The sequence below is a fragment of the Geopseudomonas aromaticivorans genome (genome assembly GCF_019097855.1).
Classification (GTDB): Bacteria; Pseudomonadota; Gammaproteobacteria; order Pseudomonadales; family Pseudomonadaceae; genus Geopseudomonas; species Geopseudomonas aromaticivorans.
In genome coordinates this window covers 1-99,757 of the sequence record NZ_JAHRGL010000049.1, presented here as the reverse complement: position 1 = coordinate 99,757, position 99,757 = coordinate 1, and the positions used below count along the sequence as shown (strand labels likewise).

86 protein-coding genes, 2 tRNA genes, 2 pseudogenes and 1 riboswitch (1 of these 91 cut by a window edge) are annotated in these 99,757 nt (G+C 67.3%); of the genes and pseudogenes, 39 read left to right on the top strand and 51 right to left on the bottom strand.

The window, feature by feature from the left end:
* From KRX52_RS15040 to KRX52_RS15030, 3 genes and pseudogenes are all read left to right on the top strand, one after another.
* Window positions 1–3,035: pseudogene (locus tag KRX52_RS15040) on the top strand (Hpt domain-containing protein) (it extends 4,324 nt beyond the left edge of the window).
* Window positions 3,028–4,050: a chemotaxis protein CheB gene (locus tag KRX52_RS15035; protein WP_217682536.1), complete on the top strand. Its 1,023-nt coding sequence runs from the start codon at window positions 3,028–3,030 to the stop codon at window positions 4,048–4,050. Before KRX52_RS15040 ends, KRX52_RS15035 begins: the two are co-directional and overlap by 8 nt.
* Window positions 4,051–4,078: 28 nt before the next feature.
* Complete coding sequence (locus tag KRX52_RS15030) at window positions 4,079–4,555, top strand: chemotaxis protein CheW (RefSeq protein ID WP_217682535.1); 477 nt, start codon at window positions 4,079–4,081, stop codon at window positions 4,553–4,555.
* Between the two features lie 60 nt (window positions 4,556–4,615).
* On the opposite strand, the gene KRX52_RS15025 is transcribed toward KRX52_RS15030, so the two are convergent.
* Together KRX52_RS15025 and KRX52_RS15020 are read right to left on the bottom strand one after the other, a co-directional pair.
* Window positions 4,616–5,335 (bottom strand): 16S rRNA (uracil(1498)-N(3))-methyltransferase, encoded by a 720-nt coding sequence (locus KRX52_RS15025; RefSeq protein WP_217682534.1) that lies wholly within the window; start codon window positions 5,333–5,335, stop codon window positions 4,616–4,618.
* A gap of 106 nt (window positions 5,336–5,441) precedes the next feature.
* Window positions 5,442–6,848: an adenosylmethionine--8-amino-7-oxononanoate transaminase gene (locus KRX52_RS15020; RefSeq protein WP_217682533.1), complete on the bottom strand. Its 1,407-nt coding sequence runs from the start codon at window positions 6,846–6,848 to the stop codon at window positions 5,442–5,444.
* A 191-nt stretch (window positions 6,849–7,039) separates the two neighbouring features.
* Between KRX52_RS15020 and KRX52_RS15015 the strand changes: the two genes are divergently transcribed.
* From KRX52_RS15015 to KRX52_RS15005, 3 genes are all read left to right on the top strand, one after another.
* On the top strand, window positions 7,040–7,594 hold the full coding sequence (locus KRX52_RS15015) for a cytochrome b (RefSeq protein ID WP_217682532.1): 555 nt from the start codon (window positions 7,040–7,042) through the stop codon (window positions 7,592–7,594).
* 26 nt (window positions 7,595–7,620) lie between these two features.
* Entirely contained in the window at window positions 7,621–8,196 is a 576-nt protein-coding gene (locus tag KRX52_RS15010) for a YceI family protein (protein WP_217682531.1), read from the top strand.
* A gap of 120 nt (window positions 8,197–8,316) precedes the next feature.
* On the top strand, window positions 8,317–8,955 hold the full coding sequence (locus KRX52_RS15005) for a potassium channel family protein (protein WP_217682530.1): 639 nt from the start codon (window positions 8,317–8,319) through the stop codon (window positions 8,953–8,955).
* A gap of 66 nt (window positions 8,956–9,021) precedes the next feature.
* On the opposite strand, the gene rhlE2 is transcribed toward KRX52_RS15005, so the two are convergent.
* The 3 genes from rhlE2 to KRX52_RS14990 form a co-directional block, all read right to left on the bottom strand.
* Window positions 9,022–10,968: an RNA helicase RhlE2 gene (gene rhlE2 / locus KRX52_RS15000; protein ID WP_217682529.1), complete on the bottom strand. Its 1,947-nt coding sequence runs from the start codon at window positions 10,966–10,968 to the stop codon at window positions 9,022–9,024.
* 200 nt (window positions 10,969–11,168) lie between these two features.
* On the bottom strand, window positions 11,169–12,014 hold the full coding sequence (metF, locus tag KRX52_RS14995; RefSeq protein ID WP_217682528.1) for a methylenetetrahydrofolate reductase [NAD(P)H]: 846 nt from the start codon (window positions 12,012–12,014) through the stop codon (window positions 11,169–11,171).
* A 150-nt stretch (window positions 12,015–12,164) separates the two neighbouring features.
* Entirely contained in the window at window positions 12,165–13,571 is a 1,407-nt protein-coding gene (locus KRX52_RS14990) for an adenosylhomocysteinase (protein WP_217682527.1), read from the bottom strand.
* Between the two features lie 8 nt (window positions 13,572–13,579).
* Window positions 13,580–13,704, bottom strand: a riboswitch (S-adenosyl-L-homocysteine riboswitch).
* A 267-nt stretch (window positions 13,705–13,971) separates the two neighbouring features.
* Here KRX52_RS14990 and KRX52_RS14985 point away from each other — a divergent pair.
* A complete protein-coding gene (locus KRX52_RS14985) occupies window positions 13,972–14,418 on the top strand; it encodes a c-type cytochrome (RefSeq protein ID WP_217682526.1) in 447 nt (148 codons plus the stop codon).
* Window positions 14,419–14,427: 9 nt separating this feature from the next.
* Here KRX52_RS14985 and ligB read toward each other — a convergent pair whose 3' ends face one another.
* The 6 genes from ligB to KRX52_RS14955 all read right to left on the bottom strand — a co-directional run bounded on the left by ligB (window position 14,428) and on the right by KRX52_RS14955 (window position 22,857).
* Window positions 14,428–16,119, bottom strand: coding sequence for an NAD-dependent DNA ligase LigB (ligB, locus tag KRX52_RS14980; RefSeq protein ID WP_217682525.1), 1,692 nt, complete (start codon window positions 16,117–16,119; stop codon window positions 14,428–14,430).
* A gap of 143 nt (window positions 16,120–16,262) precedes the next feature.
* Complete coding sequence (gene dctM, locus KRX52_RS14975; RefSeq protein WP_217682524.1) at window positions 16,263–17,546, bottom strand: C4-dicarboxylate TRAP transporter large permease protein DctM; 1,284 nt, start codon at window positions 17,544–17,546, stop codon at window positions 16,263–16,265.
* A complete protein-coding gene (locus KRX52_RS14970) occupies window positions 17,543–18,175 on the bottom strand; it encodes a TRAP transporter small permease (protein WP_217682523.1) in 633 nt (210 codons plus the stop codon). The genes dctM and KRX52_RS14970 overlap by 4 nt, the downstream gene beginning before the upstream one ends.
* Before the next feature lie 180 nt (window positions 18,176–18,355).
* The gene (dctP, locus tag KRX52_RS14965; protein ID WP_217682522.1) at window positions 18,356–19,363 is read right to left on the bottom strand and encodes a C4-dicarboxylate TRAP substrate-binding protein DctP; all 1,008 of its coding nucleotides are present in this window, start codon (window positions 19,361–19,363) and stop codon (window positions 18,356–18,358) included.
* Window positions 19,364–19,663: 300 nt separating this feature from the next.
* Window positions 19,664–21,046 (bottom strand): sigma-54-dependent transcriptional regulator, encoded by a 1,383-nt coding sequence (locus KRX52_RS14960; RefSeq protein WP_217682521.1) that lies wholly within the window; start codon window positions 21,044–21,046, stop codon window positions 19,664–19,666.
* Window positions 21,043–22,857 (bottom strand): sensor histidine kinase, encoded by a 1,815-nt coding sequence (locus KRX52_RS14955; RefSeq protein WP_217682520.1) that lies wholly within the window; start codon window positions 22,855–22,857, stop codon window positions 21,043–21,045. The genes KRX52_RS14960 and KRX52_RS14955 overlap by 4 nt, the downstream gene beginning before the upstream one ends.
* Window positions 22,858–23,091: 234 nt before the next feature.
* Between KRX52_RS14955 and KRX52_RS14950 the strand changes: the two genes are divergently transcribed.
* Together KRX52_RS14950 and KRX52_RS14945 are read left to right on the top strand one after the other, a co-directional pair.
* Window positions 23,092–23,919, top strand: coding sequence for a TlpA disulfide reductase family protein (locus KRX52_RS14950; RefSeq protein WP_217682519.1), 828 nt, complete (start codon window positions 23,092–23,094; stop codon window positions 23,917–23,919).
* Window positions 23,920–23,977: 58 nt separating this feature from the next.
* Window positions 23,978–24,053 (top strand) — tRNA-Thr (locus tag KRX52_RS14945).
* A gap of 173 nt (window positions 24,054–24,226) precedes the next feature.
* Here the strand turns inward: KRX52_RS14945 and KRX52_RS14940 are convergent.
* The 13 genes from KRX52_RS14940 to KRX52_RS14880 form a co-directional block, all read right to left on the bottom strand.
* Window positions 24,227–27,373 (bottom strand): type I restriction endonuclease subunit R, encoded by a 3,147-nt coding sequence (locus KRX52_RS14940; RefSeq protein ID WP_217682690.1) that lies wholly within the window; start codon window positions 27,371–27,373, stop codon window positions 24,227–24,229.
* A 6-nt stretch (window positions 27,374–27,379) separates the two neighbouring features.
* Window positions 27,380–29,386, bottom strand: coding sequence for an RNA/DNA-binding domain-containing protein (locus KRX52_RS14935; protein ID WP_217682518.1), 2,007 nt, complete (start codon window positions 29,384–29,386; stop codon window positions 27,380–27,382).
* Window positions 29,383–30,405: an SIR2 family protein gene (locus KRX52_RS14930; RefSeq protein ID WP_217682517.1), complete on the bottom strand. Its 1,023-nt coding sequence runs from the start codon at window positions 30,403–30,405 to the stop codon at window positions 29,383–29,385. The genes KRX52_RS14935 and KRX52_RS14930 overlap by 4 nt, the downstream gene beginning before the upstream one ends.
* 2 nt (window positions 30,406–30,407) lie before the next feature.
* On the bottom strand, window positions 30,408–31,781 hold the full coding sequence (locus KRX52_RS14925) for a restriction endonuclease subunit S (protein WP_217682516.1): 1,374 nt from the start codon (window positions 31,779–31,781) through the stop codon (window positions 30,408–30,410).
* Window positions 31,771–33,510, bottom strand: a complete 1,740-nt coding sequence (locus KRX52_RS14920) for a class I SAM-dependent DNA methyltransferase (RefSeq protein WP_217682515.1) — start codon at window positions 33,508–33,510, stop codon at window positions 31,771–31,773. Before KRX52_RS14920 ends, KRX52_RS14925 begins: the two co-directional genes overlap by 11 nt.
* A 294-nt stretch (window positions 33,511–33,804) precedes the next feature.
* Window positions 33,805–34,428, bottom strand: coding sequence for a hypothetical protein (locus tag KRX52_RS20835; protein WP_254797616.1), 624 nt, complete (start codon window positions 34,426–34,428; stop codon window positions 33,805–33,807).
* Window positions 34,425–35,207, bottom strand: coding sequence for a hypothetical protein (locus KRX52_RS14910; protein WP_217682514.1), 783 nt, complete (start codon window positions 35,205–35,207; stop codon window positions 34,425–34,427). Before KRX52_RS14910 ends, KRX52_RS20835 begins: the two co-directional genes overlap by 4 nt.
* 3 nt (window positions 35,208–35,210) lie before the next feature.
* A complete protein-coding gene (locus tag KRX52_RS14905) occupies window positions 35,211–36,437 on the bottom strand; it encodes an AAA family ATPase (protein WP_217682513.1) in 1,227 nt (408 codons plus the stop codon).
* Window positions 36,434–36,829 (bottom strand): virulence-associated protein E, encoded by a 396-nt coding sequence (locus KRX52_RS14900; protein ID WP_217682512.1) that lies wholly within the window; start codon window positions 36,827–36,829, stop codon window positions 36,434–36,436. Before KRX52_RS14900 ends, KRX52_RS14905 begins: the two co-directional genes overlap by 4 nt.
* Complete coding sequence (locus tag KRX52_RS14895; RefSeq protein WP_217682511.1) at window positions 36,829–37,068, bottom strand: hypothetical protein; 240 nt, start codon at window positions 37,066–37,068, stop codon at window positions 36,829–36,831. The genes KRX52_RS14900 and KRX52_RS14895 overlap by 1 nt, the downstream gene beginning before the upstream one ends.
* Window positions 37,068–37,340: a helix-turn-helix domain-containing protein gene (locus KRX52_RS14890; RefSeq protein ID WP_217682510.1), complete on the bottom strand. Its 273-nt coding sequence runs from the start codon at window positions 37,338–37,340 to the stop codon at window positions 37,068–37,070. Before KRX52_RS14890 ends, KRX52_RS14895 begins: the two co-directional genes overlap by 1 nt.
* A gap of 151 nt (window positions 37,341–37,491) precedes the next feature.
* Window positions 37,492–38,343, bottom strand: coding sequence for a hypothetical protein (locus KRX52_RS14885; RefSeq protein ID WP_217682509.1), 852 nt, complete (start codon window positions 38,341–38,343; stop codon window positions 37,492–37,494).
* Window positions 38,344–38,449: 106 nt separating this feature from the next.
* Window positions 38,450–39,817, bottom strand: coding sequence for a tyrosine-type recombinase/integrase (locus tag KRX52_RS14880; RefSeq protein WP_217682508.1), 1,368 nt, complete (start codon window positions 39,815–39,817; stop codon window positions 38,450–38,452).
* 137 nt (window positions 39,818–39,954) lie between these two features.
* Here KRX52_RS14880 and KRX52_RS14875 point away from each other — a divergent pair.
* Window positions 39,955–40,022: transfer RNA gene (locus tag KRX52_RS14875), tRNA-Leu, on the top strand.
* Between the two features lie 276 nt (window positions 40,023–40,298).
* Here the strand turns inward: KRX52_RS14875 and KRX52_RS14870 are convergent.
* On the bottom strand, window positions 40,299–40,832 hold the full coding sequence (locus KRX52_RS14870) for a calcium-binding protein (RefSeq protein WP_217682507.1): 534 nt from the start codon (window positions 40,830–40,832) through the stop codon (window positions 40,299–40,301).
* Window positions 40,833–41,124: 292 nt separating this feature from the next.
* Between KRX52_RS14870 and KRX52_RS14865 the strand changes: the two genes are divergently transcribed.
* The 6 genes from KRX52_RS14865 (at window position 41,125) to KRX52_RS14840 (ending at window position 45,762) form a co-directional block, all read left to right on the top strand.
* Window positions 41,125–41,478 carry a hypothetical protein gene (locus tag KRX52_RS14865; protein WP_217682506.1) on the top strand — a complete coding sequence of 118 codons (354 nt, stop codon included), beginning with the start codon at window positions 41,125–41,127 and terminating at the stop codon, window positions 41,476–41,478.
* Between the two features lie 261 nt (window positions 41,479–41,739).
* Window positions 41,740–42,009, top strand: a complete 270-nt coding sequence (locus tag KRX52_RS14860) for a hypothetical protein (RefSeq protein WP_217682505.1) — start codon at window positions 41,740–41,742, stop codon at window positions 42,007–42,009.
* Between the two features lie 306 nt (window positions 42,010–42,315).
* Entirely contained in the window at window positions 42,316–43,902 is a 1,587-nt protein-coding gene (locus KRX52_RS14855; RefSeq protein WP_217682504.1) for a DUF3300 domain-containing protein, read from the top strand.
* A gap of 13 nt (window positions 43,903–43,915) precedes the next feature.
* On the top strand, window positions 43,916–44,818 hold the full coding sequence (locus tag KRX52_RS14850) for a DUF2950 domain-containing protein (protein ID WP_217682503.1): 903 nt from the start codon (window positions 43,916–43,918) through the stop codon (window positions 44,816–44,818).
* A gap of 104 nt (window positions 44,819–44,922) precedes the next feature.
* Entirely contained in the window at window positions 44,923–45,165 is a 243-nt protein-coding gene (locus KRX52_RS14845) for a hypothetical protein (RefSeq protein WP_217682502.1), read from the top strand.
* A gap of 174 nt (window positions 45,166–45,339) precedes the next feature.
* On the top strand, window positions 45,340–45,762 hold the full coding sequence (locus KRX52_RS14840; RefSeq protein WP_217682688.1) for a hypothetical protein: 423 nt from the start codon (window positions 45,340–45,342) through the stop codon (window positions 45,760–45,762).
* Window positions 45,763–45,794: 32 nt separating this feature from the next.
* On the opposite strand, the gene KRX52_RS14835 is transcribed toward KRX52_RS14840, so the two are convergent.
* The 4 genes from KRX52_RS14835 to KRX52_RS14820 are packed head-to-tail and all read right to left on the bottom strand — an operon-like array spanning window position 45,795 to window position 50,441.
* Complete coding sequence (locus KRX52_RS14835; RefSeq protein ID WP_217682501.1) at window positions 45,795–47,258, bottom strand: efflux transporter outer membrane subunit; 1,464 nt, start codon at window positions 47,256–47,258, stop codon at window positions 45,795–45,797.
* Complete coding sequence (locus tag KRX52_RS14830) at window positions 47,255–48,178, bottom strand: efflux RND transporter periplasmic adaptor subunit (RefSeq protein WP_217682500.1); 924 nt, start codon at window positions 48,176–48,178, stop codon at window positions 47,255–47,257. Before KRX52_RS14830 ends, KRX52_RS14835 begins: the two co-directional genes overlap by 4 nt.
* Before the next feature lie 2 nt (window positions 48,179–48,180).
* Entirely contained in the window at window positions 48,181–48,384 is a 204-nt protein-coding gene (locus tag KRX52_RS14825; RefSeq protein ID WP_217682499.1) for a DUF1656 domain-containing protein, read from the bottom strand.
* Window positions 48,381–50,441, bottom strand: coding sequence for an FUSC family protein (locus KRX52_RS14820; RefSeq protein ID WP_217682498.1), 2,061 nt, complete (start codon window positions 50,439–50,441; stop codon window positions 48,381–48,383). Before KRX52_RS14820 ends, KRX52_RS14825 begins: the two co-directional genes overlap by 4 nt.
* Before the next feature lie 190 nt (window positions 50,442–50,631).
* On the opposite strand from KRX52_RS14820, the gene KRX52_RS14815 reads away from it, so the two are divergent.
* On the top strand, window positions 50,632–51,534 hold the full coding sequence (locus tag KRX52_RS14815; RefSeq protein WP_217682497.1) for a helix-turn-helix domain-containing protein: 903 nt from the start codon (window positions 50,632–50,634) through the stop codon (window positions 51,532–51,534).
* Window positions 51,535–51,567: 33 nt separating this feature from the next.
* Here the strand turns inward: KRX52_RS14815 and KRX52_RS14810 are convergent, their stop codons facing one another.
* Window positions 51,568–52,515 carry a LysR family transcriptional regulator gene (locus KRX52_RS14810; RefSeq protein ID WP_217682496.1) on the bottom strand — a complete coding sequence of 316 codons (948 nt, stop codon included), beginning with the start codon at window positions 52,513–52,515 and terminating at the stop codon, window positions 51,568–51,570.
* Between the two features lie 245 nt (window positions 52,516–52,760).
* Between KRX52_RS14810 and KRX52_RS14805 the strand changes: the two genes are divergently transcribed.
* From KRX52_RS14805 to KRX52_RS14775, 7 genes are all read left to right on the top strand, one after another.
* Entirely contained in the window at window positions 52,761–54,272 is a 1,512-nt protein-coding gene (locus KRX52_RS14805; protein ID WP_217682495.1) for an efflux transporter outer membrane subunit, read from the top strand.
* Window positions 54,273–54,282: 10 nt separating this feature from the next.
* Window positions 54,283–56,448 carry an FUSC family protein gene (locus KRX52_RS14800; protein ID WP_217682494.1) on the top strand — a complete coding sequence of 722 codons (2,166 nt, stop codon included), beginning with the start codon at window positions 54,283–54,285 and terminating at the stop codon, window positions 56,446–56,448.
* Window positions 56,438–56,638, top strand: coding sequence for a DUF1656 domain-containing protein (locus tag KRX52_RS14795; protein WP_217682493.1), 201 nt, complete (start codon window positions 56,438–56,440; stop codon window positions 56,636–56,638). The genes KRX52_RS14800 and KRX52_RS14795 overlap by 11 nt, the downstream gene beginning before the upstream one ends.
* A gap of 22 nt (window positions 56,639–56,660) precedes the next feature.
* Window positions 56,661–57,554, top strand: coding sequence for an efflux RND transporter periplasmic adaptor subunit (locus KRX52_RS14790; protein WP_217682492.1), 894 nt, complete (start codon window positions 56,661–56,663; stop codon window positions 57,552–57,554).
* Between the two features lie 270 nt (window positions 57,555–57,824).
* Complete coding sequence (locus tag KRX52_RS14785; RefSeq protein ID WP_217682491.1) at window positions 57,825–58,097, top strand: DUF2790 domain-containing protein; 273 nt, start codon at window positions 57,825–57,827, stop codon at window positions 58,095–58,097.
* 169 nt (window positions 58,098–58,266) lie between these two features.
* Entirely contained in the window at window positions 58,267–60,033 is a 1,767-nt protein-coding gene (gene arsA / locus KRX52_RS14780) for an arsenical pump-driving ATPase (protein WP_217682490.1), read from the top strand.
* Complete coding sequence (locus KRX52_RS14775; protein WP_217682489.1) at window positions 60,026–60,916, top strand: cation efflux transmembrane domain-containing protein; 891 nt, start codon at window positions 60,026–60,028, stop codon at window positions 60,914–60,916. Before arsA ends, KRX52_RS14775 begins: the two co-directional genes overlap by 8 nt.
* An 81-nt stretch (window positions 60,917–60,997) precedes the next feature.
* Here KRX52_RS14775 and KRX52_RS14770 read toward each other — a convergent pair whose 3' ends face one another.
* The 4 genes from KRX52_RS14770 to KRX52_RS14755 all read right to left on the bottom strand — a co-directional run bounded on the left by KRX52_RS14770 (window position 60,998) and on the right by KRX52_RS14755 (window position 63,599).
* Window positions 60,998–61,264, bottom strand: coding sequence for a DUF2790 domain-containing protein (locus KRX52_RS14770; RefSeq protein WP_217682488.1), 267 nt, complete (start codon window positions 61,262–61,264; stop codon window positions 60,998–61,000).
* Between the two features lie 185 nt (window positions 61,265–61,449).
* Complete coding sequence (locus tag KRX52_RS14765; RefSeq protein WP_217682487.1) at window positions 61,450–62,211, bottom strand: hypothetical protein; 762 nt, start codon at window positions 62,209–62,211, stop codon at window positions 61,450–61,452.
* A gap of 266 nt (window positions 62,212–62,477) precedes the next feature.
* Window positions 62,478–62,921, bottom strand: a complete 444-nt coding sequence (locus KRX52_RS14760) for a thioesterase family protein (protein WP_217682486.1) — start codon at window positions 62,919–62,921, stop codon at window positions 62,478–62,480.
* Window positions 62,922–62,978: 57 nt separating this feature from the next.
* Window positions 62,979–63,599 (bottom strand): DNA-3-methyladenine glycosylase family protein, encoded by a 621-nt coding sequence (locus tag KRX52_RS14755; protein ID WP_217682485.1) that lies wholly within the window; start codon window positions 63,597–63,599, stop codon window positions 62,979–62,981.
* 122 nt (window positions 63,600–63,721) lie between these two features.
* On the opposite strand from KRX52_RS14755, the pseudogene KRX52_RS14750 reads away from it, so the two are divergent.
* Window positions 63,722–64,219 (top strand): annotated as a pseudogene (locus KRX52_RS14750) (methylated-DNA--[protein]-cysteine S-methyltransferase); the annotation flags it as partial.
* A 105-nt stretch (window positions 64,220–64,324) separates the two neighbouring features.
* Here KRX52_RS14750 and KRX52_RS14745 read toward each other — a convergent pair.
* From KRX52_RS14745 to KRX52_RS14700, 10 genes are all read right to left on the bottom strand, one after another.
* On the bottom strand, window positions 64,325–64,621 hold the full coding sequence (locus KRX52_RS14745; protein ID WP_217682483.1) for a hypothetical protein: 297 nt from the start codon (window positions 64,619–64,621) through the stop codon (window positions 64,325–64,327).
* A 163-nt stretch (window positions 64,622–64,784) separates the two neighbouring features.
* Window positions 64,785–65,165 (bottom strand): carboxymuconolactone decarboxylase family protein, encoded by a 381-nt coding sequence (locus tag KRX52_RS14740; RefSeq protein ID WP_217682482.1) that lies wholly within the window; start codon window positions 65,163–65,165, stop codon window positions 64,785–64,787.
* A gap of 56 nt (window positions 65,166–65,221) precedes the next feature.
* Window positions 65,222–65,623, bottom strand: a complete 402-nt coding sequence (locus tag KRX52_RS14735; RefSeq protein WP_217682481.1) for a MerR family transcriptional regulator — start codon at window positions 65,621–65,623, stop codon at window positions 65,222–65,224.
* A 119-nt stretch (window positions 65,624–65,742) separates the two neighbouring features.
* A complete protein-coding gene (locus KRX52_RS14730) occupies window positions 65,743–66,372 on the bottom strand; it encodes a CoA transferase subunit B (RefSeq protein WP_217682480.1) in 630 nt (209 codons plus the stop codon).
* 3 nt (window positions 66,373–66,375) lie between these two features.
* Window positions 66,376–67,086: a CoA transferase subunit A gene (locus KRX52_RS14725; RefSeq protein ID WP_217682479.1), complete on the bottom strand. Its 711-nt coding sequence runs from the start codon at window positions 67,084–67,086 to the stop codon at window positions 66,376–66,378.
* Window positions 67,083–68,048, bottom strand: coding sequence for a hydroxymethylglutaryl-CoA lyase (locus KRX52_RS14720; protein WP_217682687.1), 966 nt, complete (start codon window positions 68,046–68,048; stop codon window positions 67,083–67,085). Before KRX52_RS14720 ends, KRX52_RS14725 begins: the two co-directional genes overlap by 4 nt.
* A gap of 201 nt (window positions 68,049–68,249) precedes the next feature.
* Complete coding sequence (locus tag KRX52_RS14715) at window positions 68,250–70,202, bottom strand: acetyl/propionyl/methylcrotonyl-CoA carboxylase subunit alpha (RefSeq protein WP_217682478.1); 1,953 nt, start codon at window positions 70,200–70,202, stop codon at window positions 68,250–68,252.
* On the bottom strand, window positions 70,199–70,996 hold the full coding sequence (locus tag KRX52_RS14710; protein ID WP_217682477.1) for a gamma-carboxygeranoyl-CoA hydratase: 798 nt from the start codon (window positions 70,994–70,996) through the stop codon (window positions 70,199–70,201). Before KRX52_RS14710 ends, KRX52_RS14715 begins: the two co-directional genes overlap by 4 nt.
* Window positions 70,997–71,006: 10 nt before the next feature.
* A complete protein-coding gene (locus KRX52_RS14705; RefSeq protein ID WP_217682476.1) occupies window positions 71,007–72,614 on the bottom strand; it encodes a carboxyl transferase domain-containing protein in 1,608 nt (535 codons plus the stop codon).
* Window positions 72,615–72,732: 118 nt separating this feature from the next.
* Window positions 72,733–73,896, bottom strand: coding sequence for an isovaleryl-CoA dehydrogenase (locus KRX52_RS14700; RefSeq protein WP_217682475.1), 1,164 nt, complete (start codon window positions 73,894–73,896; stop codon window positions 72,733–72,735).
* 285 nt (window positions 73,897–74,181) lie between these two features.
* Between KRX52_RS14700 and KRX52_RS14695 the strand changes: the two genes are divergently transcribed.
* The 8 genes from KRX52_RS14695 to KRX52_RS14660 all read left to right on the top strand — a co-directional run bounded on the left by KRX52_RS14695 (window position 74,182) and on the right by KRX52_RS14660 (window position 82,922).
* Window positions 74,182–75,861 (top strand): AMP-binding protein, encoded by a 1,680-nt coding sequence (locus KRX52_RS14695; protein ID WP_217682473.1) that lies wholly within the window; start codon window positions 74,182–74,184, stop codon window positions 75,859–75,861.
* Between the two features lie 112 nt (window positions 75,862–75,973).
* Window positions 75,974–76,567 carry a peroxidase-related enzyme gene (locus tag KRX52_RS14690; RefSeq protein WP_217682472.1) on the top strand — a complete coding sequence of 198 codons (594 nt, stop codon included), beginning with the start codon at window positions 75,974–75,976 and terminating at the stop codon, window positions 76,565–76,567.
* Window positions 76,568–76,676: 109 nt separating this feature from the next.
* Entirely contained in the window at window positions 76,677–77,951 is a 1,275-nt protein-coding gene (locus tag KRX52_RS14685; protein WP_217682471.1) for an OprD family porin, read from the top strand.
* A gap of 125 nt (window positions 77,952–78,076) precedes the next feature.
* Window positions 78,077–78,853: an ABC transporter ATP-binding protein gene (locus KRX52_RS14680; protein WP_217682470.1), complete on the top strand. Its 777-nt coding sequence runs from the start codon at window positions 78,077–78,079 to the stop codon at window positions 78,851–78,853.
* Window positions 78,850–79,575, top strand: a complete 726-nt coding sequence (locus KRX52_RS14675) for an ABC transporter ATP-binding protein (RefSeq protein ID WP_217682469.1) — start codon at window positions 78,850–78,852, stop codon at window positions 79,573–79,575. Before KRX52_RS14680 ends, KRX52_RS14675 begins: the two co-directional genes overlap by 4 nt.
* 110 nt (window positions 79,576–79,685) lie before the next feature.
* Window positions 79,686–80,912 (top strand): ABC transporter substrate-binding protein, encoded by a 1,227-nt coding sequence (locus KRX52_RS14670; RefSeq protein ID WP_217682468.1) that lies wholly within the window; start codon window positions 79,686–79,688, stop codon window positions 80,910–80,912.
* Window positions 80,913–81,027: 115 nt separating this feature from the next.
* The gene (locus KRX52_RS14665) at window positions 81,028–81,915 is read left to right on the top strand and encodes a branched-chain amino acid ABC transporter permease (RefSeq protein WP_217682467.1); all 888 of its coding nucleotides are present in this window, start codon (window positions 81,028–81,030) and stop codon (window positions 81,913–81,915) included.
* 2 nt (window positions 81,916–81,917) lie between these two features.
* A complete protein-coding gene (locus KRX52_RS14660; protein ID WP_217682466.1) occupies window positions 81,918–82,922 on the top strand; it encodes a branched-chain amino acid ABC transporter permease in 1,005 nt (334 codons plus the stop codon).
* A 65-nt stretch (window positions 82,923–82,987) separates the two neighbouring features.
* Here the strand turns inward: KRX52_RS14660 and KRX52_RS14655 are convergent, their stop codons facing one another.
* From KRX52_RS14655 to KRX52_RS14630, 6 genes are all read right to left on the bottom strand, one after another.
* Window positions 82,988–83,701 (bottom strand): ABC transporter ATP-binding protein, encoded by a 714-nt coding sequence (locus tag KRX52_RS14655; protein WP_217682465.1) that lies wholly within the window; start codon window positions 83,699–83,701, stop codon window positions 82,988–82,990.
* Complete coding sequence (locus tag KRX52_RS14650) at window positions 83,694–84,914, bottom strand: ABC transporter permease (RefSeq protein ID WP_217682464.1); 1,221 nt, start codon at window positions 84,912–84,914, stop codon at window positions 83,694–83,696. Before KRX52_RS14650 ends, KRX52_RS14655 begins: the two co-directional genes overlap by 8 nt.
* A gap of 4 nt (window positions 84,915–84,918) precedes the next feature.
* On the bottom strand, window positions 84,919–86,064 hold the full coding sequence (locus tag KRX52_RS14645) for an efflux RND transporter periplasmic adaptor subunit (protein ID WP_217682686.1): 1,146 nt from the start codon (window positions 86,062–86,064) through the stop codon (window positions 84,919–84,921).
* Window positions 86,065–86,282: 218 nt separating this feature from the next.
* Complete coding sequence (locus KRX52_RS14640; RefSeq protein ID WP_217682463.1) at window positions 86,283–86,654, bottom strand: histone-like nucleoid-structuring protein, MvaT/MvaU family; 372 nt, start codon at window positions 86,652–86,654, stop codon at window positions 86,283–86,285.
* 196 nt (window positions 86,655–86,850) lie between these two features.
* Window positions 86,851–87,531, bottom strand: coding sequence for a UPF0149 family protein (locus tag KRX52_RS14635; RefSeq protein ID WP_217682462.1), 681 nt, complete (start codon window positions 87,529–87,531; stop codon window positions 86,851–86,853).
* A 137-nt stretch (window positions 87,532–87,668) separates the two neighbouring features.
* Window positions 87,669–88,016 carry a YajD family HNH nuclease gene (locus KRX52_RS14630; protein WP_217682461.1) on the bottom strand — a complete coding sequence of 116 codons (348 nt, stop codon included), beginning with the start codon at window positions 88,014–88,016 and terminating at the stop codon, window positions 87,669–87,671.
* 249 nt (window positions 88,017–88,265) lie between these two features.
* Between KRX52_RS14630 and KRX52_RS14625 the strand changes: the two genes are divergently transcribed.
* Together KRX52_RS14625 and KRX52_RS14620 are read left to right on the top strand one after the other, a co-directional pair.
* Window positions 88,266–91,583 carry a DUF3427 domain-containing protein gene (locus KRX52_RS14625; protein WP_217682460.1) on the top strand — a complete coding sequence of 1,106 codons (3,318 nt, stop codon included), beginning with the start codon at window positions 88,266–88,268 and terminating at the stop codon, window positions 91,581–91,583.
* Window positions 91,584–91,621: 38 nt separating this feature from the next.
* Complete coding sequence (locus KRX52_RS14620; RefSeq protein ID WP_217682459.1) at window positions 91,622–92,401, top strand: HNH endonuclease; 780 nt, start codon at window positions 91,622–91,624, stop codon at window positions 92,399–92,401.
* 2 nt (window positions 92,402–92,403) lie between these two features.
* Here the strand turns inward: KRX52_RS14620 and KRX52_RS14615 are convergent, their stop codons facing one another.
* Window positions 92,404–93,042, bottom strand: coding sequence for a TetR family transcriptional regulator (locus tag KRX52_RS14615; protein WP_217682458.1), 639 nt, complete (start codon window positions 93,040–93,042; stop codon window positions 92,404–92,406).
* 268 nt (window positions 93,043–93,310) lie between these two features.
* Between KRX52_RS14615 and KRX52_RS14610 the strand changes: the two genes are divergently transcribed.
* The 4 genes from KRX52_RS14610 to KRX52_RS14595 form a co-directional block, all read left to right on the top strand.
* A complete protein-coding gene (locus tag KRX52_RS14610) occupies window positions 93,311–94,495 on the top strand; it encodes an efflux RND transporter periplasmic adaptor subunit (RefSeq protein ID WP_217682457.1) in 1,185 nt (394 codons plus the stop codon).
* A 12-nt stretch (window positions 94,496–94,507) separates the two neighbouring features.
* Window positions 94,508–97,648, top strand: a complete 3,141-nt coding sequence (locus tag KRX52_RS14605) for an efflux RND transporter permease subunit (protein ID WP_217682456.1) — start codon at window positions 94,508–94,510, stop codon at window positions 97,646–97,648.
* Window positions 97,645–99,039, top strand: coding sequence for an AdeC/AdeK/OprM family multidrug efflux complex outer membrane factor (adeC, locus tag KRX52_RS14600; RefSeq protein WP_217682455.1), 1,395 nt, complete (start codon window positions 97,645–97,647; stop codon window positions 99,037–99,039). Before KRX52_RS14605 ends, adeC begins: the two co-directional genes overlap by 4 nt.
* A 129-nt stretch (window positions 99,040–99,168) precedes the next feature.
* The coding region (locus tag KRX52_RS14595) for an IS110 family RNA-guided transposase (protein WP_217682454.1) at window positions 99,169–99,757 on the top strand (589 nt) is incomplete at its 3' end.

Below are 99,757 nucleotides of genomic sequence, written 5' to 3'. Positions count from 1 at the left end.
AAGCCACGGCCGAGCCTGCCGTTTTTGCGCCAGCGGCGGCCGAATGGCCGGAGCTGGCTTTCGACGCCCCGGTCGAGCCGCCGCAAGCCCCGTCGCTGGGTGGCGGCGCCAGCCAGTTCGCCCCGGCCGTGCAGGCGCATGCCGTCCAGGCCGCCGAGGTTGTCGAGCGCGATCCGGAGCTGGTACAGATTTTCCTCGAGGAAGGCTTCGACATCCTCGACTCGGCCAGCGAGGCGTTGCAGCAGTGGATTGCCGAGGGCGGCAAGGGTGCCGGTCTCGAAGCCCTGCAGCGCGATCTGCATACCCTCAAGGGTGGTGCGCGGATGGCCGAGATCGCTGAAGTCGGCGATCTGGCCCACGAGCTGGAGTTCCTCTACGAAGGGCTCGCCGACGGCCGCCTGCCGGCGGAGCGCGCGCTGTTCGGCTTGTTGCAGGAAAGTCACGACCAGCTGGCGCTGATGCTCGAGGCGCTGCGCAACGACGAGGCGCTGCCGGACGGCGCGCAGCAGATCGAGGCGATTAGCCGCTTCCGCCGCCAGGCGCAGCAGAGCGCCGACGCCCGCCAGGCTGCGGCCTTCGAGTTGTCAGTGCCCGAGTCCGAGCCCGAGGTGCTGGTCGAGGCGCCGGCGGAGTTGCCGCAGCCGGCCGAGCCGGAGCAGGCTGTCGAGCCTGCCGCGGCCCCGGCGGGCGATGCGCGGTCCGAGTACGTCACCCCGGCGCTGAGCGACAGCGAAGTCCTGCCGCTGTTCCTCGAAGAGGCCGGCGATCAGCTGGAGTCTCTGCAGGCGGCACTGCGCCGCTGGGAAAGCAGCGGTGCGGCGCCGGTGGACGAGTTTCTCCGCGTGCTGAACACCCTCAAGGGCGGTGCGCTGCTGGCCGGCCAGCAGCATCTCGGCGCGCTGAGCGAGCAGCTCGCGCAGCGCCTGGGCGAAGCGGGCGGCGCGAGCGCCGAGCTGGACGACCTGCTCCCCGAGGTGCAGGCCGGTTACCAGCGTCTGCTGGTCGACGTCGAGCGGCTGCGTGGAGCCGGGTTGGTCGAGGAGGCTGCCGCTACCTCGCCAGCACCGGTCGCGCCGCTGGCCGTCAAGGTCGAGCCGCTGGTGCAGCAACTGGTCGCGACCCGCCTGGTGCCGCGCAAGATCCTGCCCTTCGTCCAGCGGGCCCAGCAGGAGGCGGCCGAAGCCGCCGCCAAGCGTGCCCCGCAGGAGCTGGTCAAGGTGCCGGCCGAGTTGCTCGAAGCCCTGGTCAACCTCGCTGGTGAGACCTCGATCTTCCGCGGCCGGGTCGAGCAGCAGGTCAACGATACCGCCTTCACGCTCGGCGAGATGGAAGCGACCATCGAGCGGGTGCGCGACCAGTTGCGGCGTCTGGACACCGAGACCCAGGCGCAGATTCTCTCGCGCTACCAGGCCGAGGGGGAGCGTGCCGGCTACGAGGACTTCGACCCGCTGGAAATGGACCGCTACTCGCAACTGCAGCAGCTATCGCGTGCGCTGTTCGAGTCCGCGTCCGACTTGCTCGACCTCAAGGAAACCCTCACCGCGCGCAACCGCGATGCGGAAACCCTGCTGCTGCAACAGGCGCGGGTCAACACCGAGCTGCAGGAAGGCCTGATGCGTACCCGCATGGTGCCCTTCGATCGCTTGGTGCCGCGTCTGCGCCGCATCGTCCGGCAGGTGGCCGGCGAGCTGGGCAAGCAGGTCGAGCTGGTGGTGCACAACGCCGAAGGCGAGATGGACCGCAGCGTGCTGGAAGGCATGGTGGCGCCGCTGGAGCACATGCTGCGCAACGCCGTCGACCATGGCATCGAGCCGCTGGACGTGCGCCGCGCCGCGGGCAAGCCCGATGCCGGCACCATCCGCCTGAGCCTGAGCCGCGAGGGTGGCGACATCCTGCTGACCCTGGCCGACGATGGCGGCGGCGTTAACATCGCCGCGGTGCGCCGCAAGGCCATCGAGCGTGGCCTGATGGCGGCCGATGCCGACCTGTCGGACTACGAGGTGCTGCAGTTCATCCTCGAGGCTGGTTTCTCCACCGCCGCCAAGGTCACCCAGATCTCCGGGCGCGGGGTCGGCATGGACGTGGTGTCCGCCGGCGTCAAGCAGCTCGGCGGTACGGTCAGCATCGACTCGGCCAGCGGCCGGGGTACGCGCTTCCTGGTCCGCCTGCCGTTCACCGTGTCGGTCAACCGCGCGCTGATGGTGCTCTCCGGCGAGGACCTCTACGCCATCCCGCTGAACACCGTCGAAGGTATCGTGCGCATCCCGCCGTACGAGCTGGAGGCCTACTATCAGCCGAACTCGCCGCGCTTCGAATATGCCGGCCAGCAGTATCAGGTCAAGTACCTTGGCGAGCTGCTCAACAATGGCCAGCGGCCCAAGCTGAACGGGCAGAGCCTGCCGCTGCCGGTCATTCTGGTGCGTTCGGCCGAATACGCCACGGCAGTTCAGGTGGACAGCCTGGCCGGCTCGCGCGAGATCGTGGTGAAGAGCCTGGGCGCGCAGTTCTCCGCCGTGCACAGCATCTCCGGCGCGACCATTCTCGGCGATGGCCGGGTGGTGGTGATTCTCGACCTGCTGGCCGCCCTGCGTGCCCGCCATGCCCAGCAGCTGCCGCGGCATGCCGGCGCCGCGCAGCTCGAGCACGAGAGCAGCAAGCAGCGCCCGCCGCTGGTCATGGTGATCGACGACTCGGTCACCGTGCGCAAGGTGACCACCCGTCTGCTGGAACGCAACGGCATGGACGTGGTGACGGCCAAGGACGGGGTGGATGCCATCGCCCAGCTGCAGGAAATCGTGCCGGACGTCATGCTGCTGGACATCGAGATGCCCCGCATGGACGGCTTCGAGGTGGCCACCCTGGTGCGTCACGACGAGCGGCTCAAGGGGGTGCCGATCATCATGATCACCTCGCGGACCGGCGATAAGCACCGCGAGCGCGCCCTGGCCATCGGGGTCAACCAGTACCTCGGCAAGCCGTACCAGGAGTCGGTGCTGCTGGAGAACATCCTGCAGCTGGTGCCGCGCCATGACTGAACGTAGCAGCGGTCGCGTGGCGGTCATCGCCGATACCTCTCTGCAGCGCCATGTGCTGCAGCAGACCCTGCTCGCCAACGGTTATCAGGTGCTGCTCAACAGCGATCCTCTGCGCCTCGAGGGCGAGCAGCTGAGCGCCTGCTCACCGGATCTGTGGCTAGTCGATCTGGCGCAGCTGGAGGATTCGCCGCTGATCGACCAGTTGCTCGAGCAGGCCACGGTGCCCGTGCTGTTCGGCGAGGGGCAGGCTCCGGAGCGCCACTCCGAGCACTACCCGCGCTGGGAGCGGCGGTTGCTCGGCAAGCTCAAGCGCCTGGTGGGCGACCCGGCCCGTGCGGTCGGTCCGAGCCTGGAGGTGTTGCTCAATCAAGGGCAGCGCCCCGCGCGGCTCAATCTGCCGGATGCGCTGGCCAGCACGCCGCTGGCTGCCGGCGAGCCGGCGCGCCAGGTCTGGCTGCTGGCGGCTTCGCTGGGTGGTCCGGAAGCGGTCAAGGAGTTCCTCGATGCCCTGCCCGGCGGCCTGCCGCTGGGCTTCGTGTATGCCCAGCACATCGACGCCTCGTTCGAGCAGCGCCTGCCGCAGGCGGTCGGTCGCCACAGTCAGTGGCCGGTCAACCTGGCCCGTGCCGGCGACTGGGTGCGCTACGGTGAGGTGGTGGTGGCGCCGATCGGCCAGGAGCTGAGCTTCGACGAGGACGGCCGCATGCGCGTCGGTCCGCGCCCCTGGCCGGAGCCCTACAGTCCCTCGATCGACCAGATGATGCTCAACCTGGCCCAGCAGTTCCCGTCCTGCTGCGGCGTCATTGCCTTCAGCGGCATGGGCAGCGACGGCAGTGCAGCGGCGGCCTACGTGCTGCGCAAGGGGGGCCTGATCTGGACCCAGGCGGCCGACAGCTGCGCCTGCCCGAGCATGCCCGACAGCCTGCGCGAAGGTGGTTACAGCAGTTTCAGCGCGTCGCCGCGCGAGTTGGCCGAAGCGCTGGTGGCGCGGTTGGCCGAGCAGTACGACCAGTGATCCGCGCCGCCGTTTTCAGGAGTCAGGCATGAACCAAGCCCCCGCAGCCGGCACCACGCCGCAAACCCTCAGCAGCCTGTTGCTGCCCCTGACCGATCGCACCCTGCTGGTGCCCAGCGTGGCGCTGGCCGAACTGATCAACCAGCGCCCGGCCGAGCCGCGGATCGGTGTGCCGGACTGGTATCTGGGCGACATCATCTGGCGCGACCTGCGCCTGCCGCTGCTGTCCTTCGAGACCGCCTCGAGTGGCACGCCGCCGGCGGCGCCGGCGCCCGGCGCGCGCATCGCGGTGATCAACGCCCTCGGTGGTCGGCCGCACCTGAAGTTCTTCGCCCTGCTGGTGCAGGGCATTCCGCGGCCGCACAAGCTCGACGCCAGCCTGGCGCCTGCCGGCGCACCGCTGGCTGCGCTGGAGCTGGACTCGGCACAGGTGGAGGGGGGCGTGGCGAGAATCCCCGACCTGGTCGGGCTGGAGCAGAAACTGGCGGATATCGGCCTGATCTGAGGCGCTCGACCGCTGAGCAAGCAACAGGCCCGCCGCGCGCGGGCCTGTTCGTTTGCGATCCTAGAAGTCGCCCCACAGCTGCTGCGCCACGCTGAGCGCCACCACCGGTGCGGTTTCGGTGCGCAACACCCGCGGGCCGAGGCGGGCGGCGTGATAGCCGGCGCGTTGTGCCTGCTGCACCTCGGCCGCGGACAGGCCGCCCTCCGGCCCGATCAGGAACGCCAGGGATTGCGGGCGGGAATGGCTGGCCAGCGCCTCGGCTACCGGGTGCAGCACCAGCTTCAACTCGGCTTCGGTCTGCGCCAGCCAGTCGGCCAGCACAACGGGCGCATGGAGGGTCGGCAGCACCGAGCGGCCGCACTGCTCGCAGGCGCTGATGGCGATCTGCCGCCAGTGGGCCAGGCGCTTGTCGGCACGTTCGTCCTTCAGGCGTACCTCGCAGCGCTCGCTGACCAGCGGGGTGATCTCGGTGACGCCCAGCTCGGTGGCTTTCTGGATCGCCCAGTCCATGCGCTCGCCGCGGGACAGGCCCTGGCCCAGGTGAATACGCAGCGGCGACTCGGCCAGGCCGGGGCGTTCCTCGCGCAGCTCGACCTGCACGCTTTTCTTGCCCACCTCGACCAGTTCGCCGACGAATTCCTGGCCGCTGCCGTCGAACAGCTGCAGCGAATCGCCGACGGCAAGGCGCAGCACGCGGCCGATGTAGTGGGCCTGGGCCTCCGGCAGCGCATGGCGGCCAAGGGCGAGGGGAGCGTCGATGAAGAAACGGGAGAGGCGCATGGGCGTGAACGATCGGCAGGGAAAGCGCAGAGTTTAACCGCAGGGTGCGCCGAGTGCACCGCAGCCGGCCGCAGCATCTTGCGATGCCGCGTGCGCCGCCTCGGGATCAGCCCGGATCGCGGAACTCGGCCGGCGCGCCGGCCGGCACCGCGACGCTGACGCGGGGGCGGGTGGCCCGGTCGATGCCTTCGCTGGCCACCTCGGCGAGGAAGTCGATCTGCTCGGGGGTGATCACGTAGGGCGGCAGGAAGTACACCACGCTGCCCAGCGGGCGCAGCAGGGCGCCGCGCGACAGCGCATGCTGGTAGACCGCCATGCCGCGCCGTTCCTGCCACGGATAGGGCGTCTTGCCCGCCTTGTCCTGGACCATCTCGATGGCCAGGGCCATGCCGGTCTGGCGGACCTCGGCGACATGCGGATGCTCGGCGAGGTGGGCGCAGGCGCGGCCCATGTGCGTGGCCAGCGCCCGGTTGCTGTCGATGACGTTGTCTTCTTCGAAGATGTCCAGGGTGGCCAGGGCGGCGGCGCAGGCCAGCGGGTTGCCGGTGTAGGTGTGCGAGTGGAGGAAGGCGCGCAGGGTGGCGTAGTCGGCGTAGAACGCCTGGTACACGGTGTCGGTGGTGAGCACCGCGGCCATCGGCAGGTAGCCGCCGGTCAGCGCCTTGGACAGCACCAGGAAGTCGGGGGTGATGCCGGCCTGCTCGCAGGCGAACATGCTGCCGGTGCGGCCGAAGCCGACGGCGATCTCGTCGTGGATCAGGTGCACCTGGTAGCGGTCGCAGGCCTCGCGCAGCAGCTGCAGGTAGATGGGATGGTACATGCGCATGCCGCCGGCGCCCTGGATCAGCGGCTCGACGATCACCGCGGCGATCTCCCGGTGATGCTCGGCGAGGGTCTGTTCCATGTGGGCGAACATGGTCCGCGAATGCGCCTCCCAGCTGACCCCTTCCGGGCGATGGTAGCAGTCCGGGCTGGGCACCTTGAGGGTGTCCAGCAGCAGCGGCTTGTAGGTGTCGGTGAACAGCGCCACGTCGCCCACCGACATCGCCGCTACGGTCTCGCCATGGTAGCTGTTGGTCAGGGTGACGAAGCGCTTCTTGCCCTCGTGGCCGCAGTTGCGCCAGTAGTGGAAGCTCATCTTCAGCGCCACCTCGATGCCCGAGGAGCCGTTGTCGGCGTAGAACACTCGCTCCAGCCCGGCAGGGGTGATCCGTACCAGCCGCTCGGACAGCTCAATCACCGGCTGATGGCTGAAGCCGGCCAGCATCACGTGCTCGAGCTGGTCGAGCTGGGCCTTGATCCGCGCGCTGATGCGCGGATTGGCATGGCCGAACACGTTGACCCACCAGGAGCTGACCGCGTCCAGGTAGCGCTTGCCGTCAAAGTCCTCCAGCCATACGCCCTCGCCGCGACGGACCGGGATCAGCGGCAGCTGCTCGTGATCCTTCATCTGCGTACAGGGGTGCCAGAGCACGGCAAGGTCGCGCTCCATCCACTGCTGGTTGCGGCTCATCGGCGGTTCTCCTCGGGCGGGATCGGGCAGGGCGCACAGTTTAGCCCCGTCCGCCCCGGGATGAGCAGGACGTTGACGTGATTGCCGGGCAAGGTATCGATATTCTGGATGTCTTTGACGCAAAATTTGCGCTTTATATCGATGGGTTTGTTGTTAGTCTTGCCTTCACGCGTTTAACGGGAATCCTTCTCATGCAATGGCGCAATTCCGCCCGGCGTTACGGGCTGATCAGCATTCTCCTCCACTGGGGCGTCGCCCTGGCGGTGTTCGGCCTGTTCGGCCTCGGTCTGTGGATGGTCGGCCTCGACTACTACAGCAGCTGGTACCGCCGTGCGCCCGAGCTGCACAAGGGCATCGGCATCCTGCTGCTGCTCGCCATGCTGCTGCGCCTGCTCTGGCGTCTGGCCAGCCCGCCGCCCGCGGCGCTGGCCAGCTACAGCGCGCTGACTCGCCGCGGCGCTGCGCTGGTGCACGGCCTGCTGTACCTCGGCCTGTTCGTCCTGATGCTCTCCGGCTACCTGATCTCCACCGCCGACGGCCGCGCCATCGAGGTGTTCGGCTGGTTCAGCGTGCCCGCCACCCTGAGCGGCGTGGACGGCCAGGAAGACCTCGCCGGTGTCGTGCACCGCTGGCTGGCCTGGGGCCTGGTCGGTCTGGCCGCCCTGCATGCCCTGGCCGCGCTCAAGCACCACTTCATCGATCGCGACGCGACCCTGAGCCGCATGCTCGGTCGCGAGCGCGACTGAATCCTCACCTGCAACGGAGTATCCCCATGCTGAAGAAGTCCCTGCTCGCCCTGAGCCTCGGTTCCCTGCTGTTCGGCGCCCAGGCCATGGCCGCCGACTACAAGATCGACAAGGAAGGCCAGCATGCCTTCGTCAACTTCAAGATCAGTCACCTCGGCTACAGCTGGCTGTACGGCACCTTCAAGGACTTCGACGGCAGCTTCAGCTTCGACGCCGCCAAGCCCGAGGCGAGCAAGGTCAAGGTCGAGCTGAACACCGCCAGCGTCGACTCCAACCACGCCGAGCGCGACAAGCACTTGCGCAGCGCCGACTTCCTCAACGTCGCCAAACACCCGACCGCGACTTTCGAGTCGACCAGCGTGAAGTCCACCGGCGCAGGCAGCGCCGACATCACCGGCAACCTGACCCTCAACGGCGTGACCAAGCCGGTGGTGATCGCCGCCAAGTTCGTCGGCGAAGGCGACGACCCGTGGGGCGGCTACCGCGCCGGTTTCGAGGGCAGCACCAAGCTCAAGCTGAAGGACTTCGACATCCAGAAGGACCTCGGCCCGGCGTCCCAGGACGTCGAGCTGATCATCTCGGTGGAAGGCGTGCGCCAGTAAGCTGCGCTACCCTGCTGCAACGCCGCTCCTCGGGGCGGCGTTGTCGTTTGTGGGCGGCTGGACGCCGCGGGTTGCCTTCTGCAGACTCGCCTCACCCTGCATCTTCCCGGGCTGCTACGTGTGAACGAAATCCTGCTGCGCTACCGCTTTCGCCTGCTGCTGGTCGCCAGCGTCCTGCTGACCCTGGTGATGGGCTGGCCCGCGCCGCCGCTGTGGCTGGAGTGGGGCTGCCTGCTCGGCCTGGTGCTGGCGGGGATCAACACCCTGCGCCACAAGCGCCTGTTCCAGCAGCTGGCGCTGCTGATCGGCATGGGCAACCTGCTGTTGCTCAGCCTCGATCAGCTGATTGTGCTGCCGCAGGCGCTGAGCGACGGCCTGGGACTGATCGCCTTCTACCTGCTGCTCTGCGCCACCCTGTTCCACCGCGTCACCGGCGAGCGGCCGGTGACCAAGGAGCTGCTCTATGGCCTGTGTGCGCTCTACCTGCAGCTGGGCCTGGCCTTCGCTTTCGCCTACCAGGTGGTCAGCGGGCTGGTGCCGGGGGCGTTCAACAGTGTGGACAAGCTGCTGCTGGACGACTTCGTCTACTACAGCCTGGCGACCCTTACCACGGTAGGTTACGGCGACATCCATGCCATCGCGCCCGCGGCGCGGCTGCTGGCCGGGGCCGAGGCGGTGATGGGGGTGATGTTCATTGCCCTGCTGGTGGCGCGCAGCCTGGCACTGATGCATGAGGAGGAGGACGACGAGGAGCCGTAAGGCGCTTGTTGCCCGCACAGCAAAACGCCGACCCTGGGGTCGGCGTTTTGCGTGGTGCGGCAGGCCTTACTTGTTGCGGGTCAGCAGGGCCGGCTTCTCGCTGCGTACGCGGCTTTCCTGCTCGAGCTGCTCGAGCTGCTCGGCGGTGGGCAGACGGTCGCTGCGCGAGGGCTTGTGCACGATCACCGGCTGGGTGTCGCGGCTGCCGCGCACCGCCGGCTCGCTCAGCGGCAGCTCGCGCAGCAGGCTGTCGCGCGAACGCTGGCCGATGTCGCGTGGCGCGCGGCCCTTGCCGCCGCCGTTGTTCTGCCGAGCCCCGGCCGGCTTGCCGGCGTTGTTGCGCGGTGCTGCTGCCGGACGCGCTGCGCCAGCGGCACTGGCGGCAGTGCCAGCAGTGCCAGCCGGACGACGCCCGCCACGGCCCTGGTTCTTGCCCTGGTAGGGGCTGACGTACTCGACGCTGTTGCCGAAGTTGTCGTACTCGTCGTCGAGGAAGGCTTCCGGATCGCGGTCGGGGCGGGTAGGCAGCGGCAGTTCGCCGGGCGCCAGCTGGATGGCCGCCGGCTTGCTGCTGCGCCGCTCGTCGCGGCCCGCACCTTGCTGGCTGCCGCCGCGGCGATTGCGCGACTTGTCGCCGGCCTGGCCGCTGCTGGCGTCAGCGCGCGGCGGACGCTCGGCGCGCGGCTTGCTGGCGCTCTGCTCGCTGCGTGCGGGCTGGGCGGGCTTGTCGGCCTTGGGCTTGTCGCTGCGCTCGCCGCGTGCCGGACGCTCCTTGCGCTCGCTGGGCAGGTCCTTGCGGCCACGGCCATGGGCCGGACGCGGCGGACGCTCGTCGCTGTCGGCCGGGCCGGCGTCAACCACCTGGCTGGGGTCGAAGCCCTGCATGTCGCCTTCCGGGATGCGCTGCTTGGTCAGACGCTCGATGGCCTTGAGCAGCTTGTCCTCGTCCGGGGATACCAGCGAGACCGCCTCGCCGCTGCGCCCGGCACGGCCGGTCCGGCCGATGCGGTGGACGTAGTCTTCCTCGACGTTGGGCAGCTCGTAGTTGACCACGTGCGGCAGCTGGTCGATGTCCAGGCCGCGGGCGGCGATGTCGGTGGCCACCAGGATGCGCACCGCGTTGGCCTTGAAGTCGGCCAGCGCCTTGGTGCGCGCGTTCTGGCTCTTGTTGCCGTGGATCGCGGCGGCCGGCAGGCCCTGCTTGCACAGGTACTCGGCCAGGCGGTTGGCGCCGTGCTTGGTGCGGGTGAATACCAGCACCTGCTCCCAGGCGCCGACGGTCACCAGGTGGGCGAGCAGGGCGCGCTTCTGGGTGGCGCCGATACGGAACATGCGCTGCTCGATGCGCTCCACCGTGGTGTTCGGCGGGGTCACCTCGATGCGCTCGGGGTTGTGCAGCAGCTTGCCGGCGAGGTCGGTGATGTCCTTGGAGAAGGTTGCCGAGAACAGCAGGTTCTGGCGCTTGCTCGGCAGCTTGGCGAGCACCTTCTTGACGTCGTGGATGAAGCCCATGTCGAGCATGCGGTCGGCTTCGTCGAGGACGAGGATTTCCACCCGCGACAGGTCGATGGCCTTCTGGTTGGCCAGGTCGAGCAGGCGGCCGGGGCAGGCCACCAGCACGTCGATGCCCTTGGCCAGGGCCTGGACCTGCGGGTTCATGCCGACCCCGCCGAAGATGCAGGCGCTTTTCAGCGGCAGGTCGCGGGCGTACAGCTTGAAGCTGTCATGCACCTGGGCGGCCAGTTCGCGGGTCGGCGTCAGTACCAGCACGCGCGGCTGTTTGGGCGCGTGGCGGTGTTCGCGGTCGGGGTGGCCGTTGGGGAACAGCAGTTCGAGGACCGGCAGGGCAAAGCCGCCGGTTTTGCCGGTGCCGGTCTGCGCGGCGACCATCAGGTCGCGACCCTGCAGGGCGGCGGGAATGGCGCGTTGCTGCACCGGAGTGGGCTGGGTGTAGCCGGCGGCCTCGAGGGCGCGGGCCAGGGCCTCGGAGAGACCGAGGGAAGTAAAGGACATGCGGGGTTCCTGTTTCATGTCGGCAACCCGCCGACTCGGGGGGGATCGGCCCGGCAGTTGGCCGGTGGATCCCGCGCGCATCATCATCGGCTGCGAACAGGGCGCAGGTCAGACCTGCGCCCCCGCCCGACGGCCACCGCCCTGCGCTGGGTGGTGGTCTGGACGGAGGTCCGTAGCATTGTGAGCCGGAAGGCTCGGCCTCAGCGGGGTAGCTTGAGGTTGTTCCAGATCGCCAGGCTCGGTTCGGCCTGGTTCAGGGTGTAGAAGTGCAGGCCGGGAGCACCGCCGGCGAGCAGTCGCTCGCTCATTTCGGTCACCACGGTCTCGCCGAATGCCTGGATGCTGTCCAGATCGTCGCCGTAGGCTTCCAGCTGCTTGCGGATCCAGCGCGGAATCTCGGCGCCGCAGGCGTCGGAGAAGCGTGCCAGCTTGCTGTAGTTGGTGATGGGCATGATACCCGGAGTGATCGGTATTTCGACACCCAGTTTGCGCACGCGTTCCACAAAGTAGAAATAGCAGTCGGCGCTGAAGAAGTACTGGGTGATCGCGCTGTCGGCGCCGGCGCGGGCCTTGCGCACGAAATTGAGCAGATCATCCTCGAAACTGCGCGCCTGCGGGTGCACTTCCGGATAGGCGGCAATCTCGATGTGGAAGTGGTCGCCGGTTTCGCTGCGGATGAACTCCACCAGCTCGTTGGCGTAGCGCAGCTCGCCGCTGGCCATGCCCATGCCCGAGGGCAGGTCGCCGCGCAGGGCGACGATGCGCTGGATTCCCGCGTTCTTGTACAGGTTGAGCAGTTCGCGCAGCTCGGCCTTGCTGTCGCCGACGCAGGACAGGTGCGGCGCGGTCGGCACCTTCACCTCGCCGTCCAGCTGCAGCACGGTGTTCAGCGTACGGTCGCGGGTCGAGCCACCGGCACCGTAGGTGCAGGAGAAGAAATCGGGATGGTAGCCGGCCAGCTGGCGGGCCACGGTCATCAGCTTTTCGTGCCCGGCATCGGTCTTGGTCGGGAAGAACTCGAAGCTGTAGCGGCGTTCCTGGGACATGGAGTCGATCCGTTCAGACGTAGGGTGCGCGATGCGCACCAAGGTAATCATCGCTGCGGATGGTGCGCATGGCGCACCCTACGATGTGTCCGTTTGGCTTGGCAGCGGGTGGAAAACCGCAGAGTGCGGTTTCCACCCTACGGCGGCGTATCAGTAACGATAGGCGTCCGGCTTGAACGGGCCTTCGGCGTTGACGCCGATGTACTCGGCCTGTTTGGCGGTGAGGCGGGTGACCACGCCACCGAAGCCCTTGACCATTTCCAGCGCCACTTCCTCGTCGAGCTTCTTCGGCAGCAGTTCGACGCTGATGCGCGCGGCCTTGTCGGCGGCCGGCAGATCGGCGAAGCGCGCGCCGTACAGGTGGATCTGCGCCAGCACCTGGTTGGCGAACGAGCCGTCCATAATCCGGCTCGGGTGGCCGGTGGCGTTGCCCAGGTTCACCAGGCGGCCTTCGGACAGCAGGATCAGGTAGTCGTCGTTGTGCGCATCGAAGCCGTCCTTGCCGGTGCGGTGGATCTTGTGCACCTGTGGCTTGACCTCTTCCCAGGCCCAGTTGGCGCGCATGAAGGCGGTGTCGATCTCGTTGTCGAAGTGACCGATGTTGCACACCACGGCGCGCTTCTTCAGTGCCTTGAGCATGCCGGCGTCGCAGACGTTGACGTTGCCGGTGGTGGTGACGATCAGGTCGATCTTGCCCAGCAGGGCGCGGTCGATGCTGGCTTCAGTGCCGTCGTTCTCGCCGTTCAGGTACGGGGAAACCAGCTCGAAGCCGTCCATGCACGCCTGCATGGCGCAGATCGGGTCGATTTCGCTGACCTTGACGATCATGCCTTCCTGACGCAGCGACTGGGCGGAGCCCTTGCCGACGTCGCCATAGCCGATCACCAGCGCCTGCTTGCCGGACAGCAGGTGGTCGGTGCCGCGCTTGATGGCGTCGTTGAGGCTGTGGCGGCAGCCGTACTTGTTGTCGTTCTTGCTCTTGGTCACCGCGTCGTTGACGTTGATCGCCGGGACTTTCAGGCTGCCGGCCTTGAGCATGTCGAGCAGGCGGTGCACGCCGGTGGTGGTTTCCTCGGTCACGCCGTGGATCTTGTCCAGCATCGCCGGGAAGCGCTCGTGGAGGATCTGGGTCAGGTCACCGCCGTCGTCCAGCACCATGTTGGCGTCCCACGGCTGGCCGTCCTTGAGGATGGTCTGCTCGATGCACCATTCGTACTCTGCCTCGGTCTCGCCCTTCCAGGCGAACACCGGGATGCCGGCGGCGGCGATGGCCGCGGCGGCCTGGTCCTGGGTGGAGAAGATGTTGCAGGACGACCAGCGTACTTCGGCGCCGAGGGCGACCAGGGTCTCGATCAGCACCGCGGTCTGGATGGTCATGTGGATGCAGCCGAGGATCTTGGCACCCTTCAGCGGCTGCTGGGCCGCGTACTTGTGGCGCAGGCCCATCAGGGCCGGCATCTCGGACTCGGCGATGATGATCTCGCGACGGCCCCAAGCGGCCAGTTCAATGTCGGCAACCTTGTAATCGGCAAAAGCAGCGCTCATGCGTATCTCCATTCGTGATGTGCGAATGGGCGCCGTTGAAGTCAGGAACGGCTGCGCAGTGCATGCCGTGGCGACAGCCCGTCCGAGCCTGACAGGGGGCCGGTGCGACGACCGGCGATGACCTGCTGCAGCGCCCCTCGGACGGGAGGCGGGTGCGGCCGTGGGCCGCGAAGAGTGCAGATTATAGCGGCGTCGGCGGCTGCGCCCAAGCTTTGTAGTACACAGACCGGCAGGAGCCAGCTTGCTGGCGCTCCATTGTCGGCAGCAGAACACCGCCGGCAAGCTGGCTCCTACAGGCGATCGGCGCTGCCTGCGGCGTGCCGACACGCCCGGTTACGCCGCGCAGGCTTGGCCGGTGCCGGCGATGCGCGGATACTGTCGCGCGCTTACCGATCCGCAGCCGAGAATAGCCATGATTGCCCGTACCCTGCTTCTGCTGGCCCTGAGCGGCCTGACCCTGACCGCCTGCGACCGCGTCGATCCGAATTCGCCGCTGGGCCAGCGGCAGGCGCTGTTCAAGCAGATGCTCAACACCAGCGAAGACCTCGGCGGCATGCTGCGCGGCCGCATCGGCTTCGACGCCAAGGAATTTGCCGCCGGAGCGACCCAGCTCGACCAGCTGGCGCGCCAGCCGTGGCAGCACTTCCCGCAGGTGCGCGAGGAGGACAGCAGCGCCCGCGACGAGGTCTGGCAGCGCCAGGAGCGCTTCCAGCAGCTGGCCCGCGACCTAGAGGCGAGCACTGCCGCGCTGGTCGCCGCCACCACCCAGGCGCCGCTCAAGGCTGCCGCGCTGGTCGCGCCGGTCGACCGCGTGGAAAAGGCCTGCAAGGCCTGCCACGAGGAATTCCGCGTCTACTGATCGGCTCGCTCAGAATCCGGCCACGCCCGCCGCCTGCAGGCGCGTGCGCAGCGCGTTCACCTCGGGGTGGGCGAGGAACGTGGCCAGGCTCACGGCCTGGCGATGGCTGGCGCCGGCCTTCTGCCAGTCGGCCGCGCTGCGCGCGGCCAGCGTCGTCCAGTCCGCCGCCAGCCGGGCACTGCCGCTGGGCGGCAAGCCCAGCGCCCCGAGCCAGCTGACGAACGGCCGCTGGCGGGCGCCCTGCAGGCTGCGCCAGACCGTGCCGGCCCGCGCCGCGCCGAAGCCGGGCAGTGCCGCCAGCTGCGCCTCGCTGAGCTCCAGCCAGTCGGCCAGCCCGTCCAGCCGTCCCGAGTCCTGCAGCGCCTGCCAGGTGCCCGCGCCGATGCCGGCCAGGGCCAGGCCCTGGCGCCCGCCGAGCCACACCAGGCGCGCGTGGAACTGTCCGGCACAACCCGGCTCGCTGGCCCGCCAGCAGCTCAGCGGGTGATGGCGCGCCGGGTCCGGCACGTCCAGCGCCACGCGTTCGGCCGCCTGCCAGACCACGCCGTCCAGGCGCGGGATGCTCTGTCCGGCCAGACGCAGCGCAATCTGGTCGCCGGGGCGGATATCCAGCTGCCGCCAGCGCGTGAGCGAGCCGGCGCTGACCCGGGCGATGCGCCGGTCGTCCAGCTGCAGCGGGACCAGGTGCAGCAGCGGCGTGATGCGCCCACGGCGGCCGATGCGAAACTCCACCGTGCGCACCTCGGCCAGCGCCTGCGCCGCCGGGTACTTCCACGCCACCGCCCAGTGCGGCGGCTGCGCCTGCCAGCGCGCGGCCGGAGGACGGGTGCCGTGGCGGATGACGATGCCGTCGCTGGCGAACGGCAGCGCCTGGCGATACCACTGCTCGCGCCAGCGGGCGACATCGGCGGCCTGCTGCACGGGCTGGGTGTAGGCGGGGCTGTCGAAGCCCAGCCGGCGCAGCCCGGCTAGCCGTTCCTGCATGGTTGGCGGACCGTCCGGCCAGTCCCAGACGAACAGGCCGATGCCGGCGCCTTCCGCGCGGCTCAGCGCCTGGCGGGCGAGTAGGCCGGCGACCTTGCCGCGGGCCCCGGCGCCGCCGCTCGCCGCCTGCACATGGCGGTCGAGGCGCCAGTACAGCTCGCCGTGCAGCAGCAGGCGGCCGGGGCCGCTGTCCAGCTGCGCGGGAATGGCGGCGATCTGCCGGGCGCTGGCGGTCCAGTCCTGGCCGTGGCGACCGTCGCCGCGACTGATCGCCTGGACCAGCGCGCCGTCCTGATAGACCAGGCTGACCGCCACGCCATCGACCTTGGGCTGCACCCACAGATCGTCTTGCCCGGCGACCCAGGCTTCCAGCGCCGCCGGGTCGGCGAGCTTGGCCAGGCCGGTGTGCGCCACCGGATGGGCTAGCGGTCCGGCCGCCGCGGCCAGCGCCTGCGGCGTGCGGGCCGCGGCGGGAAAGCACTGGCTCCACTGTTCGAGACGGGCGCGGGCTTGGTCGTAGAGGGCGTCGTCGACCAGCGCCCGGCCGTCGCGGTGGTAGGCCGCATCCCAGCGCTCGATCTGGCTGGCCAGCGCCGGCAGTTCGCGGGCGGCGCGCTCCGCCGACCAGTCCGGGCAGGCAGCGTGGGCAACGGGGAGGGGCGGCAGGGCCAGCGCCACGAGGGCAGCCGGCAGCGCGCGCAACAGGCGGCGGGGCATGGGGTGAGCGTCCTTGCTCGGGAGAGAGCGGCCAGCTTAGGGGGATCGGCGGGAGCCGGCTGTGCGCTGGCGCCGCTTTTCGCCGGACAAAAAAAGACCCGGCAGCGCCGGGTCGAATGCCTTTCAAGCCTACCGCGGAAAACTCAGCTCATCCCCAGCCACTCGGGCAGTGCCAGGGAGATCGCCGGCACGTAGGTGATGATCAGCAGGAAGCCGAGCAGCAGCATCAGCCACGGCATGGCGGCGCGGATCACCGCGGTGACCGGCATGCCGGTGACCGCCGAGGTGACGAACAGGTTGAGGCCGACCGGCGGAGTGATCAGGCCGATCTCCATGTTCACCACCATGATGATGCCCAGGTGCACCGGGTCAATGCCCAGCTGCACGGCGATGGGGAACAGGATCGGTGCGAGGATCAGGATGATCGCCGAGGGCTCCATGAAGGCGCCGGCCACCAGCAGCACCAGGTTCACCACTAGCAGGAACACCCAAGGCTGCAGGCCGGCGTCCATCACCCAGGCGGTGATGGTCTGCGGGATCTGCTCGGTGGTCAGCACGTGGGCGAACAGCATGGCGTTGGCGATGATGAACATCAGCATGATGCTCAGCTTGGCCGACTCGAGGATCACCTTCGGGCACTCGCGCAGGGTCATGTCCTTGTACACGAACAGGGCGACGAAGGCCGAGTACACCGCGGCCACCGCGGCGGCCTCGGTGGGGGTGAACATGCCCGAGTAGATGCCACCGAGGATGATCACCATCAGCAGCAGGCCCCACACCGCCTTGCGCGCGGCGCCCAGCCACTCGCCGAAGGTGGCGCGCGGCAGCGCCGGCAGGTTCTTCTTCACCGCGATGATGTAGATCGCCACCATCAGCACTGCGCCGAGCAGCACGCCCGGCACCACGCCGGCCATGAACAGCTTGCCGACCGAGGTCTCGGTGGCGGCGGCGTACACCACCATCACCACCGACGGCGGGATGAGGATGCCCAGGGTGCCGGCGTTGCAGACGATGCCGGCGCCGAACGCCTGCGGGTAGCCGGAGCGCACCATGCCGGCGATGGCGATGGAGCCGACCGCGGCGACGGTGGCCGGCGAGGAGCCGGACAGCGCGGCGAACAGCATGCAGGCGAACACTGCGCCGATCGCCAGGCCGCCGCGGATGTGGCCGACGCAGGCGTTGGCGAAGTCGATCAGCCGGCGGGCCACGCCGCCGGTGGTCATGAAGGCGCCGGCGAGCAGGAAGAACGGGATCGCCAGCAGGGTGTAGTGCTCGGACGTCTCGAACAGCTTGATCGCCAGCGAGCGCACCGAGTCCGGGCTGAACAGCATGATGGTCAGCGAGCCGGCCAGGCCGAGCGACACGGCGATCGGCACGCCGATCAGCATCAGCGCGAACAGGGCGAGGAACAGGAACAGGATGGTCATTTGTTCAGCTCCTGGTGATCGGTCAGCTTGACCGCCTCGGCGGCCTCGTCGGCCAGGCCCAGACCGGTCTGCTGGTGGCGCAGGATGCGCACGAAGATTTCCGCGAAGCGGATGAACACCATGGCGAAACCGACCGGCACGATCAGGCCGATGTGCCACTGCATTACGCCGAAGTGGCCGAGGTCCTCGGCGCCGATGGCGGCGTCGAACAGGGTTTTGACCCACTCGAAGCTGGCCACGCTGAGCAGGCCGGCGTAGCCCAGGCAGAACAGGCAGCCGAGCAGGCCGATGAGGCGCTGCACCGGCTTGCTGGCCAGCTTGACCAGCGCGTCGACGCCGATGTGGCCGGCGGTGCGCACGCCGTAGGCCAGGCCGAAGAAGATCAGCCAGGCGAACAGCGCCTTGGTCAGCGCGTTGCTCCAGGTCATCGCCTGGGCCAGGTCGAGGATGGCGTCGCCGATGGTGAAGAAGAAGTCGCTGGCGCCCTCGAAGCGCTCGGCCAGGTTGTAGAACAGCGTGTACAGGTTGTTGAGGATGACGTAGACGAACGTCACCAGGGTCATCGCCGCCAGCAGGAAGACGATGAAGCCTTCCTCGAAGCGATCCCAGACCAGGCGCAAGGCGTTCATGGCAGGTATCTCCGGTGGATGAAGCGCGGGGCGGATGCGGCTGCCAGGCTGCGTCCGCCCCGTTGGTGAAGCTTAGGAAGCGCTGAAGTAGTCGTCATTCCCGCGCAGGCGGGAATCCAGAAGGCCCTTGGCGTCTGGGCTCCCGCCTGCGCGGGGGCGCCGGCTTGCTCAGCGTCTTCCTCAGTTGGCTGCGTTGGCGGCTTCGGCGGCCTTGATCAGGTCGGCGCCGATATCGCCCTCGAACTTCTTCCACACCGGCTTCATCGCCTCACGCCACTTGGCACGCTGCTCGTCGTTGAGGGTGATGATCTCGGTGGTCTTGGCATCGAGGATGCGCTGCTTGTCGCCCTGGTTGAGGGCCTCGGCCTGCTTGTTCACCTCGACGCTGACCTCGCTCATGATCTTGCCCAGCTCGCCGCGCACGTCATCCGGCAGGCCGCTCCAGAACTTGGTGTTGGTGATCACCATGTAGTCCAGCACGCCGTGGTTGGTCTCGGTGATGTACTTCTGCACCTCGTGCATCTTCTGCGAGTAGATGTTCGAGTAGGGGTTCTCGGCGCCGTTGACCACGCCGGTCTGCAGGCCCTGGTAGACCTCGGCGAAGCTCATCTTGCGCGGGTTGGCGCGCACCGCCTTGAACTGCTCCTCAAGCACCTGCGAGGCCTGCACGCGGAACTTCAGGCCGCGGGCGTCCTTGGGCTCGTACAGCGCCTTGTTGGCCGACAGCTGCTTCATGCCGTTGTGCCAGTAGCCGAGGCCGGTGATGCCCTTGCTCTCCATGGAGGTCAGCAGGCCTTGGCCGGCGGGGCTGGCCTGGAAGCGGTCGACCGCGGCCATGTTGTCGAACAGGAACGGCAGGTCGAAAATCTGGATCGGCTTGGAGTAGTGCTCGAACTTGGCCAGCGAGGGGGCGATGATCTGCACGTCGCCGAGCATCAGGGCCTCCATTTCCTTGCCGTCGCCAAACAACGAGGAGTTCGGGTAGACCTCGACCTTGACCTTGCCCGCCAGACGCTCCTCGGCGAGTTTCTTGAACAGCAACGCGCCCTGGCCCTTGGGCGTGTTCTCTGCCACCACGTGGGAGAACTTGATCACGATCGGAGCGGTCGCAGACTCGGCAGCCTGAGCCAGACCGGCGACGGCGAGCGAGAGGGCGCAGGCGAGCGCCTTGGCAGTCAGCTTGAACATGCGGGACATCCTCGTTGTTATGTCATGCGGCGTGAAAGGCGTTACCTCGGCGGCGACCTGTCCGGCGCGGACAGCGACCGCATGCCGGCGGAGCGATCGGGCGCGAGATGCCTTGAGCTTAGCAACCGCTATGCCAGCGTGCTGGGAGGCCGCCGCGGCGGAACTCCTCAGACGGCGTCAGCCGCTCTGGCGCGAGGCTTGCAAGCAGGGGTTCGACTTTGGTCGAGGGGTGTCCGGCCGCGCCGCGCGCAGGCCGGGGCGGCGTGCGCGGGCGGGAAGAGGTGGCGGAAATCCGCCAGGTCAGTCGAGGTCGTCGTGCGGATTTCCGCCACTTTCGCCGAGGCTCAGGCCGTGCTTGCGCAACTTGTCGTGCAGGGTCTTGCGCGGCACGCCGAGGGCCTCGGCCAGGCTGCGCAGCGAGCTGTGGCCGTGGGCCAGTTCGGAGGTGATCAGGCTGCGCTCGAAGGCTTCCACCCGCGCCGCCAGGTTGCCCTCGGCGGGCAGCTCCGCGAGCACTTCGCCGAGACCGAGATCGAGGCCCAGGGCGAAGCGCTCGGCGACGTTCTGCAGTTCGCGCACGTTGCCCGGCCAGTTGTGCGTCAGCAGCGCGGCGCTCTGGCTGGCGTCCGGCTCGCGCAGTGGCAGGCCGTGGCGGTTGGCCGCCGCCTCGCAGAAATGGCGAAACAGCAGGCGCACGTCGTCGCCGCGCTCGCGCAGCGGCGGGATGCGCAGCGGCGCGACGTTGAGGCGGTAGTAGAGGTCGGCGCGGAAGCGCCCCTGGTCGGCGGCCTGGCGCAGGTCCTCCTTGGTCGCGGCGATGATACGGATGTCCAGCGGGATCAGCTGGTTGGAGCCGAGACGCTCGACCGCGCGCTCCTGCAGCAGGCGCAGCAGCTTGACCTGCACGTCGAGGCTCATGCTCTCGATCTCGTCGAGGAACAGGGTGCCGCCGTTGGCGAACTCGAACTTGCCGATGCGGCGCTTCTGCGCCCCGGTGAAGGCCCCGGCCTCGTGGCCGAACAGCTCGCTCTCCACCACCGACTCGGCCAAGGCGCCGGCGTTGATGGCCACGAACGGGCCGTCGCGGCGCGCCGACAGGTCGTGCAGCGCGCGCGCCACTACCTCCTTGCCGCTGCCGGTTTCGCCGAGGATCAGCACGTCGGCGTTGGTCCGCGCCAGCGCGGCGACCTGCTGGCGCAGCCGCACGATCTCCGGCGACAGGCCGATCAGCCGCCCCTCCAGCGCGTCGCGGCCGGACAGGGTCTGGCGCAACTGGCGGTTTTCCAGCACCAGGCGGCGCATCGCCAGGGCGCGGCGCACGCTGTCGAGCAGGGTGTCGCTGGGGAAGGGCTTCTCGAGGAAGTCCCAGGCGCCGGCGCGCATCGCCTGCACCGCCAGCGGCACATCGCCGTGGCCGGTGATCAGCAGCACCGGCAGCTCGGCGTCGCGGCCGTGCAGCTGCTCGAGCAGCTGCAGGCCATCGAGGCCGGGCATGCGGATGTCGCTGACCACCACCCCCGGCCAGTCGGCCGGCAGCGCGGCGGCCAGGCCGCGGGCGTCGCCCAGCGCCTGCACCGCGAGGCCGGCGAGATCGAGGGTCTGGCTCAGCGCCTGGCGCAGATGCGGGTCGTCGTCGATCAGCAGCACCTCGGTGCTGGCGGCGATCTCGGGAGCGGGACTCAAGGGCGATCCTCCGGGGACTGGGTGCCGATGCCGGCACTGGCCGGCAGCAGGTTGAGGGTGACCAGCGCGCCGCCGTCCGGGTGGTTGGCCAGCAGCAGCTCGCCGCCGAGGGCGCGGGTCAGCGTGTCGCAGATGGCCAGGCCGAGGCCGAGGCCACGGGCGGTGGTCTTGGTGGTGAAGAAGGGTTCGCGGGCGCGCGCCAAGGCTTCGGCGCTGAACCCCGGACCGTTGTCGCGCAGGCTCAGGCTGATCCTCCCGTCGCTCAGGGGCTGCGCACTCAGCCACAGACGCCGCGGCGGCGCCTTCTCGCTCATGGCGTCGAAGGCATTGGCCAGCAGGTTGCCGAGTACCTGGCGCAGGCGCGTCTCGCCGGCCTGCACCCACAGGGTGGCGTCCGGCAGGTCGCGCACCAGCTCCACCTCCAGCGCCCGGCGGCGCTGGGCGAGCAGGGCCAGGGCGTCGTCCAGTGCCGGCTGCAGGGCCACGGTTTCCGGCGCCTTGCGGTCGCGGCGGGCGAACGCCTTGAGATGGCTGATGATCGAGGCCATGCGCGCGGTCAGCTCGCTGATCAGCCGGAGGTTGCCGCGGGCGTCGTCGACACGGCCGTGATCGAGCAGTACGCCGGCGTTGTCGGCGTAGCTGCGGATCGCCGCCAGCGGCTGGTTGAGTTCGTGGCTGATGCTCGCCGACATGGTGCCCAGCGCCGACAGCTTGCCGGCCTGCACCAGCTCGTCTTGGGCGCGCACCAGTTCCTGTTGGGCCTGCTCGCGCTCGAGCACTTCCTGCTTGAGGCGCTCGGTCAGCGCCACCAGGTCCTCGGTGCGCTCGGCCACGCGCCGCTCCAGCTCCTGGCGGGCGCGGGCGTCGAGGGCCAGGCGTTCGAGCAGGTGGCGGCGCCGCTGCAGCAGCACGGCGAAAAGCAGCAGCAGGGTCAGCAGGCCGCCGCCGGCGATCAGCATCACGCTCTGCACCGGGCGCTCGACCAGGCTGCGCGGGGCGAGGATGCTCGCCGTCCAGCCGGTTTCGGCCAGGCTGCTGCTCTGGCGCAGCCAGTCCTGCTCCACCAGCGCCAGCGGCTGCGGGTCCTGGGTCGGGTAGGGCAGGTTGGCGGCGATCTCCGCACGCTCGGCGGCACTCAGCGCGCGGGTGGCGCGGAACCGCCACTCCGGGCGCGAGGTGAGGATCACCACGCCGTGGGCGTCGGTCACCAGCAGCTGTTCGGGCGTGCTGCCGAGCAGGGTTTCGGTGTGGTCGAGATCGACCTTGACCACCAGCACGCCGAGCACCTGGTCGCCGTCGCGCACCGCGGCGGCGAAGAAGTAGCCGCGCTTGCCCGAGGTGGTGCCGAGGCCGAAGAACCGCCCCGGGCGCCCGGCTAGCGCCTCGCGGAAGTACGGGCGGAAGGCGAAGTTGCGCCCGACGAAGGCGTCGGACTCGCGCCAGTTGGACGCCGCCAGGGTCTGGCCGGCCGGCGTCATCAGATAGATCACCTCGGCGCCGCTCTGTTCGCGCACCCGCGCGAGCAGCTGGTTGGCGGCGCCGACGCTGTCGGCGTCTTCAGGGGCGCGCAGGGCGCCGCGCAGGGCCGGCAGGTCGCCCATGATGTGCGGCAGCGCCTCGTAGCGGCGCAGGGTGCCGCGCAGGTTGGCGACGTACAGCTCGAGGGTCTGCGCGCTCTGCTCGGCCACCCGCTCCTGGTAGTAGCGCATGGCCAGATGCTCGATCGGCCACAGCAGCGGCGCCAGCAGCAGGGCGAGCAGGACCAGGGTGCGCCAGCGCGGGCGATGGAACAGGTTGAGCGTGCGGGCCATGGCGGATGTCGGCAGGGAGTCTGCCGGCATTATGCGGTGCCCGGTCTGCGCCGGCCAGACAGGCGGGCGCCCAGGCCGAGGCCGGCGCTGAGCAGGATGCGGATGGACCGTCCTCGCCGGTCATTTCCGGTAACCGCCCCGGGCTGGCTCCGCTACGCGCAGCGGGCGAAGATGACCGCCCGAATCGCTTCAAGAAGGATGCCCGATGCCACCGCCTGCCGCCCTGGAGTGCCGATGCTGACCCTCGATCTCGGCCCGCTGGCCTTGCCGGTGCGCTCCATGCTGTTGCTGCTGGCCTTTGCCGTGGCCTGGGGCTGCGGCTGGTGGGTGGGGCGCCGGCACGCGGCCGACCCCGAGCCCGCGCTGTTCGCCATGCTGCTCGGCGGCCTCATGCTGGCGCGGCTAGCCTTCGTCGCCCAGTACGCCGGCGACTACGCGGCCGCGCCCTGGCAGATGCTGGACATCCGCGACGGCGGCTTCCTGGCGCTGCCCGGCCTGTGCGGCGCGCTGCTGGTCGGCCTCGGCTACGCCTGGCGGCGCCCCGTGCTGCGCCGTCCGCTGGCGGTCGGCATGCTGGCCGGCGGCCTGCTCTGGGGCCTCGGCAGCCTGGCCCTGCAACAGCTCGAGCGCGGCAGCCGGCTGCCCGAACTGCTCCTCCACGACCTCGCCGGCCGCCCGGTGCCCCTGGCCGAACTGGCCGGCCAGCCGCTGGTAGTCAACCTGTGGGCCAGCTGGTGCCCGCCGTGCCGTCGCGAGATGCCGGTGCTGCTGGCCGCTCGGCAGGGTAATCCCGGCGTGCGCTTCCTGCTGGTCAACCAGGGCGAAGGCGCCGCCGAGGTGGCGCGCTTCCTCGCCGCGCAGGGCCTGAGCGAGCGCGACGTGCTGCTCGACAGCGGCAACCGTCTCGGCCAGTTCGCCGGCTCGCGCGCCCTGCCGACCACCCTGTTCTATGCTGCCGACGGCCAGCTGCGGCACAGCCACCTGGGCGAGCTGTCCACCGCGAGCCTGAAACATGCTCTTCAATTTGTGCGACCGACCTCAGCGAACGATGCAACGCACTGAGGATTCAGGCATTTTCCGGTTTACTCCGCCGCCCCAGCCGCTATAATCCCGACCCATTGCCGGTATAGCTCAGCTGGTAGAGCAACTGACTTGTAATCAGTAGGTCCCGGGTTCGATTCCTGGTGCCGGCACCATCTAAATCAAGGCTCGCAGCGATGCGGGCCTTTTTAGTTTCTGGAGCGGGCTAACACCGGGCTAACACTGGTGGCAAGCAGCACAGCCTGTGATGAGCCCCGTGACGAAGAAAAAAAGGGCAGCAAACCTAGGTTCGCTGCCCTGTGCGATAGCGCTTGCAGTGGCTGACGGCCTACATCGACCACGCGTTCGACAGCGTCTCTGCCTGCTTCAGCACCAGCTCCACTGCATCGGGTTGCTGGTCTGGTGGGTACTTCCACCTTTGCAGGCAGCGGCGTACCAAGAGGCGCAATTTCGCTCGCACGCTCTCGCGCACCTGCCAGTCGATAGTCGTGCTAGCGCGCAGCTTCTCAGTGATCTCCACGGCAATCTTCTTGAGCGTATCGTCACCCAGCTCGCGCACGGCGCTCTCGTTGTTGGCCAAGGCGTCGTAGAAGGCGATTTCATCGTGCCCCAGGCCCAGTGCGGCTTCCCGCTCCAGTGCGGCCTGGAACTCCTTGGCCATCTGGATCAGCTCTTCGATCACCTGCGCCGTCTCGATGGCACGGTTGTGATACTTGCGCAGCGTCTCCAGCAGGCGGTCGCCGTACTTCTTCTCCTGCACGACGTTGTTGCGCGCGCGCGCCTTGATCTCGTCGCGCAGCAGCTTCTCCAGCAGCTCTACTGCCAGGTTGCGGCTGTTCATCTGCCGCACATCTTCCAGAAATTCATCCGACATCAGGCCGATGTTGGGCTTATCCAGGCCGGCCAGCGCGAATACATCGGCCACGCCATCCGCGATGATGGCGTTGTCCAGAATCTGCTTGAGCGCGCTGTTCTTCTCGGCATCGCTGCGCTTTTTGTCGACCGTAGTGAACTTGGCGATGGCCGCCTTGATGGCCGAGAAGAAGGCGATCTCCTTACGCAAGGCAGCGGCCTCATCCAGCGTGCTGCACAGCGAGAAGGCTTTTGCCACGGCGACCATAGTGTCGAGAAAGCGCGTCTTGCCATCCTTCAGGCCCAGGATGTGGTTGGCTGCCGGTACCAGTAGCTGAATGGCTTGGGTCTCGAATGTGCTGTAGTCAAAGCCGTGCATCATGCTGCGCACGATGTCCATCTTCTCCAGCAGCACCGCCAGCGCCTCAGCAGCGTTGTGCGTGGGGTCACCCTTGCCTTTGGCATCGGTATAGGTCTTGAGCGCGGCCTTCAGCTCGTTGGCGATGCCTATGTAATCGACCACCAGGCCACCCGGTTTGTTCTTGAACACCCGGTTGACGCGGGCAATCGCCTGCATCAGGTTGTGGCCCTTCATGGGCTTGTCGATGTACATGGTGTGACAGCACGGCGCATCGAAGCCTGTCAGCCACATATCCCGCACGATTACCAGCTTCAGCGGGTCGTTCACGTCCTTGAAGCGCGCTTCCAGCCGCTTCTTCACCTGCTTGCTGTACAGATGAGGCTGCAACAGTGGCTTGTCGGCTGCAGAGCCTGTCATCACGATCTTGATGACGCCCTGTTCGGGGTCGCCGCTGTGCCAATCTGGTCGAAGTGCCACGATGGCGTTGTACAGATGAGCGCAGATGTCGCGGCTCATGCACACGATCATGGCCTTGCCATCCGCCACGGCGATGCGCGCTTCAAAATGCTGGATCAGGTCGCGGGCCACCTGCTGCAGGCGAGGTTCTGCTCCTACCAGCTTTTCCAGTGCGGCCCATTCGCTCTTGGTTTTCTCACGGGCGGCAATGTCTTCTTCATCTTCGACGACTTCATCTACCTGCTCGTTGAGCGCGTCAATCTCGGCCTGGTTTACGTCCAGCTTGGCCAGGCGGCTCTCGTAGAAGATGGGCACCGTGGCACCATCGTCCACCGCATCCTGGATGTCGTAGATGCTGACGTAGTCGCCAAATACTGCCCGGGTGTCCTTGTCCTCCAGCGCAATCGGGGTGCCAGTGAAGCCAATGAAGGTGGCGTTCTCCAAGGCGTCGCGCAGGTGCTTGGCGTAGCCGAACACGTACTTGCCGGTTTTCGTGTCCAGTCGACCTTTGGTGCCGTACTGGCTGCGGTGGGCTTCGTCCGAGATCACCACGATGTTGGTGCGATCGGAAAGCAACGGGTGTGCGTCTTCGTCGTCGTGCAGGGCGAACTTCTGCACTGTGGTGAAGATGATGCCGCCTGCCTGGCGTGAGGCCAGCATGTCGCGCAGCTCGTCGCGGCTGCCCGCTTGTACCGGGGTGGTCTTGAGCAGGTCGCTCGCCGCGCAGAAGGTGGCGTACAGCTGACCGTCCAGGTCGTTGCGGTCGGTCACCACAACCAGCGTAGGGTTCTTCATTTCTGGCTGCTGCAGCAGCTTGCCGGCGTAGCAGGCCATGGTGATGCTCTTGCCCGAACCTTGGGTGTGCCAGACCACGCCGGCCTTGCGTGAACCTGGGCTGACCTCTTTGCCCCAGGTGGCGCGGTCCTCGCGGACCTCCAGCAGGCCTTTGTCAGGCGAGCTGGCCGCAATCACAGTGGCATGTACCGCCTCACGCACAGCGTGGAACTGGTGATAGCCGGCGATCTTCTTGATGAGGCGGTCACCATCCTTCTCGAACAACACAAAGTGCCGCACGTAGTCGAGAAACAGTTCGGGGTTGAAGAAGCCGCGCACCACCGTCTCCAGCTCCATCTGCAGACGTGGCCGATCATCCTCGTTGGCGATGGTGCGCCAGGGCAGAATGCGCTCGGCATTGGCAGTCAGGGAGCCCACGCGCGCAGTGAAACCGTCACTCACCACCAGCGCGGCATTGCAGTTGAAGAGGTCGCTGACTTCGTCCTTGTAGGTCTGCAGCTGGTTGAACGCATCCCAGATATCGGTCTGCTCGTTGGAGGGATTTTTCAGCTCGATCACGGCCAGCGGCAGGCCGTTGACGAAGGCGATCACATCCGGCCGGCGCGGCTGCTTGGTGCCGGTGATGGTGAATTGGTTCACCACCAAGAAGTCGTTGTTGTTCGGCTGGGCGAAGTCGATGAAGTGAACCAGGTCGATCTTCTTTTCATCACCCACTGAGAATTCCACCTGCACGCCGTCCAGCAACAAGCGATGGCAGCTGCGGTTGCGGACCACCATCTGCGGTTCACTCACCGTTTTCAGCACATGCGCGGCCTGCTCCAGTGCGGCTGCAGGGATATGCGGGTTGATGCGCGCCAGCGATGCCAGAAGGCGCTCACGCAGGACTACCTCTCGGTAGTCTGTGCGCTCCGGGGCGCTGCTGTCCGGCGCGATGTCCGGGCCGTGGACAAAACGCCAACCAGTCTCCTGAAACCAGCCCAGGCACAATTCTTCAAGTTGCTGTTCGTTCATCATGGCTCAGGACTCGGCATCAGAGGCACGTGGCAGGGTGTCGGTGGCGCAATAGGCCTGCCGTTCGTGGGTCGGCGTGGTCGGGAAAGCCAGACTCAGGGTGCGTGCCCGGACCATCGGCGAGAGGTAGTCATTGCGCAACGAGACCGGCTTGCGGCAGAGCAGCTCCGCCAGGGCCTGCAGCGTCAGGTAGTGCCCCTGGCAGACGGCCAGGATCACCTGCTCCAGCTCTTCTCTGGGCATTTTTTTCTTCCGCCGTGGCTCTGCAGCAAGCCCCTCCAGGCGCTCCCGCAGGGCGGGTGACAGACGGCTCAGGTCATTGATCACCGGCAAGGGAAGCTGATCGGTGAGGAAGTAACCGTGCTCGTTCCATTGCTGGGGCGAAGTTGAGGAGCTGGCGGCCAGAACTGAGGAGCTGGGCGTCAAAACTGAGGAGCTCTGATCAGAAGCTGAGGAGCTGCTGCTCATCGGTATGAATGCCGGGCCAAACACATCGTCTGGCGTTGGCATGTCCTGGCCTGGCAGGTAATAGACCGCGCCGCGACCGCTGCCGGTCGAAGCCAGCATGCCGAGCTGGGTGAGGTGTTGCAGGGTGCGGGTCAGCTCAACCGGATGCGCAGAGGAGACCGTGCACAAACGGGCGTGGTTGACCGTCCCCTCGCTGGCGGCCAATGCCAGGGCGACCCGCTCCCCATCTTCGAGCTGATCGAACTCGGTACCAAAGCGCGAGCGCAGGCTGGAGATGACCTCCTGCGGGAACAGGTCGATCATGCGCAGTTCCAGCAAGGTCTGGTTGTACGGAACCGATGATTCGTACAGTTTGGGCGGGTTCCAGTGCTGCGACTTCCAGCCCTGGAAGATCCGGGGGATACCCGTGCCCGCCTGCTCGCCAACCCCGACAAAGCGGAACATCTTGTGCAGGTTGCGATTTCGGCAGTCCGGCTCGCCACCATGTAAGGCCACCTCGACCGGAATACGCATCAGGCCGGGGTTGCGAAAGCCGAACATGTCGGGCCGCTTGACCACTAGCACCGAGGCGCGCTCGCTGTAATCCGCATGCACCAGGACATTGGCCAACGCCTCGCGCAGGGCGATGTGCACGGGCGTTTCGTCCTGGCGTTCACCCTTTTCGAGCTGGAAGGGCACCTTCAGGTCGGCCGTGAGCTTCAGGTAGACCTTGCGGTAGAAATCATAGAGGTTGCCTGACCACTTGCCGTCCAGGGTCAGACGGTCGATCCAGCGACGTTCCGTGCGGGCCTCGGGGCGCTCCTGATAGTCGAGCATGTAGTTGGGCAATACTTCCTGAATGGCGCTCATCTGCCCGAACATCAGCAGGCCCGCCAAGGTCAGGCCGGCTTCATGGGTTTCCCGATCACGGCGCCAGCCACCGATCAGGCGCAGAAACTCCTGGTCGTCCTTTTCGTTCCAGGGGTGGCCGGGTTCGCGATTGGCAAACACCTGGCGGTAAGTCCGAAAACTGTCCATGTCCAGATCGGCAAAGCCGAAGCCACGCAGAATCCGGTCATCGCGACTGTCCTCCACCTGCTCGGCCAGCATGCGCTTGACCTCTTCGTCGGGCAGGGGGCGGTCACCCTCGTTCAGCCGCCGGTAGGTGTTGCCGTCAAAAGGGTTGCGGGTGAGATGCACAGGGCGCTGTTGGCGCCTGGCACGGGGAATCTCGACGACCAGCAGGGTCTTGCCATCCACAACCCATTCGCGCACCTGGCTGTCAGTCAGCAGGTTGAGACTGACCTTCTGGCGGTTGTTCAGGTTGTTGAACAGTTCGGTGCGTACCTTGTCGACGTTCTCGATACCCGCCGGCTCGAAATGCCCCTTGCGCTCGCGCATGCCGAGTATAACCACGCCGCCATCGGTATTGGCCATGGCGCTGTAGGTGGGCCAGAAGTCCTCCGGCAATGCGCCCTTGCCGTCACGGCCGTTGGCCAATTTGCATTCGAGCGAGACGGATTCGCGCAGCAGGGAGAGATCATCCAGAGAGTTGAAGGGGATCATTTTTCACCCTCCATCAATGCCAGCAGAAGAGCCTCGATAGATTCATCATGCTCACCCTCTGGATACCAGATCGGAAATATATTGGCTCTTGCCAAAGCCTTCTTGCGCTCTACGCGATCAACACCGTCCTTTAATTCAAGAAAGGCGTAGTGCTGCGGAAGGGTGTGTGCTCCCTCTGCGGTGACCACCTGTTCCATAGTCCGAAGCGTGCGGTCCGTCAGCAAGCTACATCCAACAAACAGCAGTGACTTTCCGAATAGAAATCGAGAGAAAAATCGCGCAACGATGCCGGCATCGCCATAGGCTTGTTCATACTCCTCACGAAGCAACACACGATTCGCAACAGTTTCGCATGAGCCGTGTAGTTTTAGCAGGTATCTTCCGCCAGCATTTATAATTCGTAATGCTTCGCCTAGGTTGCCACCAGAAATAGGCTGATCAAAGCCTTGGTCTTGACCCCGAAAGACAGATTCAAGTAACTTGTCGAAGTTGGTTGTGATGACATTGGAGCCAGGAAATACAAATGGGAGCAGATTGATTGCGCCAGTCGCAATGCAGTTTCTGTCAAAGCATTCCTGAAGCTGCTTGTTGAACAATGCAGGGCCAAGATCGTCATGAATTAATTGGGCGGCCCCCTCATAATCTCCGTCGTTTAACAGCGACTCCAGCTCATCCGCGTTGACGTGCGACTCAATCTGCAGATCCCACAGAAATTTCGTCCATCCCGGATAGCCACTGGGGATTGAGAGGCCCGCACCGAGGAAAGGAATAACGTTCCGAGAGCTATATGCTTTTTTAAGAGCGCTAAAGCGATTTGCATTGTCGTGCGCAGCAAGCACCTGATTCGCCAAATCGCGAAGGCTGCTTTTTCGCTCCTCTACCCAATCCTCGAAAGACAATTGATACGTTTCTGGTTCTAGCTCTTTCAGTATTCGACTCCGCTGGAAGGTGGAGCCAATGATTTCTATATCCCCTTCGGAGTTGAGGTATTCGTGATATTTTGGGCGCCAAAATTCCATGATTAGCTCTCGGACTTTCCAAATACCTCAACCTCACCTGACAGCAACTTAGGCAGCAGGGTGTTCCGAGTTGTTGCAAGGGTTAAGCTTTGTGCGGTCAGAGCCTGCATCATCGAAAATATGGATGACGCTTTAGCCTCAAAAGTACGCCACACATCGGACGGCGGACGAATAATTGCTACTTTTTTCAGGTCGGAAACGTTGATGTATGGCAGTGCAGTACCTGAAGCCAAGGTGTTGAAGTCGATTGTGCTGAGCATCGAGTACAAAAAGTACTTCCCCGACTTGCCTTCAATGGGACTGGCAGACATCAAGTTGTTGTCTATGATCGTCGGAGTTGTTAGCAGTCGCCTGCGATTTGAAATCAGTGCCACACCAATTTTGGCAAAAACCGTCGCGCCCAACGGGTGCAACTTGGCCTTCATTTCAGACTGCTGAGCTCTGCTGACGTAGTTGTTAGCCGATTGAATGAACACCTCGTTGCCAGCAAGGTTCATGTCGCTAACCTTGATGAACGGATAGTCCCCTTCAGTGCTTCCTTGGTGTTCCGGCTTAAACGCGCTGCCCGCGGTGAAGCTGCAAATATCACCGAGTGCACCACAGATCCACCCCCTCGGAATCTCCCCCAACTCCGACTCCTCCAGTTCATCCGGAAACAGCGCGGCGGTGGCGGCGAGTTGGTCGTATTGTTCGGGAGGCAGGGCGTCTAGTTCAGCGTCGGGCTTGCCGCTGATGGCACTCATGGCAGCGCGCCGCGGGTCGCGGCCTTCCTGAATGGCGGCGATCCTGGCTTTGACCGGGTCGAAATCGACAAACCACGATTTGAAGATGGCTTGCGCCATGGCTTCGATGGTTTGGTTGATGCGGCGGTTGAGGTTGATTTTTTCATCAAGCCCGCCAAGCACATTTGTTATGGCTCGCATGACCTCTCGGTCCCTTGGAACTCTAACGGGAAAATCTCGCAGAGCTCCTAGAGGAACATAGGCTTGCGTCGTCCCTCTCGAACTTTGACGAATCAATGCCTGTGCTTGTGGGCTCGTTAGGTAGTAATAAAGCCACTTGCCATCCAGCTCGCCCTTAGTCTTGAAAAGACCAATATTTTTGATGGCGAACTCTGGCTCCTCTCTCACGAGGCATGGCTCACCAACCGTGCCAATCATCGAGATCAGTACGTCCCATCTATCAACCTTGCTTCTCTTGTTGATGGCCTCAAAATCATCGATTGATATGAGATAGGCATTCGATAAGTCGATTTGCCCTCCAATGATGTGGCGCGAGGTAATAAGAAATCGTCCGCTCTCAACTGGCTTGGGCGAGTCGTGAGTTCCATCTCTTACTGAGGCGCAAAATTCTTTTGCCGGAATTTCAGTCCACATTGATGGCCTCCGCCGGCAATTCGTAACCCAACCCCGCCAAGTTCTTCTTGATTTCCCCTTCCAGCTTGGCGCTTTCGGCAAACTGCTCCGCCAGCAGCGCCGTCAGCCGTGACATCTTGTCGGCAAAGGCTTCGCCGTCGTCTTCCTGCTCTTCTGTCCCCACATAGCGCCCCGGCGTCAGCACGTGTTCATGCTTGCGGATGTCTTCAAGCGTGGCCGAGTAGCAGAAGCCGGGCACGTCTGCGTAGCCCTCGCCGTGCTGCCATGCATGGAAGGTGTCTGCGATCTTCTGGATGTCCTCCACCGTGAAATCGCGTAGCACGCGGTCCTTCATGTAGCCGAGCTGGCGGGCGTCGATGAACAGGAACTCACCGCGCCGGTCGCGCTTTTTCTTGTCGAGGTTGAAGCCGTTGGCCTTGTCTTTGGTCAGGAACCAGATGCAGGCCGGAATCTGCGTGTTGGTGAACAACTGGCCGGGCAGGGCGACCATGCACTCCACATAGTCGCGCTCTATCAGTTGCTTACGGATCTCGCCTTCGTTATTGGTGTTGCTGCTCATCGAGCCATTGGCCAACAGCAGCGCCATGCTGCCGGTGGGAGCCAGGTGGTAGAGCATGTGCTGCAGCCAGGCGAAGTTGGCGTTGCCTTGTGGCGGTGTGCCCACCAGCCAGCGCGGGTCATTGTCCAGGCTGGCGTTCCACCATTCCTTCATGTTGAAGGGCGGGTTGGCCATCACGTAGTCGGCGCGCAGGTCGGGGTGCAGGTCGTTGAGCATGGTGTCGGCGGGCTGGACGCCGAAGTTGAAGTCGATGCCGCGAATGGCCATGTTCATGGCCGCCAGGCGCCAGGTGGTGGGGTTGCTCTCCTGGCCGTAGACGCTGATCTGGCCGGTCTTGCCGTTGGCCACCTTGCCGCCGTGCAATTCGATGAACTCCTCGCTCTGCACGAAGAAACCGCCCGAGCCCATGGCCGGGTCGTACACGCGGCCCTTGAAGGGCTGCAGCATTTCGACGATGAGCGTGACGATGCTTTTGGGCGTGTAGTACTGGCCGCCCTTCTTGCCTTCGGCCAAGGCGAACTGGCCAAGGAAGTATTCGTAGACGTGGCCGAGGATGTCCTTGCTCTTGAGGTCTAGCGGCTGCCCGTTGTAGCTGGGCTGGCTGAAGTTCGTGTCGGAAAAGTGGGCGATCAGGTCGGCCAGCTTGTGGCTGTCGATCTGAGTGCGGGCGAAGTCCTTGTTGAGCACGTTCTTGAGCTTGGCGTTTTCGCGCTCGATGGCTTCCATGGCGTTGTCGATCAGCCAGCCCACGCTGCGCATTTCTTCCGGCTCGTCCTTGCCAGGCTTGTCCCAGGGCAGGGGCGATTTGGGCGGCAGCTGGGCGCAATCGCGCAGGGTTTGCCAGCGCGCTTCGAGCGGCACCCAGAACACGTTCTTCTCGGTGTAGTAGTCGCGCACTTCCAGTTCGGCGGCGAGATTCTCCTCGTATTCTTCGCTGCCTAGATCCCCGTAATCCTCCGGGTCCATGAAGTATTCATCGGCCGGGTTGGTGAGTTGCGCGCGCAGCTCCCGCTGGCGCTCTTCAAAAGCATCGGAGACGTACTTCAGGAAGATCAGCCCGAGCACGACGTGTTTGTACACGGCAGCATCAAGGTTGGAGCGCAGCTTGTCGGCTGCGGTCCAGAGCCTCTTCTCAAGGTCGTTGAAAAACTGTTGCTCGATGGGATTCATCGGATCACTCCCTAATAGCTAAGCCCCTCTGGTGCAGAGGGGCGTGTCCTGCGTAGATCGCGTGGTGAGCGCATCGGTGGGTGCGGGCGCTCATGGTGCGGGGAAAGATACACACCATGATGCCGTGGGTGCCATAGCCAATGGCCTGTTGCGTAGAGGCTGGTACCCGTGGTGGCACGTCTTGCGAGGCGGAGTATCAATGATCATTCGAGCAGCTCGCGTCGGGCCTGGTCCTGCTCGCGCAGCTCACGAGCCAGGTCGCGCAGCAGCATTCTGGTGCCGCCCTTCCAGGCGTTATGCGCGGCTGTGGCCTTGCCTTCCGGGCTTTTCGGGCCGGTGCTCTGCTTCCAGGGTTGCCACTGCCTGATCAGTTCTGCCTGTCGAGCTCTTCGCTCGGGTGTCCAGCCGTTCGCCATGTTCCACCTCCAATAGTTCGTTCGGCGCTTTTGCGGATTTCCGCGTGCGCGCGGGCTGCCTGGTCGTGCCGTTGTTGACCTGCACCTGATGGCCGATGTTGGCCTGCTGTACGAAGGCGACCTGCCGGGGTGCCTTCAGCTCGGCCAGGGTCTGCAGGGTAGCCCTGGCCTGGTTCTGGGCCTTGAGCGCCAGTCGCATGTAGGATTCCAGGCCATCGCGCTGCTGCGAGCGCAGCGCCCGACCGGTGAGCTGGGCGAAAAGGCTATCCAGTGTGTGGGCCTGCGCCAGCAGCATGTCCTCGGCACGGGTCAGGTCGCCGCTGTTGAGCGCGGCGGTCTGCCGGCGCAGTTCGTCCACGACCTCGGTTACATCCACATCGCCCATCAGCTTGCTGTCTACCAGTACGGCGGCGCTGAGGCATTCCGGGGTCAGGGCTACGCGGGCCATGGCCTGGGACTGTGTTTCTCCCTTACGCAGAGACACCTTGATTTTGTCGGTCATTCGTTCGTCTCCTGTGAGGTGTTGTTGTAGTGCAGGCGCAGGTCGCTGCCGCTGGGGCAGTAGCGGCCCGCAGGAGCGTGGCAGTCCCTGCAGGTCATCAGGTGCTGGTAGAACTGATCGCGGGCTGTCAGCCAGTCCACCGACGCCGTAGCAGCCGTGTGGACGGTACGCTGAGGCTCGGTGTCCTCCTCTACGGGTATCACCGCAGTCGACGGGGCCGAATGCGCCCTGCGGTTGATCCAGGCCGGGCTGCTCCGAATCGTCTCGACCACCAGGGCCGCATCGCTGCCGGCCAGCTCGACAAGATCGTGCTGCTCCAGATACTCGCCATCCAGCAGCTCGGCCGGTCGGGTGCCGAGCAGGCGGGCGACACGTGTCAGCCATGTATTCGACGGCGGCGGCAGTGCTGCCGGCGCAGCGAGGGTGCCAGCTAGCGCCTTGGCGATCTCTTCGAGGCTCAGCAGCCGCTCGAATCCCGGGACGGGCACCACGGCGAGCAGTTCCTCGCCGAACTGCAGTCGTACCTCTCCCTCGACGCTGGTGGTGTCCAGGTCGCCAGTGCGCTGGGTCACCCGGCCATCGGCCAGCGCCAGCAGGTGGAGCCAGGCGCGAGGCTGCGGCGGCATGGCAGCTGTCAGCTCGGCCAGCAACGCTGCCTTGTGGTCGGTGATGTACTGGCGAGCTTCCGGAGTGATCCGCTCACGCGGCGAGACTCGCAGCTTGTCGGCAACGGCTTCGACAGTCAGGCCGGCCCGGCGCAGATAGTCCAGTGCGGCCATGGCTCAGATGTCCTCGTAGTCCGGTGCCTCGGTGGGCTGTCCGGTATCCGTCCGATTTGCGTCCGGTTCCCGTCCGATCTGTCCGGTATTCACATCCTTCGAGCTGTCCGTCCGGTCCGTTCTCCCTATGTGGGGCAGGACCGGACGGACAAGAAGCACGTGCGGTCCGTCGAGGCGGATCTGTTGGCGATCAGCCAGGCTGCTCTTGGCATCATGAAAGCGGTTGCGAGGCATGTCGTTCGCTTCACACTTCGCCCTCCAGTCATCAACCAGGATAAGGACCGGATGCCCCTCCCGCCCTTGGCGGGCGAGTCGGTCGGCAATCTCCGTGTGCATCTGCTGCAGAACATCAAGCGCGGCCTTCTGGTGCTTGCCCAGCTGCTTCGTGACCGGGTCGGGTTCGGAGTGTTGCGCCAGCTTCAGCGCTGCACCACCGACCAGGCTCCCGGCGTCATCGCGTACCGGCACACCGATCAGCTCGAAGGCGAGCGGCGGCGGCTCCTCGGCATCCTTCATCTTGCGCGGGGTCAGGCGGATCAACTGGTCATCCTCGCTGCGACTGACCTCGTACTCGGCATCGGCAGCGCCTTTCAGCGCCGAAGATCCGCGTGCGCCGCGCTCGCCGTTCTTGCCGCTGTGGTGGACGATCAGCACGGTGGCTTTCCAGTGCCGGCGCAGCGCGTCGGCATTACGGATGAACTGTCCCACATCGGTTGCGCTGTTTTCGTCGCCGCCGAAGTTACGGGCCATCGTGTCGATAACGATCAGTGCCGGGGTCTCGCCAGTCCTGTCGGCAAGCTGTTGAACGGCCTCAGCCACCTTCGCGGCATTGCTGGCGCTGGCCAGATCGGTGGGGGCTTCGGACATGAACAGCAGCACCGGCATCTCCGTGTCGTTGTGCTGAGCCCAGGCCCTCAGACGCCGTGCTAGGCCGTTGTGGCCTTCACCGGCGATATAGAACACGGCCCCCGGCTTCACGTCGTGCCCATGGAACGGCTGGCCGGTAGCAATGCAGCACGACATGTCCAGGGCGAGGAACGACTTGCCCTTGCCGGGAGGGCCGTACAGCACCGCGAGCGCATCCGCCTCGATGTAGCTTTCGATCAGCCAGGCGATGGGGTTCACCGGCATCTCGCAGGCCGCGATGAAGCGGAACGGCGGCGTGCTGGCCAGGCGCTGGTCGATCTCGGTCCACTGATCTTTGAAGGGGTCTTTTTGCTGTACGGTCATGCACGGCCCTCCAGTTGAGCGAGGCGGCGGCGAGCCACCTCCAGGCGCTCCAGGTCGGACTGCGGCAGCTTGGAGCCTTGTTCCAGCAAGGATGTGCCGTAGGTGACGATGCGGCGCTCGACTTCGACGGCGGTACTGTTCGGCCTGCACCGGGCGGGGCGGCGGACACTGTCCGGATACAGGTCGGAAAAGGTCAGGCCGATGGCTGCCAGGACATCAGGGGTGTCGTCACCACCGAAGTCTTTCAGCAGCACGCGGCCGTCATCGAGCTCCCGTATGGACAGACTCGGAGTCTTGTCCTTGCGGGTCGGAGTGCGGGCCATCCATTTGCCCCTGCCTGTAGGTTTCACGCCGTCCAGGCGCGAGAGGACCAAATCGATGGGGGAGGGCATCAGTGCAGTACCTCCGATGCCTCGTGCTCGGAGAGGCGCGCGGTGTCGATGGCCTGAAGCAGCGTGCTGCGCGACATGCCTTCTGCCTGGAGGATCGTCGCCAGGGCGAAGAAGGACGCCAGGGTTACGGCTTCGCTTGGGGAGCCGCTGTTGCGGGCATGGCCGACGATCAGCGGAATCAGTTGCTCGAGAACGAACTCCCGATGTTCTTCGATGCGGTGGTTGTTGATGACGATCATTAGCGCACCTCGCCGGTGTGTTTGGCGGTGCGGCGAGCGAGGAACTCGGCAAGGTCGCTCAGGCGGTACTTCACCAGGCGGCCAACCTTGAGGTAAGGCAGGTTGTAGCGCCCGGTCGAGCGCCAGACGGCGAGGGTGGTCGGCTTCAGGCCGAGGGCGTCGGCTGCCAGCTTGTCATCGATGTGGGCGGGCGGACTGTTCGGGTCGAAACCGAGCTGGGCGGCGATCTCGGCCTTGATGGCCGAGATGTTGGTGGTGTGGGTGGTGGTCATAGAGTAAGCCCCGTGTGGATAAAATTTACGGGGCTATGCTCGGAAAAAAAGATCCGCTTGACGACGGCAAAGGAGGAGTTATATCGCCGGTATCCTGCCGTCTAAAATTTATGTAAATAAGCGCTGGCTGTGTCGTCAGAAATGGTGGCTGCTATGGGTTTCTTCTGTCGCAGCTTTGGGATAGGCGGTCTTTTTCAGCCTTGGCTAGGCGCTCAATTGTTCGCATTTCTAGCGGGCGCTCAATGAATGCCATGCCCATCAAATGGAATACTGCACGCTTGTGTGTGGCTGAGAATAGTTCGTGATGAAGGCGGATTATTTCAGATGCCATAAGTCTTGCTGGTAGGTCATTATCATTTCGGCGGCTCAATGGGGTGCTGATTATTTCTTGATTTTCAAGGAGATCAATTGCTTTGCTTGTATTGATTAGGCGTAAAAGATTTTTTCTGTGATTTTCTGGTATCCATTCCGCAGCAAGTAGCTGCTCAATTTCAGTTAGTAGTGACTTTATTTTTTCAATTTTTTCAGGGCCATCTATTGCGGCGCGAACGCGACGCTTTGTTATATAGCCGTGGGCAGCCTTTGCAATTCCAGATAAATAGGTGAGGAACTTTTTACTTTCTCTCTCAATGCTCCATACGAGCGTCCCGCCATGACGCTTCTTGCGCGCAGCCCATCGGCGGATGATCTGCTCGAAGCGAGGCTGCCAGCCTTTATCCTGATCCAGTGGAACGAATCCTAATGCCTCTCTTGCGAGGCAGAAGGCTGGTTGCTCATGCAGCCAGCTAAGCACGAAAAGGCCTTCTGTGCCTAAGGATAGATCCCATGCTTCATTGTTGGCATTGGATAGGTGAATCGATAGTGAAACTATCTCATCTTCGCTTATTTCTTCGTCGAATGTTCCATACGCCAGCGCAGCTCCGCGCTCGTAAAAGAGTTTGCTATACCGCTCTGCAGCCATTGCTAGCTCATTAAACTGGTCGGCGGTTGGAGTTTCCATCATTCCCTATGTCATCCTTAATCTATTCGCAACGGTAACCAGTCAGGCGGTTGAGTAATCCGTTTTTACCCATCAGGCTAGACTGGTTAGTACTTGGCCAAGCTGTCTCTCAATTTCTTTTTTTCGGGGCTCGTTTCAGCAGATTCACTACTTCAGCCGGCTGTTTGATGCCTCCTGCCTCAAGCATGGCCTGCGTCGCCGTCTCGACAGACTGACGTACCGGATCGAGGTCGAGTCGGGCATAGATCGCCGTCGATTGCAGGCTCTTGTGGTTCAGACTCTTGCCGATGATAGCCATCGATGCGCCGGTCTTGGCCTGCCAGCTCCCTAGGGTGCGGCGCAGGTCATGGATGCGCAGGTCGGTCATGTCATAGAGCGGCGGGTCAATTTCCAGCGCGTCGGCTATGGCTCGATAACGCTTGCTGGTGGCGGCTGGCGCTTCGGTGATCTGCTTGTCGGCGCGCTGGCGCTCCTCGGCAGTCAGTTTGCCGAGGCTTTCCAGGTGGTCGAGCAGGCGGCGCAGGCTGGCGCGGAGCAGGATCGCTGCCCATGCCTTCTTCGGCTCGACAAGATGGCCGGTCTTGCCGTCGCCAGGAAACACGAATTGCGAGGTGCCGGTCGTGCGCTTGCGGGCATGCAGGGCAGTCACGGCCTCGGGCGGCAGGGTGACATTCTGCGGAGTGCCGTTCTTGGTCATGCCGATGCGCCAGATGCGCGCGTCGAGGTCGAGTTCGCGCCAGGCCATCGCTTGTACGTTGGAGCGGCGTGCGCCAGTCAGCAGTGACAGCAGAAAGAAGTCGCTCAGGCTGGATTCGCCGATGGCATCGAACAGGTAGGGTAGTTCTGCGGCCTGGACGAAGCGGTCGCGCTCGGATACGGCATTTTTCTGGATGCGGCTGGCCGGGTTGGTGCCGCTGAAGTGCTCATGATCGGCGGCGTAGTTGAACACCGAGGAAATGATGGCAACGGACTTGTCAGCTTGGCGTGCGCTCTTCTTGCTCGCCTTGGTGTGAATCGCCTTCACCTCGGAGCGGGTGATGTGCGACAGCTTGCTGTTGGCGATGGCTCCCATGTGAAGCCGCGCGGTGTCGAGGTAGTCCTTCTTGGTGCGCTCGGTGATCGGCGAGCCGTCACGCTTCTTCTTGTGCGTCAGCATGTCGGCCAGCATCTCGGTGAAAGTCGGCTCCTGACGAATGGCGCGACGTGCTGCTGCTGGGTTGGCTCCGGTGGCGAACTCGCCGAGGATCTTCTGCGCCTCGCCGCGGGCCTGCTCGACGGTCATCTCGGGGAAGGTGCCGAGCTTCACCCAGGCAATCGAGGAGCCGGCACGCTTTACGACGTAGAAGGTGCGGGTGCCGGCCGAAGTGATCCGCATCGCCAGCTTCGGCACTTCGGTGTCGTATACGGCCAGGCGCTTGCCTGCCTCTGGCGGTTGCAGCGCCAGCAGTGCCGTTTTGGTGAATTTCAGCTTTGCCATGATCCTGCCTCTGCTGTGCCGGGCTAACACCGGGCTAACACGGGCTAACAAATTTGGTCGATTTTCGTGTTAGCCCGTTAAGGCAAGAGTAGGCTGAAAGCCGCATTCTGTATAGGTTTGTAGTGTTTCGTAAATCAGCAGGTATCGGTACGCCCACTGACTTGTAATCAGTAGGTCCCGGGTTCAATTCCTGGTGCCGGCACCATCTAAATTAACGACTTAGGCTCGCAGCGATGCGGGCCTAAGTCGTTTTTGGGCCTGAATCCCCTGATTGGGTCACAGCTGCTCGGTTGGTTGAAGCGGCGGCGGCAGGATGGCGACATGCTTCTCGCCTACCTGCTGCCGCTCCCCTCGATGACTACCCGCTCGACGCGAATCCGCGTCAGTACGACGGCCAATTCCCCGACGTTAATCTCGCCGGCCATGGCGCGTACTTGCTTGGTCCCACGACGCAGGGGGAGTCAAAGGGTGCATGCCCCCTTTAGCCAAGTATCAGCAAGTCGCTGCTGGCTGCGAAGGTAAGGCGGGTGGCGTTGCCGACAATCTCGATCTGGGTGTCGGTGGTCGGATCGAACTGGCCGTTGCCGTCCAGATCGATCAGCAGGCTGCCGTTTTGCCAGGCGATGCTGTTGTCGGCGTCGATGGTGTCGCCGACAACCTTGCGGCTCTTGAGGCTGTCCAGGGGTTTGCCATCGAGCAGCAGTTGTGCCAGCAGGTCATCGTCGAGCTGCAGGCGGCTGCCGCGGTCGTCGAACAGCGTGTCGCGGTCGCCCGGCTGTATCTCGGTGAAATTCCACTGGTAGGTGTCGCGGCCTTTGCCGCCGTACAGCATGTCGTTGCCGGCGCCGCCGGCCAGGATGTCGTTGCCGTGGCCGGCCTCGATGCGGTCGTCACCGCCTTCGCCGAGCAGGACGTCGCGGCCGTGTCGTCCGATGATTAGGTCGCGGCCGTCATCGCCCTGGATGAAGTCGGTCTTGATGGTGCCCAAGCGTTCCGTGAAGGCATCTGTGCTCATGTCGGTATTTCACTGTATTGATCTGCAAGCGAGGGGGCGATTGTCGCATGCCGGCAGGGGCAGCGTCCGACCCCGGCCTTGCCGCGGGCGTGATCTGTCTCTCGGTATGCGTCTGGGACTTTGCGCGCACTGTCACGGCTGGTAGAGGTCTAGGCATCCCGGACGGCATCGCGCGCACCATTCTGCCGCCCGCCGAGCCGTAGTCCGTCAAGTATCCGTAGCATCCTTGGGCTGGCATCATCTTGCCCACCGCACAGCCGATCCGGGGGGGACGATCTTCAAGGGATGGAACATGGCCGAAAGCAGTAACTTCGCCGTCCTCAAGGAGCGCGACCCGGTGTTCTTCCCGCTCGCCCGCACAGCCGAGCGGGTATTCGCCAGCGATGCCAACGCCACGCCGATCAAGCTGCGTCAGCTCGGCGAGACGCTGGACGGAATCAAGGTCGCCCGCGCCCTGGCCATCGGGTATCAGCAGTCGTTCGGCAAGGACGGCAGCGCCTTCAAGCCCGGCCCCCTTCATTACTCCCGCCGACCCCAGCGCCCCGCTGCGCGAGCAGACCGAGCCGTTGCGCGCCGAGCTGGGCGACAGCCGCCAGCCGCTGGAGAGCAACCAGCAGAGGGCCGAGCAGCTCGCCCTGGAGCATGAGGCCGCGCTGGCCAGGACCCGCGCCGAGCTCGAGTGCTGCCCGCATGCGGGGCTATGGCCGATCCGCTCCTGGCGGCGCGAACGCGCAGATCGTTTTCGGTGCGCCGGGGTGCGCCGATCCGGTGCATGGCGCACCGATGCTGCCCGCGGGCCGCTCTGGAATGCCCTCCACAGGCCGCACCGAGCGGGCTGTGGAGGGCTGGTACGGGCTTTGCTTTAGCCTTGCCGACGCCTGAGGTGGCAACAACAGAGGGGATGCAGATGGAATTCACCAGAGAAGTACTCGATTGCATGCAGAAGGTCCGCCGTCGGCTGCGAGAGGAGCAGGCCGTGGATATCCGCATCAGCCAGGAGGGCGCGGTGGATCGCATGCTGGAGGCCTGCGTGGCATCGTCGGTCGATGAAACCCGCGCCCTGGGCGAGCGCCTCAGCGAACTCAGCGGCATCCGTCCGGCGGCGCCGATGCTGAGCGAAGCGCAGCTCATCGAGAAATACACCCAGGCCCGCTACGCCGGCCCGCTGCGCGGCTGATTCCCTCCCCGCCACGCGACTATCGCTCCCGCGCACCGCTGAGGGCCTGCCGCTACCGACACTGCGCGGTGCTTCATCCCCCGTCCGATCCCCGCGCCGGCCATTTGCCGGCTGGCGTGCTTGCGGACTGGCCCGGTCCTGCCAACGGCCCTGCCGTCTGCTACGCAAGCCCGTTGCACCCGGTCGGCTCTTCCGGCGCCTCCCCGCGCAGCGCCTATGCTTTTCTGGGCCGCTACCCGTTGCACGGATGGCGGCGTGCCATGTCTAAAGCATTTCGCCCCGCTTTTCTTCCCAAGGAGAAGGGCCATGCGTATCGATCGTCGTTTCAGCGCCGTCCTGCTCGCCGTGATGGCCCTGGTCGGCTGCCCGGACAAGGATGCCCCCTCAGCCCAGAATGCCCCGGCGGTGGCGCCGCCCGCCCCGGCACCGGCAGCCGCGTCTGCTGTGCCCGTGCCCGCGGCGCCCCCCACCGCTGCGCCGGCGTCGGTCAAGGCGGTGTTCCGTGCCGAAGAGTTGGACCAGATGATGGCGCCGATCGCCCTGTATCCCGACTCCCTGCTGGCCCAGGTGCTGATGGCCTCGACCTACCCGGGCGATGTCGCCGACGCCGTGGCCTGGTCCAAGGCGAATCCGCAGGCCAACGGCGACGCCGCCGTGCGCCAGGTCGCCGAGCAGCCCTGGGACCCGAGCGTGCAGTCGCTGGTCGCCTTCCCGGCGGTGCTGGTCACCCTCGGCCAGGACCCGGCGTGGGTACAGCGGGTCGGCGATGCCTTTCTCGCCCAGCCCGACGACCTGATGGATTCGGTGCAGCGCCTGCGCCGCCAGGCCCAGGCCGCCGGCCACCTCGAGTCCAACGAGCAGCAGCGCGTCACCGTGCAGGCGGCGTCGGGCGGCCCCACCACCGTCGTGCAGACGGAGGCGCCGTCCAGCACCACCACGGTGGTGCAGGCACCGCCTGCCGAGCAGACCATCATCATCGAGCCGGCCGATCCGCAGGTGGTCTACGTGCCCAGCTACAACCCCAGCGAGGTCTACGGCACCTGGCCCAACCCGTCCTATCCGCCGGCGTACTACCCGCCGCCGCCGGGCTACTACTTCGGCTCCGCGCTGGTCGCCGGGCTGGGCTTCGCCGCGGGGGTGGCGATTGTCGACTCGCTGTGGGGCGACTGCGACTGGGGAGGCGGCGACGTCGACATCGACGTCAACCACTACAACAACATCAACAGCAACCGGAAGATCGACGCCAGTCAGAACAAGTGGCAGCACAATGCGGCCAACCGCGACGGCGTGCCCTATCGCGACCGCGCCAGCCGCGAGCAGTACGGCCAGCGCCTGCCCGGCAGCGAGCAGCGCGACGCCCTGCGCGGTCGCGAGCCGGCGCGCACCGCCGACCGCGAGCGGGCCAGCCAGGCCCTGAGCCAGCGCGGCCTCGACGCGCCGGCTACCAGCAATCGCGAAGCGCGCGAACGGGCGCAGAGCGCCGAGCGCGAGGGTGCCCGCCAAGCACTGGGCGAGCGCGGCATCGAGGCGCCGGCCACCAGCAACCGCGAGGCGCGTGAGCGGGCCCAGGTCGCGGATCGCGAGATGCGCAACCAGCCCGAGCGGATCGGCCAGCGACCCCAGGCCAGCGCCCAGCCGCGCCAGCGCACGCAAAGCAGTCCGCAGGCGCGCCAGCAGGCGCGGCAGCAGTATTCCAGCGGGCAGGGGACGCGCAACAACGCCTTCGCCGATGCGCGCAATCCCGCGCGCTCGCAGGTATCCGCCAGCCGCGGCCAGACCAGTCGCGTCTCGGCCAGTCGGCCGCAGGCAGAACGCAGCAGCGGTCGGTCGGTACAACGCTCGGTTCCATCGTCTTCACGGGGTGGCGCCCGTGGCGGCGCCCGTGGGCGCTGAAAGGAGGCTCGTCATGAATGCCGCATTGCGTATTGTCCTGCCGTTGCTGCTGGCCCTGCTGACGCTGGACGCGCGCGCCCAGCAGGCCTATCCCACCCCGGATGCCGCCGTAGAGGCGCTGATCGGTGCGTTGGGCACCGAGAAAGGGGATCCCGTGCGCCTGGCCGCGCTGCTCGGCGACGACTGGCAAACCTGGATTCCCACCAACGACATCGAGCGCAAGGATGTCGACGCCTTCCTCGCCCTCTATCGGGAGAAGCGTGTTATCGAGCCGGCGGGGCAGGGGCGGGCGAGTCTGGTGGTCGGCAACGCCCCCCTGACCTTCCCCCTGCCGCTGATCCAGGGCAAGGACGGTTGGGTCTTCGATACCAAGGCCGGCGGCGAGGAGATCCGCGCGCGGCGCATCGGCCGCAACGAGCTGGCCACCATGCAGGCGGTGCGCGCCTACCACGACGCGCAGATGGACTACGCCGAGGTCGACCGCGACGGCGACGGCGTGCTCGAGTACGCGCAGAAGTTCATGAGCAGCGACGGCCAGTACGACGGGTTGTACTGGCCCGACGAGCCGGGCATCGCGCAAAGCCCGCTCGGCCCGCTGTTCGGTGACGAGCTGCCGGACGGCGAGTGGCATGGCTACCACTACCGCATCCTCCAGGCCCAGGGACCGTCGGCGCCGGGCGGTGCCTACGCCTACATGCTCGGCGCCAACATGAGCCGCGGCTTCGCCCTGATCGCCTGGCCGGCCAGGTATGCCGACAGCGGGGTGATGAGCTTCATGATCAGCCACGATGGACTGGTGTTCGAGAAGGACATGGGCGCGGACAGCGAGCAGCAGGCCCTGGCGATGAGCGCTTTCGATCCGGACAGCAGCTGGCACGAGGTCGCCGAGCCCGCCAGTGCCGCGGTGCAGAAGTAGCCAGGCGCGCGCCGCCGGGCGGCTGCGCTCGCTCCGATCGGATAGACTGCCGCGTTCGGTGCCTGGCCGCCCGTCGCCGCTGGGCGCGCTTGCCGAGGTAGAGCATGTCCGACCACGACCACGACCACGACCACGACCACGACGCCCCCAATTTCTCCCGCGCCGACTATCACCGCGCCCACCAGGCGCGCGCGCTGGCCGAGGCCGAGCGGCTGCTAGCCGCGCGCGAGACGCTGGGCGGGCGCTGGCTGGCGTGGGTGGCGGGCGAGCTGTATGCGCTGAGCCCGCCGCCGTTCGCCAGCATGGTGCGCCGCGAGTTGCAGCGGATGAGCGAGCAGCCGCGCTGAGCCGCCTGCGCCGCTCAGCCGCTCGGCGCGGGCACGGCGCTATCCGCGATAATCGGTAACCTTGTTGGCCGCATAGTGCGGACGAACCCGCTGCTGCCAGCGGCAGTCATGACCATGGAGATTCACGTGAAGCAAAACGATCAGGAATCCGCCCTCGACGCGGTGTGGGTGCAGATGTGCACGGCCGAGGGGCTGGACCCCGAGCGGCGCCTGGCGGCCCGGCTGGCGGTGCTGGGCAGCGCGGACGCTCAGGACTGCACGGTGTACCGGCCGGACGACAACGACCCGGACGCCGAGGAGGAGGATCTGGGCGATGCCCGCATCCTGTTCACCGGGCCGTTCCAGGTGCCGGCGGAGTGGAGCGAGCTGGAGTGCGCCGAGTTCTTCGACGATGCCGATCCCGAGCTGTTCGTCACCGCGCTGATCGAGTGCGAGGCTGCGCCGGCCGCGCGCGGCTACTTCGCAGCGGAGATCGGCGACTACGTGGCGGCGACCCTGGCCAGCGGTGAGGTGGCGATGTTCTACGTGCAGGACTGCCACGAGGACGACCACGGCCGCCAGTGCGTGCTGATTCGCGACGACGAACCGCTGTTCTGATCGCCCGCCGCCGCGCTGCAGCGCGGCGGCACTCAGTGCTTGGCCGCCGGCCGCGGCTCCTGGCCGGCGCTGTCGCGAGCGTTTTCCCAGCCGCCGCCGAGGCTGAGGAACAGGTTGACCTGGTCGGTCGACAGCTGCGCCTGCGCCGCGGCCAGCGCCGCCTCGGCCTCGGCCAGAGTGCGGTCGGCGTCGAGGCTGTCGAGGTAGGGCATGCGCCCTTCGCGGTACAGCCGGCGGTTGTACTCGGCCCCGGCGCGCGCCGCGTCGCGAGCCTGGCGCAGCGACTGGCTGCGCTTGAGGTTGTGCGCGTAGTGGCTGAGCAGGGTCTGGGTCTCGCGCAGGGCGGCCAGCACCACGCCGTCGAAGCGCGCCAGGGCGGCGTCGGCGCCGGCCTCGGTGGCGCGGATGCGCGCATGGTCGACTTTGGTCGGGATGTGCCAGGAGATGCTCGGCATCAGCGCCCATTCGCGGGTGATGGCGCTGCCCATGTGCTCGGTCATCCCCGTGTAGCCGAAGTTGGCGCCGAGGCTGATCTCCGGGTACAGCGCGGCGGTGGCCACGCCGATCTCTGCGGTGGCCGCGGCCAGCTCGCGTTCGGCGGCGCGGATGTCCGGGCGGCGCTTGAGCAGCGCGGCGCCGTCGCCGGTCGGCAGGGCGGCGGCCAGCTGTGGCGCGTGCTTGCAGGCGGCGACGCCGGCCGGCAGATCGCCGGGGGTGCGGCCGAGCAGGGCGGCCAGCGCATACAGCGCGCTGGCCTTCTTCGCCTCGTAGGGCGGCAGCTGGGCGCGCAGGGCCTCGGTCTGCGCCTGGGCGCGGGCCACGTCGATCTCGTTGCCGCGCCCGCCGGCGAGCAGGCGCTGGGCCACCTCGAGCTGGCGTTCCTGGATATTCAGCGAGTGTTCGGCGATCTCCAGCTCTTCGCTGGCATGGCAGGAGTCCATGTAGCTGCCCACCACCTGGGCGACCACGCTGATGCGCGCGGCGTCCAGCGCCGCCTGGCTGGCTTCGGCACCGGCGCCGGCGGCTTCGGCGGCGCGCTTGAGCTTGCCGAACAGGTCGACCTGATAGCCGATGCCGACCACCGCGCTGCTGAGGTTCATCACCGGGAGCTGTTCGTGCTCGCCGAGGGCCTCGCTGCTGACCTGGCCGCGGCCGCTGGCGGCCTTGCCGCCGAACTCCACCTCGTTGGCGTGGTGCGCCATCTGGTAGCTTTCGTAGGCGCGGCGCAGGTTGTGGTAGGCCAGGCGCACGTCGGTGTTCTTGGCCAGGGCTTCCTGCACCAGATGGTCGAGCAGCGGCTCGTGGTACAGCTGCCACCAGTCGGCGGGCAGCGCGGCCTGGCTGACCTTGGGATTGGCCTGCGCATCGAAGGGGGCCTGGGCCTGCGGCTGGTTGAACACCGCCCACTTGGGCAAGTGGTAGTCCGGGCCGACCATGGTGCAGCCGCCGAGCGCCAGGGCCAGGGCGCCGAGGGCGAGGCGGGCGCGCGCGCTCATTGCGCGGCCTGCTCGCGCGGGCCCTGGGCCGCGGCGGCCGGCGCCTGGCCGGCGGGCCACGGTTGCACGGTGAGGGTGGCGGTGCGGCCGACCACCAGGCGGATGTCGACGGGCGCCTCGTCGATGGCCACCCGCACCGGAATGCGCTGGGCCAGGCGCACCCAGTTGAAGCTCGGGTCGATGTCCGGGAGCATGCTTTCGCCGCGGTTGCGGTCGCGGTCCTCGATGCCGGCGGCGATGCTCTGTACGTGGCCGCGCAGGTGTTCGCGCTCGCCCATCAGCTTGATGTCTACCGGCTGGCCGATGTCGATGGCGTGCAGCTTGGTTTCCTCGAAGTAGCCTTCCACGCGCAGCGAGCCGGTGTCGACGATCGACAGCACCGGCACGCCGGTCTTCACGTAGTCGCCGACGCGCATGGTGCGGTCGCTGAGGTAGCCGTCCACCGGGCTGAGCACCTCGGTGCGCTTGAGGTCGAGACGGGCGACGCCGAGGGCGGACTCAGCGTCGGCCAGCGCGGCCTCGCTCTGCTGCACGCGGGTGTCGCCTTCCTCGACGGTTTCCGCGGCGATCAGGTCCTTGAGCACCTTGTTACGCTTGGCTTCGCGGCGCGCCTGTTCCAGCTGGGCGCGGCGTTCCTTGACCGTCGCCTCGGCCTTCTGCACCGCCAGCTCGAAGCGCGCGCGGTCGATGACGAACAGCGGCTGGCCGCGGCTGACCTTGTCGTTGTCGCGCACCCGCAGTTCGGTGACCAGCCCGGAGACGTCCGGGGCGACCTGGATGATGTCGGCGTGCACGCGGCCGTCGCGGGTCCAGGGTTCCTTCATGTAGTAGTCCCAGAGATGCAGGCTGACGACGATGCCGACGGCCACGGCCGAGAGGGTCAGGAGCACGGAGCCCAGGGTGGGGAGCCACTTCTTCACGATCAGAGTCCGGGTACGAGGGTGAACAGGGCGCCGAGTACCATCAGATACAGGGCCAGGTTGAACAGCGGCGGGTGCCAGACGAAGCGGTAGAAGCCGATGCGCAGCAGCACGTTGTGCAGCAGGCTCTTCACCACGTAGGCGCCCAGCAGCAGCAGCAGCAGGGTCGGCACGTAGACGCCGTAGATATCGAAATGTCCGTTCATGCGGGCTTTCCAGCAAGGGCGGGGGCAAGGAGTGGCGCGTCGGCTTCGGCGTCGGCGGCGGGCCGGCGCGGCTGCTCGGGGAACAGCGCCATGTGCAGGCCGGCCAGCGCCTCGGCGCTCTTGTGCGCCGCGCCGCCGGGCAGCGCCAGCAGTGCCGCCAGGCTGGCGTCCAGCTGATCGCGCAGGCGTTCGGACGGCGGCAGCTGGTGGCGGGCGTCGGCGCAGGCCTGGAAGTAGTCGTGCACCTCCTGCAGCACCGGGCTCACCTGGCGGCGGATGGCGACGGGCAGGCTGCGCTGCAGGTCGAGCAGGCGGAAGCACACGCGCAGGTCGCGGGTGAGGTCGGTCAGCGCCAGGCGCGGGTCGCTGACCAGGGTTAGGCGCGGCACCAGCTGGTTGATGCGGTCGAGCATGCGCGCGGCGACGCGGTCATGGTCGTGCTCGCGCTCGCTGCGCGCCAGGTCGGCGAGGTCGCGCCAGGTCGAGCGCGCCAGGCGCCGCGCGGCCCACTCGGCGCCGAAGGGTTTGCTCACCCGGGTCCAGACGACGGCGTAGACCAGGCCGAGGATGTTGCTCAGGGCAACATCGGCGAACAGCGGGAAGTTGGCCTTGTAGGTTTCCTGGATGGTGATGGTGGAGATCGTCTGCACGGCGAACAGCATCACCGCTGCGGTGAACTGCGGGCGCCCGGAGAGGGTGCCGGCCAGCAGCAGCGGCAGCGACAGGGCGATGGCCAGCATGCCGAAGTCGTGGATGTTGGGCAGCAGGCCGAACAGGTAGACGCCGGCGGCGACGGTGGAGATCAGCGTCCAGTTGAGGAACGACTTGATGAACGGCGCCGGATTGTCCTGCGCGGCGAAGAAGCAGCTGGCCACCGCGACGAGGAAGATGCCGCTGAAGCCGTAGTCCCAGCCAATGGCGATCCACAGCAGGCAGGCGACGAACACCGACAGGCCCACCGAGGCGGCGCTGAAGGCCAGCAGGCCGAAGTCGTAGTAGCGCGGCTCGCCGATCAGCTGGCGCACCTTGTAGTGCAGGACCGGCGGCTGTTCCGGGTGACCTTCGGCGAAGCTCTGGCGCAGGTTCAGGCAGTCCTGCCAGAGCACCAGCAGCTGGCGCAGCTGGCGCAGGGCGCTGCCGATCAGCAGCGCCTGCGACGGGTGGCTGGCGTCGAGCCAGGTCTCCAGACGCAGGCTGTGCTCGCGCAGCTGGCGGCCGCCCTCGGCATCGCCGCTCTGCAGCCAGCTCTCCAGGCGCGCGAGCAGTTCGCCGAGCTCCGCCGGCAGCTGGCCCAGCTCGTTCTGCAGACGGTGCAGCGGGTCGAGCAGCGAGCTCAGCTGCGGCAGCAGCATGGCCATGCGCGCGCGGAACTCGCGGGCATGCCGGGCCGGCAGGTGGCTGGCGCTGTCGTAGGACAGCTGCATGATCATGCCGTCCAGGGCCATCACGTCGCCGAGCAGCTTGTGCAGGGTGCGCGGCGCAGCCGCGCCGAACTGCTGCCGGTCCAGGCTGTCGGCGATCCAGGCGCGGGCGTCGCCGAGCAGGGTGTCCATGCGCGCGGCGATCACCGGGGCGAGGCGGCTGGGGAACAGCACGGCGTTGACCACCGCGGCGCAGGCGATGCCGAGGAGAATTTCCTCGGAGCGCGCCAGGGCCGCGTCGAAGATCGCCCCCGGATGCTCGACCTGCGGCAGGGCGATCAGCGGCACGGTGTAGGCGGCCAGCATGAAGATGTAGCTGCGCGGGCTGCGGTCGAGCAGCGAGAGGAACAGCAGCACGCCGACCCACAGCGAGATGACCAGGCTCTGCATCACCGGCTGATGGGCGAACGGCGGCACCATGGCCACCGCGGCGGCGGCGCCGAGCAGGGTGCCGAGGGCGCGGAACAGCGCCTTGGAGCGGGTCGCACCGGACAGCGGATGGGACACAACGTACACCGACGCCATCGCCCAGTAGGGGTTGTCGAGGGGCAGCGCGAGGGCGATGTAGAGCGCGAGCAAGGCGGCGATCAGCGCTTTGGCCGAATACAGCCATTCCCTCAAGGTAGGGATGTTCATCGATGCGGAAAGCTCGGACAACATGCCGGCGGGCGGCATGGGAGACGCGGGGAGGTAGACTTAATTACCATACGTTGCCCATTAAACGTCAGTGCGCCAGAAAAAACGGCACTTTGAACAGGACAATCCGTGCAGATTGGCCTGGGCAAGGCGTCCGTCGCCGGCCACGCCGCCTCCGCGAGCGATTCCGATGAAGAGCATTCCCAACTATGCCCTGTACGGCGAGGCGGCCCCGCCGGTGTGGTGCGACCTGCTGCACGTCGAATGGATCCGCGAACGCAGCCCGCTCTACCAGGGCGAGATCCGCCCGCATCGCCACGACGCCCTGCTGCAGATCTTCTACGTGCGCAGCGGCACGGGCGCGGTCAGTATCGAGAATAGGCGGATGAGCTTCGCCGCGCCCTGCCTGATCCTGTTGCCCTGCCGTACGGTGCATGCCTTCAGCCACAACCAGGACACCGACGGGCCGGTGATCACCGCCGTGCAGCAGCCGCTGGAGTCGATGGCGCGGATCGTCTCGGTCGAGCTGCTCGCCCTGCTGCAGCGCCCGGCACTGATTCCGCTGCCGGAGGCGGTCGACGGCGACGAACCGCTGTGGCCGCTGCTGCAGCTGCTCGAGGCGGAGGCGCGCAGCGAGGCGCCGCGGCATGTCGCCGCCGGGCTGTCGCTGCTGCTCGCCCTGCTGGTGCAGATCTCCCGCCTGGCGCAGCCGGCCGATGCCCCGCGCCCGGGCCAGGGCCGGCGGGCGATCCTCCTCGAGCAGTTCCGCGAGCTGGTCAACCGCCAGTTCCGCCAGCACTGGCCGCTGGAGCTGTATGCCGAGCGCCTCGGCATCAGCGCGGCGCAGCTCGGGCGCATCTGCCGCGAGGAGCTGGGCGAGTCGGCGATGGGCCTGATCAATGCGCGGCTGATGCGCGAGGCGCAGCGCCAGTTGGCCTACACGGAGCTGGAGATCAAGCAGATCGCCCACGACCTCGGCTTCCGCGACACCTCCTACTTCAGCCGCTACTTCCGCAAGCAGGCGGGGATCAAGCCCAGCGAGTTCCGCGCCGCGTTCCAGCGCATGGCCGAGGCACCGCCGGCCGGCGAGTGAGCGCCGCGTTGCGCTCGGCGCCGGGCGCTGGCGCTAGCCCATCAGCTGCGTGCTGCAGGCGAGCAGGCGGCTTTCGTCGGCGGCGAGGCGTTGCGGCATGTAGTCGCGCAGGAACTCGACCCAGGTGCGGGTCTTGGCGTCCAGGTACTGGCGCGACGGGTACAGGGCGAACACGCCGAGCGGGAACAGCGTGTGGTTGGGCAGCACGCGCACCAGGCTGCCGTCCTGCAGGCTCTGCAGCGCCGCGTAGATCGGCAGGGCGCCGATGCCCATGCCGGCCTTCAGCGCCACGCTCATGGCGTCGGCGGTGTTGACCTGGAAGGGGGTCTGGCTGACGGTCACCAGCTCCTCGCCGTCGGGGCCGTCGAGCAGCCACTTGTCCAGGCTCATCACCGAGTTGACCAGGCGCAGGCAGCGGTGCTTGCCCAGGTCGGCGGGCTGGCGGGCGAAGCCGTGCTTGTCGATGTAGCCCGGCGCGGCGCACAGCACGCTGTAGGTCTTGCCCAGTTGCTTGGAGATGAAGCCGGAGTCCGGCAGCTCGCGGGCGATCACCACCGAGATGTCGTAGCCCTCGTCGAGGATGTCGGTGGTGCGGTTGGCCAGGGTCAGGTCGAAGCTGACGTCCGGGTATTTCGCGTTGTAGTCGGCGGCGGCGTCGATCAGGTAGTGCTGGCCGATGCCGGTCATCGCGTGGACCTTGAGGGTGCCGGCCGGGCGCGCGTGGGCGTCGCTGGCCTCGGCCTCGGCTTCCTCGATGTAGCCGAGGATCTGCTCGCAGCGCATCAGGTAGCGCTGGCCGGCCTCGGTGAGGGCGATGCGTCGCGTCGTGCGGTGCAGCAGGCGCGTGCGCAGGTGGGTTTCCAGGGTGGCGACCGCGCGCGAGACGTAGGAGGTGGTGAGGTCGAGGCGCGCGGCGGCAGCGGTGAAACTGCCGGTTTCCGCCACGCAGACGAAGGCGCGCATGTTGAAGAGGATGTCCATTGATCGCTTCCGGGCGGGGGGCGGTTTGGCTGCGCTGGAAGTCCTTGACCGTGGGCAGGAGGGCCGCGGTTGCAGGCCTTGTGGAGCAGGCTGTCGGCTGGCGTGAATTCTGTCACGAAGCTTGCCAAAGATTATGACCGTTTCGGACACAATCCATCATCTATCTGCGTGCTTATCCTCGCCTGCGGGCGCTCTTAGAATCGCCAGCCTTCCCGCCCCCACGCTCCAATCCAGGATGTGCTGCAGTGCCCGCCATCGTTCGGCCCGGTCTGTTCCTCGCCAGTCTGCTTCTTCCCGTGCTCGTTTCCCTTTCTGGCTGCATCGACAGCGGCGGCATCGCCCCCCAGGCCGAGCTGGCCGACAGCGCTGAATTGCCTACCGACGCAGCGATTCGCCACGCCGCCGAGAGCGCCGAGTGGCCGCGCGCGCAGTGGTGGCAGGCCTACGGCGATGCGCAGCTGGACGCCTGGGTCGAGCGTGCACTGGCCGGCAGTCCCGGCCTGGCCATGGCCGCGGCGCGCGTGCGCCAGGCGCAGGCGCTGGCCGGGGTGGCCGCCGCGGCGCAGGCGCCGCAGGTCGGCCTGGATGCCAGTGTGCAGCGCAAGCGCTGGCCGGACGACAACTTCTACGGCCCCGGCCCGCTGGCGCGCACCACCAGCTGGAACAACACCGCTGCCTTCGGCCTGAGCTACGACCTCGACCTCTGGGGCCGCTTGCGCAGCCAGCGCGCGCAGGCGCTGAGCCAGGCGCGGGTGGCGGCTACCGAGGCGCGCGCCGCGGCGCTGGAACTGCAGGGCAGCGTGGTGCGCGCCTATATCCAGCTGGCGCGCCAGTACGCCGAGTTGGACATCGCCAAGGCCGAGTTCAAGCAGCGCGAGGAGCTGCTGGCGCTGGCGGTGGAGCGCCAGCGCATCGGCCTGGGCACCGAGCTGGAGGTCAGCACGGCCGAGGCGCCGCTGCCCGAGGCCCATCGCCAGCTCGACCTGGCCCACGAGGCCATCGCCCTGACCCGCAACCAGCTGGCGGCGCTGGCCGGCGCCGGGCCGGGCGCGGCCGCCGAACTCAAGCGCCCGCGGCTGGCGCTGCACGCGGCGCCGCGGCTGCCCAGCCGCTTGCCGCTGGAGCTGCTCGGCCGGCGGCCGGACGTGGTCGCCGGCCGCTGGCAGGTGGCAGCGGCGGCGCGCGGCATCGAGGTGGCCAAGGCCGACTTCTATCCCAACATCGACCTGCTCGGCAGCCTCGGTTCGGCGGCGACCCAGGGCGGTATGCTGGACTTCCTGCGCTACGACAAGCTGACCTACGGCCTCGGCCCGGCGCTGAGCCTGCCGATCTTCGACGGCGGGGCGCGGCGCGGCCGGCTCGGCGCCGAGACCGCCGCCTACGACCTGGCGGTCGAGCAGTACAAGCAGACCCTGGTGCAGGCGCTGCGGGGCGTCTCCGACCTGCTGATCCGCCTGCATTCGCTGCACGAGCAGGAGGGCTTCGTCGCCAGCGCGCGGGCCACCGCCGAGCGGCGCTACCTGCTCGCCCAGGAAGCCCACGAGCGCGGCCTCAGCGACGCCCGCGAGCTGCTCGAGACGCAGAGCCTGGTGTTCGCCCAGCGGCGCCTGCAGCAGCAGGTGCTGGCCGGCCAACTGAGCGCCCAGGCCGAGCTGTGGGTGGCGCTCGGCGGCGGCGTGCTGGCGGCCGGCAGCGCCCCGGCGGACGCCGACCTGCAGGCGCGCGCGGTCCGTCTGCATGTGCCAGGCCAGCCGTGAGGAGCGCGCGATGAGCACTTCGAGCGCGCCCGCGCTGCCCGGAGCCTTGCGCCGCGGCCTGGACGAATGGGCACAGAGCGAGGGGATGATCTGGGCCTTCATCTTCAAGGCCCTGCTCACCGCCTTCATCGCCCTGTGGCTGGCCTATCGCCTGGAGCTGCCGCAGGCCAACACCGTACTGGCCACGGTGTTCATCGTCATGCAGCCGGAGAGCGGCCAGGTGCTGGCCAAGAGCTTCTACCGCATCCTCGGCACCCTGCTGGGGTTGACGGTGACGGTGCCGCTGATCGCCCTGTTCGCCCAGGAACGGGTGCTGTTCCTGCTCTGCCTGTCGCTGTGGATCGGCGTGTGCACCGCCGGTGCGGCGCGCTACCGCGACTTTCGCGGCTACGGCTGCGTGCTGGCCGGCTACACCGCTGCGCTGATCGGCCTGCCCGCCATCGCCGCCCCGGAAGGCGCCTTCATGCAGGCGCTGTGGCGGGTGCTGGAGATCAGCCTGGGCATCCTCTGCTCGGGGCTGGTCAGCGCACTGATCCTGCCGCAGAGCAGCAGCACCAGCCTGCGCCGCCTGCTGGCCACGCGCTTTCGCGACTTCGCCGGGTTCGCCAGCGCGGCGCTGGCCGGCCAGCTCGACGGCCAGCGCCTGGAGCAGCTCAATGCGCGCTTCGCCGGCGAGGCGGTGGTGCTCGACAACCTGCGCAACGCCAGCGCCTTCGAGGACCCGCATTTCCGCATGCGCAGCGGCCGGCTGGGCCGCCTGAACCACGAGTTCATGGTGCTCTCGACCCGCTTCCACGGCCTGCACCAGCTGCTGCAGCGCCTGCAGGGCGAGGCTGGCGAGCAGGTGCGCACGGCGCTCGCGCCGTGCCTGGCCGGGGTCGGCGCGGTACTGGCGCCGCTTGGCCAGCACCTGTGCAGCGAGGCCGACGCCGAGGTGCTGGCCCAGCGCCTGAGCGACAGCAAGCGCGAGCTGATGCAGCAGATCCGCGAAGCCCGCCAGCAACTGGCCGCGCAGCAGCCGAGCGACGAGCAGCTGCTCGACTTCAACACCGCCGCCGAGCAGCTGTATCGCTTCACCAGCGACCTGCACGACTACGCGCTGACCCACGCCTCGCTGCTGGTCCACCGCCATGCCCGCGAGCAGTGGCAGGACAGCTTCACCCCGCGCGCCAACAGCCTGGCCACGGCGGTGACCGGGATGCGCAGCGCCCTGCTGGTGCTGCTGCTTGGCGGCTTCTGGATCGCCACGGCCTGGCCCAGCGGGGAAACCTGCGTGCTCACCGCGGCGATGGTCGCCGGCCTGATGGCCAGTGCGCCCAGCCCGTGGCAGCAGTCGCTCCGGCTGCTGATCGGGGCAATGGGCAGCGCCGTGCTGGGCGGCCTGCTGCAGTTCTGGGTGCTGCCGTGGCTGGACGGCTTCGCCCTGCTGTTCTGCGCGCTGGCACCGGTGTTCGCCCTCGGCGCCTGGCTGCTGGCGCGCAGCCAGACCGCCGGCTACGGCACCGGCCTGCTGTTGTGGTTCTGCATCGTCGCCCTGCCGGCCAACCTGCCGGGCTACGATTTCCATCGCCTGCTCAACGAGTACCTGGCCGCGCTGCTGGCGATCGGCCTGACCACCCTGACCCTGGCGCTGCTGCTGCCGCCCGACCGCCCCTGGCTGTGGCAGCGCCTGGAGCACGACCTGCGCATGCGCGTGGTGTTCGCCGTCAGCGGCCGGCTCAAGGGCCTGGTCGCCGGCTTCGAGAGCGGCACCCGCGATCTGCTCAATCAGGCCCAGGTCAGTGCGGCCGGCCGCCCCGAGGTGCAGCGCCGCCTGCTGCGCTGGATGTTCGCGGTGCTGGAGATCGGCCAGGCGGTGATCGAGCTGCGCCAGGAGCAGGCGCGCCTGCCGGCCGAACCCTGCTACGGCGAGGGCATGCCCTGGCAGGTCGGCATCCGCGCCCTCGGCCGCGCGCTGGTGCGCCTGTTCATCCAGCCCGACGAGAGCAACCGCCTGCGCGCCCTGGCCGCGGTGGAGCAGGCCATCGCCACCGTGCGCCAGACCCCGGAGACGCGCCCGCCGCAGTTCGACAGTTCGCCGCTGCGCCGAGTGCTCAGCTACCTGCACTTCATCCGCAGCTCGCTGCTCGATCCCAATTCGCCGCTGGCCGCCGGGAGCCCCGCTCATGCCGCGTGAAATCGCCCTGTTCGGCGTCTACCTGCCGAACCTGACCCTGCTGTTCGTCATCACCCTGGCCGTCGGCTGGGGCATCGACCGCCTGGTGGCCTGGAGCGGCCTGTACCGCCATGCCTGGCATCCGACGCTGCTGCGGGTGAGCCTGTTCACCTGCCTGTACGGCGCCCTGATGCTGTTCGTCTACCACTGATCTGCCGCGATAGAGCCTGGATATGCCCTGGAAAAGAGTCATCAGCGTCGTCTTCACCCTGCTGGTCTTTGCCGCCGCCGTGCTGCTGGTGCGCACGCTCTGGCTGCACTACATGGACTCGGCCTGGACCCGCGACGGCCGGGTGCGCGCCGAGGTGGTCAACATCGCCCCCGACGTCGCCGGCCTGGTGGTCGAGGTGGCGGTGCACGACAACCAGACGGTGCGCAAGGGCGACCTGCTGCTGCGCATCGATGCCGAGCACTACCGCACCGCCGTGCGCCAGGCCGAAGCGCTGGTCGCGGCCCGCAAGGCCGAGCTGAGCATGCGCGAGGACAACGCCGCACGGCGCGCCGACATGAACGAGCGGGTGGTGTCGCGCGAGAGCCGCAGCGACGCCAGCCACCTCGCCGCCGCCGCGCGCGCCGACCTGCTCGAGGCCCAGGCGCGGCTGGACGAGGCGCGCCTGCAGCTCAAGCGCACCGAGGTGCGCGCGCCGGTGGACGGCTACATCACCAACCTCAACGTGTTCGAGGGCGACTTCGCCAACCGCGGCGAGGCGGCCATGGCGCTGGTCGACCGCCACTCCTTCTACGTCTACGGCTACTTCGAGGAAACCCGCCTGCCGCTGATCCGCGTCGGCGACAAGGCGCAGATGCGCCTGATGAGCGGCGAGCAGCTCAGCGGCCGGGTCGACAGCTTCGCCCGCGGCATCTACGACCGCGACAACCCGGAAAGCCGCGAGCTGATCGCCGACGTCAACCCGACCTTCAACTGGGTGCGCCTGGCCCAGCGCGTGCCGGTGCGCATCCACCTCGACGACCTGCCCGAGGGCCTCGAACTGGCGGCCGGGATGACCTGCACTGTGATCATCACGCCGCCGACCGGCGAGGCGCGCGCGGTACCGCTGCGCTGGTAGGCGGCTCGCGGTAGCCCACGGATGGCCGGGCATTGTTGTCGAATCAGACAAAAGTCCCTGTCTGCATTGGTTGTGTAAGCGCTCGGCCTTCTTTCCTAAAATGGCCGCGCCTTCTAGGCAAAGGCAGTAATACGGACGGGCAAGCCCGCACCATGCGCCACGCGGTTTGCCCGGCCGCTGTTTTCCAGTACTGCGCAAGAAAACTTCGACAGGCCTCACAAGGGCCTGTCGATGCCCCTCGATGAAGTTTCGCCCGATAGGTAACTGTCAATGAAAGCGCTGACCCTGCTGGCTCTGGCTCTGACTGGAGTCTCGTGCATGGTTGCGGCCGAACAACGGCCGGCAAATGTTGAAAATCAGGATTTGCAGAACGTCGAGCACTACAACTATGGGATGGATCTGGATGTCGCCCGGGTTATCCGCCCGGCCGAGACCCCGAATATCTGCGGCCCCGCGCCGGTGCAGATGGTGTACGAGGATCATCAGGGCCAGCGGCATACCCTGGAGTACCTGGTGATGGGCAGCGGCTGCGACAACGGCTGATCGCCGCTTCCACTGCCGTCTGCAGACAAAGGGGCGCCCTCGGGCGCCCCTTTGTCGTTGTGGCGATTGACGCCGCGCAGGGCGAGGCGGGAGGCTGTCGGCCTAGACTGCAGGTCTGCACAGACCGTGCTGCAATCGCCTGCACCGTCGTCCGCCCCGGAGCCTTCGCATGGAATTTCTCGAGCAAGCGCCACGCTTCCTGTTCTTCACCGGCAAGGGCGGGGTCGGCAAGACCTCGATCGCCTGCGCCACCGCCATCCGCCTCGCCGAAGGCGGCCGGCGGGTGCTGTTGGTCAGCACCGACCCGGCCTCCAACGTCGGCCAGGTGTTCGGCATCGCCATCGGCAACCGCATCACCCCGGTGCCGGCGGTGGCCAACCTCGCCGCACTGGAGATCGACCCGCAGGCCGCCGCCCAGCTGTATCGCGAGCGCATCGTCGGCCCGGCGCGCGGCAGCCTGCCGGCGGAGGAGGTGCGCGGCATGGAGGAGCAGCTGTCCGGCGCCTGCACCACCGAGATCGCCGCCTTCGACGAGTTCACCGCGCTGCTGGTCGACTCCAGTCTGACCGCCGCCTACGAGCACATCATCTTCGATACCGCGCCGACCGGGCACACCATCCGCCTGCTGCAGCTGCCCGGCGCCTGGAGCGGCTTCCTCGAGGCCGGCAAGGGTGACGCCTCCTGTCTCGGCCCGCTGGCCGGGCTGGACAAGCAGCGCGAACAGTACCGCGCGGCGGTGGCAGCGCTGGCCGATCCGCAGCGCACCCGCCTGGTGCTGGTGGCGCGCGCCCAGCAGGCCACCCTACGCGAGGTGGCGCGCACCCACGAGGAACTCGCCGCCATCGGCCTGCGCCAGCAGTACCTGGTGATCAACGGCGTGCTGCCGTGCAGCGAGGCCGCCGGCGACCCGCTGGCCGCGGCGCTGTGCGAGCGCGAGGCGGCGGCGCTGGCGGCGATGCCCGAGGCGCTGCGTGCCCTGCCGTGCGACCAGCTGCCGCTCAAGGCGTTCAACCTGGTCGGCCTCGACGCCCTGCGCCAGCTGTTCGCCGCCGCCCCGACCGCGGCGGCGCCGCTGCTGGAGCAGGCCGACCTGCTGGAAGCGCCCAGCCTGGCCAGCCTGGTCGACGACATCGCCGCCGACGGCCACGGCCTGGTGATGCTGATGGGCAAGGGCGGGGTGGGCAAGACCACCCTGGCCGCCGCGGTGGCGGTGGAGCTGGCCAAGCGCGGCCTGCCGGTGCACCTGACCACCTCCGACCCGGCGGCGCACCTGGCGGAAACCCTCGAGGGCTCGCTGGACAACCTCACCGTCAGCCGCATCGACCCGCACACGGTGACCGAGAGCTACCGCCAGCACGTCATGGACAGCAAGGGCGCCAAGCTGGACGAGCAGGGCAGGGCGCTGCTGGCCGAGGACCTGCGTTCGCCGTGCACCGAGGAGATCGCCGTGTTCCAGGCCTTCTCGCGGGTGATCCGCGAGGCCGGGCGCAAGTTCGTGGTGATGGACACCGCGCCCACCGGCCACACCCTGCTGCTGCTCGACGCCACCGGCGCCTACCACCGCGAGATCGCTCGGCAGATGGAGGGCAGCAGCATGCGCTTCTCCACGCCGATGATGCAGCTGCAGGACCCCAGGCAGACCAAGGTGCTGCTGGTGACCCTGGCGGAAACCACCCCGGTGCTGGAGGCCGCCAACCTGCAGGCCGACCTGCGCCGCGCCGGCATCCAGCCGTGGGCCTGGGTTATCAACAACAGCGTCGCCGCGGCGCGGCCGCGCTCGCCGCTGCTGCGCCTGCGCGCGCGCAACGAACTGGCCGAGATCGAGGCGGTGGCCAACCGCCATGCGCCGCGCTACGCGGTGGTGCCGCTGCTGGAGCAGGAGCCGATCGGCGTGCAGCGCCTGCTGCAGCTGGCCGAGGGTGCGGTCGATGGCTGAGTGCCAGGGCAACTGCGGCTGCAGCGCCGGCGTACCGCCGGAAAGCCCGCGGGTGGCGGCCGGTGCGGGCGGCCAGGTCAGTCATTTCGTGGTGGCGAAGATGGACTGCGCCGCCGAGGAGCGCATGGTGCGCCTGGCCCTCGAGCCGCTGCCGGAGGTGACCGCGCTGGTCTTCGACCTGCCCGCGCGGCGCCTGCAGGTGGTGCATGCCGGCGCCGTAGCGCCGATCAGCGCGCGGCTGGAAAGCCTCGGCCTGGGCGCGCGCCTGGAGGCCAGCGAGGCGGTGGATGGCGCCGTGCTCGAACAGCAACAGCGCCGCGCCGCCGCGCAGAGCAGTCGGCAGGCCAGCGTGCTCAGGTGGTTGCTGGCGATCAACGCGCTGATGTTCGCGGTCGAGCTGGGCAGCGGCTGGCTGGCGCAGTCCACCGGGCTGATCGCCGACTCGCTGGACATGTTCGCCGACGCCGCGGTGTACGGCGTGGCGCTGCTCGCGGTGGGGCGCAGCGTGGCGCGCCAGGTCGCTGCCGCGCGCTTTGCCGGGGTGCTGCAGCTGATCCTCGCCCTCGGCGCGCTGGTGGAGGTGGGGCGGCGCTTCGTCTACGGCAGCGAGCCGCAGTCGCTGTCGATGATGGCCATCGGCCTGCTGGCGCTGCTCGCCAACGTCGCCTGCCTGTGGCTGATTTCGGGGCATCGCGACGGCGGCGCCCACATGCGCGCCAGCTGGATCTTCTCGGCCAACGACGTGCTGGCCAACCTCGGAGTGATCGTGGCCGGGGCGCTGGTGGCCTGGAGCGGCTCGGCGTGGCCCGACCTGCTGATCGGCAGCGTGGTCGGTCTGCTGGTGCTCAACGGCGCGCGGCGCATCCTCGCGCTGCAGGGCTGAGGCGGGACCGGGGGCGGGATAACCCGGGGCGCTGGCCACCCTGGCCGCGCGTGCGGTGCGGGTGGCCGTTGCGCCTGGCGATCAATAGCCCATGCCCAGGCCGCCGTCGTCGAAGATGCCACAGCCGTTGCTCCACTTCTGGTAGTCGAGCTCGCGCTGGACGCCCTGGGAGTCCTCGTAGGTCATCTGCGCGGTGACCACCCCGCAGACCGCCTCCGGCTCGCTGATGCTGACGACCTTGTTGATATCCAGCGGCATGCCGTAGACGTAGTTCTGTACCTGCGCTTCGCCGGCCATGGCCAGGGCGGAGCAGACCGTCAGTGGCAGCAGAAGATATTTGCAGTTCATAGGTACCTCGGTAGTCCGACAGAAAGCCTCCCTACCCAGATCAAGCTGACTTTCCCGTGTGCAGCCTGGTTCGTGACGTCTCGCTGAAAGTCTAGCCAGCCCGTGTGCGGCGCAAGGGGCCGGCGTTCGACTGATATGAAGTAGCGGCGGCGGCGCTGATTGCCGGCGCTTCTGAGCGCCGGCAATCAGCCTGCCGGCCGGAAGCTGGCGGCCGCGCTGCAATAGCGCTCGCGCATGCGCTGGGCCCGCTCCGCGCGCTCGGGGTCCTGGCGCTGCTCCCAGCGTCGGCATTCCTGCCGATACCACGCCTTGGCCGCCTTGCGGCATTCGCGGTGTTCGATGGAGTTCTGCAGGTAGTTGCCGCAGACGCTGGCGTGGTCGATTTGGTTGTCGCGCACGCTCCATTCGGCCAGGTAGTTCTTGCCGTCGCTGTGCTGGATCGGCTGGCTGGTGCGCTCGAGGCGGCCGTCGGCGGCGGCCGGCGGCGGATTTTCGCGCTCGGCGCGATAGCGGGCGAGGTACTCGGCGGAAACCATGCCCTTGGCCGGCCCGCTGCGGGCGGCTTCGGCCGGGGCGCCGTCCGCGGTGCCGAAGCGGCAGCGCGCCACCCGATTGTCGAGCACGCCGCTGCGTGGCAGGCACTGCGCCAGCTCCCGCTCGACGGGCGGCTTGTGCGGCTTTGGCGCGGCGGCCTTGGGCTTTGCCGCGACCGGGGCCGGCGGCGCCACTTCCGCTGGCGCGGGGCTGGGCACGGCCACGCTCGGCACCGGTTGTGGCGCTGGTGGCGGCCGCCGGCCCAGCAGGTCCTGCTGCACCACCAGGGTCAGGGCCAGGGCGAGGCCGGCCAGCACGCCGAGCAGGATGAGCAGGCGCGTCGAGGTGCTGCGACCTCGCGCTGATCGATTGGGGCGGCGGGCCGCGGGGGGGCTGGCGCTGGGGCTGTCCATGGTCATCCCTCGCGGGCGGGAAGTGACAGCCGCGGCTACGCTACCCGCCAGGCGGCGCGGCTGTGGTTGGGGCGGCGGTCAGCGGCGCCAGGCACAGGCCGTCTGCTCGGGTGGCGCGATTGGGCGTACCGCCTGGATGACAGTCTAGCCAGCCGCCGACCGTGCCCGACCCCGGGCCATGGACCCATAGGGAGTATCGCCGGCGTTGCTGATTGCCGGCTCTTCTGAGGACTGCCTCGGCTGCTGCCGCGCGCGCCGGGGCCGGGCTAGCAGCTCTGCGCGGCGTGCGGGAAGTGCGCGCGGAACTCGGCGGGCATCGGCGCCACCTTGCCGGCCCGGTAGTCGAAGAACACGAAACCGGTCTTGGCCAGGGCGATCAGGGTGCCGTCGGCCGGGCGGCTGACGCGGAAGATGACGTCGCCGCCGTACTTGTTGAGGTCCGTCACGCCGAGCTCGAACAGCAGCTCGTCGCGGGCGCGGGCCTCGGCTTTGTACAGGGTGGCCAGGTCGGTGACGATCACGCCGAGGCTGCCGCCCTGGTTGTCGTCGATGCCGTGGGCGAACAGGAAGCGCGAGCGTGCTTCGGAGAGCATCGAGATCAGCGCATCGTTGCCGAGGTGGTGGCCGGAGTTGATGTCGGTGCTGCGCACGTGCAGGCGGGTGGCATAGCAAAAGCCGTCTTCGGGCAATTCAAGCTGCAGGCGTGCCATGGAGCGGTGCTCGGTGGCTGAAGGGGCCTCGAGTCTAGCGGCAGCCGTCCATCGCCGTCACGCGGCCGGCACCCGCCACAGGTACCAGGCCGCCACGCTGCGCCAGGGGCTCCAGGGCAGCCCCGCGCGCGCGACCTCGCGAGGCGTGGGCAGGGCGTCGAGGCGCTTGAGCCGGCGGTAGCCGTTGCGCACGCCGAAGTCGTCGGCCGGCAGGACGTCCAGGCGCCCGAGGCTGAAGATCAGCAGCATCTCCACGGTCCAGCGGCCGATGCCGCGCAGGCTGACCAGGCGCTGGATCAGCGCCTCGTCGTCCATGCCCGCGGCGGCGGCGCGGCTCGGCACCAGGCCGCTCAGCGCGCCCGCGGCGAGGCCCTGAATGGTCTCGATCTTGCGCGCAGACAGGCCGCAGGCGCGCAGGCGCGCAAAGTCGGTGGCCAGCAGGTGTTCGGGCGTCGGAAAGGTGCTGTCCGGATAGAGCGCGAGCAGGCGCCCGAGTATGGCCTCGGCGGCGCGGCCGTGCAGCTGCTGGTAGGCCACCGCGCGCACCAGCGCCGCGTAGGGTTCGCCGGTCGTCTCGGCGGCGAGGGTGCAGGGGCCGACCTGGGCGACCAGGCGCGCCCAGTCGGCGTCGATGGCCGCCAGGTGGGCGCTGGCGGCGTGGTAGTCGGGGCTCGGCATCGGCGTGGTCCGTCAGGCGGGAGCAGGGTGCGCCGCGGCAGCGCGGCGGGTACAGTCATCTTCGTCCACTGCTGCCGCGAAAGGAACGTCCAATGCACACCGCCAGCCCTCGCCAACCGACCGCCGTCATCCGTTTCGCCAGCGGCCACTGCGCCCTGGGCGCGCTGCTGGTGGCGCAGAGCGAGCGCGGCCTGTGCGCGATCCTCCTCGGCGACGAGGCTGCCGCCCTGGCGGACGAGCTGCAGGCGCGCTTCCCGCGCAGCGAGCGGCGCGAGGACCAGGCCGGCCTGGCGGCGCTGCTGGCGCAGGTGGTGGCGTTCGTCGAGGCGCCGCAGCGCGGCCTCGATCTGCCGCTCGACCTGCGCGGCACCGCCTTTCAGCAGCGCGTCTGGCAGGCGCTGCGGGAAATCCCGGCGGGCAGCACGCTCAGCTATGCCGAACTGGCCGTGCGCATCGGCGCGCCCCGGGCGGTGCGCGCGGTGGCCGGCGCCTGCGCGGCCAATGCGCTGGCGGTGGCGATTCCCTGCCATCGCGTGCTGCGCAGCGACGGCGGCCTGTCCGGCTACCGCTGGGGCGTGGCGCGCAAGCGCGCGTTGCTGGAGCGCGAAGCACAGCAGTGAGTGGCGAGTCGTTCGATCTGTTCGCCGGCGCGGAGCACCGGCAGGGCTGGCGTGCGCCCCCGTTGCCGGGGACGCGGCTCTTGCGTGGTTGCGTCCTGGCGGCGCTTACCAGCGGCGGTCGCGATAGCCGTAGTCGCGGTGGTGACGGTGGTGGTGATGCCGATACTCATGGCGGTAGCGGTCATCGCGGTAGCGCTCGTGGCGGTACCGGGGCGCGGCGTAGTAGACCGGTGCCGGGCGGTAGTAGCGTGGGCGCTCGTTGCGCATCGGCGCCTGATACAGCTCGGCGCGGCGGTCGTGGCCGTAGTAGTAGCCATCGCGGTCGGAGGCCTGGGCCGGCGCTTGAATGAACAGCGCCAGACCGGCGAGCAGGGCGATAGCAAGGGAAATACGCAAAAGCATCAACGGGTCTCCTGAAGGCCGGTATTGCCGGTCATTCAGTAGGACCACGGCGCAAAGCAGAAATCTCCGTGTGCCGATGTAAAACTTTGTGTCGGCGCCGCCGCCCGGATCGACAGGCCGGCGCGACCTGTCGCCAGCCCCGTGCGGGGCTGGCGTGGCCGCGTCAGCTGTCGGCCTGGTAGCTGTCGATCACTTCCTGGGCGGCGCGGAACGCCTCCATGGCCGCCGGCACGCCGGCGTACACCGCGCAGTGCAGCAGCGCCTCGCGGATCTCCTCGACCGTGCAGCCGTTGTTCAGCGCGCCGCGCACATGGCCCTTGAGTTCCTGCGGGCATTTCAGCGCGGTGAGGGCGGCCAGGGTGATCAGGCTGCGGGTCTTGCGCGGCAGGCCCTCGCGGGTCCACACGGCGCCCCAGGCATGGGCGTTGACGAACTCCTGCAGCGGCGCGGTGAACTCGGTGGCGTTGCCCAGGGCGCGGTCGACGAAGGCGTCGCCCATCACTTCGCGGCGGGTCTTGAGGCCCAGCTCGTGGCTGTCGGTCATCGGGGTAGCTCCTGAACGGTTGGCGGGTGCAGGGCGCCGCTCCATGGCGCGGGGAATTACTTGGCCGCGGCCGCCTTGCCGACGGTTTCCGCCAGCGCCGCGCGGCAGCGTTCCTCGGCGCTATCCAGTTCCAGCTGCATCTGCTGGATGTCCAGCAGCTGCTGCTCCAGCTGCTGGCGCCGCTCGGCGATCATGCCGAGCATGATGTTGAGCTGCTTCTGGTTGCCGGTCTTGGGGTCGTACAGTTCGATCAGGGTCTTGCACTCGGCCAGCGACAGGCCGAGGCGCTTGCCGCGCACGATCAGCTTGAGGGCCACGCGGTCCTTGGGGCTGTAGATCCGCTCCTGGCCGCGGCGGGTCGGGGCAAGCATGCCCTGCTCCTCGTAGAAGCGGATGGTGCGCGTGGTTACGTCCAGCTCTTGGGCCAGGTCGGAGATGCTGTAGGTCTGTTTCGCCATGGGAGATTCCGGATTCGTCGGCATTCACGCCCGGCGCTGAAGGGCGCCGGGCGTGTGGCAGTCAGGGGCGTTCGCTGCGCAAGGCTACACTGTCGCCGCCGCTGCTGCACCGGCGGCGTTCAGCGCCGGATCGGGCAGCCGGTGGCCTGCTGCAGGTCGGCGAAGCTGACGCCCTCGGCCAGTTCGACCAGCGTGAGGCCCTGTTCGCTGACATCCAGCACGGCCAGGTCGGTGATGATCCGGTCGACCACGCCGACGCCGGTCAGCGGCAGGTCGCAGCGCTCGAGGATCTTGTGCGCGCCGCCCTTGGCGGTGTGCTCCATCAGCACCACCACGCGCTTGACCCCGGCGACCAGGTCCATCGCCCCGCCCATGCCCTTGACCATCTTGCCGGGGATCATCCAGTTGGCCAGGTCGCCCTGGGCCGACACCTGCATGGCGCCGAGGATCGACAGGTTGACGTGGCCGCCGCGGATCATCGCGAAGCTCGCCGCGCTGTCGAAGAAGCAACTGCCGGGCAGGGTGGTGATGGTCTGCTTGCCGGCGTTGATCAGGTCCGGGTCGACCTGCTCCTCGCTGGGGAACGGGCCGATGCCGAGCAGGCCGTTCTCGCTCTGCAGCCAGACGTCCATCCCGGCGGGGATGTAGTTGGCCACCAGGGTCGGCAGGCCGATGCCGAGGTTGACGTAGAAGCCGTCCTGCAGCTCGGCGGCAGCGCGCTGCGCCATCTGTTCACGGGTCCAGGCCATGATTCAGCTCCCTGCCTTTGCGTTGGAAAGCGTGCGTTGTTCGATGCGTTTTTCCGGGGTCGGGTTGACCACGATGCGCTGCACGTAGATGCCCGGCAGGTGGATCTGGTCGGCGTCCAGCGCGCCGGTCTCGACCAGTTCCTCGACCTCGACCACGCAGACCTTGCCGGCCATCGCCGCCAGCGGGTTGAAGTTGCGCGCGGTCTTGCGGAACAGCAGGTTGCCGGCCCGGTCGGCCTTCCACGCCTTGACCAGCGCCACGTCGGCGGTCAGCGCGCGCTCCATGACGTACCACTCGCCGTCGAACTGGCGGGTCTCCTTGCCTTCGGCGACCAGGGTGCCGTAGCCGGTCTTGGTGTAGAACGCCGGGATGCCGGCGCCGCCGGCGCGCAGCTTCTCGGCCAGGGTGCCCTGCGGGGTGAATTCCAGCTCCAGCTCGCCGGCCAGGTACTGGCGTTCGAACTCCTTGTTCTCGCCGACGTAGGAGGAAATCATCTTGCGGATCTGCCGGGTGGCAAGCAGCTGGCCGAGGCCGAAGCCGTCAACGCCGGCGTTGTTGCTGATCGCGGTGAGATTCTTCTTGCCGGAATCGCGCAGGGCGGCGATCAGCGCTTCGGGAATGCCGCACAGGCCGAAGCCGCCGACGGCGAGGGTCATGCCGTCCGCCACCAGCCCGTCGAGGGCGGCGTGGGCGCTGGGGTAGAGCTTGTTCATCGGGATGCCTCGCTTGTTGTTCTAATTTGGGCGCTCGGTGTCGGTGCGCACGGCGCACCACGGCTCAGCAGCCGCGCCGCGCGCGCCACCCGCGAGCCGTTGTCGCGGTCGAGCACGCTGCAGATGCGCTCGCCGGCGGCGACCAGCGCGTCCAGCTCGATGCCGGTGTGGATGCCCAGGCCGTTCAGCAGGTACAGCACGTCCTCGCTGGCGACGTTGCCGCTGGCGCCCTTGGCGTAGGGGCAGCCGCCGAGGCCGGCCACCGAGCTGTCGAACACGTGGATGCCTTCCAGCAGGCTGGCGTAGATGTTCGCCAGCGCCTGGCCGTAGGTGTCGTGGAAGTGTCCGGCCAGCTTGTCGCGCGGGATGTCGCGGCCGACCGCTTCGAACAGCGCGCGGGTCTTGCCGGCGGTGCCGGTGCCGATGGTGTCGCCCAGCGAGATCTCGTAGCAGCCCATCTCGAACAGCTCGTTGGCCACCGCGGCGACCTGCTGCGCCGGGACCTCGCCCTGGTAGGGGCAGCCGAGCACGCAGGACACGTAGCCGCGCACGCGGATGCCCTGCTCGCGGGCGGCGTCCATCACCGGCACGAAGCGCTGCAGGCTGTCGCTGATCGAGCAGTTGATGTTCTTCTGCGAGAAGGCCTCGCTGGCGGCGGCGAACACCGCCACCTCCTTGACTCCAGCGGCCATCGCCGCCTCGAAGCCCTGCAGGTTGGGGGTCAGCGCTGCGTAGGTGACGCCGCGCTTGCGGGTGATTCTCTCGAACACCTCGGCGGAGCCGGCCATCTGCGGCACCCACTTGGGCGACACGAAGCTGCCGACCTCGACGTACTCCAGGCCGGCGGCGCTCAGGTCGTCGACCAGGCGTACCTTGTCGGCGACGCTGATCGGCTGTTGCTCGTTCTGCAGGCCGTCGCGCGGGCCGACTTCGACCAGGCGGACGTGCTGGGGCAGGGCAATGGCGGTTGTCTTCATCTGCGGTTTCCGTGTCGAAGTTCGGACTCTGTGATGCAGCGGTGCTTGTACTGGGCAATCGCTGCGCGGTCGGGCATGCCCTGTTGCAGGGTGCGCTGTGCGCACCACCTGCGCCGGCCAAGGGTGCGCATGGCGCACCCTACGGTTCCCGGCGTGGGCAACGGCACAGCGGACACCCTACCAGCCTCAGGCCTCCTCCAGCTCCACCAGCGCGGCGCCTTCGCTGACCATCTCGCCCTCGCTGCAGTACAGGCCCTTGACCACCCCGGCCTGCGGCGCGCGGATGCTGTGTTCCATCTTCATCGCCTCCAGCACCACCAGCGCGGCACCGGCCTCGACGTGCTGGCCGGCCTCGACCAGCACGCGGACGATGCTGCCGTTCATCGGCGCGGTCAGACCGCCGTGGGCCTGGTGCGCGGCGCCGGCTTCGGCGATCGGGTCGACCCGTTGCACCTCGCGCAGCTCGCCGGCCCACTGCAGGTACAGGCTGGCGCCGCGGCGGATCGCCAGGTGCTGGCGGCGCAGGCCGTCCTGCTCGATCACCAGCTGCTCGCCGACCAGCTGCGCCCTGGGCGCGCTGGCCGGGCGCAGGCGCACCACCTGCTGGTCATCGCCGCAGCGCAGCGCCAGGTCGGTTTCGCTGGGCAGGCCGGCGCGCCAGCCGGCGGCGGCATTCCATGGCGAGTGCGGATCGTCCGCGCGCACCCGCGTGGCCTCGCTCTGCACGAAGGCGCTGGCGGCGAGCTGCCAGAAGGCTTGCGGCAGCTCGCCGGCGAGCGGCAGCAGCTGCGCCTGGTGGCGGGGGATGAAGCCGGTGTCCAGTTCGGCATCGGCGAACGCCGGGTGGGCCAGCACGCGGCGCAGGAAGGCCAGGTTGGTCTTCACCCCGCCCACCGCGGTTTCGGCGAGCATGGCCAGCAGGCGCTGGCGCGCTTCCTCGCGGTTCTCGCCCCAGGCGATCAGCTTGCCGAGCATCGGGTCGTAGAACGGCGACACCGTGTCGCCTTCGGCGACGCCGCTGTCGACCCGGCGGCCCGGGCCGGCGGCCGGCTCGCGGTACAGCGCCAGGGTGCCGGTGGCCGGCAGGAAGTCGTTGTCCGGGTCCTCGGCGTACAGGCGCACCTCGATGGCGTGGCCGATCAGCGGTACCTGCTCCTGGGTGATCGGCAGGGCCTCGCCGCGGGCGACGCGGATCTGCCAGGCAACCAGGTCGAGGCCGGTGATCGCCTCGGTGACCGGGTGCTCCACCTGGAGCCTCGTATTCATCTCCATAAAGAAGAACTCGCCGCGCGCGTCGAGGAGGAACTCCACGGTGCCGGCGCCGACGTAGCCGATGGCCTTGGCTGCCTTCACCGCCGCCTCGCCCATGGCGCGGCGCAACTCGGGGGACAGGCCGGGGGCCGGGGCTTCCTCGACCACCTTCTGGTGGCGGCGCTGGATCGAGCAGTCGCGCTCGTTGAGGTACAGGCAGTTGCCGTGGCTGTCGGCGAACACCTGGATCTCCACGTGGCGCGGCTTGAGCACGTACTTTTCCACCAGCATGCGCGAGTCGCCGAACGAGGATTTCGCCTCGCGCTGCGCCGAGGCCAGCGCCTCGGCCAGCTCGCTTTCGCGCTCGACCACCTTCATGCCCTTGCCGCCGCCGCCGGCGGTGGCCTTGAGCAGCACCGGATAGCCGATCACCTCGGCGGCGGTGCGGAAGGTTTCAAAATCCTGGGCCTCGCCGTGGTAGCCGGGCACCAGCGGCACGCCGGCGGTCTCCATCAGCGCCTTGGCCGCCGACTTGCTGCCCATGGCGTCGATGGCGCTGGCCGGCGGGCCGAGGAAGATCAGCCCGGCGTCCTCGATGGCGCGGGCGAAGCCGGCGTTTTCGGAGAGGAAACCGTAGCCGGGGTGGATGGCCTGGGCGCCGCTGGCCTTGGCGGCGGCGATCAGCTTGTCGACCAGCAGGTAGCTGTCGGCCGGCTTGGCGCCGCCGAGGTCGACGCGGACGTCGGCCTCGCGGGCGTGGCGGGCATCGCGGTCGATGGCGCTGTGCACGGCCACGGTGGTCAGGCCCAGGGCCTTGGCGGTGCGCATCACCCGGCAGGCGATCTCGCCGCGGTTGGCCACCAGCAGGGTGTCGATGTGACGGGTCATGAGTGGCTCTCCTGCCAGGCGGGGGTGCGTTTGTCGAGGAAGGCGTTGAGCCCTTCCTGGCCTTCGGCGCTGACGCGCAGGGTGGCGATGGCCTGTTCGGTGCACTGGCGCAGCTCGTCGTCGAGCTGCGCCGGACCGACCGCGACCAGCAGCTGCTTGCAGGCCTTGAGCGCCTGCGGGCTGTTCAGGCGCAGGTTGGCCAGCCACTGCTCGAGCGCGGCGTCCAGCTCGCTGGCCGGGTAGCACTCGGCGAGCATGCCCAGCTCGCGGGCACGCTGGCCGTCGAAGCGCTCGGCGGTGAGGGCGTAGCGGCGGGTGGCACGCTCGCCGATGGCCTTGACCACGAACGGACTGATCACCGCCGGCGCCAGGCCGATGCGCACTTCCGACAGGCAGAACAGCGCATCAGAGGCGCCGATGGCCATGTCGCAGCAGGCGATCAGGCCCAGCGCGCCGCCGAAGGCCGCGCCCTGGACCACGGCCAGGGTCGGCTGCGGCAGGTGGTAGAGGCGGTGCATCAGCTCGCCCAGTTCGTGGGCATCCGTGAGGTTGGCGGCGTAGTCGAGCCTGGCCGACTGCTGCATCCAGGCCAGGTCGGCGCCGGCGGAGAAGTGCTTGCCGCGCCCGCGCAGGACCAGCAGGCGGATCGCCGGATCGGCCTGCACCGCGGCCAGCGCGGCGTTCAGCTCGCGGATCACCGCGGCGTTGAAGGCATTGTTCTTTTCCGGACGGTTCAGCCAGAGCGTGGCGACGCCATGGGCGTCGCGTTCGAGTTGGATTTCCTGGTAGCTCATGGTGGGCCCCTTACATCCGGAACACGCCGAACGGCGTCGGCTCGATGGGCGCGTTGAGACTGGCGGACAGCGCCAGCTCCAGCACCTCGCGGGTCTGTGCCGGGTCGATCACGCCGTCGTCCCACAGCCGCGCGCTGGAGTAGTAGGGGTGGCCCTGGTGCTCGTACTGCTCGAGGATCGGCTGGCGGATCGCTTCCTCCTCGGCGGCGGAGAACTGCTGGCCGCTGCGCTCGACCTGCTCGCGCTTGACCTGGGTGAGCACGCCGGCGGCCTGGGCCGCGCCCATCACGCCGATCCGCGCGTTCGGCCACATCCACAGGAAGCGCGGATCGTAGGCGCGGCCGCACATGCCGTAGTTGCCGGCGCCGAAGCTGCCGCCGATGATCACGGTGAACTTCGGCACCTTGGCGCAGGCCACCGCGGTGACCAGCTTGGCGCCGTGCTTGGCGATGCCGCCTGCCTCGTACTTCTGGCCAACCATGAAGCCGGTGATGTTCTGCAGGAACAGCAGCGGGATGCCGCGCTGGCAGGCCAGCTCGATGAAGTGCGCGCCCTTCTGCGCGGCCTCGGCGAACAGGATGCCGTTGTTGGCGAGGATGGCGACCGGATAGCCGTGCAGGCGGGCGAAGCCGCACACCAGGGTGGTGCCGAACAGCGCCTTGAACTCGTCGAACTCGCTGCCGTCGACCAGGCGGGCGATCACCTCGCGCACGTCGAACGGCTGCTTGGCGTCGGCGGGGATGATGCCGTACAGCTCCTCGCCGGCGTACAGCGGCGCGCACGGGGCGACGCTTTCCACCCGGCCCTGCTTGCGCCAGTTGAGATTGGCCACGCAGCGGCGGGCGATGGCCAGGGCGTGGGCGTCGTTCTCGGCGTAGTGGTCGGCCACCCCGGAGGTCTTGCAGTGCACGTCGGCGCCGCCCAGTTCCTCGGCGGTGACCACCTCGCCGGTGGCGGCCTTCACCAGTGGCGGGCCGGCGAGGAAGATGGTCGCCTGGTTGCGCACCATAATGGTCTCGTCGGCCATCGCCGGCACGTAGGCGCCGCCGGCGGTGCACGAGCCCATCACCACGGCGATCTGCGGGATGCCCTGGGCGCTCATGTTGGCCTGGTTGAAGAAGATGCGGCCGAAGTGCTCACGGTCGGGGAACACCTCGTCCTGGCGCGGCAGGTTGGCGCCGCCGGAGTCGACCAGGTAGATGCACGGCAGGCGGTTCTCGCGGGCGATGGTCTGCGCGCGGATGTGCTTCTTGACGGTCAGCGGGTAGTAGCTGCCGCCCTTCACGGTGGCGTCGTTGGCGACGATCATGCACTCGACGCCCTCGACCCGGCCGATGCCGGCGACCACGCCGGCGGCCGGCACGTCCTCGCCGTACACGTCGAAGGCGGCCAGTGCCGAGAGTTCGAGAAAGGCCGAGCCCGGGTCGAGCAGGGCGTTGATGCGCTCGCGCACCAGCAGCTTGCCGCGCGCGGTGTGGCGCTGCTGGGCGGCGACGCCGCCGCCCTCGCTGATGCGCCCGAGCAGGGCGCGCAGGTTGTTCACCTGTTCGAGCATGGCCGCGCTGTTGGCGGCGAACTCCGGTGTACGGGTATTGATCTGGGTATGCAGGATGGCCATGTTCGCTTCCTGTAGGGGGTGCGGGGCCGCCCAGGCCTTGCGCACCGTCGCAAATGGTTGTGGTGCGCCGGGCGCACCCTACGGTCCGCGTGCCCCCGGCGGGGCCACGCGCACGCCATCACTTGCTTTCGTTGAACAGCTCGCGGCCGATCAGCATGCGGCGGATTTCGCTGGTGCCGGCGCCGATCTCGTAGAGCTTGGCGTCGCGCAGCAGGCGTCCGGTGGGGAACTCGTTGATGTAGCCGTTGCCGCCGAGGATCTGGATCGCCTGCAGGGCCATCTGGGTGGCGTTCTCGGCGGTGTAGAGGATCACCCCGGCGGCGTCCTTGCGGGTGGTCTCGCCGCGGTCGCAGGCCTGCGCCACGGTGTACAGGTAGGCGCGGCTGGCGTTGAGCTGGGTGTACATGTCGGCGACCTTGCCCTGGATGAACTGGAACTCGCCGATGCTCTGGCCGAACTGCTTGCGGTCGTGGATGTAGGGCACTACCACGTCCAGGCAGGCCTGCATGATGCCGACCGGGCCGCCGGCCAGCACCACGCGCTCGTAGTCGAGGCCGCTCATCAGCACCTTCACCCCGCCGTTGATCTGGCCGAGCACGTTCTCCTCCGGCACCTCGACGTCGTCGAAGAACAGCTCGCAGGTGTTGGAGCCGCGCATGCCCAGCTTGTCGAACTTGTTGCCGCGGCTGAAGCCCTTCCAGTCGCGCTCGACGATGAACGCGGTGATGCCGTGCGGCCCCTTGTCGAGGTCGGTCTTGGCGTAGATCACGTAGGTGTTGGCGTCCGGGCCGTTGGTGATCCAGGTCTTGCTGCCGTTGAGGACGAAGCGGTCGCCCTTCCTGTCCGCGCGCAGCTTCATGGAGACCACGTCGGAGCCGGCGTTCGGCTCGCTCATCGCCAGCGCGCCGACGTGCTCGCCGCTGATCAGCTTGGGCAGGTACTTGGCCTTCTGCGCCGGGTTGCCGTTGCGGTTGATCTGGTTGACGCACAGGTTGGAGTGGGCGCCGTAGGACAGCGCGACCGACGCCGAGGCGCGGCTGATTTCCTCCATGGCCACCACGTGAGCCAGGTAGCCGAGGCCGGCGCCGCCGTACTCCTCGGCCACGGTCACGCCCAGCAGGCCCATCTCGCCGAACTTCTTCCACATGTCGGCAGGGAACAGGTTGTCGTGGTCGATGGCGGCGGCGCGCGGCGCCAGCTCGCTGGCCACGAAGGCACGCACCTGGTCGCGCAGCATGTCGATGGTTTCGCCGAGGGCGAAGTTGAGGCTGGAGTACGTCATGGAACCACCTTTGTCTGTCTTGTAGTTGTGCGGTTTGCGGAGCCGTTCGGTGGCCGTTGCCGGGTGCTTCGGCCTGTCGATCCTGACGCGCCGCAGAGATTGTGAACCCTGCTTTCAGCGTAGTGCCGAAGTGTGTCCGGCGGCACTTTCTGGTGGCTTGTCAGGCTGTCACCTTTACGTTAACGTAAACAAACCCCGCGGCGACTGTCAACTGCGAAGTCGGCGCCGGCACAGCAAGACTCAGAAGTGGCAAACCTCATAACAAACATAAGACTGAGGGATTCTATGAATCTTCCGAGCTACACCTGCGGAGCGCAGGAGCAACCGCTGTTGGCCATGACCATCGGTGCCGCCTTCGATCGCACGGTCGCGCGTTTTGCCGAGCGCGAGGCGCTGGTGGTGCGCGAGCAGGGCCTGCGTTTCACCTGGGCCGAGCTGGCCGCTGCGGTCGACCGCTGTGCGCGAGCCTTCATCGCCCTCGGCCTGCAGCCGGGCGAGCGCTTGGGCATCTGGGCGCCGAACCGTGCCGAGTGGACCATCGCCCAGTTCGCCAGCGCCAAGGCCGGCGTGGTGCTGGTCAACATCAATCCCGCCTACCGGCTGAGCGAACTCGAATATGCGCTCAAGCAGTCCGGCTGCCGCTGGCTGATCTGCGCCGATACCTTCAAGAGTTCCGACTACCACGGCATGCTCGGCGAGCTGCTGCCGGAGCTGGCCGCCAGTGCCATTGGCGCGCTGCAGAGCCACATGCTGCCGGAGCTGCGCGGGGTGATCAGCCTCGGCGCGCAGCCGGCCGACGGCATGCTCGGCTGGCAGCAGCTGCAGGCGCTGGCCGAGCAGGTCGGCGCGGAGCAGCTGCGCGAATGCGGCGAGCGGCTGCAGTTCGACGAGCCGATCAACATCCAGTACACCTCCGGCACCACCGGCTTCCCCAAGGGCGCCACCCTCAGCCACTACAACATCCTCAACAACGGCTACCTGGTCGGCGAGAGCCTCGGCCTCAGCGAGCACGACCGCCTGGTCATCCCGGTGCCGCTGTACCACTGCTTCGGCATGGTGATGGGCAACCTCGGCTGCCTGACCCACGGCACCACCATGATCTACCCGAGCGCCGCCTTCGAGCCGCTGGCGGCGCTGCAGGCGGTCGCCGAGGAGCGCGCCAGCGCGCTGTACGGCGTGCCGACCATGTTCATCGCCATGCTCGACCACCCCGAGCGCGGCGGCTTCGACCTGTCCAGCCTGCGCACCGGGATCATGGCCGGCGCCACCTGCCCGATCGAGGTGATGAAGCGGGTGATCGCCGAGATGCACATGAAGGAGGTGCAGATCGCCTACGGCATGACCGAGACCAGCCCGGTGTCGACCCAGACCGGTCCGAGTGACGACCTCGAGCGCCGCGTCACCAGCGTCGGCCGCACCCAGCCGCACCTGGAGAGCAAGATCGTCGACGAGCATGGGCGCATCGTGCCGCGCGGCACCATCGGCGAGCTGTGCACCCGCGGCTACAGTGTGATGCTCGGCTACTGGAACAACCCCGAGGCCACCCGCGAGGCCCTCGACGGTGCGCGCTGGATGCACACCGGCGACCTGGCGACCATGGACGCCGAGGGCTACATCAGGATCGTCGGCCGCAACAAGGACATGATCATCCGCGGCGGCGAGAACGTGTATCCGCGCGAGGTCGAGGAGTTCCTCTTCACCCACCCGGCGGTGGCCGACGTGCAGGTGATCGGCGTGCCGGACAGCAAGTACGGTGAGGAGATCGTCGCCTGGGTCAAGCTGCATCCCGGTCAGGCGGTCGAGCCCGAGGCGCTGCGCAGCTACTGCAAGGGCCGCATCGCCCACTTCAAGACGCCGCGGCACATCAAGTTCGTCGACGACTTCCCGATGACCATCAGCGGCAAGGTGCAGAAGTTCCGCATGCGCGAAATCAGCGTGCTGGAGCTGGGGATCAGCCAGCACTGAGCGGGCGGCGTCATCAGTAAAGACTGCGCTGCGTGTGCTCCCTCTCTCGCTGGCGGGAGAGGGAGCAAGCCGGCGCCAGCGATCGACAACCATAACAATGAAGGATCATTGCATGACCGCACCGATCAGCCGCTTCCCCGTACCCGAGTCGCTCGACGATCTGCCCCTCGACCTGCGCGAGCGCATTCTCGCCGTGCAGGACCGCGCTGGCTTCATCCCCAACGTGTTCCTCATGCTGGCGCACCGCCCCGAGGAGTTCCGCGCCTTCTTCGCCTGGCACGACGCGCTGATGGAGCGCGAGTCCGACAGCCTGACCCTGGCCGAGAAGGAGATGATCGTGGTCGCCACCAGCGCGCGCCATGGCTGCCTGTACTGCGTGGTGGCGCATGGCGCGGTGCTGCGCATCTACAGCAAGCAGCCGCAGCTGGCCGACCAGCTGGCGATCAACCACCGCACCGCGGCCATCGGCGCGCGCCAACGGGTGATGCTCGATTTCGCCCTGCACCTCAGCTTCGACCACGGCGTGCTCGACGACGCCTGGCAGGCCCGCCTGCAAGGCGTCGGCTTCAGCCTGAACGACATCTGGGACATCGGCGCCGTGGCCGCCTTCTTCAGTCTGTCCAACCGCCTGGTGTCGCTGGCCGGCACGCCGCCGAACGACGAGTTCTACCTGATGGGCCGCGTGCCCAGGGCCCCGCGCGCCTGATCGCGGGGTGTCCCGCCGCAACGTCTGCGGCAAGCCCGGTCGTGCCTGATGGCGGCCGGGCACCGAAAGTGCTGAATCAACAGTCCAACAATAACAAGAGAGACTCGATATGCACGTCAAACCCTCTACCCCGTTGTTCCTGCTCACTGGCCTGGCCGCCGCCCTGGGCGCCGCGACTCCGGCTGCGGCGGCCTTCGTCGAGGACAGCCACCTGAGCCTCGATGCGCGCAACTTCTACATGAACCGCGACTATCGCGATGCGGACAAGGCCGACACGCCCAGGCACAAGGGCGCGGCCAAGCACAAGGCGGAGGACTGGGGGCAGGGCTTCATGCTGCGCTTCGAGTCCGGCTTCACCGAGGGCACGCTCGGCTTCGGCGTCGACGCCCTCGGCCTGCTCGGCATCAAGCTGGACTCCGGCGGCGGCACCAGCGGCACCGGCGCGCTGTTGCGCAACCCGAGGACCGGCGAGGCGGCCGACGAGTTCAGCTTCGTCGGCCCGACCGCCAAGGCGCGGCTCGCCCAGTCCGTGCTCACCGTCGGCACCCACACGCCAGTGCTGCCGGTGGCCTATCGCAACGACACGCGCATGCTGCCGCAGACCTTCGAAGGCGCCCAGCTGGTGTCCAAAGACATCGAGCAGCTGACCCTGACCGGCGGCCAGTTCCGCAGCACCCGCCTGCGCGACTCCACCGATTACCAGGACATGACCATGTTCGCCGATGGCGCCAAAGGCGGCGTCACCAGCGACCGCTTCAACTACGCCGGCGCCAGCTACGCGCCGCTGGCCAACCTGACCGCCAGCTACTTCTATGCCGAGCTGGAAGACAATTACCACCAGCACTACGCCAACCTGCTGTACAGCCTGCCGCTGGGCGACAGCCTCAAGCTGAAGACCGATATCCGCTACTTCGACAGCGGCGACGAAGGCAACACCACGGTCGACAACCGCAACCTCGGCGGCATGTTCACCCTGGTCTATCAGGGCCACTCGCTGGGCTTCGACTACCAGGAACAGCGCGGCGACACCGGCATGCCGTTCATCGGCGGCGGCACCGATCCCTTCACCCTCAACACGCTGACCTATCATCACTTCCTGCGCGCCGAGGAAGACTCCTGGCAGGTCCGCTACGACTACGACTTCGCCGCTCTCGGCGTGCCCGGCCTGACCCTGATGGGCCGCTACGTGCGCGGCGACGACTTCCAGATCCGCGGCGCCGACGCCCACGAGTGGGAGCGCGATGTGGATCTCAGCTACGTGGTGCAGAGCGGCCCGCTGAAGAACGTCGGCCTGCGCTGGCGCAACGTCGCCTATCGCGGCAGCCACACCACCGACATCGACGAGAACCGCCTGATCGTCAACTACACCTTCAAATTCTGGTAAGCACGCCCGGCAACGCGTGCAGAAACGGCTTGTCGGCACTGACACGCGTTGTTATCGTTTACGTAAAGGTCATTCAGCGACCTGCGCCATAACCAACAAAAACAATCAAGGTTAGAGGGCACCCCATGGCACCAGAGTTCGTGCTGGAAACACGCGGCCTGACCAAGGAATTCCGCGGCTTCACCGCGGTGGACTCGGTCGATCTGCGCGTGCAGAAGGGCCACATCCATGCGCTGATCGGCCCCAACGGGGCCGGCAAGACCACCGTGTTCAACCTGCTCACCAAGTTCCTCACCCCGACCCGTGGCGAGATCCTCTACTTCGGCAAGCCGATCACCGCGCTGAAGTCCAACGAGATCGCCCGTCTCGGCCTCGTGCGCTCGTTCCAGATCTCCGCCGTGTTCGGCCATATGAGCGTGCGCGACAACGTGCGCGTGGCGCTGCAGCGCCAGCAGGGCAACTCCTTCCACTTCTGGAAGTCGGCGCGCTGCCTTGACGCGCTGAATGCGCGTGCCGAGCAGCTGCTGGCTGAGGTCGACCTGCTCGGCTTCGCCGACACCCTGACCATCGAGCTGCCCTACGGCCGCAAGCGCGCCCTGGAGCTGGCCACCACCCTGGCGCTGGAGCCCAAGGTGCTGCTGCTCGACGAGCCGACCCAGGGCATGGGCCACGAGGACGTCGACATGGTGGTCGGCCTGGTGCGCCGCGCCGCGCTCGGCCGCACCGTGGTGATGGTCGAGCACAACCTCAGCGTGGTCAGCCGCCTGTGCGACCGCATCACCGTGCTGGCCCGCGGCGCGATCCTCGCCGAGGGCGACTACGCCGCAATGTCGGCCCACCCGCAGGTGCGCGAGGCCTATCTGGGCAGCGAAGCGGCTGCCATCGAGGAGGCCCACGCATGAGCGGCCTGCACACCACCCCGGACTTCGAACAGCTGCGCATCAGCGACCTGCACGCCTTCTACGGCGAGTCGCACGTCCTCCACGGCATCGACCTGCTGGTGCGCCGCGGCGAGCTGGTGACCCTGCTCGGGCGCAACGGCGCCGGACGCACCACCACCCTGCGCGCGATCATGAACCTGGTCGGCCGGCGCACCGGCTCGATCATGGTCAACGGCAACGAGACCATCGGCGTCGCCGCGCACCTGATCCCGCGCCTGGGCGTCGGTTACTGCCCGGAGGAGCGCGGCATCTTCGCCAGCCTCAACGTCGAGGAGAACCTGCTGCTGCCGCCCACGGTGCGCAGCGGCGGCATGGACCTCGACGAGATCTACGCGATGTTCCCCAACCTCTACGAGCGCCGTTTCAGCCAGGGCACCCGGCTGTCCGGCGGCGAGCAGCAGATGCTGGCCATGGCGCGCATCCTGCGCACCGGCGCCAATCTGCTGCTACTCGACGAGATCACCGAGGGCCTCGCCCCGGTGATCGTGCAGAAGCTCGGCGAGGTGCTGCTCAAGCTCAAGGACAAGGGCCTGACCATCGTCCTGGTCGAGCAGAACTTCCGCTTCGCCGCGCCCTTGGCCGACCGCCACTACCTGATGGAGCACGGCCAGATCGTCGAGGAAATCACCGCCGCCGAGCTGCCGGCGAAGAAGGAGCTGCTCAACACCTGTCTGGGCGTCTGAATCCCCGTAATACCCCGCGGCATGTCTGCGGCGGCGTGGCTCCGGCCGCGTCGCCACGGGCCGCTGTCGGCCTGCACAACAACAATAACCATGGAAAAGTGGGTGAACACATGAAGGTATTCCAGAAGACCGCAAGCGCTCTGCTCGTCTCCAGCCTGATCGCCGGCGCCGCCCAGGCCCAGGTCAGCGACGACGAAATCCGCATCGGCTACCTCGCCGACATGTCCGGCACCTACCGCGACCTCGCCGGTCCGGGCGGTCTGGAAGCGCTGAAGATGGCGGTGGAGGATTTCGGCGGCAACGTGGACGGCAAGAAGATCGTCATCTTCAACGCCGACGACCTCAACAAGCCGGACGTCGGCGCCAATACCGTGCGCCAGTGGGTCGACGAGCGCAACGTCGACATGGTGACCGGCCTGGTTGCCTCCTCGGTGGTGCTGGCGGCGGTCAAGGTGGTCGAGCAGGCCGACAAGCTGGCGCTGATCTCCGGCGCCGCCTCCTCGGGCATCACCAACGAATCCTGCTCGCCGAACCACATCCACTGGACCTACGACACCTACGCGCTGGCCAACGGCACCGCCAAGGCGGTGCTCGAATCCGGCGGCAAGAGCTGGTACATGCTGACCGCCGACTACGCCTTCGGCCACGCCATGGAGGCCGACATCACCAAGGTGGTCAAGGGTGGCGGTGGCAGCGTGGTCGGTACCGTGCGCCATCCGTTCCCCAGCCAGGACTTCTCCTCCTACATCCTCCAGGCCCAGGGCTCCGGCGCCGAGGTGGTGGCCCTGGCCAACGCCGGTGCCGATACGGTCAACGCGCTGAAGACCGCCAGCCAGTTCGGCGTCACCCAGTCCGGGCAGAAGCTGGCCGGCATGCTGGTGTTCCTCAACGACATCCACGCCATGGGCTTGGAAGTGACCCAGGGCCTGATGCTGACCACCGGCTGGTACTGGGACATGAACGACGAGACTCGCGCCTGGGCCAAGCGCTACTTTGATCGCGTCGGCAGCATGCCGACCATGTCCCAGGCTGGCGTCTACTCGGCGACCATGCACTACCTGAACGCGGTCAAGGCCACCGGCAGCGACGACACCACCACCGTGCGCGCCAAGATGGCCGCCACCCCGGTCAACGACATGTTCGCCAAGGGCGGCCAGATCCGCGCCGACGGCCGCATGGTCCACGACATGTACCTGGCCCAGGTGAAGACCCCGGCCGAGTCCAAGGGCGAGTGGGACCTGTACAAGATCGTCAGCACCATCCCCGGCGAGCAGGCCTTCCGCCCGTTGAGCGAGAGCCAGTGCAAGCTGGTGAACGGCAAGGTGGCGCAGAACTGATCGGCTGCGGGCGCGGCCCGGCAAGGCCGCTACGCGGCGACTTGCCGGGCTGCACCGAACCATCCGCCCGGCCGCTCACGGCCGGGTGTCGCGGACTTCCTCTGGGTGGTGACTCATGACTCTCCTGTTCGGTATTCCCCTGAGCGTGCTGCTCGGCCAGCTGCTGCTCGGCCTGATCAACGGCGCCTTCTACGCGCTGCTCAGCCTGGGCCTGGCGATCATCTTCGGCCTGTTGCGCATCATCAACTTCGCCCACGGCGCGCTGTACATGCTCGGCGCCTTCGCCGCGCTGCTCGGCCTCAACTACCTGGGCGTCAACTACTGGGCGGCGCTGCTGCTGTCGCCGCTGCTGGTCGGCGCCGTCGGCATGGCCGTCGAGCGCCATCTGCTGCGCCGCATCGCCGGCGAGGATCACCTCTACGGCCTGCTGCTGACCTTCGGCCTGGCGCTGATCGTCGAGGGCAGCTTCGTCAAGCTGTTCGGCGTGTCCGGCGCTTCCTACCCGCTGCCCGAGCTGCTCAAGGGCGGGGTCAACCTCGGCTTCATGTTCCTGCCCACCTACCGCGCCTGGGTGGTGGTGGCCGCGCTGGTGGTGTGCCTGATCACCTGGTACCTGATCGAGCGCACCCGCCTGGGCTCCTACCTGCGCGCCGGCACCGAGAACCCCAAACTGATGCAGGCCTTCGGCATCAACGTGCCGCTCTTGATCACCCTGACCTACGGCTACGGCGTGGCCCTGGCCGCATTCGCCGGCGTACTCGCCGCGCCGATCTACCCGGTCAGCCCGACCATGGGCGCCAACCTGCTGATCGTGGTGTTCGCCGTGGTGGTGATCGGCGGCATGGGCTCGATCATGGGCGCCATCGTCACCGGCCTGGCCATGGGCCTGATCGAGGGCATGACCAAGGTGTTCTATCCGCAGGCGGCCAGCACCGTGGTGTTCCTGGTGATGGTGATCGTCCTGTTGTTCCGTCCTGCGGGACTGTTCGGGAAGGAGGCATGACCATGTCGAGTCTGGAAAACATTCAAGTGGCGGCGGCCATGCACAGCGTCGAGCAGCAACGCCAGCGTGCCGCGCGCTGGCGCAAGCACGGCTTCTGCCTGGCACTGCTCGGCGTGGCGCTGGTCGCGCCGCTGGCGGTGTACCCGGTGTTCCTGATGAAGCTGCTGTGCTTCGCCCTGTTCGCCTGCGCCTTCAACCTGCTGCTCGGCTACGCCGGACTGCTGTCCTTCGGCCATGCCGCCTTCCTCGCCTGCGGCGGCTATGTCACCGGCTTCATGCTCAGCCACTACAGCGGGCTGTCCACCGAGCTGGGCATCCTCGCCGGCACCGCGGCGTCCGGGGTGCTCGGCCTGGGCTTCGGCCTGCTGGCGATCCGCCGCCAGGGCATCTACTTCGCGATGATCACCCTGGCGCTGGCCCAGCTGGTGTTCTTCCTGTTCGTCCAGGCGCCGTTCACCGGCGGCGAGAACGGCCTGCAGGGAGTGCCGCGCGGCCACCTGTTCGGCCTGATCGACCTGTCGAGCAACCTGGCGCTGTATTACTTCGTGCTGGCGGTGTTCGTGTTCGGCTTCGCGGTGATCCAGCGCACTATCCACTCGCCCTACGGCCAGGTACTCAAGGCGATCCGCGACAACGAGCCGCGAGCCATCTCGCTGGGCTACAACGTCGATGCCCACAAGCTGCTGGCCTTCGTCATCTCGGCGACCCTCACCGGCCTGGCCGGGGCGACCAAGACCGTGGTGTTCCAGCTGGCCTCGCTGACCGACGCGCACTGGCACATGTCCGGTGAGGTGATCCTGATGACCCTGCTCGGCGGCGTCGGCACCGTGCTTGGTCCGCTGGTCGGCGCCGGCGTGGTGGTGACCCTGCAGAGCTACCTGTCCAATGGCCCGCTGGGCGACTGGGTGCACGTGATCCTCGGCCTGATCTTCGTGCTCTGCGTGCTGCTGTTCCGCGCCGGCATCGTCGGCTGGCTGCACAAGCTGGTGCGGCGCAACTTCAAGTGAGCGAACGGCCGGCAAGGGCCAGGTGCGGCGATGGCCGCGGCGCCTTGCCGGCCGTCAGCGCCCGCTCAGGCGTTGGCCTGGTCGCTGACGATGCGCCCGTCGACCAGCTGCACGGTGCGCGCGCAGCTGGCCGCCAGGCGCGGGTCGTGGGTCACCACCAGCACCGCGCAGCCGAACTCGCGGTTGAAGCGGCGGAACAGCGCGAACACGCTTTCCGCCGTTTTGGTGTCGAGGTTGCCGGTCGGCTCGTCGGCCAGCAGCAGCGCTGGGCGGGTCACCAGCGCGCGGGCGATGGCCACGCGCTGCTGCTGGCCGCCGGAAATCTGGTTGGCCTTCTTATCGGCAAAGCCGCGCAGGTCGACCGCCTGCAGCAGCTCGAGCGCCAGCTCGACCTCGGCCGGGGTCGGCTTGCCGTGGCGGATCATCAGCGGCATCAGCACGTTGTCCAGCACGCTGAAGGCCGGAATCAGGTGGTGGAACTGGAACACGAAGCCGATCGCCTCGTTGCGCAGGCGGGTGCGCGCGGCGTCGTCCAGCGCGTGGGTCGGCCGGCCGAGCAGGTACAGCTCGCCGGCGCTGGGCGAGTCGAGCAGGCCAATGAGGTTGAGCAGGGTGCTCTTGCCCGAGCCGGACGGACCGATCAGCGCGGTCAGCTCTCCGCGGCCCAGGCGCAGGTCGATGTCGTGCAGCACCTGCTGCTCCAGCGGCGTGCCGGGGTTGTAGGTCTTGCCCAGGGCGGCCAGGCGCAGCACTTCCTCGTTGCGGATGAACTCAGACATAACGGATCGCCACTGCCGGATCGAGCCGCGCCGCGCGGCGCGCCGGCGCCGCGGCGGCCAGCACGCCGGTGACTGTGGCCACCGCCATCGCCAGCGGAATCAGCGTCGGGTCGACGGGAATGAAGAACAGCCCCGGGCCGAAGGTGTTGAACACCTGCACCAGTGACCAGCCGACCAGTCCGCCGAGGCCCGAGCCGGCCATGCCGAGCAGGCCGCCCTGGAGCAGGAACACGCGCAGGATCTGCCCGCGCGGGCTGCCCATGGCGCGCAGGATGCCGATCTCTCGGGTGCGCTGGACCACGCTCACCGCCAGCACGCTGGCGATGCCGAAGGCCACCGACAGGCCGACGAACAGGCGGATCATCTGCGTGGTCATGGTCTGCGAGCGCAGCGCGTTGAGCAGCTGGCCGTTGGTGGCCATCCAGCTTTCCGCCTGCAGGCCGGTGAGGCGGGCCAGGCGCGCGGCGATGGTTTCGGCCTGGAAGATCTCGCCCACCGTGGTTTCGATCACCGTCACCCCGCCCGGCAGGTCGAGCAGGGTCTGCACCTGCTTAAGGCTGAGGAACACGTAGCGCGCATCCAGTTCGCGCACTTCTTTCTCGAAGATGCCGGCCACGTCGACGATGGTCTCGCGCCCTTCGCCGGCGTCCAGGCGCAGCTTGTCGCCGACCTCGATGCCGAGGTCCTCGGCCAGCTCCTTGCCGATCACCGCATGGTCGGCGTCGACCAGGAAGCGTCCGGCGATCAGGTCCGGGGCGATGGGGATGATGCGCTGGTAGCGCTCGGGGTCGATGCCCAGCAGGTTCACCGAGGCGCGCGCCACGCCGCGGCGGGCAATCGCCGGGCCGCTGATCAGCGGCGACACGGCAAGCAGCTCGGCCTGCGTGTCCAGCACGTCGCGCACGTCCTGCCAGTTGAGGATCGAGCGCAGGCGCTGGGCGCGCGGGTTGGCCAGATCCAGCGCCAGCGCGCCGTCCGCCACCGGCAGCACGCGGTTGACCTCGTCCGGCGGCAGGATGCGGATGTGCGCCTGGGTGCCGAGGGTGCGCTCGATGACGTTGGCCTGCAGGCCGGTGATCAGCGCGGTGATGAAGACGATCACCGCCGAACCGACGCCGATGCCGACGATGATCAGCAGGGTCTGCATGCGGTTGTCGGCGAGAAAGCGCAGGGCGATCTTCCACTCGGTCCACAGCGAATCGACCAGGCGCATCGGCCTACTCCGCCACGCCGGCCGGCAGGGCCTGCAGCGCCAGGCGCACGCGCTGGCCGGCGCTGGCCGCGCCGGCGAGGACCTGATCGCCTTCAGCCAGGCCCTCGACCACTTCGCTCAGGCTGGTGCTGCGCAGGCCCAGCTTGACCGCCACCCGCTCGACCCGGCCGTCCCGCACGCGCAGGACCTCGGCGCGGTTGCCCTGCACGGCCTGCAGGGCGTCGTTGGCGATCACCAGGGCGCGTTCGCGGCGGGCCGTCTCGATGTTCACCGACACGGTCATGCCCTGGCGCAGGAAGTCGGCCGGCTCGGTGAGGTCGAGGTGCACGTCGAGGGTACCGCGCGCGGTATCCACGGCAGGGGCGAGGTAGCTGACGCGGGCGGCGAGCACGCGTTCGGGCCAGGCATCGGCGACCACCTGGGCGGCCTGGCCGAGGGCCAGCGGGGCGAGATTCTTCTCGTCCAGCGGCAGGAGGATCTCCTGGCTGCCGCTGCGGGCGATCTCCAGCAGGGTATCGCCGGGACGCACCAGGTCGCCCGGCTCGACCTTGCGGGTCTGCACGGTGCCCGCGACCTGGGCATGCAGCTTGGTCTTGTCCAGGGCCGTGCGGGCCTGGACCAGGCGCTGGCGCAGCTGCTGCTCGGCGCTGCCACCCTCGGCCAGCGCGCTGGCGTTGAGCCGCGCGCGGGCGCGGACGGCGCGCGCCACCGTTTCGCTGTGGCGGGCCTGGTCGCGGACTTCGGCGGCCAGCAGCTGGCGGTCGAACAGCGCCTCGCGGCGCTCGCGCTCGCGGGTGGCGCGGGCCAGCAGGCTTTCGCTCTCGCGCAGGGTCGCGTTGGCCTGCGGGCGCTCGGATTCGATCAGCTGGCGCAGCGCCGCCTCGGCCTCGCGCAGCTTGGCCTGCTGCTCGGCGTCGTCGAGCTCCAGCAGCAGGTCGCCCGGCTTCACCGCATCGCCTTCGCGCACATGGCGGGCCTTGATCACCCCGGTCAGCTCGCTGCCGATGCGCGCCAGCGACTGGCTGCTGACCTCGCCGCTGGCCACCACCCGCTGCACCAGTGGCCGTGCCTCGACCCGATAGCCGGGCAGCAGGGGGCCTTGCCAGTGGCGCCAGGCGAGGAACGCCAGCAGCACGAGCGGCAGGAACATCAGCAGGAGGGCAGGGTGGCGGCGGAGGGCGGCAGGCGACACGGATCACTCCCTGACAGAACCGGTATGGATGGCCGGCAGTGTGCGAGAAAATCGGTCGGCCGGCTACAGGCGGGGGAGTCGCAGGGGCGGGGATGAGCGTGCCACGTTCTGGCGCGAGCCACGCGGCATTGGCCGCTCCCATAGAGGAATATGGGAGCGATCAGGGCAGGCGGACGTCAGTCCTTCTGCAGCCAGCTGGCGACGAACTTCTCGCCGTGTTCGGCCTTCCAGGCCTTGAGGGTCTTGTTGTTGCCGCTCTTGGTTTCCAGCACTTCGCCGGTGATCGGATTCTTCCAGATCTGGATCTTGCGAACGCGACGACCGCTGTCCTGTGCCAGGAGATCCAGCTCCGCGATATGCAGGGGCTGCGGCTGCAGAATGTCGACGATATTCTGCAGTTTGAAACCGTATTCCTGCAGCAATTCCTTGAGCTTGTCTTCGAACTCCATTTCGCGCTTCAGTTCGGTGTCGTGCTTGAGCGATTCCAGTCGCGCCAGTTGGTCCCTGAGGGCTTGTTCGGCCTTGCGAAATTCCAGCAGTTTGGACATCAAGTGTCTCCAGGATGTAGATAAAGGGTCTGCAATAAGAAAGTCCGCATGAGCGAAAACCGTGCAATCCCTGCATCCTATTATTTTTCGCTGCGGATAAGCGTGTGCTTTTTATCGGGGCTGCTGCCCACCGTCAATAGTTCAAATAGTAGTGGAATTGACGGCGGGCAGCGGGGTGGAGCGTTTCAGTGGCGCTTTAGTGCAGGCAGCATTGCTTGAACTTCTTGCCGCTGCCGCACGGGCACGGATCGTTGCGGCCAGTCTTCGGAGCCTTGGGCTTCTCCGCCTCGGCCAGCCAGAAATCGCGCACGGCAAACACCAGGTCCGGCAGGTTGTCGCTCATCTCGGCGATATCTTCATCGGATACTTCCTCGCCGTCTTCCAGCGAGTAGGCGCCGCTCAGCAGCATGAACGGCAGCAGCAGTTCCGGCTGCTGGTCGCGCAGGGCCTGCCAGTCGTTGTTGCGCAGCTCCACGCCGCGCATGTAGCCGTAGCACCACTCGTCGACCAGTACATCGTCTTCGTCTTCGCCGATCTCGAAGATCGGTGCGAAGCTGTCCGGATCCTCGAACAGGCTGTTGGCCAGAGCATTCATGTGGCGCATCAGCAGGTCGGTGAGTTTCTGCAACTCGGCTTCCGATTCGAACTTCGGCAGCTTGCCGCGCCACAGCGCCGGCAACCATTCCGACGGCGAAATAGGATTGAGGCCGGTCAGCACGGCGGTGAGGAAACCGTCCAGCTCGGAGATGCTGAATATGCAATCCACCTCCTCGCCTTCCTTGCCATGTTCCTGCTCGGCCTTTTCCGAGTAGCTGAACAGCAGCTCGTTCAGTTCGTCGATTTCGGCTTCGTCGAGGGGCTTTTCGTGTTCTTGCATGGGAATTTTCCTGGTCATTCTGGTTGGCGCGCATGTTAGCAGGAGCGCCGCCGGCCCAGCGGGAAATCCAGCCGGGTGGCGAGGGGGTTCGGTGCCACGGGGCGACCGCGGCCGGGGGGCGGCGGTGGCTCGACGAGTTACTTCTTTTCGTCGATCAGCGACTTCAGATTGGCGAACGGATTGTGCTTCACCTGCGGCGATTTTTCGCCGGGAATCACCGCGCTGCCGTTTTCGCCGTTGTAGATCGAATACTTGGAATGCTCGTGGTCGTGGCAGTACAGGCACAACAACTCCCAGTTGCTGCCATCGGCCGGATTGTTGTCGTGATTGTGGTCGATATGGTGGACCGTCAGCTGGCTCAGGTTGGAATAGGCGAATTCCCGCGCGCAGCGTCCGCAAACCCACGGATACATCTTCAGGGCCTTGTCCCGGTACCCCGATTCGCGCTGCCTGTAGCTGGCAGTGCTGCCTGTTCTGTCCGACATGCTAGTGCTCACATTTTCCTGGATTGAACGAGGTGGTGCAGCTGGGCACCACCGCTTGCTGCGAGTGTTGGCCATGTGCGCCGGGCAGGCAAGAGGGACGCGCCGGGCTGCAGCTGTGGATGGCTTCCAGGTTGGCCGTCGGCATCCGTTGCATCGCGGCGCAGAGGGAGCGGGTGGCGGGGATCTAGGCGCTGGCGGAGTGATAGCATGGCCGCTCGATGGGAGAGCGGCAGGGCAAGGACGTGATGCGTGAACGATAAGTGGGACCCTTCCGAGCACGGCAGCGTCAGCGCCGTCAGCGCGCCGGCACGCTTGGTCACCGGCGGCGAAGCCGATCATTTCCTGCCGCACCTGTGCGCGGCGATCAACGCCGCCAGCGAAATCGACATGGCGGTGGCCTTCGTCAAAAGCACCGGCCTGCGCCTGTTGTTGCCGGACTTGCTGGGCGCGCTGACGCGCAGCGACGAGGCCGCGGCGGCAGGGGAAGCGGCGCGGCTGCGCATCATCACCAGCGATTATCTCGACATCACCGATCCAGACGCGCTGCGCCGCTTGATGCTGCTGCAAGAGCAGGGCGCCGAGGTGCGCGTCTATGAAAGCGCCGGCAGCAGCTTCCATATCAAGGCTTACCTGTTCGCCGCTACGGATGGGCAAGGCCAACTGCGTGGCCAGGCCTTTATCGGCTCCAGCAATATCAGCCGCCAGGCGCTGCAGGATGGCCTGGAGTGGAACTACCGCATCGACTATCCGGGCGATGCGGGTTTTCTCGAGGCGCGCCGGCGTTTCGACGAGTTGTTCGCCCACCCGCGGGCCAGGCCGCTGTCCGATGCCTGGATCGACGCCTACGAAGCCCGGCGCATCCCGCCGCCGCGGGCGATTGCGTCGGGGAGTCAGGAGCAGGAGCCACCACCACAGCCGAGCGCCATCCAGGTCGAGGCGCTGCAGGCCCTGCTGGATAGTCGCGCCGAGGGCTACCGCCGCGGCCTGGTGGTGCTTGCCACCGGCCTGGGCAAGACCTGGCTGGCCGCCTTCGATGCCGAGCAGTTCGGCGCGCGGCGGGTGCTGTTTGTCGCCCATCGCGAGGAGATCCTCAATCAGGCGGCGGAAACCTTCTTGCGCATTCGGCCGACTGCGCGGGTTGGTTTCTATCGGGGTCAGCAGCGCGATAGCCAGGTGGATGTGCTCTGCGCTTCGGTGCAGACCCTGGGGCGCGTCGCCCATCTCGAGCGCTTCGCACCGCAGCACTTCGATTACGTGGTGATCGACGAATTCCACCATGCCGCCGCGCCGACCTATCACCGCCTGCTCAACCACTTTGCGCCGAGCTTCCTGCTCGGCCTGACCGCCACGCCGGATCGCACCGACCAGTCGGATATTCTTTCCCTGTGCGACGACAACCTGGTGTTCACCCGCGACTTGTTCGCCGGCATCCACAGCCAGTTGCTCGCGCCGTTCCACTATTACGGGGTGTTCGACGACAGCGTGGATTACGCGGAAATCCCCTGGCGCAACGGCCGTTTCGACCCCTCGCAACTGAGCAGCAAATTGGCGACCCTGAGTCGTGCCCGGCACGCCTTGAAAACCTGGCGCAGCCACGCACAGAGCAAGACGCTGGCGTTCTGCGTGTCGATTCGTCATGCCGAGTTCATGGCCGAGTATTTCCAGCAGCAGGGGGTACGGGCCGCGGCGGTATATGCCACCTCCCCGTTGTCGCGTGGCGAAGCATTGGAGCAATTGGCTGACGGTCGGCTACAAACGATCTTCTCGGTGGACCTGTTCAACGAAGGCGTCGATCTGCCGGCCATAGATACGGTGATGATGCTGCGTCCGACCGAATCGAAAATCCTCTTTTTGCAGCAATTGGGTCGTGGTCTGCGCAAAGCTCAGGGTAAAGAGCAGTTGGTGGTGCTCGACTTTATCGGTAATCACCAGAGCTTCCTGCACAAGCCGCAGGCGCTGATGGGCCGCAGCATGAACCATCGGCAATTGGCCGACTATGCGCGTGCGGCCGAAGATCATCGCCTGGAATTGCCGGACGGCTGTTTCATCAATTACGACCTGCAACTGATCGAATTCCTCAAGGCCCTGGATGGCGAGGGCGTGCAGAAGGATTACCAGGCGCTGCGTGAAGGCCTGGGACGGCGGCCGAGCCTTAGCGAGTTCTATCGCTTCGGCGCCAGCCTGCGCGAGATGCGCCAGCAGTTCGGTTCCTGGTTCGCGCTGGTCGAGGCGATGGGCGATCTGACTGCAAGCGAATGCGAGGTGCTGAGCGCCCAGCAGGAGCTGCTGGCGGAAGTCGAGGTGCGCAAAGTCGCCGGCAGCCTCGAGATCCTCTTGCTGGAGGCTTTTCAGGAGCTGGACGGCTGGCGCGTGGCGCCGCCGCTGAGCGCCTTAGCCGCGCGCGGTTGGCAGACGCTGCAGCGCCGCCGCGGGTTGCTGGCCGATCTGCCGGCAGCGTTGCGTCAGGGAAATAGCGGTGTGGATGCGCCGTGGCAACGTCACTGGCTGGACCATCCCGTCGCCGCCTGGACGGGCGCTCAGCGCAAACCCGGTGAGCAGGTGTTTTTTCGTATCGACGGCGAAGCGATGTGCCCCACGCGGGCGGTTGCCGAGGCGCACCGCGAGACATTTGCCGAGTGGCTGCAGGAGTTGGTGGACTACCGGCTGGCAGCCTACGTGGTGTCTGAGAAAGCTGGGCATCCGCCCGTCCCGATCGAGCGCCCTGGCACCGAACTGCCGTTCTTCCCCAACCTGAAAATCGCTTGCGGCCACTTCAAGACCGGCACGGCCGATTGCGAGGAGTACCGATTTCTCGGCGAAGGCCACGGCCGCCTCGATCCGGCCCGCCACTTCATCGCCCGCGCCTCGGGCAACTCGATGAATGGTGGCAAAAATCCCATCCACGATGGCGACTATCTGTTGCTGGAGCAGATTAACCCGAGCAGCGCGGGCTCCATCACCGGCTCGATCATGGCCATCGAGCGCCAGGACGGTGCCGGCGACAACCAATACCTGCTACGGGTCATCCTCAAGGAGCGCGATGGCAGCTATGTGCTGCGCGCCAACAACCCCGACTACGCCGATATGCCGGTGACCGAGGAGTTGCGCGAGCAACTGCGCACCTTTGCCCGCCTCAGGGCAGTGCTCGATCCGCTGGAAATGGCGGTGGGCCAGCGGCTGATGCGCGAGGAGATTCCGCCGCTGTTCGGCGTGGAGTTCAATACCGGTAGTTGGAATGTCGGGCATGTGTTTCTGCGCGAGGCTAAAGCCCACGTATTGCTGGTGACTTTGAACAAGCAGGGCAAGACCGAAGAGCACCGATATCTGGATCACTGGATCGACGAGCGCACCTTTCACTGGCAAAGCCAGAATGCAACGACGCCGGAAAGCAAGCGTGGCCGGGAAATCATCGAGCATGAAAAGCTCGGGCTGAGTATTCACCTGTTCATTCGCGAGGATGGAAAGCAGAAAGGGAAGGCTGTGCCCTTCATCTATCACGGCCCGGTGCGCTACCGCAGCCATAGCGGAAGTGCGCCGATGAGCGTGGTATTCGAATTGCTCAACTGAACTATGTAAGTCGTCGCAATCAGCAGGGAGGCGGCAGTATGCGCAAGGATTTATGGCCGGCAGATCACGTCAAGCTGGCGCTGCATTTGTATTGCCAGCTGCCCTTCGGCCGCCTGGATCAGCGAACTTCGCAAGTGATCGAGCTGGCCGGGCTGATTGGTCGCTCACCGGGGGCGGTGGCGTACAAGCTGAGCAATTTGGCCAGCCTCGATCCGGTGATTACCGCCAGCGGGCGCAAGGGGCTGACTGGGGCTTCCAACCTGGATAAAGCCATCTGGGCGCAGTTCCATTCCGACTGGGAAGGGCTGGCGCTGGAGTGCGCCGGCCTGCTCGCCGCCTTGCGCCGCGAACACAGCATGCCGGCTGACGACCTGGATGAGGCCGGCGACGGGCTGGCGCTGGATGATTTCACCGGCGCCACCCGCCAGGTGCTGGTCGAGCAGCGCATCAAGCAGCAGTTCTTCCGCCGCGCGGTGCTCAGCAGCTATCGCGGCCGCTGCTGCATGTCGGGGCTGGCCGAGCCGCGCTTGTTGCTGGCCAGCCATATCGTGCCCTGGCGTGCGGACCAGGCCAATCGCCTGAACCCGGCCAATGGCCTGTGCCTGTCGGCCTTGCACGACCGGGCGTTCGATCAGGGGCTGATGACCCTTGAGGACGACTTTACCATCACGCTCGCCGAACAATTGCGCCAGCGCGACGAGCCCTTCGTCCGCGAGGTGCTCTGGCCGCTGGCCGGCCGGCAGATCGAGCTACCCGAGCGCTTCATGCCCAGCGTCGAGTTCCTCGCCTGGCATCGGCAGCAGGTATTTGTCGGCTGAACCTATGGCTTATGCCGCAACGCCGGGCTGTATCTGAGCATGTCGAGCAGGGCATCCACCAGGGCTTCGGCCTCGCGCTCGAGGGGGTAGCTGTCGGGGCGCAGCAGCCAGTTGTCGATCAGGCCGTGGATGTAGGCATGCATGGCGATGGCGGCGCGGCGCAGGTCGAGGTCGGCAGGCAGCTGGCCGCGCTGCACGGCGTTGCGCAGGGACAGAGCGATGTCCTGGTCGATCTCGTCGCCGGTGGCCTGCAGGTGCTGGCGCAGGTCGGCCTGTTCGCCGGCCAGTTCGCACTTGTGGTGAAGGATTTCGCTGACCCGGCGCTGCTGCGGATCGTCCACCACCTTGCGCAGGAAATGGCTGAGGATGCTGCGCATCTGGCTCAGCGGGTCAGCTTCCTCGGGGTTGCGGGCCGCGGCGCAGACGACCTTGTTGGCGTCATGCTGGCGGATGAACATGGCATGGAAAATGTCGGTCTTGCTGGTGAAGTGCCAGTACAGGGCGCCGCGCGAAACGCCGGCATCGACGGCGATGTCGGCCATGGTGGTGTGGGCCACGCCCTTGGCGGCGAACACGCGCTCGGCGCTGTCGAGGATCTGCTGGCGGGTGATTTCGGCTTCTTCTTTTGTTCTGCGGGCCATCGGGGTTCTCTGAGCCGGTCGTGGCAGGTTCGTCGCTGGCATCCGGACGTGCGTGCACCGGCAGGATGAGGCTGGCGGTGCGAGCGGTGTCGGTGGCGGCAGGGTTGGCCGGGTACATTCGGTCCGTGATTTGTTGTGTTACCCGAAAGTTGTAATATTCGCGATCTTACAAACAGTCGCGAATGTAAGTATATTGGGCAGCATCGGAGATTTCATCTCCCCCATACTTCTTCTCTTGCCCGTGCACACGAAACTTCGAGGCTTTCCGATGAATAGCGTATCCACACGCGCGACGCTGGGCACGGCTGCCCTGCTGTCGCTTCTGCTGTTGGCTGGTTGCCAGAAAGAGGCGGCCGCTCCGCAGGCCCGCCCGGCCCCCGCGGTAGGCGTGGTGACCCTCGAGGCGCAGCCGTTCACCCTGACCACCGAGGTGCCCGGGCGCACCGCCGCGTACCGGGTGGCCGAAGTGCGGCCGCAGGTCGATGGCATTGTGCACAAGCGCCTGTTCAAGGAAGGCAGCGAGGTCAAGGCCGGGCAGCAGCTGTACCAGATCGATCCGGCGACCTATGAGGCGACGCTGAAGAGTGCCGAGGCCAGCGTGCTGTCGAGCCGCTCGCTGGCCGAGCGCTACAAGGTGCTGGTGGCCGATCAGGCGGTCAGTCGCCAGCAGTACGACGAGGCGCGGGCCGCCCAGCTGCAGGCCGAGGCGGCGCTGGAAAAGGCGCGCATCGATGTGCGTTACACCAAGGTGCTGGCGCCGATCGGCGGGCGCATCGGCCGCTCGGCCGTCACCGAAGGTGCGCTGGTGAGCAACGGGCAGAGCACGGCGCTGGCGGAAATCCAGCAGCTCGACCCGATCTACGTCGACGTGACCCAGCCGGCCAGCGAGCTGCTGCGCCTGCGCCGCGAGTTGGCCAGCGGGCAGCTGGAAAAGGTCGGCGCCAATGCGGCCAAGGTAAGTCTGACCCTGCCGGACGGCAGCGCCTATGCCCATGACGGTCGTCTGGAGTTCTCCGAGGTGTCGGTGGACCAGGGCACCGGTTCGGTGACGCTGCGCGCGGTATTCCCCAACCCCGAGCAGGTGCTGCTGCCGGGCATGTTCGTCCGCGCGCAGTTGCAGGCGGGCAGCAAGAGCGCGGCGATCCTCGCGCCGCAGCAGGGGGTGACGCGCAATGCCAAGGGTGAGGCCACGGCGATGGTGGTCAATGCCGAGAACAAGGTCGAGGTGCGCATTCTCAAGGCCGAGCGTACCGCCGGCAGTGCCTGGCTGGTCAGCGAGGGGCTCAAGGCCGGCGACCGTCTGATCACCGAGGGCCTGCAGTTCGTCAAGCCGGGTGTCGAGGTGCAGGTGCAGCCGGCGAACAACGTGCCGGCGCTGGGCGCACCGGCCAAGGCCGCGGAGCAGAAGCCGGCCGGCGCTCAGGTCGGGCAGCCGCCCGTGCAGGGCCGTTAAGGGGATTCGCTGATGTCTAGATTCTTTATCGATCGGCCGATCTTCGCCTGGGTGATCGCCCTGGTGATCATGCTGGCCGGGGGGCTGTCGATCCTCAAGCTGCCGATCAACCAGTACCCGAGCATCGCTCCGCCGGCGGTGGGCATTCAGGTCATCTACCCGGGTGCTTCGGCGCAGACGGTGCAGGACACCGTGGTGCAGGTGATCGAGCAGCAGCTCAACGGGATAGACGGGCTGCGCTACATCTCCTCGGAGAGCAACTCCGACGGCAGCATGACCATCACGGCGACCTTCAACCAGGGCACCAACCCGGATATTGCCCAGGTGCAGGTGCAGAACAAGCTGCAGCTGGCCACGCCGCTGTTGCCGCAGGAGGTCCAGCAGCAGGGCATCCGGGTGACCAAGGCGGTGAAGAACTTCCTGATGGTGGTCGCCCTGGTGTCGGAAGACGGCAGCCTGAGCCGCAATGATCTGAGCGACTACATCGTCGCCAACATCCAGGACCCGCTGTCGCGGACCAAGGGGGTGGGTGACTTCCAGGTGTTCGGTGCGCAGTACTCGATGCGCATCTGGCTGGATCCGGCCAAGCTGAACAATTTCCAGCTGACCCCGGTGGATGTGAAGAGCGCGATCCAGGCGCAGAACGTGCAGATTTCCTCCGGTCAGCTCGGCGGCCTGCCGGCGGTGGCCGGGCAGCAGCTCAACGCCACCATCATCGGCAAGACCCGCCTGCAGACCACCGAGCAGTTCCAAAAAATCCTCATCAAGGTCAACGCCGACGGCTCGCAGGTGCGTCTGGGCGACGTCGCCCGCGTCGAGCTGGGCGGCGAGAACTACAGCATCAGCTCCGAGTACAACGGCAAGCCGGCCTCGGGGATCGCGATCAAGCTGGCCACCGGGGCCAACGCGCTGGAAACCGCCGCGGCGATACGCGCGACCCTCGGCGAGCTGCAGAAGTTTTTCCCGCCGGGCGTCAAGCTCGAGGTGCCCTACGACACCACGCCGGTGATCTCGGCGTCGATCATGGGTGTGGTGCAGACCCTGGCCGAAGCCATCGTGCTGGTGTTCCTGGTGATGTACCTGTTCCTGCAGAACTTCCGCGCCACGCTGATCCCGACCCTGGCGGTGCCGGTGGTGCTGCTCGGCACCTTCGGCGTGCTGGCGGCGTTCGGCTTCAGCATCAACACCCTGACCATGTTCGCCATGGTGCTGGCCATCGGCCTGCTGGTGGACGACGCCATCGTGGTGGTGGAAAACGTCGAGCGGGTGATGAGCGAGGAGGGGCTGTCGCCGCTGGAGGCGACGCGCAAGTCCATGGACCAGATCCAGGGCGCGCTGATCGGCATCGCCCTGGTGCTGTCGGCGGTTTTCGTGCCGATGGCGTTCTTCGGCGGCTCCACCGGGGTGATCTACAAGCAGTTCTCCATCACCATCGTCTCGGCCATGGCGCTGTCGGTGCTGGTGGCGCTGATCTTCACCCCGGCGCTGTGCGCGACCATGCTCAAGCCCCTCGCCAAGGGCGAGCATCACGTCAAGCGCGGCTTCTTCGGCTGGTTCAACCGCAACTTCGAGCGCGGCGTGCAGGGCTACGAGCGCGGGGTGAAAGCGGTGCTCAAGCGCAAGGCGCCCTATCTGCTGGTGTACGTGGCCATCGTGGTCGGCATGGGCCTGCTGTTCACCCGCATCCCCACCGCCTTCCTGCCGGAAGAGGACCAGGGCGTGCTGTTCGCCCAGGTACAGACGCCGGCCGGCTCCACTGCCGAGCGCACCTACCAGGCGGTCAGTCAGATGCGCGACTACCTGCTGACCGAGGAGAAGGACACGGTCCGCTCGGTATTCGCCATCACCGGCTTCAACTTCGCCGGCCGCGGCCAGAGTTCGGGCATGGCCTTCATCGGCCTCAAGCCATGGGCCGAGCGCGGCGCGCCGGGGCAGGGCATCTTCGAGCTGGCCAAGCGCGCGCAGATGCGCTTCTTCGGCTTCCGCGACGCCATGGTGTTCGCCTTCGCCCCGCCGGCGGTGATGGAGCTGGGCAACGCCAACGGCTTCGACGTGTTCCTTCAGGACCGTGCCGGTCTCGGCCATCTGGCCCTGACCCAGGCGCGCGACCAGTTCCTCGGGCTGGCGGCGAAGAATCCCAAGTTGGCCGGGGTGCGTCCCAACGGCCTGCGCGACGAGCCGCAGTTCCAGCTGCTGATCGACGACGAGAAGGCCCGCGTCCAGGGCGTGTCGCTGGCCGAGATCAACCAGTCCCTGTCGATTGCCTGGGGCGGCAACTACGTCAACGACTTCATCGACCGCGGTCGGGTGAAGAAGGTGTTCATGCAGGGCCAGCCCGATGCGCGGATGAACCCGGAGGACCTGAACAAGTGGTTCGTGCGCAACGACCGGGGCCAGATGGTGCCGTTCAGCGCCTTCGCCAGCGGCAAGTGGACCTACGGTCCGCCCAAGCTGTCGCGCTACAACGGCGTGCCCGCGCTCGAGATCCTCGGCGCCGCCGCGCCGGGCTACAGCTCGGGCGAGGCGATGGCCGAGGTCGAGAAGATCGCCGCCGAGTTGCCGCCGGGCATCGGCCTGTCCTGGACCGGCCTGTCCTACGAGGAGCGCCTGTCCGGTTCCCAGGCGCCGGCACTGTACGCGCTGTCGCTGCTGGTGGTGTTCCTCTGCCTGGCGGCGCTGTACGAGAGCTGGTCGATCCCGCTCTCGGTGATGCTGGTGGTGCCGCTCGGCGTGGTCGGTGCGCTGCTGGCCACCTATGGCCGCGGCCTGTCCAACGACGTGTACTTCCAGGTCGGCCTGCTGACCACCGTCGGCCTGGCGGCGAAGAACGCCATCCTCATCGTCGAGTTCGCCAAGGAGCTGCACGAGCAGGGCATGAGCCTGCTGGACGCGGCGATCGAGGCCAGCCGCATGCGTCTGCGCCCGATCATCATGACCTCGCTGGCCTTCATCCTCGGCGTGCTGCCGCTGGCGATTTCCAGCGGTGCCGGCTCGGGCAGCCAGCACGCCATCGGCACCGGGGTGATCGGCGGCATGCTGACCGCCACCGTGCTGGCGGTGTTCTGGGTGCCGCTGTTCTATGTGCTGGTCTGCTCGGGTGGCGAGCGCAAACGCAAACCGGCGGTGCAGGCCGAGAAGGAGTCCGCGCAGTGAACAAGTCGATCCTGACCCTGAGCATGGCCCTGGCGCTGGGTGGCTGTTCGCTGATTCCCGACTACCAGCGCCCCGCCGCGCCGGTGGCCGTGGCATGGCCGCAGGGCGCGGCCTACAACGAGGTCGGCACGGCCGGGGCCGTGCTGCCCGAGTGGCGCAACTACTTCCGCGATCCGGCACTGCAGCGGCTGATCGCGACGGCGCTGGACAACAACCGCGACCTGCGCGTGGCGGCGCTGAACGTCGAGGCCTACCAGGCGCTGTACCGCATCCAGCGCGCCGAGCTGTTCCCGCAGGTCGATGCCCGCGGCAGCGGCACCCGCCAGCGTCTGCCGGCCGATCTGACGCGCACCGGCCAGGCCGAGACCAACGGCGAGTACGGCGCCACCCTTGGCGTCACCGACTGGGAGCTGGACCTGTTCGGCCGCCTGCGCAGCCTGAGCCAGGCGGCGTTGGAGCAGTACTTCGCCACCGAGCAGGCGCGCCGTGGTACGCAGATCAGTTTGGTAGCCAGCGTGGCCAACGCCTGGCTGACCCTGCAGGCCGACGCGGCGCAGCTCAAGCTCAGTCAGGAGACCCTGCAGACCTACGAGCAGAGCTACAAGCTGACCCGGCGCAGCTTCGACGTCGGCGTGGCTTCGGCGCTGGAGCTGCAGCAGTCGCGCACCGCGGTGGAGGGCGCGCGGGTCAGCGTCGCCCAGTACACCCGCTTGGTCGCCCAGGACGGCAACGCCCTGCAGCTGCTGCTCGGCAGTGGCATGCCGGCCGACCTGCCGGCCGCGCAGGCGCTGGATCAGCCGCTGCTCGCCGAGCTGCCGGTGGGGCTGCCTTCCGAGCTGCTGCAGCGCCGCCCGGACATCCTCCAGGCCGAGCACGCGCTGAAGGCGGCCAACGCCGACATCGGTGCGGCGCGGGCGGCCTTCTTCCCCAGCATCAGCCTGACCGCTAGGGGCGGCACCACCAGCAGCCAGTTGTCCGGCCTGTTCGATGGCGGCAGCGGCACCTGGCTGTTCCAGCCGCAGATCAACCTGCCGATCTTCACCGCCGGCCGCCTCAAGGCCAATCTCGACTACAGCCGGCTGCAGAAGGAGGTCCAGGTGGCGCAGTACGAGCGGGCCATCCAGGTCGCCTTCAGCGAAGTCGCCGACGGTCTGGCGGCGCGCGGCACCTACCAGCAGCAGCTGCAGGCGCAGCGCGATCTGGTCGAGGCCAGCGCCGAGTACTACCGCCTGGCCGAGACCCGCTACCGCACCGGCGTCGACAGCCAGCTGACCCTGCTCGACGCCCAGCGCCAGCTGTTCGTCAGCCGCCAGCGGCTGATCGACACCCGCCTGGCCCAGTTGGGCAGCGAGATCGGTCTGTTCAAGGCGCTCGGCGGCGGGGTGGAGTAGGGCGAGACTCACCCTGCGACAAGGTCCGGGCGTAGGGTAGGGCAATGAAATGGACTCCCTCCTCCTAACGGCGTCAATGCGCCAGACTGAAGTTGCTGAAAACAGCAGTCACCGGAGGAGGGAGTCACCATGAAACTTAAGCGAATCGGCATCGATTTGGCAAAGCAGGTGTTCCAGGTTCACGGCGTTGACAACCACGAGCAGGTGATCTGCCGCAAACAACTCAAGCGCGCACAGATGCTCGACTTCTTCCGCCAGCTCGAGCCTTGTCTGATTGCCATGGAGGCCTGCGGTAGCGCGCACTACTGGGCACGCGAGCTGCGCGTGCTGGGGCACGAAGTGCGGCTGATAGCCCCGCAGTTCGTCAAACCCTACGTCAAGAGTGGCAAGAACGATGCCAACGACGCAGAGGCGATCTGCGAGGCAGCCAGCCGCCCGAACATGCGCTACGTCGAGGTGAAGAGTGCCGAGCAGCAGGCCAACCAGGCCCTGCACCGGATCAGGAGCCGGTTGATTCGCGCGCGCACCGCGCTGGTCAACGAGATCCGTGGCCTGCTGGGCGAGTTCGGTCTGGTCGAACCGTGCCTGGGTGTCGCGGCAACCCGCCGACTGATCCAGACGGTGCTGGCGGATGCGGGGAACGGCCTGCCGGGGCGGATGCGAGAGTTGCTCGCCGAGCTGCACGACGAACTGGTCGAACACGATGCCCGCCTGGATC

What these genes read in the sequence shown, in the direction of transcription:
- KRX52_RS15035 (WP_217682536.1), top strand. Translation starts at nt 3,028, where the DNA reads ATGACTGAACGTAGCAGCGGTCGCGTGGCGGTCATCGCCGATACCTCT.
- KRX52_RS15030 (WP_217682535.1), top strand. Translation starts at nt 4,079, where the DNA reads ATGAACCAAGCCCCCGCAGCCGGCACCACGCCGCAAACCCTCAGCAGC.
- KRX52_RS15025 (WP_217682534.1), bottom strand. Translation starts at nt 5,335, where the DNA reads ATGCGCCTCTCCCGTTTCTTCATCGACGCTCCCCTCGCCCTTGGCCGC.
- KRX52_RS15020 (WP_217682533.1), bottom strand. Translation starts at nt 6,848, where the DNA reads ATGAGCCGCAACCAGCAGTGGATGGAGCGCGACCTTGCCGTGCTCTGG.
- KRX52_RS15015 (WP_217682532.1), top strand. Translation starts at nt 7,040, where the DNA reads ATGCAATGGCGCAATTCCGCCCGGCGTTACGGGCTGATCAGCATTCTC.
- KRX52_RS15010 (WP_217682531.1), top strand. Translation starts at nt 7,621, where the DNA reads ATGCTGAAGAAGTCCCTGCTCGCCCTGAGCCTCGGTTCCCTGCTGTTC.
- rhlE2 (WP_217682529.1), bottom strand. Translation starts at nt 10,968, where the DNA reads ATGTCCTTTACTTCCCTCGGTCTCTCCGAGGCCCTGGCCCGCGCCCTC.
- metF (WP_217682528.1), bottom strand. Translation starts at nt 12,014, where the DNA reads ATGTCCCAGGAACGCCGCTACAGCTTCGAGTTCTTCCCGACCAAGACC.
- KRX52_RS14990 (WP_217682527.1), bottom strand. Translation starts at nt 13,571, where the DNA reads ATGGAGATACGCATGAGCGCTGCTTTTGCCGATTACAAGGTTGCCGAC.
- KRX52_RS14985 (WP_217682526.1), top strand. Translation starts at nt 13,972, where the DNA reads ATGATTGCCCGTACCCTGCTTCTGCTGGCCCTGAGCGGCCTGACCCTG.
- ligB (WP_217682525.1), bottom strand. Translation starts at nt 16,119, where the DNA reads ATGCCCCGCCGCCTGTTGCGCGCGCTGCCGGCTGCCCTCGTGGCGCTG.
- dctM (WP_217682524.1), bottom strand. Translation starts at nt 17,546, where the DNA reads ATGACCATCCTGTTCCTGTTCCTCGCCCTGTTCGCGCTGATGCTGATC.
- KRX52_RS14970 (WP_217682523.1), bottom strand. Translation starts at nt 18,175, where the DNA reads ATGAACGCCTTGCGCCTGGTCTGGGATCGCTTCGAGGAAGGCTTCATC.
- dctP (WP_217682522.1), bottom strand. Translation starts at nt 19,363, where the DNA reads ATGTTCAAGCTGACTGCCAAGGCGCTCGCCTGCGCCCTCTCGCTCGCC.
- KRX52_RS14955 (WP_217682520.1), bottom strand. Translation starts at nt 22,857, where the DNA reads ATGGCCCGCACGCTCAACCTGTTCCATCGCCCGCGCTGGCGCACCCTG.
- KRX52_RS14950 (WP_217682519.1), top strand. Translation starts at nt 23,092, where the DNA reads ATGCTGACCCTCGATCTCGGCCCGCTGGCCTTGCCGGTGCGCTCCATG.
- KRX52_RS14940 (WP_217682690.1), bottom strand. Translation starts at nt 27,373, where the DNA reads ATGAACGAACAGCAACTTGAAGAATTGTGCCTGGGCTGGTTTCAGGAG.
- KRX52_RS14935 (WP_217682518.1), bottom strand. Translation starts at nt 29,386, where the DNA reads ATGATCCCCTTCAACTCTCTGGATGATCTCTCCCTGCTGCGCGAATCC.
- KRX52_RS14930 (WP_217682517.1), bottom strand. Translation starts at nt 30,405, where the DNA reads ATGGAATTTTGGCGCCCAAAATATCACGAATACCTCAACTCCGAAGGG.
- KRX52_RS14925 (WP_217682516.1), bottom strand. Translation starts at nt 31,781, where the DNA reads ATGTGGACTGAAATTCCGGCAAAAGAATTTTGCGCCTCAGTAAGAGAT.
- KRX52_RS14920 (WP_217682515.1), bottom strand. Translation starts at nt 33,510, where the DNA reads ATGAATCCCATCGAGCAACAGTTTTTCAACGACCTTGAGAAGAGGCTC.
- KRX52_RS20835 (WP_254797616.1), bottom strand. Translation starts at nt 34,428, where the DNA reads ATGACCGACAAAATCAAGGTGTCTCTGCGTAAGGGAGAAACACAGTCC.
- KRX52_RS14910 (WP_217682514.1), bottom strand. Translation starts at nt 35,207, where the DNA reads ATGGCCGCACTGGACTATCTGCGCCGGGCCGGCCTGACTGTCGAAGCC.
- KRX52_RS14905 (WP_217682513.1), bottom strand. Translation starts at nt 36,437, where the DNA reads ATGACCGTACAGCAAAAAGACCCCTTCAAAGATCAGTGGACCGAGATC.
- KRX52_RS14900 (WP_217682512.1), bottom strand. Translation starts at nt 36,829, where the DNA reads ATGCCCTCCCCCATCGATTTGGTCCTCTCGCGCCTGGACGGCGTGAAA.
- KRX52_RS14895 (WP_217682511.1), bottom strand. Translation starts at nt 37,068, where the DNA reads ATGATCGTCATCAACAACCACCGCATCGAAGAACATCGGGAGTTCGTT.
- KRX52_RS14890 (WP_217682510.1), bottom strand. Translation starts at nt 37,340, where the DNA reads ATGACCACCACCCACACCACCAACATCTCGGCCATCAAGGCCGAGATC.
- KRX52_RS14885 (WP_217682509.1), bottom strand. Translation starts at nt 38,343, where the DNA reads ATGATGGAAACTCCAACCGCCGACCAGTTTAATGAGCTAGCAATGGCT.
- KRX52_RS14880 (WP_217682508.1), bottom strand. Translation starts at nt 39,817, where the DNA reads ATGGCAAAGCTGAAATTCACCAAAACGGCACTGCTGGCGCTGCAACCG.
- KRX52_RS14870 (WP_217682507.1), bottom strand. Translation starts at nt 40,832, where the DNA reads ATGAGCACAGATGCCTTCACGGAACGCTTGGGCACCATCAAGACCGAC.
- KRX52_RS14865 (WP_217682506.1), top strand. Translation starts at nt 41,125, where the DNA reads ATGGCCGAAAGCAGTAACTTCGCCGTCCTCAAGGAGCGCGACCCGGTG.
- KRX52_RS14860 (WP_217682505.1), top strand. Translation starts at nt 41,740, where the DNA reads ATGGAATTCACCAGAGAAGTACTCGATTGCATGCAGAAGGTCCGCCGT.
- KRX52_RS14855 (WP_217682504.1), top strand. Translation starts at nt 42,316, where the DNA reads ATGCGTATCGATCGTCGTTTCAGCGCCGTCCTGCTCGCCGTGATGGCC.
- KRX52_RS14850 (WP_217682503.1), top strand. Translation starts at nt 43,916, where the DNA reads ATGAATGCCGCATTGCGTATTGTCCTGCCGTTGCTGCTGGCCCTGCTG.
- KRX52_RS14845 (WP_217682502.1), top strand. Translation starts at nt 44,923, where the DNA reads ATGTCCGACCACGACCACGACCACGACCACGACCACGACGCCCCCAAT.
- KRX52_RS14840 (WP_217682688.1), top strand. Translation starts at nt 45,340, where the DNA reads ATGTGCACGGCCGAGGGGCTGGACCCCGAGCGGCGCCTGGCGGCCCGG.
- KRX52_RS14835 (WP_217682501.1), bottom strand. Translation starts at nt 47,258, where the DNA reads ATGAGCGCGCGCGCCCGCCTCGCCCTCGGCGCCCTGGCCCTGGCGCTC.
- KRX52_RS14825 (WP_217682499.1), bottom strand. Translation starts at nt 48,384, where the DNA reads ATGAACGGACATTTCGATATCTACGGCGTCTACGTGCCGACCCTGCTG.
- KRX52_RS14820 (WP_217682498.1), bottom strand. Translation starts at nt 50,441, where the DNA reads ATGAACATCCCTACCTTGAGGGAATGGCTGTATTCGGCCAAAGCGCTG.
- KRX52_RS14815 (WP_217682497.1), top strand. Translation starts at nt 50,632, where the DNA reads ATGAAGAGCATTCCCAACTATGCCCTGTACGGCGAGGCGGCCCCGCCG.
- KRX52_RS14810 (WP_217682496.1), bottom strand. Translation starts at nt 52,515, where the DNA reads ATGGACATCCTCTTCAACATGCGCGCCTTCGTCTGCGTGGCGGAAACC.
- KRX52_RS14800 (WP_217682494.1), top strand. Translation starts at nt 54,283, where the DNA reads ATGAGCACTTCGAGCGCGCCCGCGCTGCCCGGAGCCTTGCGCCGCGGC.
- KRX52_RS14795 (WP_217682493.1), top strand. Translation starts at nt 56,438, where the DNA reads ATGCCGCGTGAAATCGCCCTGTTCGGCGTCTACCTGCCGAACCTGACC.
- KRX52_RS14790 (WP_217682492.1), top strand. Translation starts at nt 56,661, where the DNA reads ATGCCCTGGAAAAGAGTCATCAGCGTCGTCTTCACCCTGCTGGTCTTT.
- KRX52_RS14785 (WP_217682491.1), top strand. Translation starts at nt 57,825, where the DNA reads ATGAAAGCGCTGACCCTGCTGGCTCTGGCTCTGACTGGAGTCTCGTGC.
- arsA (WP_217682490.1), top strand. Translation starts at nt 58,267, where the DNA reads ATGGAATTTCTCGAGCAAGCGCCACGCTTCCTGTTCTTCACCGGCAAG.
- KRX52_RS14775 (WP_217682489.1), top strand. Translation starts at nt 60,026, where the DNA reads ATGGCTGAGTGCCAGGGCAACTGCGGCTGCAGCGCCGGCGTACCGCCG.
- KRX52_RS14770 (WP_217682488.1), bottom strand. Translation starts at nt 61,264, where the DNA reads ATGAACTGCAAATATCTTCTGCTGCCACTGACGGTCTGCTCCGCCCTG.
- KRX52_RS14765 (WP_217682487.1), bottom strand. Translation starts at nt 62,211, where the DNA reads ATGGACAGCCCCAGCGCCAGCCCCCCCGCGGCCCGCCGCCCCAATCGA.
- KRX52_RS14760 (WP_217682486.1), bottom strand. Translation starts at nt 62,921, where the DNA reads ATGGCACGCCTGCAGCTTGAATTGCCCGAAGACGGCTTTTGCTATGCC.
- KRX52_RS14755 (WP_217682485.1), bottom strand. Translation starts at nt 63,599, where the DNA reads ATGCCGAGCCCCGACTACCACGCCGCCAGCGCCCACCTGGCGGCCATC.
- KRX52_RS14745 (WP_217682483.1), bottom strand. Translation starts at nt 64,621, where the DNA reads ATGCTTTTGCGTATTTCCCTTGCTATCGCCCTGCTCGCCGGTCTGGCG.
- KRX52_RS14740 (WP_217682482.1), bottom strand. Translation starts at nt 65,165, where the DNA reads ATGACCGACAGCCACGAGCTGGGCCTCAAGACCCGCCGCGAAGTGATG.
- KRX52_RS14735 (WP_217682481.1), bottom strand. Translation starts at nt 65,623, where the DNA reads ATGGCGAAACAGACCTACAGCATCTCCGACCTGGCCCAAGAGCTGGAC.
- KRX52_RS14730 (WP_217682480.1), bottom strand. Translation starts at nt 66,372, where the DNA reads ATGGCCTGGACCCGTGAACAGATGGCGCAGCGCGCTGCCGCCGAGCTG.
- KRX52_RS14725 (WP_217682479.1), bottom strand. Translation starts at nt 67,086, where the DNA reads ATGAACAAGCTCTACCCCAGCGCCCACGCCGCCCTCGACGGGCTGGTG.
- KRX52_RS14715 (WP_217682478.1), bottom strand. Translation starts at nt 70,202, where the DNA reads ATGACCCGTCACATCGACACCCTGCTGGTGGCCAACCGCGGCGAGATC.
- KRX52_RS14710 (WP_217682477.1), bottom strand. Translation starts at nt 70,996, where the DNA reads ATGAGCTACCAGGAAATCCAACTCGAACGCGACGCCCATGGCGTCGCC.
- KRX52_RS14705 (WP_217682476.1), bottom strand. Translation starts at nt 72,614, where the DNA reads ATGGCCATCCTGCATACCCAGATCAATACCCGTACACCGGAGTTCGCC.
- KRX52_RS14700 (WP_217682475.1), bottom strand. Translation starts at nt 73,896, where the DNA reads ATGACGTACTCCAGCCTCAACTTCGCCCTCGGCGAAACCATCGACATG.
- KRX52_RS14695 (WP_217682473.1), top strand. Translation starts at nt 74,182, where the DNA reads ATGAATCTTCCGAGCTACACCTGCGGAGCGCAGGAGCAACCGCTGTTG.
- KRX52_RS14690 (WP_217682472.1), top strand. Translation starts at nt 75,974, where the DNA reads ATGACCGCACCGATCAGCCGCTTCCCCGTACCCGAGTCGCTCGACGAT.
- KRX52_RS14685 (WP_217682471.1), top strand. Translation starts at nt 76,677, where the DNA reads ATGCACGTCAAACCCTCTACCCCGTTGTTCCTGCTCACTGGCCTGGCC.
- KRX52_RS14680 (WP_217682470.1), top strand. Translation starts at nt 78,077, where the DNA reads ATGGCACCAGAGTTCGTGCTGGAAACACGCGGCCTGACCAAGGAATTC.
- KRX52_RS14675 (WP_217682469.1), top strand. Translation starts at nt 78,850, where the DNA reads ATGAGCGGCCTGCACACCACCCCGGACTTCGAACAGCTGCGCATCAGC.
- KRX52_RS14670 (WP_217682468.1), top strand. Translation starts at nt 79,686, where the DNA reads ATGAAGGTATTCCAGAAGACCGCAAGCGCTCTGCTCGTCTCCAGCCTG.
- KRX52_RS14665 (WP_217682467.1), top strand. Translation starts at nt 81,028, where the DNA reads ATGACTCTCCTGTTCGGTATTCCCCTGAGCGTGCTGCTCGGCCAGCTG.
- KRX52_RS14660 (WP_217682466.1), top strand. Translation starts at nt 81,918, where the DNA reads ATGTCGAGTCTGGAAAACATTCAAGTGGCGGCGGCCATGCACAGCGTC.
- KRX52_RS14655 (WP_217682465.1), bottom strand. Translation starts at nt 83,701, where the DNA reads ATGTCTGAGTTCATCCGCAACGAGGAAGTGCTGCGCCTGGCCGCCCTG.
- KRX52_RS14650 (WP_217682464.1), bottom strand. Translation starts at nt 84,914, where the DNA reads ATGCGCCTGGTCGATTCGCTGTGGACCGAGTGGAAGATCGCCCTGCGC.
- KRX52_RS14645 (WP_217682686.1), bottom strand. Translation starts at nt 86,064, where the DNA reads ATGTTCCTGCCGCTCGTGCTGCTGGCGTTCCTCGCCTGGCGCCACTGG.
- KRX52_RS14640 (WP_217682463.1), bottom strand. Translation starts at nt 86,654, where the DNA reads ATGTCCAAACTGCTGGAATTTCGCAAGGCCGAACAAGCCCTCAGGGAC.
- KRX52_RS14635 (WP_217682462.1), bottom strand. Translation starts at nt 87,531, where the DNA reads ATGCAAGAACACGAAAAGCCCCTCGACGAAGCCGAAATCGACGAACTG.
- KRX52_RS14630 (WP_217682461.1), bottom strand. Translation starts at nt 88,016, where the DNA reads ATGTCGGACAGAACAGGCAGCACTGCCAGCTACAGGCAGCGCGAATCG.
- KRX52_RS14620 (WP_217682459.1), top strand. Translation starts at nt 91,622, where the DNA reads ATGCGCAAGGATTTATGGCCGGCAGATCACGTCAAGCTGGCGCTGCAT.
- KRX52_RS14615 (WP_217682458.1), bottom strand. Translation starts at nt 93,042, where the DNA reads ATGGCCCGCAGAACAAAAGAAGAAGCCGAAATCACCCGCCAGCAGATC.
- KRX52_RS14610 (WP_217682457.1), top strand. Translation starts at nt 93,311, where the DNA reads ATGAATAGCGTATCCACACGCGCGACGCTGGGCACGGCTGCCCTGCTG.
- KRX52_RS14605 (WP_217682456.1), top strand. Translation starts at nt 94,508, where the DNA reads ATGTCTAGATTCTTTATCGATCGGCCGATCTTCGCCTGGGTGATCGCC.